Origin of the sequence: Nocardia niigatensis NBRC 100131 (assembly GCF_000308655.1) — a bacterium.
In the GTDB taxonomy this organism is placed as follows: Bacteria; Actinomycetota; Actinomycetes; order Mycobacteriales; family Mycobacteriaceae; genus Nocardia; species Nocardia niigatensis.
In genome coordinates, this window is sequence record NZ_BAGC01000071.1 from 172,205 (window position 1) to 287,547 (window position 115,343).

The 115,343-nt window shown below is 68.4% G+C and carries 107 protein-coding genes and 1 pseudogene (2 of these 108 running past the window's edge); 63 read left to right on the forward strand and 45 right to left on the reverse strand.

The annotated features are described in order from the left end of the window. The 5 genes from ON33_RS30050 to ON33_RS30070 form a co-directional block, all read left to right on the forward strand. A protein-coding gene (locus ON33_RS30050) for a DUF6301 family protein (RefSeq protein WP_040862471.1) crosses the window boundary here: on the forward strand, window positions 1-1,330 show its 3' portion. 602 nt of this gene lie to the left of the window's left edge; 1,330 of the gene's 1,932 nt are visible here — the last part of the coding sequence; its start codon lies beyond the left edge, outside the window; it ends in the stop codon at window positions 1,328-1,330. Window positions 1,331-1,339: 9 nt separating this feature from the next. Further along, window positions 1,340-1,978 carry a class I SAM-dependent DNA methyltransferase gene (locus ON33_RS30055; RefSeq protein WP_040862472.1) on the forward strand — a complete coding sequence of 213 codons (639 nt, stop codon included), beginning with the start codon at window positions 1,340-1,342 and terminating at the stop codon, window positions 1,976-1,978. 153 nt (window positions 1,979-2,131) lie between these two features. Then, on the forward strand, window positions 2,132-2,845 hold the full coding sequence (locus ON33_RS30060; RefSeq protein WP_051153067.1) for an NADP-dependent oxidoreductase: 714 nt from the start codon (window positions 2,132-2,134) through the stop codon (window positions 2,843-2,845). A 14-nt stretch (window positions 2,846-2,859) separates the two neighbouring features. Further along, window positions 2,860-4,395: an FAD-binding protein gene (locus ON33_RS30065; protein WP_040862473.1), complete on the forward strand. Its 1,536-nt coding sequence runs from the start codon at window positions 2,860-2,862 to the stop codon at window positions 4,393-4,395. 36 nt (window positions 4,396-4,431) lie between these two features. After that, window positions 4,432-5,985: a phytoene desaturase family protein gene (locus ON33_RS30070; protein ID WP_040862474.1), complete on the forward strand. Its 1,554-nt coding sequence runs from the start codon at window positions 4,432-4,434 to the stop codon at window positions 5,983-5,985. A 7-nt stretch (window positions 5,986-5,992) separates the two neighbouring features. Here the strand turns inward: ON33_RS30070 and ON33_RS30075 are convergent, their stop codons facing one another. Further along, window positions 5,993-6,469, reverse strand: a complete 477-nt coding sequence (locus ON33_RS30075; RefSeq protein ID WP_245550838.1) for a winged helix-turn-helix transcriptional regulator — start codon at window positions 6,467-6,469, stop codon at window positions 5,993-5,995. Between the two features lie 27 nt (window positions 6,470-6,496). Here ON33_RS30075 and ON33_RS30080 point away from each other — a divergent pair, with 27 nt between their 5' ends. Beyond that, window positions 6,497-7,399 (forward strand): NmrA family NAD(P)-binding protein, encoded by a 903-nt coding sequence (locus ON33_RS30080; RefSeq protein WP_040862475.1) that lies wholly within the window; start codon window positions 6,497-6,499, stop codon window positions 7,397-7,399. Here the strand turns inward: ON33_RS30080 and ON33_RS30085 are convergent. The 3 genes from ON33_RS30085 to ON33_RS30095 all read right to left on the reverse strand — a co-directional run bounded on the left by ON33_RS30085 (window position 7,374) and on the right by ON33_RS30095 (window position 9,700). Next, window positions 7,374-8,018: a class I SAM-dependent methyltransferase gene (locus ON33_RS30085; protein WP_040862476.1), complete on the reverse strand. Its 645-nt coding sequence runs from the start codon at window positions 8,016-8,018 to the stop codon at window positions 7,374-7,376. The genes ON33_RS30080 and ON33_RS30085 overlap by 26 nt on opposite strands. A gap of 71 nt (window positions 8,019-8,089) precedes the next feature. Then, entirely contained in the window at window positions 8,090-9,007 is a 918-nt protein-coding gene (locus ON33_RS30090; RefSeq protein WP_040862477.1) for a LysR family transcriptional regulator, read from the reverse strand. A 66-nt stretch (window positions 9,008-9,073) separates the two neighbouring features. Next, complete coding sequence (locus ON33_RS30095) at window positions 9,074-9,700, reverse strand: GDSL-type esterase/lipase family protein (RefSeq protein ID WP_040862637.1); 627 nt, start codon at window positions 9,698-9,700, stop codon at window positions 9,074-9,076. A 233-nt stretch (window positions 9,701-9,933) separates the two neighbouring features. Here ON33_RS30095 and ON33_RS30100 point away from each other — a divergent pair, with 233 nt between their 5' ends. Then, the gene (locus ON33_RS30100; protein WP_040862478.1) at window positions 9,934-12,390 is read left to right on the forward strand and encodes a lysylphosphatidylglycerol synthase transmembrane domain-containing protein; all 2,457 of its coding nucleotides are present in this window, start codon (window positions 9,934-9,936) and stop codon (window positions 12,388-12,390) included. Between the two features lie 63 nt (window positions 12,391-12,453). Here ON33_RS30100 and fadD5 read toward each other — a convergent pair whose 3' ends face one another. Next, on the reverse strand, window positions 12,454-14,019 hold the full coding sequence (gene fadD5, locus ON33_RS30105; protein ID WP_040862479.1) for a fatty-acid--CoA ligase FadD5: 1,566 nt from the start codon (window positions 14,017-14,019) through the stop codon (window positions 12,454-12,456). Between the two features lie 283 nt (window positions 14,020-14,302). Between fadD5 and ON33_RS30110 the strand changes: the two genes are divergently transcribed. The 4 genes from ON33_RS30110 (at window position 14,303) to ON33_RS30120 (ending at window position 19,652) form a co-directional block, all read left to right on the forward strand. Next, a complete protein-coding gene (locus tag ON33_RS30110; RefSeq protein ID WP_174391586.1) occupies window positions 14,303-15,277 on the forward strand; it encodes an NAD(P)H-dependent flavin oxidoreductase in 975 nt (324 codons plus the stop codon). A gap of 144 nt (window positions 15,278-15,421) precedes the next feature. Further along, window positions 15,422-15,589, forward strand: coding sequence for a type II toxin-antitoxin system VapB family antitoxin (locus ON33_RS41770; RefSeq protein WP_174391587.1), 168 nt, complete (start codon window positions 15,422-15,424; stop codon window positions 15,587-15,589). Between the two features lie 308 nt (window positions 15,590-15,897). Then, window positions 15,898-18,354: an acyltransferase domain-containing protein gene (locus ON33_RS30115; RefSeq protein ID WP_157184786.1), complete on the forward strand. Its 2,457-nt coding sequence runs from the start codon at window positions 15,898-15,900 to the stop codon at window positions 18,352-18,354. 164 nt (window positions 18,355-18,518) lie between these two features. Beyond that, on the forward strand, window positions 18,519-19,652 hold the full coding sequence (locus tag ON33_RS30120) for a cation:proton antiporter (RefSeq protein WP_040862481.1): 1,134 nt from the start codon (window positions 18,519-18,521) through the stop codon (window positions 19,650-19,652). A 72-nt stretch (window positions 19,653-19,724) separates the two neighbouring features. Here the strand turns inward: ON33_RS30120 and ON33_RS30125 are convergent, their stop codons facing one another. The 3 genes from ON33_RS30125 to ON33_RS30135 form a co-directional block, all read right to left on the reverse strand. Then, window positions 19,725-20,132, reverse strand: a complete 408-nt coding sequence (locus ON33_RS30125; protein ID WP_063711093.1) for an RNA-binding S4 domain-containing protein — start codon at window positions 20,130-20,132, stop codon at window positions 19,725-19,727. A 44-nt stretch (window positions 20,133-20,176) separates the two neighbouring features. Then, on the reverse strand, window positions 20,177-20,848 hold the full coding sequence (locus ON33_RS30130; RefSeq protein ID WP_373281072.1) for a C40 family peptidase: 672 nt from the start codon (window positions 20,846-20,848) through the stop codon (window positions 20,177-20,179). Window positions 20,849-21,068: 220 nt separating this feature from the next. Continuing rightward, a complete protein-coding gene (locus ON33_RS30135; protein ID WP_040862482.1) occupies window positions 21,069-21,326 on the reverse strand; it encodes a hypothetical protein in 258 nt (85 codons plus the stop codon). 165 nt (window positions 21,327-21,491) lie between these two features. Between ON33_RS30135 and ON33_RS30140 the strand changes: the two genes are divergently transcribed. The 4 genes from ON33_RS30140 to ON33_RS30155 all read left to right on the forward strand — a co-directional run bounded on the left by ON33_RS30140 (window position 21,492) and on the right by ON33_RS30155 (window position 26,715). Further along, a complete protein-coding gene (locus ON33_RS30140; RefSeq protein WP_040862641.1) occupies window positions 21,492-22,676 on the forward strand; it encodes an ATP-binding protein in 1,185 nt (394 codons plus the stop codon). Window positions 22,677-22,803: 127 nt separating this feature from the next. After that, window positions 22,804-24,759, forward strand: coding sequence for an acyl-CoA dehydrogenase family protein (locus ON33_RS30145; RefSeq protein WP_040862642.1), 1,956 nt, complete (start codon window positions 22,804-22,806; stop codon window positions 24,757-24,759). A 499-nt stretch (window positions 24,760-25,258) separates the two neighbouring features. Further along, complete coding sequence (locus ON33_RS30150; protein WP_040862483.1) at window positions 25,259-26,245, forward strand: alpha/beta fold hydrolase; 987 nt, start codon at window positions 25,259-25,261, stop codon at window positions 26,243-26,245. Between the two features lie 182 nt (window positions 26,246-26,427). Beyond that, window positions 26,428-26,715, forward strand: a complete 288-nt coding sequence (locus ON33_RS30155) for an Rv0250c family protein (protein WP_040862484.1) — start codon at window positions 26,428-26,430, stop codon at window positions 26,713-26,715. On the opposite strand, the gene ON33_RS30160 is transcribed toward ON33_RS30155, so the two are convergent. Together ON33_RS30160 and ON33_RS30165 are read right to left on the reverse strand one after the other, a co-directional pair. Beyond that, window positions 26,716-27,309: a TetR/AcrR family transcriptional regulator gene (locus ON33_RS30160; RefSeq protein ID WP_040862485.1), complete on the reverse strand. Its 594-nt coding sequence runs from the start codon at window positions 27,307-27,309 to the stop codon at window positions 26,716-26,718. Between the two features lie 95 nt (window positions 27,310-27,404). After that, complete coding sequence (locus ON33_RS30165) at window positions 27,405-28,697, reverse strand: thiolase family protein (RefSeq protein WP_051153069.1); 1,293 nt, start codon at window positions 28,695-28,697, stop codon at window positions 27,405-27,407. Between the two features lie 336 nt (window positions 28,698-29,033). Here ON33_RS30165 and sdhC point away from each other — a divergent pair, with 336 nt between their 5' ends. The 4 genes from sdhC (at window position 29,034) to ON33_RS40095 (ending at window position 32,929) form a co-directional block, all read left to right on the forward strand. Next, window positions 29,034-29,864, forward strand: coding sequence for a succinate dehydrogenase subunit SdhC (sdhC, locus tag ON33_RS30170; RefSeq protein WP_040862486.1), 831 nt, complete (start codon window positions 29,034-29,036; stop codon window positions 29,862-29,864). 39 nt (window positions 29,865-29,903) lie between these two features. Then, window positions 29,904-31,835: a fumarate reductase/succinate dehydrogenase flavoprotein subunit gene (locus ON33_RS30175; RefSeq protein ID WP_040862487.1), complete on the forward strand. Its 1,932-nt coding sequence runs from the start codon at window positions 29,904-29,906 to the stop codon at window positions 31,833-31,835. A gap of 2 nt (window positions 31,836-31,837) precedes the next feature. Beyond that, on the forward strand, window positions 31,838-32,584 hold the full coding sequence (locus tag ON33_RS30180; RefSeq protein WP_040862488.1) for a succinate dehydrogenase/fumarate reductase iron-sulfur subunit: 747 nt from the start codon (window positions 31,838-31,840) through the stop codon (window positions 32,582-32,584). A gap of 189 nt (window positions 32,585-32,773) precedes the next feature. Continuing rightward, a complete protein-coding gene (locus tag ON33_RS40095) occupies window positions 32,774-32,929 on the forward strand; it encodes a hypothetical protein (RefSeq protein ID WP_169336853.1) in 156 nt (51 codons plus the stop codon). Window positions 32,930-32,974: 45 nt separating this feature from the next. On the opposite strand, the gene ON33_RS30190 is transcribed toward ON33_RS40095, so the two are convergent. Beyond that, window positions 32,975-33,178 (reverse strand): DUF397 domain-containing protein, encoded by a 204-nt coding sequence (locus ON33_RS30190; protein ID WP_040862489.1) that lies wholly within the window; start codon window positions 33,176-33,178, stop codon window positions 32,975-32,977. Beyond that, window positions 33,175-34,062: a helix-turn-helix domain-containing protein gene (locus tag ON33_RS30195; RefSeq protein WP_040862490.1), complete on the reverse strand. Its 888-nt coding sequence runs from the start codon at window positions 34,060-34,062 to the stop codon at window positions 33,175-33,177. Before ON33_RS30195 ends, ON33_RS30190 begins: the two co-directional genes overlap by 4 nt. A gap of 263 nt (window positions 34,063-34,325) precedes the next feature. Here ON33_RS30195 and ON33_RS30200 point away from each other — a divergent pair, with 263 nt between their 5' ends. The 3 genes from ON33_RS30200 (at window position 34,326) to ON33_RS30210 (ending at window position 36,175) form a co-directional block, all read left to right on the forward strand. Then, window positions 34,326-34,529, forward strand: coding sequence for a hypothetical protein (locus tag ON33_RS30200; protein WP_040862491.1), 204 nt, complete (start codon window positions 34,326-34,328; stop codon window positions 34,527-34,529). A 312-nt stretch (window positions 34,530-34,841) separates the two neighbouring features. After that, complete coding sequence (locus ON33_RS30205) at window positions 34,842-35,312, forward strand: GNAT family N-acetyltransferase (RefSeq protein WP_157184787.1); 471 nt, start codon at window positions 34,842-34,844, stop codon at window positions 35,310-35,312. Between the two features lie 50 nt (window positions 35,313-35,362). Further along, window positions 35,363-36,175, forward strand: coding sequence for a hypothetical protein (locus ON33_RS30210; protein WP_157184788.1), 813 nt, complete (start codon window positions 35,363-35,365; stop codon window positions 36,173-36,175). Window positions 36,176-36,211: 36 nt separating this feature from the next. Here ON33_RS30210 and ON33_RS30215 read toward each other — a convergent pair whose 3' ends face one another. From ON33_RS30215 to ON33_RS30230, 4 genes are all read right to left on the reverse strand, one after another. Next, window positions 36,212-37,195: an SCO2521 family protein gene (locus ON33_RS30215; RefSeq protein WP_040862493.1), complete on the reverse strand. Its 984-nt coding sequence runs from the start codon at window positions 37,193-37,195 to the stop codon at window positions 36,212-36,214. An 89-nt stretch (window positions 37,196-37,284) separates the two neighbouring features. Continuing rightward, window positions 37,285-38,331 carry an SCO2522 family protein gene (locus ON33_RS30220; protein WP_040862494.1) on the reverse strand — a complete coding sequence of 349 codons (1,047 nt, stop codon included), beginning with the start codon at window positions 38,329-38,331 and terminating at the stop codon, window positions 37,285-37,287. Then, window positions 38,328-39,260 carry an SCO2523 family variant P-loop protein gene (locus ON33_RS30225; protein ID WP_245550841.1) on the reverse strand — a complete coding sequence of 311 codons (933 nt, stop codon included), beginning with the start codon at window positions 39,258-39,260 and terminating at the stop codon, window positions 38,328-38,330. Before ON33_RS30225 ends, ON33_RS30220 begins: the two co-directional genes overlap by 4 nt. Continuing rightward, entirely contained in the window at window positions 39,257-41,146 is a 1,890-nt protein-coding gene (locus ON33_RS30230) for an SCO2524 family protein (protein ID WP_040862495.1), read from the reverse strand. Before ON33_RS30230 ends, ON33_RS30225 begins: the two co-directional genes overlap by 4 nt. A gap of 194 nt (window positions 41,147-41,340) precedes the next feature. Between ON33_RS30230 and ON33_RS30235 the strand changes: the two genes are divergently transcribed. From ON33_RS30235 to ON33_RS30245, 3 genes are read left to right on the forward strand one after another with little or no spacing between them, the layout of a single operon-like run. Beyond that, window positions 41,341-42,228 carry a carbohydrate ABC transporter permease gene (locus ON33_RS30235; protein WP_040862496.1) on the forward strand — a complete coding sequence of 296 codons (888 nt, stop codon included), beginning with the start codon at window positions 41,341-41,343 and terminating at the stop codon, window positions 42,226-42,228. After that, window positions 42,218-43,048 (forward strand): carbohydrate ABC transporter permease, encoded by an 831-nt coding sequence (locus tag ON33_RS30240; protein ID WP_040862497.1) that lies wholly within the window; start codon window positions 42,218-42,220, stop codon window positions 43,046-43,048. Before ON33_RS30235 ends, ON33_RS30240 begins: the two co-directional genes overlap by 11 nt. A gap of 8 nt (window positions 43,049-43,056) precedes the next feature. Further along, window positions 43,057-44,331, forward strand: coding sequence for an extracellular solute-binding protein (locus tag ON33_RS30245; protein WP_085996864.1), 1,275 nt, complete (start codon window positions 43,057-43,059; stop codon window positions 44,329-44,331). A gap of 7 nt (window positions 44,332-44,338) precedes the next feature. Here ON33_RS30245 and ON33_RS30250 read toward each other — a convergent pair whose 3' ends face one another. Both ON33_RS30250 and ON33_RS30255 read right to left on the reverse strand, forming a co-directional pair. Then, a complete protein-coding gene (locus ON33_RS30250) occupies window positions 44,339-45,304 on the reverse strand; it encodes a DNA-3-methyladenine glycosylase family protein (RefSeq protein ID WP_444543769.1) in 966 nt (321 codons plus the stop codon). Window positions 45,305-45,606: 302 nt separating this feature from the next. Further along, the gene (locus tag ON33_RS30255; RefSeq protein ID WP_040862500.1) at window positions 45,607-48,378 is read right to left on the reverse strand and encodes an FAD-binding and (Fe-S)-binding domain-containing protein; all 2,772 of its coding nucleotides are present in this window, start codon (window positions 48,376-48,378) and stop codon (window positions 45,607-45,609) included. 150 nt (window positions 48,379-48,528) lie between these two features. On the opposite strand from ON33_RS30255, the gene ON33_RS30260 reads away from it, so the two are divergent. The 5 genes from ON33_RS30260 to ON33_RS30280 all read left to right on the forward strand — a co-directional run bounded on the left by ON33_RS30260 (window position 48,529) and on the right by ON33_RS30280 (window position 54,068). Beyond that, entirely contained in the window at window positions 48,529-50,409 is a 1,881-nt protein-coding gene (locus ON33_RS30260; RefSeq protein ID WP_040862501.1) for an ABC transporter ATP-binding protein, read from the forward strand. 71 nt (window positions 50,410-50,480) lie between these two features. Next, window positions 50,481-51,428 (forward strand): class I SAM-dependent methyltransferase, encoded by a 948-nt coding sequence (locus tag ON33_RS30265; RefSeq protein ID WP_083869397.1) that lies wholly within the window; start codon window positions 50,481-50,483, stop codon window positions 51,426-51,428. Window positions 51,429-51,618: 190 nt separating this feature from the next. After that, entirely contained in the window at window positions 51,619-52,089 is a 471-nt protein-coding gene (locus ON33_RS38705) for a hypothetical protein (RefSeq protein ID WP_051153076.1), read from the forward strand. A gap of 51 nt (window positions 52,090-52,140) precedes the next feature. Then, complete coding sequence (locus tag ON33_RS30275; protein ID WP_040862502.1) at window positions 52,141-53,214, forward strand: DNA polymerase IV; 1,074 nt, start codon at window positions 52,141-52,143, stop codon at window positions 53,212-53,214. Between the two features lie 29 nt (window positions 53,215-53,243). Further along, window positions 53,244-54,068: an enoyl-CoA hydratase/isomerase family protein gene (locus tag ON33_RS30280; protein ID WP_051153078.1), complete on the forward strand. Its 825-nt coding sequence runs from the start codon at window positions 53,244-53,246 to the stop codon at window positions 54,066-54,068. A gap of 63 nt (window positions 54,069-54,131) precedes the next feature. On the opposite strand, the gene ON33_RS30285 is transcribed toward ON33_RS30280, so the two are convergent. Continuing rightward, window positions 54,132-54,953: an alpha/beta fold hydrolase gene (locus ON33_RS30285; RefSeq protein WP_040862503.1), complete on the reverse strand. Its 822-nt coding sequence runs from the start codon at window positions 54,951-54,953 to the stop codon at window positions 54,132-54,134. 161 nt (window positions 54,954-55,114) lie between these two features. Here ON33_RS30285 and ON33_RS30290 point away from each other — a divergent pair, with 161 nt between their 5' ends. From ON33_RS30290 to ON33_RS30300, 3 genes are all read left to right on the forward strand, one after another. Then, entirely contained in the window at window positions 55,115-55,372 is a 258-nt protein-coding gene (locus ON33_RS30290) for a hypothetical protein (RefSeq protein WP_157184789.1), read from the forward strand. A 191-nt stretch (window positions 55,373-55,563) separates the two neighbouring features. After that, window positions 55,564-57,561 carry an ATP-binding protein gene (locus ON33_RS30295; protein ID WP_169336854.1) on the forward strand — a complete coding sequence of 666 codons (1,998 nt, stop codon included), beginning with the start codon at window positions 55,564-55,566 and terminating at the stop codon, window positions 57,559-57,561. A 129-nt stretch (window positions 57,562-57,690) separates the two neighbouring features. Continuing rightward, entirely contained in the window at window positions 57,691-58,683 is a 993-nt protein-coding gene (locus ON33_RS30300) for an oxidoreductase (RefSeq protein ID WP_040862505.1), read from the forward strand. On the opposite strand, the gene ON33_RS30305 is transcribed toward ON33_RS30300, so the two are convergent. The 5 genes and pseudogenes from ON33_RS30305 to ON33_RS30325 form a co-directional block, all read right to left on the reverse strand. Continuing rightward, window positions 58,680-59,387: an endonuclease/exonuclease/phosphatase family protein gene (locus tag ON33_RS30305; protein ID WP_040862506.1), complete on the reverse strand. Its 708-nt coding sequence runs from the start codon at window positions 59,385-59,387 to the stop codon at window positions 58,680-58,682. The genes ON33_RS30300 and ON33_RS30305 overlap by 4 nt on opposite strands. A 101-nt stretch (window positions 59,388-59,488) precedes the next feature. After that, entirely contained in the window at window positions 59,489-59,860 is a 372-nt protein-coding gene (locus ON33_RS30310) for a DUF5073 family protein (RefSeq protein WP_040862507.1), read from the reverse strand. Continuing rightward, window positions 59,857-60,663, reverse strand: a complete 807-nt coding sequence (locus ON33_RS30315) for a heavy metal-binding domain-containing protein (protein ID WP_040862508.1) — start codon at window positions 60,661-60,663, stop codon at window positions 59,857-59,859. The genes ON33_RS30310 and ON33_RS30315 overlap by 4 nt, the downstream gene beginning before the upstream one ends. A 128-nt stretch (window positions 60,664-60,791) precedes the next feature. After that, entirely contained in the window at window positions 60,792-63,245 is a 2,454-nt protein-coding gene (lon, locus tag ON33_RS30320) for an endopeptidase La (RefSeq protein ID WP_040862509.1), read from the reverse strand. 694 nt (window positions 63,246-63,939) lie between these two features. Beyond that, window positions 63,940-64,829, reverse strand: a pseudogene (locus ON33_RS30325) (alpha/beta fold hydrolase). Window positions 64,830-65,078: 249 nt separating this feature from the next. Between ON33_RS30325 and ON33_RS30330 the strand changes: the two are divergent. The 4 genes from ON33_RS30330 (at window position 65,079) to ON33_RS30345 (ending at window position 67,164) form a co-directional block, all read left to right on the forward strand. Continuing rightward, entirely contained in the window at window positions 65,079-65,387 is a 309-nt protein-coding gene (locus ON33_RS30330; RefSeq protein WP_040862510.1) for a hypothetical protein, read from the forward strand. Then, entirely contained in the window at window positions 65,384-65,653 is a 270-nt protein-coding gene (locus ON33_RS30335) for a hypothetical protein (protein ID WP_157184790.1), read from the forward strand. Before ON33_RS30330 ends, ON33_RS30335 begins: the two co-directional genes overlap by 4 nt. Window positions 65,654-65,662: 9 nt before the next feature. Continuing rightward, window positions 65,663-66,244 carry a hypothetical protein gene (locus tag ON33_RS41775; RefSeq protein ID WP_157184791.1) on the forward strand — a complete coding sequence of 194 codons (582 nt, stop codon included), beginning with the start codon at window positions 65,663-65,665 and terminating at the stop codon, window positions 66,242-66,244. 131 nt (window positions 66,245-66,375) lie between these two features. Next, window positions 66,376-67,164: a maleylpyruvate isomerase N-terminal domain-containing protein gene (locus ON33_RS30345; protein ID WP_040862513.1), complete on the forward strand. Its 789-nt coding sequence runs from the start codon at window positions 66,376-66,378 to the stop codon at window positions 67,162-67,164. Between the two features lie 351 nt (window positions 67,165-67,515). On the opposite strand, the gene ON33_RS30350 is transcribed toward ON33_RS30345, so the two are convergent. From ON33_RS30350 to ON33_RS30370, 5 genes are all read right to left on the reverse strand, one after another. Further along, entirely contained in the window at window positions 67,516-68,025 is a 510-nt protein-coding gene (locus ON33_RS30350) for a carboxymuconolactone decarboxylase family protein (RefSeq protein ID WP_218001529.1), read from the reverse strand. A gap of 32 nt (window positions 68,026-68,057) precedes the next feature. Continuing rightward, complete coding sequence (locus tag ON33_RS30355) at window positions 68,058-68,564, reverse strand: VOC family protein (protein WP_245550843.1); 507 nt, start codon at window positions 68,562-68,564, stop codon at window positions 68,058-68,060. A 125-nt stretch (window positions 68,565-68,689) separates the two neighbouring features. Further along, complete coding sequence (locus ON33_RS30360) at window positions 68,690-69,484, reverse strand: MBL fold metallo-hydrolase (protein ID WP_040862515.1); 795 nt, start codon at window positions 69,482-69,484, stop codon at window positions 68,690-68,692. A gap of 39 nt (window positions 69,485-69,523) precedes the next feature. Next, window positions 69,524-69,820 (reverse strand): alcohol dehydrogenase catalytic domain-containing protein, encoded by a 297-nt coding sequence (locus tag ON33_RS30365; protein ID WP_040862516.1) that lies wholly within the window; start codon window positions 69,818-69,820, stop codon window positions 69,524-69,526. 73 nt (window positions 69,821-69,893) lie between these two features. After that, window positions 69,894-70,994: an MBL fold metallo-hydrolase gene (locus ON33_RS30370; RefSeq protein ID WP_040862652.1), complete on the reverse strand. Its 1,101-nt coding sequence runs from the start codon at window positions 70,992-70,994 to the stop codon at window positions 69,894-69,896. 85 nt (window positions 70,995-71,079) lie between these two features. On the opposite strand from ON33_RS30370, the gene ON33_RS30375 reads away from it, so the two are divergent. From ON33_RS30375 to ON33_RS30415, 9 genes are all read left to right on the forward strand, one after another. Then, window positions 71,080-71,808: a TetR/AcrR family transcriptional regulator gene (locus tag ON33_RS30375; RefSeq protein WP_051153082.1), complete on the forward strand. Its 729-nt coding sequence runs from the start codon at window positions 71,080-71,082 to the stop codon at window positions 71,806-71,808. Between the two features lie 188 nt (window positions 71,809-71,996). Further along, window positions 71,997-72,506, forward strand: coding sequence for an SRPBCC family protein (locus tag ON33_RS30380; protein ID WP_040862517.1), 510 nt, complete (start codon window positions 71,997-71,999; stop codon window positions 72,504-72,506). After that, window positions 72,503-73,990, forward strand: a complete 1,488-nt coding sequence (locus tag ON33_RS30385; protein WP_040862518.1) for an aldehyde dehydrogenase family protein — start codon at window positions 72,503-72,505, stop codon at window positions 73,988-73,990. The genes ON33_RS30380 and ON33_RS30385 overlap by 4 nt, the downstream gene beginning before the upstream one ends. After that, a complete protein-coding gene (locus ON33_RS30390; RefSeq protein ID WP_063711100.1) occupies window positions 73,990-74,931 on the forward strand; it encodes an alpha/beta hydrolase in 942 nt (313 codons plus the stop codon). Before ON33_RS30385 ends, ON33_RS30390 begins: the two co-directional genes overlap by 1 nt. Before the next feature lie 18 nt (window positions 74,932-74,949). Beyond that, on the forward strand, window positions 74,950-76,746 hold the full coding sequence (gene fadD11 / locus ON33_RS30395) for a fatty acid--CoA ligase FadD11 (protein ID WP_040862519.1): 1,797 nt from the start codon (window positions 74,950-74,952) through the stop codon (window positions 76,744-76,746). A 96-nt stretch (window positions 76,747-76,842) separates the two neighbouring features. Continuing rightward, a complete protein-coding gene (locus tag ON33_RS30400) occupies window positions 76,843-77,694 on the forward strand; it encodes an alpha/beta fold hydrolase (RefSeq protein ID WP_040862520.1) in 852 nt (283 codons plus the stop codon). Beyond that, window positions 77,687-78,259: a TetR/AcrR family transcriptional regulator gene (locus ON33_RS30405; protein WP_040862521.1), complete on the forward strand. Its 573-nt coding sequence runs from the start codon at window positions 77,687-77,689 to the stop codon at window positions 78,257-78,259. Before ON33_RS30400 ends, ON33_RS30405 begins: the two co-directional genes overlap by 8 nt. A 53-nt stretch (window positions 78,260-78,312) precedes the next feature. After that, window positions 78,313-79,152, forward strand: a complete 840-nt coding sequence (locus tag ON33_RS30410; protein ID WP_040862522.1) for an alpha/beta fold hydrolase — start codon at window positions 78,313-78,315, stop codon at window positions 79,150-79,152. Between the two features lie 59 nt (window positions 79,153-79,211). After that, window positions 79,212-80,219, forward strand: coding sequence for a zinc-binding dehydrogenase (locus ON33_RS30415; protein ID WP_040862523.1), 1,008 nt, complete (start codon window positions 79,212-79,214; stop codon window positions 80,217-80,219). On the opposite strand, the gene ON33_RS30420 is transcribed toward ON33_RS30415, so the two are convergent. Next, on the reverse strand, window positions 80,220-81,311 hold the full coding sequence (locus tag ON33_RS30420) for a metallophosphoesterase (RefSeq protein ID WP_040862524.1): 1,092 nt from the start codon (window positions 81,309-81,311) through the stop codon (window positions 80,220-80,222). Window positions 81,312-81,519: 208 nt separating this feature from the next. Between ON33_RS30420 and ON33_RS30425 the strand changes: the two genes are divergently transcribed. From ON33_RS30425 to ON33_RS30450, 6 genes are all read left to right on the forward strand, one after another. Further along, on the forward strand, window positions 81,520-82,875 hold the full coding sequence (locus ON33_RS30425) for a DUF445 domain-containing protein (RefSeq protein ID WP_040862525.1): 1,356 nt from the start codon (window positions 81,520-81,522) through the stop codon (window positions 82,873-82,875). Between the two features lie 86 nt (window positions 82,876-82,961). Further along, the gene (locus ON33_RS30430) at window positions 82,962-83,753 is read left to right on the forward strand and encodes a TIGR03084 family metal-binding protein (protein WP_040862526.1); all 792 of its coding nucleotides are present in this window, start codon (window positions 82,962-82,964) and stop codon (window positions 83,751-83,753) included. 423 nt (window positions 83,754-84,176) lie between these two features. Further along, the gene (locus ON33_RS30435) at window positions 84,177-84,950 is read left to right on the forward strand and encodes a hypothetical protein (protein ID WP_157184792.1); all 774 of its coding nucleotides are present in this window, start codon (window positions 84,177-84,179) and stop codon (window positions 84,948-84,950) included. Beyond that, window positions 84,947-86,155 (forward strand): L-2-hydroxyglutarate dehydrogenase, encoded by a 1,209-nt coding sequence (lhgD, locus tag ON33_RS30440; protein ID WP_245550845.1) that lies wholly within the window; start codon window positions 84,947-84,949, stop codon window positions 86,153-86,155. Before ON33_RS30435 ends, lhgD begins: the two co-directional genes overlap by 4 nt. A gap of 50 nt (window positions 86,156-86,205) precedes the next feature. Next, entirely contained in the window at window positions 86,206-86,706 is a 501-nt protein-coding gene (locus ON33_RS30445; RefSeq protein ID WP_040862529.1) for an SRPBCC family protein, read from the forward strand. A 10-nt stretch (window positions 86,707-86,716) separates the two neighbouring features. Then, entirely contained in the window at window positions 86,717-87,370 is a 654-nt protein-coding gene (locus tag ON33_RS30450) for a ribonuclease H family protein (protein WP_040862530.1), read from the forward strand. Window positions 87,371-87,470: 100 nt separating this feature from the next. Here ON33_RS30450 and ON33_RS30455 read toward each other — a convergent pair whose 3' ends face one another. The 9 genes from ON33_RS30455 to ON33_RS30495 all read right to left on the reverse strand — a co-directional run bounded on the left by ON33_RS30455 (window position 87,471) and on the right by ON33_RS30495 (window position 97,072). Next, window positions 87,471-88,370 carry a methyl-accepting chemotaxis protein gene (locus tag ON33_RS30455; RefSeq protein ID WP_040862531.1) on the reverse strand — a complete coding sequence of 300 codons (900 nt, stop codon included), beginning with the start codon at window positions 88,368-88,370 and terminating at the stop codon, window positions 87,471-87,473. Between the two features lie 91 nt (window positions 88,371-88,461). After that, on the reverse strand, window positions 88,462-89,634 hold the full coding sequence (locus ON33_RS30460; RefSeq protein ID WP_040862532.1) for an MlaD family protein: 1,173 nt from the start codon (window positions 89,632-89,634) through the stop codon (window positions 88,462-88,464). Further along, the gene (locus ON33_RS30465; protein WP_051153086.1) at window positions 89,631-90,749 is read right to left on the reverse strand and encodes an MCE family protein; all 1,119 of its coding nucleotides are present in this window, start codon (window positions 90,747-90,749) and stop codon (window positions 89,631-89,633) included. Before ON33_RS30465 ends, ON33_RS30460 begins: the two co-directional genes overlap by 4 nt. After that, window positions 90,746-91,867 carry an MCE family protein gene (locus ON33_RS30470; RefSeq protein ID WP_040862533.1) on the reverse strand — a complete coding sequence of 374 codons (1,122 nt, stop codon included), beginning with the start codon at window positions 91,865-91,867 and terminating at the stop codon, window positions 90,746-90,748. Before ON33_RS30470 ends, ON33_RS30465 begins: the two co-directional genes overlap by 4 nt. Continuing rightward, window positions 91,864-92,859, reverse strand: coding sequence for an MCE family protein (locus ON33_RS30475; protein WP_040862656.1), 996 nt, complete (start codon window positions 92,857-92,859; stop codon window positions 91,864-91,866). The genes ON33_RS30470 and ON33_RS30475 overlap by 4 nt, the downstream gene beginning before the upstream one ends. Then, window positions 92,859-93,902 (reverse strand): MCE family protein, encoded by a 1,044-nt coding sequence (locus tag ON33_RS30480; protein WP_040862534.1) that lies wholly within the window; start codon window positions 93,900-93,902, stop codon window positions 92,859-92,861. Before ON33_RS30480 ends, ON33_RS30475 begins: the two co-directional genes overlap by 1 nt. Beyond that, window positions 93,899-95,374, reverse strand: a complete 1,476-nt coding sequence (locus tag ON33_RS30485) for an MlaD family protein (protein ID WP_040862535.1) — start codon at window positions 95,372-95,374, stop codon at window positions 93,899-93,901. Before ON33_RS30485 ends, ON33_RS30480 begins: the two co-directional genes overlap by 4 nt. Before the next feature lie 12 nt (window positions 95,375-95,386). Then, window positions 95,387-96,250: an ABC transporter permease gene (locus tag ON33_RS30490; RefSeq protein ID WP_040862536.1), complete on the reverse strand. Its 864-nt coding sequence runs from the start codon at window positions 96,248-96,250 to the stop codon at window positions 95,387-95,389. A gap of 3 nt (window positions 96,251-96,253) precedes the next feature. Then, complete coding sequence (locus ON33_RS30495) at window positions 96,254-97,072, reverse strand: MlaE family ABC transporter permease (protein ID WP_051153088.1); 819 nt, start codon at window positions 97,070-97,072, stop codon at window positions 96,254-96,256. A 498-nt stretch (window positions 97,073-97,570) separates the two neighbouring features. Here ON33_RS30495 and ON33_RS30500 point away from each other — a divergent pair, with 498 nt between their 5' ends. Beyond that, on the forward strand, window positions 97,571-98,236 hold the full coding sequence (locus ON33_RS30500) for a chymotrypsin family serine protease (RefSeq protein ID WP_040862537.1): 666 nt from the start codon (window positions 97,571-97,573) through the stop codon (window positions 98,234-98,236). 73 nt (window positions 98,237-98,309) lie between these two features. On the opposite strand, the gene lppU is transcribed toward ON33_RS30500, so the two are convergent. Further along, entirely contained in the window at window positions 98,310-98,942 is a 633-nt protein-coding gene (gene lppU, locus ON33_RS44115) for an LppU family putative lipoprotein (protein ID WP_040862538.1), read from the reverse strand. Between the two features lie 110 nt (window positions 98,943-99,052). Between lppU and ON33_RS30510 the strand changes: the two genes are divergently transcribed. The 6 genes from ON33_RS30510 to ON33_RS30535 all read left to right on the forward strand — a co-directional run bounded on the left by ON33_RS30510 (window position 99,053) and on the right by ON33_RS30535 (window position 106,176). Beyond that, entirely contained in the window at window positions 99,053-100,351 is a 1,299-nt protein-coding gene (locus ON33_RS30510) for a cytochrome P450 (protein WP_051153091.1), read from the forward strand. 294 nt (window positions 100,352-100,645) lie between these two features. After that, window positions 100,646-101,551: a L,D-transpeptidase gene (locus tag ON33_RS30515; RefSeq protein ID WP_040862539.1), complete on the forward strand. Its 906-nt coding sequence runs from the start codon at window positions 100,646-100,648 to the stop codon at window positions 101,549-101,551. A gap of 354 nt (window positions 101,552-101,905) precedes the next feature. Further along, window positions 101,906-102,835, forward strand: a complete 930-nt coding sequence (locus ON33_RS30520; protein WP_040862540.1) for a carbohydrate ABC transporter permease — start codon at window positions 101,906-101,908, stop codon at window positions 102,833-102,835. A gap of 68 nt (window positions 102,836-102,903) precedes the next feature. Further along, window positions 102,904-103,695: a carbohydrate ABC transporter permease gene (locus ON33_RS30525; protein WP_083869416.1), complete on the forward strand. Its 792-nt coding sequence runs from the start codon at window positions 102,904-102,906 to the stop codon at window positions 103,693-103,695. 19 nt (window positions 103,696-103,714) lie between these two features. Then, window positions 103,715-105,070 carry an ABC transporter substrate-binding protein gene (locus ON33_RS30530; protein ID WP_373281073.1) on the forward strand — a complete coding sequence of 452 codons (1,356 nt, stop codon included), beginning with the start codon at window positions 103,715-103,717 and terminating at the stop codon, window positions 105,068-105,070. 26 nt (window positions 105,071-105,096) lie between these two features. Then, entirely contained in the window at window positions 105,097-106,176 is a 1,080-nt protein-coding gene (locus ON33_RS30535; RefSeq protein WP_040862541.1) for an ABC transporter ATP-binding protein, read from the forward strand. A 46-nt stretch (window positions 106,177-106,222) separates the two neighbouring features. Here the strand turns inward: ON33_RS30535 and ON33_RS30540 are convergent, their stop codons facing one another. The 3 genes from ON33_RS30540 to ON33_RS30550 form a co-directional block, all read right to left on the reverse strand. Further along, on the reverse strand, window positions 106,223-108,205 hold the full coding sequence (locus ON33_RS30540; protein WP_085996861.1) for a M13 family metallopeptidase: 1,983 nt from the start codon (window positions 108,203-108,205) through the stop codon (window positions 106,223-106,225). A 189-nt stretch (window positions 108,206-108,394) separates the two neighbouring features. Then, window positions 108,395-108,799, reverse strand: coding sequence for a DUF397 domain-containing protein (locus ON33_RS30545; protein WP_306307530.1), 405 nt, complete (start codon window positions 108,797-108,799; stop codon window positions 108,395-108,397). Window positions 108,800-108,806: 7 nt separating this feature from the next. Then, window positions 108,807-109,658, reverse strand: coding sequence for a Scr1 family TA system antitoxin-like transcriptional regulator (locus ON33_RS30550; RefSeq protein ID WP_040862542.1), 852 nt, complete (start codon window positions 109,656-109,658; stop codon window positions 108,807-108,809). A gap of 90 nt (window positions 109,659-109,748) precedes the next feature. On the opposite strand from ON33_RS30550, the gene ON33_RS30555 reads away from it, so the two are divergent. Further along, on the forward strand, window positions 109,749-110,222 hold the full coding sequence (locus ON33_RS30555; RefSeq protein WP_040862543.1) for a hypothetical protein: 474 nt from the start codon (window positions 109,749-109,751) through the stop codon (window positions 110,220-110,222). On the opposite strand, the gene ON33_RS30560 is transcribed toward ON33_RS30555, so the two are convergent. Both ON33_RS30560 and ON33_RS30565 read right to left on the reverse strand, forming a co-directional pair. Further along, a complete protein-coding gene (locus tag ON33_RS30560; protein WP_040862544.1) occupies window positions 110,212-110,706 on the reverse strand; it encodes a DUF4190 domain-containing protein in 495 nt (164 codons plus the stop codon). The genes ON33_RS30555 and ON33_RS30560 overlap by 11 nt on opposite strands. 9 nt (window positions 110,707-110,715) lie before the next feature. Next, window positions 110,716-111,489, reverse strand: a complete 774-nt coding sequence (locus tag ON33_RS30565) for a pirin family protein (RefSeq protein ID WP_040862545.1) — start codon at window positions 111,487-111,489, stop codon at window positions 110,716-110,718. Between the two features lie 281 nt (window positions 111,490-111,770). Here ON33_RS30565 and ON33_RS30570 point away from each other — a divergent pair, with 281 nt between their 5' ends. The 3 genes from ON33_RS30570 to ON33_RS30580 all read left to right on the forward strand — a co-directional run. Continuing rightward, window positions 111,771-112,241: an NUDIX hydrolase gene (locus tag ON33_RS30570; protein ID WP_040862546.1), complete on the forward strand. Its 471-nt coding sequence runs from the start codon at window positions 111,771-111,773 to the stop codon at window positions 112,239-112,241. Continuing rightward, window positions 112,238-113,590 carry an MFS transporter gene (locus tag ON33_RS30575; RefSeq protein ID WP_051153095.1) on the forward strand — a complete coding sequence of 451 codons (1,353 nt, stop codon included), beginning with the start codon at window positions 112,238-112,240 and terminating at the stop codon, window positions 113,588-113,590. Before ON33_RS30570 ends, ON33_RS30575 begins: the two co-directional genes overlap by 4 nt. A gap of 110 nt (window positions 113,591-113,700) precedes the next feature. Further along, window positions 113,701-115,343 carry the 5' portion of a glycoside hydrolase family 183 protein gene (locus ON33_RS30580; protein ID WP_040862547.1) on the forward strand. 22 nt of this gene lie beyond the right edge of the window, so only the first 1,643 of its 1,665 coding nucleotides appear in the window; its start codon is at window positions 113,701-113,703; its stop codon lies beyond the right edge, outside the window.

Consider the following 115,343-nt stretch of genomic DNA (forward strand, 5'->3'; position numbering starts at 1 on the left):
CGGCCGTTTCGTGCAGTTCGAGGCCGGGCCGGAACAGCTGACCGGCGAGCTGGCCCGCAGCGAATTCATCGATCCCACCTGGTATTACGGCCCGGAGACCGAGCAGCGACTGATCGAGCACGGCTGGACGCCGCCGCGCGAGGCCAACTGGACGCGGACCCTGTCCCGGCGCGCGGGCGCCGTGGCCATGAGCGGGCTGGCATTGCGCACCACCGAGTCCTTGCGCACGATCGGCGTCGCCGCGCCCACCGAGCTGGTCGCCGACGCCTGGGTGGAGGGCGGCGACGATCTGGACGTGACGCCGCTGGACATCCCGCCGCATCCGACCTCCCGGACGCAGCGCGCCGAATTCCTGCGCCGGCACGCCGTCTCCGATTTCGATGCCGGGCCGCTGCGGGTGGACGTGCCCGCCGGTGTCGAGATCGCGCGCGCCGCACGCGCCTTCGACTGGACCTGGACCCGCGCCGACCTCGACGGTTTCGCGGCCGCGCTGGGCTGGAAACCGGTGCACGACAGCGGGACCGGCGAGCGCACGGTGTGGGCGGACACCGAGCTACACGTGGACGATCCGCGCGCCCGCTTCTGCTTCGACGGCGACCGGCTCGAGGCGATCTGCGTGACCCTCAGTGACAGCATCGAATCCTTCCTCTACGACGAGGGCCTGCCCGCCGAGGTCCGGGAGCAGCGCACCGCCGCCGCGGCCCGCGCCCTGGACGGCTTCCGCGCCGAGTTCGGCGGGCCCCGCCACCTGGTGCTGGGTCAGGCGCACGGACCGGCCTGGCCCGATGACCGCCTCACCGTGGGGCTGGTCACCGAGCCGGATACGGTGGAGCTGTACCTGATGCGGCCGGGGGAGCGCGGCCGCCGCCTCATCATCGAGCAGCAGCGCGCCGCCTTCCGCGCCCACGATCGCGAATGGGCGCAGTGCTACGAGGAATTGGCCGCCCACATCGCCGATCTCACCGAGTCCGGCCAGCTCACCCTGGACGCCGGGGAGCCGCATCGCGCCCGAGTGGACCGCGATCACGGGCTGCTGCGGCTGGAACTGGCCAGCGCCACCGCCCGCGATCTGTCCCCGCGCGTGCTGAGGTTCATGCTGCGCGACGGCTGGCAGCATCCCGATCACCGATATCCGCTGTGGCACATCGATCTTCCGTTGCCCGCCCTGCCCCGCGATCTGCGGCGGCTGGCGCGGCTGGCGGTGCTGCCGCTGCGCACCCTGATGCCGCCGCAGGCCCGTTTGCGGGTGCTGCTGAACGGCGAGTATCTGCCGGTGCGGGCGCCGTCGACGGGTGCGATCGGCGCACCGGCTGTCGCACCGGACGCCTAGAGTCGGACCATGATCGACAGCGAGGACATGCGCGTCACCCGGGCCGCCTACGACGAGGTGGCGGAACTGTACGCCACGCTGTTCCACCGGCAGTTGCATGCCAATCCGTTCGATCGGGTGCTGCTGGAGGGCTTCGCGGAAGCGGTGCGGGAGAACGGGAACGGTCCCGTCGCCGACATCGGTTGCGGGCCGGGCCGGGTCACCGGGTATCTGGCGGCGGCCGGCCTGGAGATGTCCGGGGTCGATCTGTCGCCGGAGATGATCCGGCTGGCCCGGGCGGAGTGCCCCGGCATTCCGTTCGAGGTCGGTCCCATGGAGCGACTCCGCTACGACGACGCGGCCTTGGCGGGTCTGGTGTCCTGGTACTCGATCATTCACATTCCGCCGCAGCGGGTTCCGGAGGTGCTGACCGAGTTCGCGCGGGTGGTGCGGCCCGGCGGGCACGCCGTGTTCGGCTTCCAGGCCGCCGACCAGCCGACGGGCGTGTACGACTATGCGCACAAGGTCGCCCCCGCCTACCGGTGGGCCCCGGATACTTTCGCGGAGGCGTTGTCCGCCAAAGGCTTCCGGGTTACCGCCACACTGTTCCGGGAGGCCCGCCCGGACGAGTACACCCCGCACGCCGCCATGCTGGCCGTCCGGGTCTGAGCGGCCGTCAGGGCTGGACCGGCTCCGGCTCCCGCGCTGCCCGTTCGTCGAATTCGATTCGGGCGGAGGTGATTTCCTAGGCGTGCTGCAGCAGCGCCCACTGCCCCATGGCATGCGCCCGAATTCCGGCCCGGCGACGAGGTTTTCGGGAATGTGCTCGTCCGGTCCGGCGCGTACGCCGAATACGTGGTGGCCCCCGCACAATTCCTGACCCGCAAGCCTGCCCGGCTCGACCACACCCACGCCGCCGCGCTGCCGACTGCGGCCCTCACCGCGTGGCAGGCGCTCACGGATGTGCAACCGGCACAACGTGTTCTGGTGCACACGGCCGCCGGCGGGGTCGGTCATCTGGCGGTACAGATCGCCAAGGCGCGCGGCGCGTACGTGATCGGCACCGCCCGCGCGGCCAATCACGACTTCCTGCGTGGCCTCGGCGCTGACGAGCTGATCGATTACACGGCAACCGATTTCACCACGGCCGTCCGCGACGTCGATATCGCGTTCGACCTGGTCGGCGGCGGCTACGCGGCCCGGTCGCTGCGGGTGCTCACACCGCACGGCCGGATGATCGACGCGCAGGGCGAGGAACCACTGGATGATCCCCGCTATCACCGGCTCCGGTTCGCCCCGTCCGGCGCGGACCTGCGCGCGGTGGCGGATCTGGTGGTGGCCGGCCGGCCGCGCGGCGAGATCGAGCGGGTGATGTCGCCGGCCGAGGTGGTCGAGGCGCACCGACTCGGCGAGACCGGCCGGGTGCGCGGCAAGATCGTCCTGACCGGCTGGAAACGATCGACCGGCTTTCCAGCCATCGGGATACCTGATGCGCGCGCCGCGCCCGGCGCATACCGTCGCGGAGAGACCGCGTGAATCAGGGAGTAACGGTGACGGACTGGAACGAAGAAGTCGATGTCCTGGTGGCAGGGTCGGGCGGCGGCCTGGCCGGAGCCTATACGGCGGCCCGCGAGGGGCTGACGGTGGCGGTGGTCGAAGCCACCGACAAGTTCGGCGGGACCACCTCGTTCTCGGGTGGCGGCGGGGTGTGGTTCCCGTGCAATCCGGTGCTGCAGCGCGCGGGCGTGGACGACACCCTCGAGGACGCGCTCACCTACTTCCGGTCGGTGGTCGGCGATCGCACCCCGGCCGACATGCAGGAGACCTACATCCGCAATGGCGCAAAGGTCATCGAATACCTGGAGCAGGACGAGGCTTTCGAGTTCCAGATGTTCCCGTGGCCGGACTACTTCGGCAAGGCGCCGAAGGCGCGGCTGGACGGTAAGCGGCACATCATTCCCGCGCCGTTGCGGGCCGCGAAGCTGGGCGATCTGAGCGAGTCGGTGCGCGGGCCGCTGGGCACCGACCGGTACGGCGAGCCGCAACCGGACTATCTGATCGGCGGGCGCGCCCTCGTCGGCCGGTTCCTGCTGGGGCTGTCCAAGTACCCGAATGTCTCGCTGTCTCTGAACACCCCGCTGGTCGAGCTGGTGGCCGAGCACGGCGCGGTGGTCGGCGCGATCGTCGAACGAGACGGGCAGCGGGTGGCGATCCGGGCCCGCAAGGGCGTGCTGCTCGCCGCCGGCGGTTTCGAGGGCAACGACGAGCTGCGGCAGCGCTACGGTGTGCCGGGCGTAGCCCGGGACACCATGGGGCCGTGGGGAAATCAGGGCAAGGCGCATGAGGCGGGCATCGCGGTCGGCGCGGACACCGACCTGATGGATCAGGCGTGGTGGTCGCCGGGCCTGGTGCACCCGGACGGGCGGGCGGCGTTCGCGCTGTGGTTCACCGGCGGCATCTTCGTCAATCAGGCCGGTGAGCGTTTCGTCAACGAGTCCGCCCCCTACGACCGGCTCGGCCGCGACATCATCGAGCACCTGAACGACGGCTCCGCGACATTGCCCTTCTGGATGGTCTACGACGACGCCGAGGGCGTCGTGCCGCCCATCAAGGCCAGCAATGTGCCGATGCTCGACGCGGAACGCTACGTCGAGGCCGGTCTGTGGAAGACCGCCGACACCCTCGAGGGCCTGGCCGCCGAGATCGGCGTTCCCGCCGAGGCGCTGGTGGCGACCGTGGCCCGCTTCAACGAATTCGTGGCCCAGGGCGTGGACCCCGACTTCGGCCGCGGCGACGAGGCCTACGACCGCGCCTTCTCCAATGGCGAACCGCCGCTCGCCCCGATCGTGAAGGGCCCGTTCCACGCGGCCGCCTTCGGCATCTCCGATCTCGGCACCAAGGGCGGACTGCGCACCGACACCGCGGCACGCGTGCTGAATACCGACGGCGAGCCGATTCCGGGCCTGTACGCCGCGGGCAACACCATGGCCGCGGTCAGCGGCACGGTCTACCCGGGCGGCGGCAATCCGATCGGCGCGTCGGTGCTCTTCAGCCACCTGGCGGCACTCGACATGAGCGGCCGCTAGCGGCTCGTCTCGCCCCGAGTGTGATGCGATGGGCGCATGACGCGAGCGGGATACGACGTGATCGTGGTGGGCGGCGGCCACAACGGCCTGGTGGCCGCCGCCTACCTGGCCCGGGCCGGGCGTTCGGTGCTGGTGCTCGAACGCCAGGCCCACACCGGTGGCGCGGCCGTGTCCGAGCGGGTGTTCCCGGGCTTCGACGCGCGGCTGTCGCGCTACTCGTACCTGGTGAGCCTGCTGCCCGAGCGCATCGTGCGGGACCTCGATCTGAGTTTCGAGACCCGCAGGCGGCGCATTTCCTCGTATACGCCGATCGGCAACAGCGGACTGCTGGTGGACAACGGTTCCGAGGCCGTCACCCGTGCCAGCTTCGCGCAGGTCACCGGCTCGGAGCGGGATTACGAAGCGTGGCAGCGCTTCTACGCCATGACCGGCCGGCTGGCCGAGCGGGTCTTCCCGACCCTGACCCAGCCGCTGCCCACCCGCGCCGAATTACAGCGCACGGTGGACGATTCCGCCGCCTGGGAGGCGATTTTCGAACGGCCCCTGGGTGAATCGGTGGAGTCCGCCTTCGCCGACGACACCGTGCGCGGCGTGGTGCTCACCGACGCGCTCATCGGCACCTTCACCCACGCTCACGATCCGACATTGCGGCAGAACCGCTGCTTCCTCTATCACGTGATCGGCGGCGGCACCGGCGACTGGAACGTCCCCGTCGGCGGCATGGGCGCGCTCACCGACGCACTCGCGGCCGCGGCCCGCAACGCCGGGGCCGAGCTGCGCACCGGATGCACCGTCACCAGCATCGAAACCGACGGCGACACCGCCGAAGTGCACTTCCTGCACGGTGATCACGGGCATCTGGTGAGCGCGCGGCACGTGCTGGTGAACGCCGCGCCCCACGTGCTGGCGGGCCTGCTGGGCGAGTCGGCCGAGAAACCTGAGGGCGCACAGCTGAAGATCAACATGCTGTTGCGTCGACTGCCGAAACTCCGTGACCCGCAAGTGGATCCGAGCACCGCCTTCGCCGGGACCTTCCACATCGCCGAATCCGCCGAGCAGCTCGAGCGCGCCTACCGGGAAGCGGCGGCCGGCGAACCACCCTCGGCCCCGCCGTCGGAGATCTACTGCCACACCCTGACCGACCCCACCATCCTCGCGCCCGACCTGAACGCCCGCGGCTTCCACACCCTCACCCTGTTCGGACTGCACACGCCCGCACGGCTTTTCGCCGACGATCCGCGTGGCGCTAAGCACCGCCTGGTGGACGCCACACTGGCGCAATTGGATTCGGTCCTGGCCGAACCCATCCGCGACTGCCTCGCTCTCGACGGCGAGGGCAACCCGTGCCTGGAGGCCCGCACCCCCGTCGAACTCGAACGTGAGATCGGCATGCCCGGCGGCCACATCTTCCACACGGACCTGTCCTTTCCCTACCGCGCCGACGACGCCGGCGACACCCCCGCCGCGCGCTGGGGCGTCGCCACCGGGCACCGCAATGTCCTGATCTGCGGCGCGGGCGCGGTCCGCGGCGGCGGCGTCAGCGGCATCGGCGGCCACAATGCCGCCATGGCCGTCCTCGAACAGGGCTGACCCGGGTTCAGTCCAGTTCGCCGTGTTCCGCGTCCCAGCGGGCGCGGGCCGCGGCCACCGCGTCCATGTGCGCGCGGGACCAGTCGGCCAGATAGAACGCGACCTCGGCGAGGCTCTCACCCATCTCGGTGAGCCGGTACTCCACCTGGGGCGGAATGGTCGGGTAGGCAGTGCGCTCCAGGAACCCGTCGCGCAGCAGCCGCTTCGTGGTGAGCGTGAGCATGCGCTGCGAGATGCCGGGCACGGCGCGCTGGAGCTCGCCGAACCGGCGCACGCCCTTGCGCAGTTCGACCAGCACCTGCACGGTCCATTTGTCGCCGATCCGGTCCAGGGTGTCGCGGATGCCGCAGTTGTCATCGCCACACGGCCCGGTGGGGACGGACGCCGTGACCTGTTCGGTAACAGCGGTGTTCGTGACTGACAGCGAAGTGCCTTCTTCCCAGGTCGGGGCGGTCGTCGGATGCTCGGTCAGGTCGTGGTCCACGACCTTCTCAACGCAAGGAGTAGCGCAATGATTCTCGTGACCGGCGTTTCCGGCGCTCTGGGCGGACTGGTGCTGGCGGGCCTGCGGGCGCAGCCGGATCTGGAGGTGGTGGCGGGCACCAGCTCTCGTGACGCCGCCCGGCTTCCGGACGGCACCACCCGGCGCATCGACTTCGACGATCCCGCCTCCCTCACCGCGGGCTTCGACGGTGTGGACACGCTGGTGTTCATCTCCGCCGGATACGCCGAGGACGATGTGGTGACGGCCCGCCACGGCGCGGTCGTGGCGGCCGCTGCCGCCGCCGGCGTGCGGCACGTGATCTACACCGGCATCTCGGCGTCGGCCCTGCACACCACCATCGCCCTCCCGCACCTGTGGACCGAGAAGCAGCTGGCCGCAGCGCCTTTCGCGGTGACGGTGCTGCGCAACGGGTTCTACAGCGAGCTGCCGGTGGGGCTGGCCGCCGGTGCGGCCGAATCCGCCGCCGCCACCGGCGTTTTCGCCGCGCCGTTCGGCACCGGCCGCTTCTCGGGAGTCGCGCGCGAGGATCTGGCCGAGGTCGCGGTACGGGTGGCCGCCGAGGTCGAGCGCGACCTGCGCGCCGGAACGGCCGGCCCGCACGCCGGCCGCACCTACGAGCTGGAGGGGGTGGCCTCGGTCAGCGGCGCGGAGATCGCCGGGGTGCTGAGCGAATCCCTCGGCCGCCCGGTCGAATACCGGGATGTGCCGCTCACCGAGCTGCGTGACAGTCTGCTCGGCGGCGGCCTCGAGCCGTATCGCATCGGGCACACGGTATCGCTGTTCTCCAACCTGAAGGCCGGCTTCCTGCACGCCACCGGGAGCGATCTGCCCGCCCTGCTGTCCGGCGCCCCGCGCCCGCTCCGCGACGAGATCGTGGCCGCGATCAGCGGACCGGCAGCAGCTGGGTGACCCGCCACAGGCGGCGCGGCAGCTCACCCTCCTCGAAGGACTGGCGTTCGCGCAGCTCCCAGCCGGCGGCGAGGGCCTCGACGAGTTCCGCGGAGAAGAAGTGCACCGCGAACCCGCCGTGCTCGTAGATGTCGTCACCGAGGGCCTTGCCGCTGCCGAAGTGGGCGTCGTCGGTGGTGCGGACGGTGTAGACGAAGGCGCCGCCGGGTTTGAGCACCCGGCGGATCTCGGTGACCAGGTCGCGGATCTCCTGGGTGCTGAGGTTCATGCACAGCAGCATGTGCGCGTACACCGCGTCCACGCTGCGGTAGGGCAGCGGAATCGGCTGGCGGACATCGTGTTCCAGGGTGCGGACCCGGCCGCCGGCGCCCTCGGCGTCCGCCCGCGCCCGCAGCTGCGCCAGCGCGACGGCACTGAAATCGGTGGCCGTCACCCGAAAACCCTGGCGCGTTAGGAAGAGTGCGTCCCGGCCGTGACCCGCGCCCAGCTCCAGCACGTCACGGGCCCCGCGCTCGCGGAACAGCCGGGCCGCGTAGACCGCGGCCTCCGACGGCTCGTCACCGTACATCTCCGGATGCGTGCGGTAGGTGCGCTGCCAGTGCTCGTGCTGGTCGCTCATGCCTCCAATCATGTCCGACCGGCGGCGGAATGGGACCGGGAGGCGCGACGGGGCAGAAATGTCCGACAGGGCTAGGAGGTGCGGCGGCCGTCCGCGCCCTGCTGGCCCATGATGTCCGAGCAGCAGCGGATGAAGTACCGCAGGACCGGATCGGTCTCGGAGGCGTCCGGCCACACCACCGCCACGCGGGAGGGTCCGATGCCGTGCACGGGCCGGAACACCACGCCCGGATATTCGGTGCGTGCGGTGGAGGCGGGGGTGAAGCTCACGCCGAAGCCATTGGCGATGGCGCGCAACCATTCCTCGGTATTGCGGGCGATGGCCCCGATGATGGCGGTGTCGGCGGGCCGGGAGTCCAGGCCCATCCAATAGTCGCGCCACCAACCGGTTTCCGCGGGCGAGGCCACATACGGCTCGTCCCACAGCTCCCGGAAGGCGATGTCCGAACGCTGGGCCAGCGGATGGTCCTCGGCCAGCGCGATCCAGCGCGGCTCGGCGAACAGCTCCCGCAGGTGGTACTCGTCCTGGCCCGGAAAAGGCAGGCGCAGCAGGGCGACATCGACATCGCCCTCGTCCAGCCCGGCGGTCGGGTCGGTCCAGCCGCCCTGGTGCAGATCGACCTGCCAGTCCGGGTGCAGGCGGTGGAAGACCCGGATGATCTCCGGAATGTGGCTGTCGGCAGCACTGTTCACGCAGCCCAGCCGCAGCACCCGGGAGGCGCGGCTGGCATCGCTCTTGGTGTCGCGCAGAATCCGGTCCCAGGACGCCAGCAGCGCCGGCACCTGCTCGGCGAGCACCTTGCCGGCGGCGGTCAGTGTCCAGCCCGCGCGGGAACGAATGAACAGCTCCACACCCAGCTGCTGTTCCAGCTGTTTGATCTGGGTCGCCAGCGCTGGCTGCGCGACATGTAGTCGCTGCGCCGCCCGCGGCAGGTGCTCCGCGTCCGCGACTGCCAGGAAGTAACGCAGCAGTCGCGTATCGATATCCATGCCACCAGGTTAGGAAGAGGGCAACCAGTAGGCATACCCCATGGCTTGGAAGGCGGGATTCGGAGGTCAGCGCACCACCGGCAGTTCCGAGCCCGGATCGGCCAGCCAGAGCAGCCAGTGCGGCGCGAGCAGGGCGGCGAACTCGTCGTAGCCGGGCGCGCCGGGATGGAAGCCGTCGCCGGCGGCGATGTCGCGCATCCAGATCTGGTTCTCGCGCAACGGCTGATGCGCCCGCAGGTAGGGCACCTTGGCTTCCTCGCACAGGCCGGCGTAGCCGCCGTCCAGCACCAGCAGCCGGGCATTGTGCTCGTCGTCCACATTCGGCGGCGGCGCGACCACCATTGCCCGCCAGCCCTTTTCCCGCGCCCGGCGCAGCATGTCGGCCAGATTGCGCAGCGACTCACCGGGATCGACGCGAGGACGGCCGTCCTCGAGCTGGGTGTCGTTGACGCCGGTGGAGATCACCACCCGGCAGTCCGCGCCCGCGGGCAGCCGCGGCGTGCACTCGGCCTCCCAGCGCGCGCATAGCTCCGTGCTGTTCTCCCGGCGGATCCCGAGGTTGTAGTAGGTCAGCGGTTGTCCGGCCGCCGTGGCCCGGGCCGCGAGCCGGCCCGCCCAGCCCAGGCATTTCTGATCACCGACTCCGGCGACGAAGGACTCACCGACGAAACAGACACGGAGATCGAGCGCCACGGCCAGATCCTCGCACGGCCGGTCACGATCGATCAAAGACTCGCATCGAGCCGGAATCACCGGCAGGCCGCAGGGAGGTGGAGGCGGTCGCGGAGCGGAGCGGAGGGGTGAATCAGACACTGTTACGGTTACGGCGTGTTGGGTGGTCGGTGATGCCGTCGCCTGCCGCATACTCACACCGAGCCGACCATGGGACCACAGCCGTTCCCACGATCCGAAAGCGCGAATAGGACATGCGAGTCGACGGGCGGGAGATTCCCGTCTCCGGCAGCCTGCTGCAGCCGCGGATCCGCCGGACCACCGACATTCTGCGCGTTGTGCTGTCCGCGTTGTCGGTGGTTATCGTCATCGCCGGATCGCTGATCACCAGGCCGCAGTGGGAGGCGCTGGAGCGATCGGTCTCCGGCATCGTGGGGTTCCTGACACCGGAACAGTCCAACCTGGTCTACATCGTCTACGGCATCGCCATTCTCGGCCTGCCCTTCGCCATCCTGGTGCGGCTGGTGCTGCGCCGGCAGTGGAAACTGCTGGCGGGCTTCATCTCCGCGGGCCTGATCGCACTGGGCCTGTTCTCCATCACCGGCACCGGCTTCTCCGCGCCGCGCTGGCATCTGTCGGAACCCGGGCAGGTCAATACCTTTCTGTCGCAGTTCCTCGACGATCCGCGCTGGATCGCCATGCTGGCCGCGACGCTCACCGTGGCCAGCCCGTGGCTGCCCGCGCGAGCGCGGCGGTGGTGGTGGACGCTGCTGCTGGCGTTCGTGCCCATCCACCTGTTCGTGTCGCTGGTGGTGCCCGCCCGGGCCGCGCTGGGCCTGGTGGTGGGCTGGCTGGTGGGCGCGGTCATCGTGCTGGTGGTCGGCACGCCGGCGCTGGAAGTGCCGCTGGAGGCGGCGGTGCGGGTGCTGGCCCAGCGCGGCTTCCGGGTGACCGCCTTCAAGGTGCTGCGCCCGGCCGCCCGTGGGCCACTGGTGCTTTCGGCGAGTACGGTGCCGCAGCCGGAGCTGGGCGCGTCGCCCGACGACACGCCCGCGGGCGCCGAGACCGCGCGGGAATCCGGTGAATCCCGCTCGCCGGACAATGAATTGATCATCGAGATGTACGGCGCGAACCAGCGCAGCCGCGGCATGCTGCAGCAGCTCAGGCGCTGGCTGACCATTCGCAGCGGCGAGTACCCGGCGCCCTTCGCGTCCATGCGGCGCGCGGTCGAGCATCGGGCGCTGATGGGTTTCGCCATCGCCGATCTGGGCCTGGCCAGCAACAAGCCGCTCACGGTCGCGGCCCTGGACCGCGGCTGGATGGTGTACGCGCACACCGTGCCCCAGGGCCGGCCACTGGCCGCCGCCAACGGGGAGCCGACGCTGACCCGGGTGTGGCAGGCGCTGCACAGCATGCACCAGGCCCAGATCTCGCACGGCGAGCTGCGCGCCGAGGAGATCCGGGTCCTCGACGACGGCACCGTGCTGTTCGGCGGGTTCGTGCAGTCCGAATTCGGCGCCTACCAGGCGCGTTTCGACTCCGACGTGGCCCAGCTGCTGCTGTCCTCCGCGGGCCTGTTCGGGGTGGGCCCGGCGGTGCGCACCGCGCTCGAGGTGCTGGACAAGCAGGCGGTGCTGGACGCCTCGGCCCGGCTCACCAAGACCGCGGTGCCCAATCACGTCCGCAAGGCCGTGCCGGACGCGGGCGAGGTGATGAAGGACATCCGCGCCGAGGTGGCCGCCCAGACCGGGCAGGACAAGATCGAGGCCGCGCAGATCACCCGCTTCTCGCGCAACCAGATCATCCAGCTGGTGCTGCTCATCGGCCTGGTGTACGTGGCCTATCCGTACATCAGCGCGGTCCCGACCTTCGCCTCGGAACTGCGCAACCTGAACTGGGGCTGGGCGCTGCTGGGGCTGACCGTGTCCGCCCTGACCTATGTGGGCGCGGCAATGGCGCTGTGGGCGTGCGCCTCCGAGGCGGTCGGGTTCCGCAACCTGCTGCTCATGCAGATCGCCAATACCTTCGCCGCGACCACCACTCCCGCCGGCGTGGGCGGTCTGGCGCTGAGCGTGCGGTTCCTGCAGAAGGGTGGGCTGGGTGCGGTGCGGGCCACCGCCACGGTCGCCCTGCAGCAGACGGTGCAGGTGGTGACCCACGTGATCCTGCTGCTGATCTTCGGCGCACTGGCCGGAACCTCCACGAACCTGTCGCATTTCGTGCCCAACGCCACCGTGCTGTACCTGGTGGCGGGCGCCCTGCTGGGCCTGCTCGGCGCGACCATGTTCGTCCCCAAGGTCCGCAAATGGCTGCTCAACGAGGTGCGGCCGCAGCTGGCGGACGTGCTGGCCCAGCTGAAGGATCTGGCCCGGCGGCCGGGCCGGCTGGCCATGATCGTGGGCGGCTCCGCCACCACCACGCTGGGCATGGCGCTGGCGCTGTGGGCGAGCATCGAAGCCTTCGGCGGCAGTACGACTTTCGTGACCGTCACCATCGTCACCATGATCGGCGGCACCCTGGCCTCGGCCGCCCCCACCCCCGGCGGCGTCGGCGCCGTGGAGGCCGCCCTCATCGGTGGTCTGGCCGCGTTCGGCGTCTCGGCGGGGATCGCCGTCCCCGCCGTCCTGCTCTACCGCGTGCTGACCTGCTGGCTGCCGGTGTTCTGCGGCTGGCCGATCATGCGCTGGCTCACCGCCAGGGACATGATCTGAGCATCGGCCACTCCTAGCACTCGCGCCCGTTGCGGTGGCAACGGGCGCGAGAGAGAACCGGGGTTACGCCGAATACGCGTTGCGCAGTTCGACCTTCACGACCTTGCCGCTGGCATTGCGGGGCAGCGCGGGCACCACCACCAGGTGCTTGGGGTGCTTGTAGCGGGCCAGGGATTCGTTCAGGAACGGCTCCAGCTCCTCGAGGGTCAGGTCGTCGACACCCTCCATGAGCGCGACGACCGCGACCGGCACCTCGCCCCACTTCTCGTGGGCGCGGCCGACGACGGCGGCCTCGTGGATCTTGGGGTGCGCGAAGAGCACGTTCTCGATCTCGGCGCAGTAGATGTTCTCGCCGCCCGAGATGATCATGTCCTTCTTGCGGTCGACCACGTAGATGAAGCCCTCCTCGTCCTGGCGGACCAGGTCGCCGGAGTGGAACCAGCCGCCGTGGAAGGCCTCCGCGGTGGCCTCGGGCTTGTTCCAGTAGCCCTGCATGAGAGTCGGTCCCCGATAGACGATCTCGCCGACCTCGCCGGGGGCGACGTCGTTCATCTCGTCGTCGACCACGCGGGCCTGGATGGTGGGGATGGGCAGTCCGACCGAGCCGATCTTGCGCAGCGCGTCCTTGCCCTCGAGCACGCAGGTGATGGGCGACATCTCGGTCTGCCCGAAGACCGCCACATTGATCGCCTCGGGGAAGCAGTCGGCCATGGCGCGCAGCACCGAATCCGAGGCCGGGGCCGCGCCCCAGCTCAGCACCCGCAACGCCAGCTTGCGCTGCTTGACCGTGGGCTCCTCGCAGATGAGCTGCCACTGCGCCGGAACGCAGAAGGCGGAGGTGGCCTGCTCGGCCTCGACGGCGTCCAGGAACTCGGTGGCGTCGAACGCGCCCAGCGGGTGCAGCACGGTCTTGCAGCCGAGCATGAAAAACGGTGTGAGACTACCCAGTCCGGCGATGTGGAACAGCGGCGAGGTGCAGAAGCCGATGGTGTCGTCGGTGACCTCGGTGGCCCGGATGCAGGTGAGGCCCTGGGCGTTCATGTTCGCGAAGGTGAGCACCGCGCCCTTGGGGGTGCCGGTGGTGCCCGACGTGTACATGATCAGGCAGGGGGAGTCCTCCGGAATGTCCAGCGGCGCATGCGGTTCCCCCGCCTCGGCCAGGAAGTCCTCGAATCCGATGACGCCGTCGCCGGTCTGCCCGTTGATGACGACCACGGTCTCGAGCTGCGGCGCCTGCCCGGCCACGCCCACCGCCAGCGGCTGCAGCACCGAATCGGTGACGATGGCCTTGGCGCCGGAGTCGGCCACGATGTAGGCGACCTCGGGCGGGGTGAGCCGGAAGTTCACCGGCACCGCGATGGCGCCCAGGGCATTGATGCCGATGACCGCCTCGATGTACTCGGTGTAGTTCAGCGCCAGGATGAGCACACGATCGCCGAACCCGACCCCTCGGCGGGACAGCGCGTCGGCGAATTGCTCCGACCGCTCATGCAACTGCTTCCAGGTGGTGTCCACGCCCTTGAACCTGAAGGCGACGTGGGCGGGCCGCATGGCCGCGTGGGTCGCGACCTGGTTCACCCAGTGGTTGCGACGCGACCGGATCGGCTCGTCTAGCGGCTGGAAGGTCATGCGGAGTCCTTTCACGCTGATCGACCGTGAGAATACCGCTTAACTTTCTGACGTGACAAGGGTTACAGAGAAGGTTTCACTGAGAAGTTCTCACGGCTTCATTCAGCAGTTCAGAGCACGTATAAGGAGGACGTAGACACCCGTATCAACGAGCGACTGACACCCGGACCACCGGCCACAGCCCTGGTCGGGTGCAAACTCTGACTCACATCAGGGTTGTCGCCCCATATGCAACTATGCGAGTATCGGGGCAGTTGCGAGAGGCAGGGAGAGGACAGCGCCCATGGCACTGAAGACCAGATTCACCGAGACCTTCGGGGTCGAGCACCCCATCGTGCAGGGCGGCATGATGTGGGTCGGCCGAGCCGAGCTGGCCGCCGCCGTCTCCGAGGCGGGCGGGCTCGGCATCATCACCGCGCTCACCCAGCCCACCCCCGACGATCTGCGCCGCGAGATCGACCGCGCGCGCGAGCTCACCGACAAGCCCTTCGGCGTGAACGTCACCATCCTGCCGTCGATCAACCCGCCGCCGTATCAGGAGTACGCGCAGGCGATCATCGACTCCGGCGTGAAGATCGTGGAGACCGCCGGGTCCAACCCGGAGCCCTTCCTGCCGTACTACAAGGAAGCCGGGATCAAGGTGCTGCACAAGTGCACCAGCGTCCGGCACGCGCTCAAGGCCCAGAAGATCGGCGTGGACGGCGTGTCCATCGACGGCTTCGAATGCGCGGGCCACCCGGGCGAGGACGACGTGCCCGGCCTGATCCTGATTCCGGCCGCCACCAAGGCCCTCGACATCCCGGTCATCGCCTCCGGCGGTATCGCCGACGCCCGCGGCCTGGTCGCGGCGCTGGCGCTGGGCGCGGACGGCGTGAACATGGGCACCCGCTTCATGTGCACCCGGGAGTCGGCGATCCACCAGACGGTCAAGGAGCAGATCGTCGCCAACTCCGAGCGCGCGACGCAGCTCATCTTCCGCACCATGCACAACACCGCGCGGGTGGCGGACAACGAGATCAGCCGCAAGGTCGTCGAGATCGAGAAGGCGGGCGGCAAGTTCGAGGACGTCAAGGATCTGGTCGCGGGCGCCCGCGGTCGCCGGGTGTTCGAGGACGGCGACCTGGACGCCGGCATCTGGTCGGCGGGTCAGGTGCAGGGCCTCATCGACGACATCCCGACCTGCGGTGAGCTGGTGGCCCGGATGGTCACCGAGGCCGAGGCGCTGATCCAGCAGCGGCTCGCGGGCATGATCGGGTAGTACCGGCGAAAGCCGGTACTACCCAGACAATTACGACAGGAGCCCTTGGTTTTCATGCCAAGGGCTCTAGTCATTCCGGCTATCACCGACCGTTGGATGCGTCATGCTTTTCAGTACACGACGGATGCGGCGGAGGTGCCTGAAATGGCAATCACTCGAATCTATCTCGACGATGACGCGCTGCGCCGGGCCATGGCCATCTCGGGCGTGCACACCGAGCAGGACGCCGTGAACCTAGCATTGCGGTTCTTCAGTGCGCACGCCGCCGCCGAGGATTTCGATCATCCCTTCCCGACGCGCACCGCCTCGTAACCACGGGACGCGATGAGCACCCGTTCCACAGGCCGGGCGGGTGGGCATGCGCGTTGCGGTCGGCGAACTCCGACCTGCACATCGCCAGGTGACGGATACCCCTGCGCGAAAGCTCTTCTGGCAGCGGCGAATTCTTGGCAGAATCGCCGGTGGTACCTCGACGGCCCGACGGCGCGCGGACACGGGAGGGCATTCCTGTGCGGCACAGTACGAGAGCATCGAACGATCCCACGCCCTTCCCCCGGGTGTCGATCGTGGGTGTCGGCTGCCGGGCCACGGGTCCGGACTTCGATCACGGGTGGTTCGGCATGGATCGCCTCGAGGCGGCCGGGCTCACCCCGCGCCAGCGCGCGAATCTCGAAGTGGCCGTGGAGGCGCTCGACGATTCCGGGCTGGGCTGCCTGGCGCCGGCCTCCCATGCTGCCGTCGTGTTCGGGGCGGCCGGCGGCACCAACAGCGCCCACCATCTGTCGAGGGCCCTGGATCTGCGCGGGCCCAGCCTGACCGTGGACAGCCAGCGCGCCTCACCGCTGGTGGCCGTGGACATGGGCGTGCGCCTGCTGGCGGACGAGTCGGTCCCCTTCGTCGTCGCCGGTGGCGTGGATCTCGCACTGCTACCTGACATTTCGGACCTTCACATTCCCGGACCGCGCACCGGCTCCGGAGTCTGCACCGTCCTGATCCTCCAGCGCACCGCCGACGCCGAACGCACCCGCACCCGTCGCTACGCCGACATCGGCGGCCCCGGACTCGGCTTCCCGGAGGCCGGCGGCCTCGACCCGCACATCGCGCTCGACGACCCGGCCCGCTCCGACGCCGCCCTCGACCGCGGCGACGAACCGCCCATCCTGCTCCCCATCACCGGCCGCGATCCGGCCACCATCCACGACCTGGCCCTGCGCTGGGCCGTGGCTGTCGGCTCGTACCGCTCCCTGCGCGAATTCGCCGCCGCCACCGCACGACTCGTGCCCGAACACACCCGCGCGGCCGTCCTGGCCCGCGACACCACCGAGGCCGCGACCCAGCTGCGCGCCCTGGCCCGCCGCATCGCCACGACCACGCCGGCGGCCCGGCCACCGGGCATGCTCGCCGCCCCCGCCCCCGCGGCGGCGACCACCGAAACCTTCGGCCCCGCCCAGCCCGGCTCCGGCGGCGGCCTGCTCTTCCTGTTTCCCGGGACCGGCGGCCACTCGCGCATGGGACGCGCACTCGCGGCCCGGTACCCGGTCTTCGCCGCGGCCTTGACCGCGGCGGTGGACGCCATCGCCGCCGCCGGCGGGCCACGGGTGTGGACGCCCCGGCACGGATTCGGCAGCGGTGGTGGATCCGAATACCACGGCGGCGGAACCGGTTCGGTCGATCACGGCCGGGGTGATGTCGTATTCAGACACGCGGCGCTGTTCGCGTTCCAGCTGGCACTGGCCGAACTGCTCGAATTCTGGGGTATTCGCGCGGAGGGGGCGGCCGGCCACGGGGCCGGTGAAGTGGCCGCCGCGGTCGTCAGCGGTGCGCTCTCGCTGGAAGACGGTGCGCGCGTGGTGGTTGCGCGAGCGCTGCTGCTGAGGCGGGCGGACGGGGCCGGGGCGGCGGCCGTGCTGGAGGCGACGGCCGCCGAGGTGACCCGGCTGGTCGAACCCATGCGCGCGGAGGTGGCGGTGGCCGCCGTGGCGGGGCCTGCCATCACCGTGTGCGGGGAGCCGCGCTATGTCGACGCGCTGATCCGACGGGCGCATCGGCGCGCGATCTTCGCCCAGCGCCTGCCCGACGATGCTCTGCCCGAGCCCGCGCACCTCCCGATGGTCCGCGCGCGTGCCGCCGAATTGCGCTGCGAACTGGCCGATCTCGCGCCGGGCGCGCCGTGGCGACCGCTCTACTCGACGACCCGGCGCGGTCTGGTCCTGCGGCCATCGGACGGAACCGCCGGGCCGGTGGAACACGACTCCGGAACGACGGACCGCGACTACTGGGCCGCCAATGTCTCGAGTGCGGTCGAGCTCACCGCGGCGCTGGATTCCGCTGCCGCCGATGGTATTTCGACGGTTCTCGAAATCGGCGCCGGTGCCGTGCTGACGCCCGCGGTCCGCGAGTGCGCTGCCCTCCGGGAGGGCGCGCAGGTGGTGCTGACCCGCGACGACGAGGCGGGGAGCTTCCTGCGCACCATCGCGCGGCTCTATTTGGACGGGCGGCGGGTGGACTGGACCGCGGCGGGCCCGCATACGGCCGCACCGCCCCAACGGCAGTGGCGGAGACCGGGTTCCGAGTACCGGCGGCAGTGGACCGCGGAGTCTCCGGCGGAACCTGCGTTTCCGGCGGTGGAGATCCGGCCGGAGGGCACGTATGTGGTCGCGGGCGGGCTGGGGTCGCAGGGGGAGGTCGCGGTCCGGTGGCTGCTGACCGCGGGGGCTCGGGACGTGGTGGTGCTGACCCGCACGCCGCGGGCGCTGCCGCCCGGGCTGGCGGGCATGGAGGATCGGATCGTGGTGGTGCGCTGCGATTGCGCCGATCGCACGGATCTGGCGACCGCGCTGCAGGACATTCGCGAGTGCGGGTCGGCGATCCGGGGCGTGGTGCACGCGTCGGGGGAGAACCGGCTGGAGGCGGCGGCGAATCTGCTGGAGCTGACGGCGGCGGATCCGGCGGATTTCACCGTGCTGCTGACCCCGGCGCCGGGTGCGGCCGAGCCGGGTCCGGTGCGGGAACTGGCTGCCGCGCAGGTGGATCGGCAGGTCATCTGTGTGGAGTGGGAGGTCGGTCCCGCAGCCTGACAGCCGGGCAAAACGGTCAATCAGGGCCAAATCTGCGTGTCCATAGGCGACCGGTCGGTCTCACGGGAATGATGACCCCATGGCGGACCCCGAGATCACGGTGACGTGGAAGAACGAGCCGGACGAGCGCTTCCCTGCCGTGACCGCGTGAATGCCGAGACGCCGTGACCTTCCAGACCCTCACCCTCGTCACCGTGCTCGGCCTGGCCGGCCCCTGGCTGGCCTGGCGGCAGTCCTGGCACCTGCCAACCATCCTGGGTGAGCTGCTGGCCGGAATCGTCTTCGGCACCACCGGCTTCGGCCTGCTGCATCCCGAGGACCCGACCTTCACCTTCCTCGCCGACGCCGGCTTCGCAGTGGTCATGTTCGTGGCCGGCACCCATGTGCCGGTGCGGGACGCGTCCATCCGCTCGGCGCTCGGTCGCGGCGTGCTACGCGCGGCGGTGGTGGGCGTGCTGGCGGTGATCGCCGGGCAGGGCATCGCGGCCTGGTTCGACACCGGGCACGGGTTGCTCTACGCGGTGCTGCTGGCCTCGTCCTCGGCGGCCATCGTGCTGCCCATCATCGATTCCCAGGGGCTGGGCGGAAAACCGGTGCTGGAGTTGACCGCTCAGGTCGCCATCGCCGACGCGGCCGCCGTGGTGGCGCTGCCGCTGGTGATCGATCCGCACAACGCGAGCCGGGCCGCGCTCGGTGCGTTGCTGGTGGCCGGGGCGGCGGTGATCGCGTACTACCTCCTGCGCTGGCTCGAGGATTCGGGCATCCGTCACCGCTTGCACAAGATCTCCGAGGATCGGCAGTTCGCGCTCGAGCTGCGGGTCAGCCTCGCCCTGCTGTTCGCGCTCGGCGCGCTGGCCACCCGCAGCCACGTCTCGATCATGCTGGCGGGCTTCGCGCTCGGCCTGGTGGTGGCCGCCATCGGGGAGCCGCGCCGAGTCGCCAGGCAGCTCTTCGCCATCAGCGACGGCTTCCTCGCGCCGCTGTTCTTCGTCTGGCTGGGCGCGCGGCTCAACCTGCGCGAGTTCGGCGACCACCCGTATCTGATCCTGCTGGGCCTGGCACTCGGCGTGGGCGCGGTGCTCGCGCACACGCTCATGCGGTTCCTGGGTCAGCCGGTTCCGCTGGGCGCCATCGCCGCCGCGCAGATCGGCGTCCCGGTCGCGGCGGTCACGGTCGGCACCCAGCTGCACGTGCTGAAACCGGGCGAACCGGCCGCGCTCATGCTCGGCGCGCTCGTGACCATCGCGGCGGCCGCGATGGGCGCGCGAAGCCCAGCTCGATCGGTACCGGACAACTGATTTCGCGAGTGGCTCCCCGGGTACCCCCAGAATCGGTTCGGCACCCAACCGCCGGCACGCGTGCACGGCTGGTCACGGCTCGTAGCCGCGCGCCGAAGTCTCGGAGAGGCGGTCCAGCTCGCGGCGTTCGCGCTTGGTGGGGCGACCCGCGCCGCGGTCGCGGCGCGGCATGAGGGCGGTCAGCTGCGGATCGGGCGGCGGCGGGCTCTTGTCGATCATGCACTGCACGGCCACGGCCGCGCCGACGCGCTTGGTGATGAGCTGCTCGACGATGACGATGCGTTCGGAACCATTGACGCGGACTCGGATCTCGTCACCCGGCTTCAGATTGTGCGCGGGTTTGACCGGCACGCCGTTGACCCGCACATGCCCGGACCGGCAGGCCGCGGCGGCCGCGGAGCGGGTCTTGAAAATGCGGACGGCCCAGGTCCAAGAATCAACTCGGGCCTGAGCCGCGGTGCTCAGTGGAGCGGAGGTCACGAGTCCGACGATACTGCGTCAGACGATGACCGACAGCAGGTGCGTCAGGCGTTGACGATGCGACGCGCGGTGACGACCTGGCTGGCGTGCAGGTTGGTGTAGGAGACGGGGGTACCGGTCTGCACCGCGTTCAGCAGCTTGCCGTCGCCGGCGTAGATGCCGACGTGGCCGCCGCCGTTGGTGATGACGATGTCACCGGGCTGCAGGTCCTCGAAGGCGACCGGAGCGCCGACGTTGGACTGCTCGAAGCTGGTGCGGGGCAGCTCGACTCCGGCCTGCTTGTAGGCCCACTGGACGAGGCCCGAGCAGTCGAAGCTGTAGGGACCGGTGGCGCCCCAGGAGTACTGGGCGCCGACCTTGGTCTCAGCGGCGTGCAGCGCGATGTCGCCGACCGAGCTGGACTTCTGGAAGATGGTGGGCAGCTGGAACTGCGGAGCGGGCGCAGCCGGGGCGCCGACCTGAGCGCCGCCGCCCAGTCCGCCCGGAGTCTGCAGCGCCGTCTCGGCGTCCTTGACCGTCTGGTTGAACTGCTGCACCTGGGGCGCGAAATCGTCCGGCACGTCGAAGTTTCCGATACCCGGGATTTCGACGGTGGCGGCGGTGGCGGTGATCGCCGGGAACACGCCGGTAGTCGTCGCGGCCATCGCACCCATGACGATGGCGCCCTTCACGGAATTCGGAAGCCGAGATTCCTGCTGCAAGCTGTGCTTACCCACTGAGCCGCATCTCCGATCTTGCTGCTGTAACGTCGCGGGCTGCCTCTCCGATGAAGCAACAGACTCCGCTAAGTCACGAGAAGATTACGACTAGGCCGCCGCGTTGTCCACCCGACGCGATAGGCGTGTCGCAGTTTCGCGAAAACGCCCCGCTGAAGGGGTAATTCGGTGTATAGGGCGCTGGATCACGAGACGATATAGGTGATCAACCGGGCCGTTATCAATCCTTCGCCTCGACCGCCCGCTCCAATTCGGCAATCCGCCGGCGCGCGTCCGCGAGGTCGACTTCCAACTGCCCCAGCGCCATCACCAGCGGACCCACCGCGAGATCCGCCACCAGTTGCGGATCGTCGTAGCCGCGCTCGATGGCCACCAGGATGTTGTTGCGGATGCGCGCGGCCACGATCGCCTCGGCGGGCACGTTCCAGGATTCGACCACCTCCGCGACGGTGGGGGTGGGTACGGCTTCTTCCGACATGAACCCTCCTGCGCTGGATCCCAACGAATCAGGCATAAGGGTAGAGACTCCCGCGGACACCTCGGACCCGAACTCATCCGGGCCGGTATGCCCGTCGATAGCTGTCTCTAGGGTCCTCGATAGATGCCCGGATAATCCGCGATGGCCGCGCTACGGTTGGGCCGCATGGACCCTGTCAGAAATCCCTACGCGCCCGGCGCGGGACAGCGGCCGCCCGAGCTCGCGGGCCGGGACCGCCAGCTCGACGCCTTCGACATCGTGCTGGAGCGGGTCGCGCGGGGACGACCGGAACGCAGCGTCATGCTCACCGGTCTGCGCGGTGTCGGAAAGACGGTGCTGCTCAACCAGCTTCGCTCCGCCGCCCGCTCACGCGGCTGGGGCACCGGGAAGCTGGAGGCCCGCCCCGATCAAGAACTGCGGCGGCCGCTGGCCTCGGCGCTGCACATGGCGGTGCGTTCGCTCGCTGTGGCACACCGCAATCCGGAGCAGGTGGACGATTTCCTGGGGATTCTCAAGGCTTTCGCGCTGCGCTCCACTGCCGACAAGGGCATGCGGGAACGGTGGAACCCGGGCATCGACGTGCCGGCGGTGACCGGACGGGCCGACTCCGGCGATATCGAGATCGATCTGGTGGAGCTGCTCATGGAGGCGGCGGCCCTGGTGCGCGAGCTGGGCATCGGCATCGCGGTGTTCATCGACGAGATGCAGGATCTCGGGGCCGCCGACATCTCGGCCATCTGCGGGGCCTGCCACGAATTGAGCCAGGACGCCGCGCCTTTGATCGTGGTCGGGGCGGGGCTGCCGCATCTGCCGGCGGTGCTGACCGCGTCCAAGAGCTACTCCGAGCGGCTGTTCTCCTATCACCGCATCGATCGGCTGGATCGGGAGTCGGCCGACCAGGCGCTCATCGCGCCGGCCGAGCGGGAGAGCGTGAAGTACTCCGAGGAGGCGCTCGACGCGCTGTACCTGAAGGCCGACGGATACCCGTATTTCGTGCAGGCGTACGGCAAGGCCGTGTGGGACGCGGCGGCGCAGAGTCCGATCTCGGCCGAGGACGTGGCGGTGGCGGCGCCCGCGGCCGAAGAAGAGTTGGCGGTCGGTTTCTTCGGCTCCCGCTACGAGCGAGCGACCCCGGCCGAACGCGAATACATGCGCGCGATGGCCGATCTGTCCGGTGACGACGGACCGGTCGCGACGTCAGCGGTGGCGGCCGAGCTGGGACGCAAACCGGCCTCGTTGTCCCCGGCGCGGGACGGTTTGATCAAGAAGGGCCTGATCTACTCGGCCGAGCGCGGAACCATCGGTTTCACCGTCCCGCACTTCGGCCGATACCTGCGCGGTGTTCAATAGCCGAAGAATAGCGATCTGATCAAGATCATCCCGCAACTAGGCTTTTCGATCGTTGCCAGCCCCTACCGGCGGGTAACAAACGCTCCTACACTCGAATGTGATTCTCATCACGGTCGAGGAGGACATCATGGCGACTGCCGCCAAAGTCGACGCCACCGAAGAACAAGCCCGGGCACTGGTCGAGGAATCCCGCGAAACCACCTGGGCCAAGCCATCCTTCGCCAAGGAGATGTTCCTCGGCCGATTCCGGCTCGACCTCATCCATCCCTTCCCCCGTCCCGACGCCGCGGATACCGCCAAGACCGAGGCGTACCTGACCCGGCTGCGCGCCTTCTGCGAGACCATCGACGGGCAGCGCATCGAGGACGAGGGCCGCATCCCCGACGAATACGTGCGCGGGCTGGCCGAACTCGGCTGCTTCGGCCTCAAGATCCCCGAGGAGTACGGCGGCATCGGACTGTCCCAGGTGGGCTACAACAAGTCGCTCATGCTGGTCAGCTCCGCGCACGCCAGCCTCGGCGTGCTGCTCTCCGCGCACCAGTCCATCGGCGTGCCCGAGCCGCTCAAGCTGGCCGGCACCCCCGAGCAGAAGCGAGAGTTCCTGCCGCGCTGCGCCAAGGGCGCGGTGAGCGCCTTCCTGCTCACCGAACCCGACGTCGGTTCCGACCCGGCGCGCATGGCCTCCACCGCCACCCCGACCGCGGACGGCGAGGCCTACGAGATCAGCGGCGTGAAGCTGTGGACCACCAATGGCGTTGTCGCCGAACTGCTCGTGGTCATGGCGCGGGTGCCCAAGAGCGAGGGCCACCGCGGCGGCATCTCCGCGTTCATCGTGGAGGCCGACAGCCCTGGCATCACCGTGGAGCGGCGCAACAGGTTCATGGGTCTGCGCGGCATCGAGAACGGCGTGACCCGCATGCACAAGGTGCGGGTTCCCAAGCGGAATCTGGTGGGCCGCGAGGGCGACGGCCTCAAGATCGCGCTGACCACCCTCAACGCGGGCCGACTCGCCATCCCGGCCATGTGCACGGCCGCGGGCAAGTGGTCGCTCAAGATCGCGCGGGAATGGTCGGCCACCCGCGTGCAGTGGGGCCGCCCGGTCGGCGAGCACGGCGCGGTCGGCGCGAAGCTGTCCTACATCGCCGCAACGACTTTCGCGCTGGAGTCGGTGCTCGACCTGTCGGCCACCATGTGCGACGAGAACCGCAACGACATCCGGATCGAGGCCGCGCTGGCCAAACTGTGGGCCTCGGAGATGGCGTGCAAGATCGCCGACGAACTGGTGCAGATCCGCGGCGGCCGCGGCTACGAGACCGCGGCCTCGCTGCGGGCGCGCGGCGAAAGAGCGGTCAGCGCCGAGCAAATGTTGCGCGATCTGCGCATCAACCGCATCTTCGAGGGCTCCAGCGAGATCATGCGCCTGCTCATCGCCCGCGAGATGGCCGATGCCCACATGGCCGCGGCCGGGGCGCTGGTCGATCGCAATGCCGAACTCAAGGACAAGGCCAAGGCGGCGGTCGGGGCGAGCGGTTTCTACGCCAAGTGGTTCCCGCAGCTCACCGTCGGCGCCGGGACCGCGCCGGTCGGCTACGGCGAATTCGGGCCACTGGCACGGCATATGCGCTTCGTCGAGCGGATGTCGCGCAAGCAGGCCCGCGCGCTGATGTACGGCATGGCGCGCTGGCAGGCCAAGCTCGAGTACAAGCAGGGCTTCCTGGGACGCATCGTCGACATCGGAGCCGAACTGTTCGCCATGGCCGCGGCCTGCGTGCGGGCGCAGTCGCTGCGGGTCGACGGCAGTCCCGACGGCGTGGCCGCCGAGGAACTCGCCGAGGTCTTCTGCCGCCAGGCCCGCCTGCGCGTCGAGAAGCTCTTCGACGATCTGTGGTCCAACACCGACGACGCCGATACCGACCTCACCCGCGGCGTCCTGGACGGCCGCTACCGCTGGCTCGAGGCCGGCGCCCTGGATCCGAGTGAGGGCACCGGCCCGTGGATCGCCGAATGGCAGTTCGGTCCGTCGGTGGAACAGAACCTGCTGCGGCCGTTCCTCCCGTCCACGAAGACCGGGGCGGCGACCTAGCGCAGGTCCACACAAGAATCTGCCGCTCTCTAGTTCATTCACTAGAGAGCGGCAGATTTTCACGGATACCGGCCGAATCGGGCTACCGGACCGTACCGGCCTACTGGCGGGTGGCGGCGTCGAGCCGGTTACACAGGTTGGTCACCGCGATCATCATGACGATCCCGGCCGGCAGCGACCGGCCGCTCGATCCGTCATCTGCACGACCGGCCCGAGCGCGGGAATGCGACGGCGCGACTCACTCCGGATGCGATACGCATCTACCTTTATCTATCCATTTCGCTAGATATAAGAAGAAAGTCCGGACACTGACCGGACGGACAGGGATTTCTACCCGCGCCCAGCAATGTGGCGAGGCTCCGCGAGATCCGCCGACAGGCCCGCATAGATCGGCGGAGACAGTTGGACAACTTGTCTATAACGCCAGGTGTAGCGGGTTAACGACCGGGCTATCAATTCCGACAACCGGGCAAGAAGGCGAACTCTTCAGGAGGACGTCATGTCCACGATCGACAGCCGTGCCGCCGATTTCGACGGCCACCCCGCCACCGTGTCCGCCGATGACGGCGTGCCACTCGCGGTCCGTGAATTCGGCACCACCGACGCAGCCGTCACCGTCGTGTTCGTCCACGGGCACTGCCTGCGCGCCGAATCCTGGGCGTTCATGCGCGGGCATCTGCTGCAGACCTGGGGCGACGACACCCACATGGTGTTCTACGACCATCGCGGACACGGGGATTCGGGCAATGCCGACCCCTCGACCTACACCATCGAGCAGCTGGCCCGGGATCTGGACGCGGTGCTGCGCGCCGTGGTCCCGGTGGGGCCCGTCGTCCTGGTGGGACATTCCATGGGCGCCATGACCATACTGGCCTACACCCGGCTGTACCCGGAGACGATCGGAACCCGGATCGTCGGAGTCGGCCTGCTCTCCAGCGCCGCCAACGGGGTCACCCGGGTCGGGCTGGGCCGGCTGCTGAGCGCGCCGGCGGTGAGCTCGCTGCGGGTGGCGGTGCGCCGGGCGCCGCGGGCCATGCAGGCCTCGAAACACCTGAGCCGCCGCGTCTTCGAGCCCATCATGCGCGACGCCACGCTGGGCACCCGCAAGGTCAGCCCGCGCATGCTGGCGGTGGCGACGGCCATGCTCAACGACACCTCGCTGCTGACCATGGCCAGCTTCCTGGAGTCGCTGATCCGGTTCGACGAGAGCGCGAATCTGCACCGGCTGGGCTCGATTCCGGTACTGGTACTGGCCGGGTCCGCGGACATCATGATCCCGTTCGCGCACTCGGTGGTGCTGGCCTCCCAGGTCGACGACGCCGAGCTGGTGCGGCTGGACGGCGCCGGGCACTCGGTGATCCTGGAGCGGGCCGAGGAGGTGGCCGCCGCGGTGGTGGCGCTGGTGGCCCGGGCGACCGCGGCGGCGCGCGGCGCGGACCCGGACCGCGGGCCCGACTGCGGGCCGGAGTACGCCATCGCGGGGTAGCCGGAAGATCATCAACGACGGTCGGATTCGACCATCTGAAACGACTGCGGCCCCAATTTTGAACGCTTTGACAGGCCCCTGAGCTGTGAATATCCACAGCGGACGAGACGAATCCCGCGCCATCACGTACTGTGTTGTAGATCACGATGTGTGGTCTGTCACACGGCTCGAGGAGGGTTTCGATGACACGCAGCGAGATTGCGGAACTCCGCTACGCGGTCGGCCAGCTCCGGCAGTGCGTCAGCGCACTGCGTTCGCACTACGGAGACGCGGGTACGGTCCGCCGGCTGGAGAACGATCTGGAAAGGCTCGTCATCGATACCGACGAGTTCGAACAGGCGCCGCCGCCGGAAGCACCGACCGCGAAGCAGGAGACGATCTACGTCCCCGACGCCAAGCACGATGAGGCGGCGTGGATGGGCGCGCAGGACGAGGGCCTCGGCTTCCACTCCCGCCCCCGCACCAAGTAACTAATCCCTCGCTTCGAACAGCGGCAGGACCACCTCGACAATGGCGTCGAGGCTCGGCAATTCGACGAGCGCGTCGGGTGGGCTCAGCTGCCGCTGCAGCGCACGCTGATGCGCCGCTCCGACCAGCAGCAGGGCCGACGGCCGTGGATCCGCGGCCGCGATGCCCCGGAACGAGAAATAGGCGACCACGGCGTCCACCGCGCGATGCGGGCCGAGGTCGAGATCGCGGCTGCGTTCCCGGTAGACCGCGCGCAGCCCGGCATCCGACTGGATGGCCGCGATGACCGGCAGCGCGGAGACGAAGAATTCCTCCAGGGTCGCGAGCAGCGACCGCAGATCCGAGCGCAGATCCGCCGCCGGCGCGTCGGCGAGCAGGTCCTTCAGCGGCCGTAGCTGATGCCGGATCACGGCCTGCAGCAGGCCCATTCGATCGCCGAAGTGGTAGAAGATGCTGGATTCGGCGACCCCGGCGCGGGCCGCGATCTCCTTGGTGGACAGCCGCGCCAGACCGGATTCCGCGAGCGCCTGCTGGGCGCCGGCGATCACGGCCTCGCGTACACCGGTACTGGGCCGCCCTCGGGAACGGGTCGCCATATCGCCTCCTGTCGCGTTTCGATCGTCTGCCGGTTCGGCCTTTGCAGTATGGGAGATCGCCGCCGGACCGGAGAGGCCCAGTGGCGGTGCGGGGATCAGTGGCGGTGCCGGCCCCGGCCGGAGCGGCTGCCGCCCGAGCCCCGGAACCGCGCGCCGCGCGGGGACCGCGGTATCGGTTCCCGATCCGGGGATTCGAAGACCGCGGCCACGGCCCGGCCGGGTCCGGTGGCGGACACCGTCAGACCGAGACCGCCGTCGCGGCGGGCGAGTTCGTGCAGCAGGGTGGTGACCATGCGCAGGCCCGCGGCACCACCCGGGTCACCGAGGGCGATCGCGCCGCCGTTCACGTTCAAGCGCGCACCGTCGTGCCCGTCCGAGCGCGGTCCGGCGTGGTCGTCGAGGCCGAGGGTGCGGGCCAGGGCCAGCACCTCGACGGCGGAGGTTTCCTCCGCCTCGAGCAGCGTCAGATCGGACAGCTCGAAACCGGTGCGCCACAGGGTCTTCGCGACGGCGGGCGTGGCGGCGGGCACCGGCGCGCCGCCGGGGGCGGTGGCGCTCACCCAGTCGAGCAGGTAGCCCATGGGCCGCAGGCCCAGGTCCGTCAGCCGGTCCTCGGCCACCACCAGGCAGGCCGCGGCGGCCAGGGCGCGGCCGCTGCTGTTGCCGGCGGTGGTGACGCCGTCGGGCCGGAAGGCGGGCAGGGCGGCGAAGGCGCGGGGCGAGACATCGTCGCGCAGGCCCTCGTCACGGTCGACCAGGTGCACCACCTCGGAATTCGGGTCGTCCGGACGGGCGCACACCACGACCGGCACGGTTTCGGCGCCGAAGACGCCCTGGCGGTGTGCCCGGGCGGCGCGGCGGTGGCTGACGGCGGCGAAGTCGTCGGCCGCGGCCCGGTCCAGGCCGTGGTCGCGGGCCAGCTGTTCGGTGCGGTCCGAATCCGCCTGCCCGCGTGGGGGTTCCGCGCTCCAGATCGCGATCTGCAGGTCGGTGTTCGGCCCGGCGGCCGGGACGCTGGCGGATTGCGCGTCGAATCCGGCTGTGGCGCACGCGTATTCGGCGCCGACCGCGAGCACCACGTCGGCGGCGCCGGAGCGCACCATCATGCTCGCGGTGATCGCGGCGCGCAGGCCGCTGCCGGGACCCTCGCCGAGGGCGAAATCACCGAGGTCCGCGGGCAGTCCGCAGAGCGGCAGGGCCGGGCGCACGGCCTCGAGGTCGGGCAGGGCGGTGACCAGCTGTTCGACGCGCGCGGGGTCGAGGCCGGAGCGGTCGAGGACCGCCGCGATAACAGTGCCGACCAGACGGTTCGGCGGCACCGCGGCCAGCGCACCGCCGGGCAGACCCACAGGCGTACGCATCGGCATGACGATGGCGGCGCGTCTCATGATCGGCTCCCTTCGAACCCTCGGCAGGGGGACAGGCCATCACACGGTTATTGCTGTCGTATGACGGCCGCCGGCCGCCGCGAACGGGCGGCCCGACCTGCGCGCGGGCCGGATTCCGAAACCCTCTGACAGGCCGTCGAGTTCGCGAGATTGCCGTTTGTTCACCAAGCAAACGGAACACGGAAGGCCACAGGAAATGTGGCGCAAATCACGGGATCGCGAAATCGCTGTTGCGAGCTCGAGTAATAGCACCCCTGTCGTAAGGTGCTCACCATCACATTCGATGCCGGAGGTAACGATGACGTGCCACGGGATAGATGAGCGAGGCAGCCACCAGTGAGCGCCGCACCAGTCAAGGCTCCTGAATCAGGTACAACCGGGGTTTTCAGCAGAGGTCGCGCCGCCATCGCGGCACGCACCCTCCGCACCGATCGATGGTGGCTGCCGCCGCTCGTGACGGTGCTCGGGCTGGGAGCCTTCGTCATCTACGCGACCATCAGATCCTTTGTGCGGTCCGCGTATTGGGTGAACGACTACCACTATCTGACACCGTTCTACTCGCCGTGCCTGAGCGCGTCGTGCGTCGAGGGGTCGAGCCACTTCGGCACGCCGATCGGCCACCTGCCCATGTGGATTCCACTGGGCTTCCTGGTGCTGCCGTTCCTACTGCTGTTCCGGCTCACCTGCTACTACTATCGCAAGGCGTACTACCGGTCGGTGTGGATGTCCCCGCCGGCCTGTGCGGTGGCCGAGCCGCACGCGAAATACACCGGAGAGACCCGGCTTCCCCTGATCATCCAGAACGCGCACCGCTACTTCTTCTACGTCGCGGTGATCATCTCGGTGATCAACACCTACGACGCGGTGATCTCATTCCACGCACCCGGCGGCTTCGGCATCGGCCTGGGCACCGCGATCATCACCGGCAACGCGCTGCTGCTGTGGGCGTACACGCTGTCGTGCCACTCCTGCCGTCACATCGCGGGCGGGCGGCTCAAGCACTTCTCGCAGCACCCGGTGCGCTACCGCTTCTGGACCGTGGTGTCGAAGATGAACACCCGGCACATGCAGCTGGCCTGGACCACGCTGGGCACGCTGGTCCTCACCGATTTCTACGTCATGCTGGTGGCGAGCGGAACCATCTCCGATCCTCGCCTCATCGGCTGACGTCCTCTATTCCTCTGTCTCCCAGGAGTATTCGGTTCCATGCCTGAAGTCGAGCGGCACAAGTACGACGTCGTCGTGATCGGGGCCGGTGGCGCCGGTCTGCGTGCGGTCATCGAGGCTCGTGAGCACGGGCTGTCCGTGGCGGTGGTCTGCAAGTCCCTGTTCGGCAAGGCGCACACCGTCATGGCCGAGGGCGGCTGCGCGGCCGCCATGGGCAACGCCAACGAGAAGGACAGCTGGCAGACCCATTTCAAGGACACCATGCGCGGGGGCAAGTTCCTCAACAACTGGCGCATGGCCGAACTGCACGCCCAGGAGGCCCCCGACCGGGTGTGGGAGCTGGAAAGCTATGGGGCGCTCTTCGATCGGACCAAGGACGGCCGGATCAGCCAGCGCAACTTCGGCGGCCACACCTATCCGCGGCTGGCGCACGTCGGCGACCGCACCGGGCTCGAGATCATCCGCACCATGCAGCAGAAGATCGTCTCACTGCAGCAGGAGGACTTCGCGCAGACCGGCGACTACGAGGCGCGCATCAAGATCTTCGCCGAATGCACCATCACCGAGCTGCTCAAGGACGGTGACCGGATCGCCGGAGCGTTCGGGTACTGGCGGGAATCCGGGCGCTTCGTCCTCTTCGAGACGCCCGCGGTCGTCATCGCCACCGGCGGCGTCGGCAAGTCCTACAAGGTGACCTCGAACTCCTGGGAGTACACCGGCGACGGGCACGCGCTCGCGCTGCGCGCCGGGGCGTCGCTGATCAATATGGAGTTCCTGCAGTTCCATCCGACCGGCATGGTCTGGCCGCCGTCGGTGAAGGGCATCCTGGTCACCGAGGGGGTGCGCGGTGACGGCGGGGTGCTCAAGAACTCCGAGGGCAAGCGGTTCATGTTCGACTACATCCCGCCGGTGTTCAAGGGCCAGTACGCCGAGACCATCGAGGAAGCCGATCAGTGGCTGAAGGACAACGACTCCGCCCGGCGCACACCGGATCTGCTGCCGCGTGACGAGGTCGCGCGGGCCATCAACGAAGAGGTGAAGGCCGGGCGCGGCACGCCGCACGGCGGCGTGTTCCTGGATATCGCCTCCCGGCTGCCCGCGGACCAGATCGTCAAGCGGCTGCCGTCCATGCACCACCAGTTCAAAGAGCTGGCGGACGTGGACATCACGAAGGAGCCGATGGAGGTCGGGCCGACCTGCCACTACGTCATGGGCGGCATCGAGGTCGATCCGGATACCCAGGCGGCCACGGTGCCCGGCCTGTTCGCCGCCGGTGAGTGCGCGGGCGGCCTGCACGGCTCCAACCGGCTGGGCGGCAACTCGCTGTCGGACCTGCTGGTCTTCGGCCGGCGCGCCGGACTGGGCGCGGCCACCTACGTCGAGCAGCTGGCCGCACGGCCCAAGGTCTCCGACACCGATATCGCCGCGGCCGCGAAATCGGCTGTGACGCCGTTCGATCCGCCCGCCGAGGGCGGTCCGGGCGAGAACCCGTACACGCTGCACATGGACCTGCAGCAGACCATGAACGATCTGGTCGGCATCATCCGCAAGGAGCACGAGCTCGAGCAGGCCGTCGAGCATCTCTCGGAGCTGCGCGACCGCTACGACCACGTCACCGTGGAGGGCCACCGCCAGTTCAATCCGGGTTGGCATCTCGCGCTGGACATGCGCAACATGCTGCTCATCAGCGAATGCGTCGCCCAGGCCGCGCTGCTGCGCACCGAGAGCCGCGGCGGCCACACCCGCGACGACCACCCGGGCATGGATCCGGTGTGGCGCAACAAGCTGCTGGTCTGCACGGTCGACCCGGACGAGGTCGGGTTCTCGGTGCCGTCGGTGACCGTCACGCCCGAGGCGCAGGTGCCCATGCGCGAGGACCTGCTCCGGCTGTTCGACATGGCGGAGCTCGAAAAGTACTACACCCCCGCCGATCTCGCAGGGCTGCGGGACGACGCCGGAAAGGCGGAATAGCCATGGGTTACGAGGCGAAGTTCAAGGTGTGGCGCGGCGACACCGAGGGCGGCGGCCTGCAGGACTTCACCGTGCAGGTGAACGAGGGCGAGGTGGTGCTCGACATCATCCACCGTTTGCAGGCCACCCAGGCGCCGGATCTGGCGGTGCGCTGGAACTGCAAGGCAGGCAAGTGCGGTTCGTGCTCGGCGGAGGTGAACGGGCGGCCGCGGCTGCTGTGCATGACCCGCATGTCGACCTTCACCGAGGACGAGATCGTCACGGTGACGCCGATGCGCACCTTCCCGGTAATTCGCGACCTGGTCACGGATGTGTCCTTCAACTACCAGAAGGCGCGCGAAGTACCGTCTTTCACGCCGCCGGTGGATCTCAAACCGGGCGAGTACCGGATGCAGCAGGCCGATGTGGAACGGTCGCAGGAATTCCGCAAGTGCATCGAATGCTTCCTGTGCCAGAACATCTGTCACGTGGTGCGTGATCACGAGGACAACAAGCACGCATTCTCCGGGCCGCGATACCTGATGCGTATTGCCGAACTCGAAATGCATCCTTTGGATGTGGCCGACCGGCGCGAACTCGCGCAGGAGGACGCGGGCCTGGGATTCTGCAACATCACGAAGTGCTGTACGGAGGTCTGCCCCGAGCACATCAAGATCACTGATAACGCGCTGATTCCGCTCAAGGAACGCGTGGTCGATCGGAAATACGATCCGATCGTCTGGCTCGGAAACAAACTTTTCCGTCGCTGACGGCGATTTCCCGGCATACGGCCACGGTGGCCCCGCGTTCCGGCGCGGGGCCACCGTCGTCACCGAGCCCGTAGTTGATCACGAAACGGCGGCCGTTCGACAACGGAAGTATGTTTGCGGTGGCTAAGCATGGGTATCCAACTATTCGTGGACCGAGGACTCAAGAATGCACGTCCCCGGTACCGGAAAATGGCTCCCGATGACTGGGTCGAACGGCTGATCGTAGGGATGCTCTTCGCGGTATCGGCGATGGGCGTATACGTACTCACCGGCGCACTGATGCCTGCCCTCGCCATCGGCGTGCTGGTCGCCGCCGTCGCGATGGGTGTGGTCGCAATCCTCTGAGGCGGGGGTTCACGGGTCGGGGCCCGTGAACCCTCGTTCAGCGAATCACCTGTCGAAGACCCCGTTTTCGAGGCCGGCCGTGAACGACCGCCACTCCGCCGCGCCGAACACCAGTGCCGGACCCTGCGGATTCTTGCTGTCCCGCACGCCCACTCGGCCCGCGGGCAGGAAAGCCACCTCGACGCACTCCTTACCGGCCCCGCTGCGGCTGCTCTTGAACCAGCGGGCCCCGGAAAGATCCACACTCATGCCGAATACTCCTTCGCCACCTGCCGGAGCAGGTTTCTGCTGTCCTGAACGTCCAACGCGCAGCGTTGCAGGCCCTCTTGCGCCCGCCGATAGCGCTGCACGTCGCCCTGTCTCTCGAGATACAGATCGCCGGTGAACCCCTCCACGTAGACCACCGGAGGCTCCACCGGTTGCCCTTTGCTGTCACATCCGAATTCCAGAATCACGAACGGGCCGGTCGAAAGTCCCAGGGGGACACCGGCGGCGAAGGGCAGGATGCGCAGCGCGACATTGGACCGGGTGCTCAGTTCCGCCAAGTGTCGCACCTGCGCCGCCATCACCCTTGCACCTCCCACCAGGCGGCGCAATACCGATTCGTGCAACACCATGGCGATGCTCGCGGGATGCATGCGGCGGGTGATCATGGCCTGCCGTTGCATGCGCAGCTGAACGCGCCGATCCACCTCCGCCACAGTCTCTTCCGGGTACCCGAGCCGGTTCAGGGCCCTTGCGTACTCGGCCGTCTGCAGCAGGCCCGGCACCAATTCGGATTGGTAGCAGGACAACTGCTGCGCGGATGCCTCCAGCCCCACGTAGACGTCGAAGTTCTCGGGAATCAGGTCGCCGTAGGAGTGCCACCAGCTCTTGACCGCCGCCTGCTGCGCCAAACCCTTGAGGCCCTCCGCGATTCCGGCGGGGATCCCGTAGATCCGGCACAGCTCCTGGATGTCGATGGTGCGGATGCGGTCCGCGTTGCCCTTCTCCAGCCGCTGCAAGGTGCTCGCGCCCCACTCCATCAGCTTGGCGGCTTCGGCGATGGTCAATCCCGCCTGGATGCGCCAGTCCCGTAGATAGCGGCCGAGCTGGCGGCGGGGCAGGGTGGATGACGCGGGACCCTCGGACACAACAGGCTCCATTCGCGGTCGCGGGCATGGATCGGGGCTCGACGGCGGGCGATGGCTTCGTCCACTTTGGAGAATCGTCCTCCCCCAAGTGGATTCACTGCTGGGAATTCGCGCAATTTTGCGTTCTCATTCCCGAAATTCGCCCGCTCGACGTCTGCTCGTGGTGTGCTGGAGATGTGCCCGGAGCGGTGTAGCTAGGCCCCTTTCCTTTCCTGAACCTCCGGGCACTTCAGGAACCAGCGGGAACGAGGAGTGGTCTGGACATGCAACTGACGTCTCTCAACATGCACATCGCCGGTCTGTCGCGCTGCCGTCGCGATCCGGGCGTGATGACCGTCGAACAAGCGCACGCCGCAATGCAATTGCACCTCGATTGCACGGTGCAGACCTGCAAGGTGCGCCGACGAGCCCGGGCGACGCTGGTCGAGGAGGGACGGTGTGTGCTCGACGAGCGAGCACTGCCATGACCGGCTACGACCGATTCGTTCACCGGATGCTGTGGCTGCTGCTCGACGCCCGGGCAGCACAGCTCCACGGCACAACTTCGCGGTCGGGATACCGGGGAAGGCCCCCGGCCACGATAAACGCTGCCGCACAGCGCTTTCGAGCGCCCCGCGCCTAACCTCCGGGCAGCGGTGGCGCAGTCCCCATCGCGTGCTGCAGCGCGGTTCGGCCCGTCCGCTCCACAGACGGCAGGCGGGCCGAACCGCACCCAAGATCCGGTGTGACGCTTACCCTGGAATCCATCGCACTTGTGCCCGGGGTGGAGGGGAACACCGTTGCTGGCCTTCGAAAAGCCGGATTATCCGGCGTGCCGGACCGCGTCGCTGTCCGATCTGGACGCGATCCGCGCGCTCGAGGTGGTCGAATTCGAGCATCTCGCCTATCCGTATTTCGTTCTGCGGCAACTCTTCGAGTTGCATGGAACAAACTGGACGGTTGCCGAAGATGACGGCGAGCTCTGTGGCTATGTGCTCACCGCCATCGACGGGGACCGCACGGCCTGGTTTCTCGGTTTCGCGGTGGCGGCCGAGTGCCGGGGTCGCGGCCACGGCCGGACATTGCTGGAAGCCGCTCTGGCCCAATGCCGTCAGGCCCGGGCCGAACAGGTCTTCGTCACGGTGAAGCCCGGCAATCGGGTCGCCTACCACCTCTACAAGGAGGTCGGCTTCGTATGGGCCGACCACGAGGTCGCCTACTTCGGCGCCGATGAGCCACGAGATGTGCTGGTGCACAAGATTTATCATTGATCATGCTCGAGAGAAGCGCTCCGTCGTCGCCATTCGTGGCGGATATGAGCATGCGTATCGAACGGCATGCCGATACCTACGCCGACAACGTCACCGAATTCCTCGCGCAGCCACACGGTCTGCGGCGGCGGGCGACCGAACAGCCGCTGCTGGACCTGTTCACCCGGCACACCGAGGCCGTCGTCGCCACCTACGATCCACCCGGAATCCGCAGGGCCGGCGACAGTCTCGTCTTCGGCCACATCTACGCGCCGGTCCTTGCGCACACCGCGACCGCGACCCCGCAACCGGTGCCGGTCAATCAGCTGATCGCCGCCCTCATCGCCGCCGAGGTGGAATTCCGCGGGCCACTGCGACTCAGCCGCACCCAGAACGGTCTGCTGGCCGAGGCGTACGAGCGACTGGGCCGCCCGCTGGTGCAGGCCGGACTGCCCGCGCACGCCGCCCTCGCCTACCGGCGCGCCGCCAGCCTCTACCGCATCGACGAGGACACCGATGCCGAGGACCGCTGTGGGCTGGCGCTGGCCCGCGCCCGGCGGCTGGCGCAGCCGGTGGCCTGGCGCCGGATCGGCGGCCTGTTCCCGGACCTCATCTGCGGCTACGGCTATCGCCCCTTCCGCATGCTGTGGTTCGTGGCCTTCCAGCTGCTGGTCTTCGTGGTGGCCGTGATGCTGCGCTCGGATCAGCCGCCGGCCATCACCGTGTTCCAGGTGTTCATGAACTATCTGAACCCGCTGGGCATCGGCGATACCGAGAGCCTGCGGGTCGGCGGGCGCGCGGTGTTCGTGATCGAGAGCTATCTGGGCGCGGTCACCATGTCGGTGTTCTTCGCGCTGCTGGTGCGCCGCTGGTTCCGGCTCTGATCCGGCCCGGTGTCACCACTGTGATCCGGTACGGCGTCACCACTGCACGGTGCTGATCTTGGAGCTGCGCAGCGCCGCCAGGGTGGCCACCGCCAGCCGGTCGCGCAGGTGTCCGATCTGCGCGGTCCACTGGCGGGTGAAGCCGGGATCGGATTCCAGTCGCGTCCACAGTTCGCGCAGCCGCGGCGGTGTGTGGGCGCCCGGCATCCACAGGTGCACCAGCTGTTCGAGCAGCGGCGCCAGTTCCTCGGACGGATCGCGTTCGGGCGCGGGCCGATCCGCCCCGGACAGCGCGGCTCCCAGGGTCGACAGCAGCCAGTCGTGGACGGCCAGATCCTCGCAGAAGCGTTGCACCGCACCCAGATCCCGGGCGGTCGGCACCATGATCCGCACCGACCGGGTGTGCTCGTCCTCGAGCCGGAACGCGAACAGGGTGCGCCCGCGCACCGTGCCGCCCACCGGCGGCGCGACCCGCGCGGCCCAGCGCAGCCGGGTGGCGCTGGACCGCACCGGCGGCTCCTGATCCAGGCCGGGATCGGTGCGCACCCGGGTGAGCAGCCGATCGCTGACCGAGCCCAGATCCAGCGTGCCGGCGCTGGAACCCTCGAGGAAGCCCTCGGTGAGATCGACCGCGGCCGCGGCATCGTCGGCGATCCGGTGCCACACCTCCAGCGTCCCGGCCCGGGACAGGTAGTGCGACCAGGGCCGGCGGTTCTTGTCGGCCGTCCGCACCACCGTCGAGCAGGCCGAACTCTGCACCACCCGGCCGCCGACCAGGATCGCGTGCGCGGCCACCGTGCCGATGGCGCGGTTCTCCGACCCCGACACCGTCGCCAGCTTGCAGTCCACGCCGACCGCCGAGCTCGGCGAAATCGCCAGGGCCAGTGGCCGTTCCCGCAGCAGCACCCGCTGCCCGGGCAGCAGCGACAGCAGCGCCGACGCCTCCCGGGCCGCGAGTCCCCCCGCATTGGGCAGCAATGCCGTGCGTACCTCGCCCAGCAGCACCAGCGGATCGCTCATGGCTCCGCCTCACTGCGCTCGGCTCCGCCATGCGCGATCCACACTGCGCCCGTGGTTCGCTCGCTGCGCTCGCTCACGTGGCGGCCACCTCAGACATCACCCAGGAAGATATGGTTCAACCGGTGGGTGGCCTGGCGTGGCACCTCCACCGGAATTCGCTCGCCCGCACCGCGTTCGGCGAGCTTGGCCTGCACGTCGTCGTCGAGTTGCAGGTGGTCGAGGATGACCCGCACGGCGTGCTCGATACCCAGGTAGCTGTGGGGCAGCACCGACAGCGCCCGATAGGCCGCGAAGGGCTTGGCCTTCGGATTCAGCTTCACCACCGCGGGCAGCCGGGACCACTCGCTGGGCCACGGATCCTCCCACGGCACCGGCGCGGCCACCATGGCGCCCTCGTTGCGAATCAGGCCCAGCCGCAACAACTGCCAGATGGCGGCCAGGAACGGGCACGACCAGAGCGTGCGCTCCACCTGCTGACCACCCTCCTCCTCCAGCCGGCGGCTCCACAGCTGCACGTCCAGGAAGATGGAGTGGTTGCGCGCGCCGAATTCCTCCGGCGGCCGATACCGGGCGATCCGCATGGCCTGTCCCGCATCGAATTCCGAGGAGCGGCGGCCGTTGCAGAGCCAGCCGGACTCGACGGTGGGCGGGCGGCGGCCGGTGCTGTCGCGCTCGGGTTCGGCGACGATGCGGGCGGCCATCATCTCGGCCAGCCGCACCGGCTCGCCCACGGGTTCGCCGTCCAGGAACGACGGCACCTCCGCGCAGCCCGCCTCGCGCGCCAGATAGTCGATGGTGACTCCGCATTCGTCCGCCGCCGCCAGCAGCTTCTCCAGCACCTGGCGCGGGTCGGCGTTGCGCCGCGCGTCCCGCGGGCGGTTGGCGCGGGTCCAGAAGTAGTCGTCGACCAGGAAGCACGTGCTGACCCGCGCGCCCGTGCCGAATTCCGCTTCGGCCGCGGCGATCTGGGCCTGGACGATGGGAGCCACCCGGCGCAGCTGCGCGTGAATGCGGTCGACGCCGTTGACCAGCTCGTCCATGTAGAAGTGCCCGACCTCGATGGACAGATGCGACAGCGGTTGCCCGGCGACGCGATTGCGCTCGCCCGCCTCGCTGTAGTCGGTCGCGGAGCTCATCGGCGCACCTCCACCTGTTCCCAGACGGCGTCGTTCATGAGTTTCTCGGTGAGCAGGCGGAATGCGGCCACGGTCTCGGCATTGGCGACGTGGGCGGCCACATCCACATCCAGGATCACCTGTTCCCGGCACTGCAGCATCGGTTCCACCGGGATCTTGCCCAGTATCCCGCTCTCACCCATGCCGTGCCGGTTGGCCGCGCGGGTCAATGTGTTGTGTTGTTCCTGCAGCCAGGCCGCCTGGGCCGGGCGCAGGCCGGCGGTCAGGTTGAGTTCGGGCACGGCGGTGCGGATGAAGCGCAGCGAGTTCAGCAGTTCGGCCCGGTCGTGACCCCAGGCCTCGCCCACGGCCAGCACGCCGTGCTCGTCGTGGACCAAGCCGCGGGCCGCCGCGATGTGCTGGCGGGTCCAGCGGTGGAAGATGAGCCAGCGGCACACCGCGCGGGAAAGCTGCGGGTGGCGGGTGGCGCTGAGCGCGAGGGCCAGTGCGATGGAGCGGCCCGCGCTCAGATCCACGAAGGTGACATTGAATTCCTGCTCGCAGGTGGCGAACAGGGCCGCGCAGCGGTCGATCATGCGCTCGTCGAGAGTGGTGAACTCGGAGCCGCCGAGGTCGCCGGGGAACAGCACCAGCCGGCCGGACGGGTGCCGGGAGCGGCTCAGTTCCATCCGGTCGGTCTCGGAACGCACGCTCAGCCGCGCCGGCGTCCCGTTCTCGTCGAGCAGGTACGCGTGCAGTCCCGTCCCGTCCCGGACGCCGTTGTCGATCCGGCTGATCTCGAAGGTGCCGCCCGCGGTGGGGGATCCGAAATCGAAGTCCAGATACGCGACCTTGTACCCCTTCATGCTCAGCCAGTAGGCCATGTTGCAGCTGGTGACCGAGCGGCCGGTGCCGCCCTTGTCGGACGAGGAGAACACGAGCACGATCACACACTCCTGGTGGCGTCGAACCGGGCGTAGGCGAGCTCGTCCAGTTCCAGCAGGGCCTGCGAGGCGAGACTGACGGCGGTGCCGGGGCGTTCGTCGATGAGGCGGCGGGCCCGCTCGAGCCGCTGCTCGGCCAGCGCCAGCGCGGTGCGGCTCGGCGACACGTCGGTCTCGCTGAGCTCCAGCATCTCCCGGTTGAGCAGGTGCTCGGCCTCTGTGAGCAGCTCCATGGCCCGGGTCACCGAGGTCGGCGCGCGCAGCGGCGGCTCCCGGTACATGCGCGCGGCGGTCACCATGCACTCGACCACGCGCTCGGTGAGATACCAGGAGGGCAGCGGACTTTCGGGTCCGCCGAAGATGCGGCTGGGATCGTCCCACAGACCCGTCGCCGGTCCCTCGCGGAAGGCGCGGAGGTCGAGATGGTCCATGGTGGCCTGCGCCAGTGCCATCAGCTGGTCGCGGGTCTCGATGGTGCCGGAGAGGCGGGCGGCCTGCAGGGTGCGTTTCAAAAGCACGGTGGCGTAGTCGGATACCGTCCACAGCAGCAGCGGACCGTCCAGTTCCTCGCTGCCCAGCAGCCGCAGGCTCACGCCGGGGGTGTGCATGACGCGGGCGGGATCGTCGGCGGTGAACCGGCGCACGATGCGGCCGCGGCGGGCCAGTTCATCGAAAATCGTTGCGGCGCGGTCCAGGTCGTCGTCATTGGCGTCGCGATTGAGCAGATCCTGCATGAGCACCGCGGACACGATGAGACTGAAGTAGTCCGATTCCTCGCCGTCGGAGGTGCGCCACGGAATGTCCTCGAGCGGCCAGCGCCCGGTGCCGAAGCGCGCCACCGCCGCCCAGTAGCGCTGTGCCAGATCCCAGCGCAGCTGCAGGGCCTCGGCCAGCCGACGCTGCTGGGCGTTGAGCAGGTCGAGCTCGCGGGTGCGCGTCGAGGTCAGGTCGTTGATGCCGTCCAGCGCCACTACGGTGAAGTGCAGGTAGGGACGGGCGACGGCGTGGCCGGGCTGATCCGCGATGGGCATGTCCACGAAGTCGATGGTCGCGGCCTTGCGCACAATGGCCCAGCTCCAACCGCATTCGAACAGCATGTCGGCGCTGTCCAGGTCGACGCCCTCCACCTGGCTGAGCGTGGCGTCGTTGCGCAGCCGGATCCGCACCCGGTCCAGGCGCTGCTGCACGGCGTGCACCACCGCGTCGGTGGAACCGCCGGTCTGGTTGAGCATCGACAGCATGGCCTGCCCCGCATCGGACTTGGGCGAGACGGTGTTCACGACGAAGCTGCGGATCAGGCCCACCATGGCAGCGGTGAGCCGGACATTGATCAGGGTGTCGAGCCGCTCGATGCGCGGTCCCAGCTCCACGGCCAGCTTGATGCGCCGGCCCACGGCCAGCTCGGCGACCGGTCCGCTGAAGCCGCGCAGGAACTTCAGCGCGGCCAGGCACAGGGTCAGCGACATCGAATAGGAGTCGACGACCTCCAGCGCCTGCTGCTCCGGCGTCGGATCAGCGCCGTTGGAGGAGGCCAGATAGCTTCCCGCGGCGAAGTTCGGCAGGCCGGCAGTGGAATCCGGCGTACTGCCGGTGTGGTCGGTGTGGCGGTCGATGTACTGCTCGAGCAGCCAGACCACCCGCTCGCCGATGCGCAGGCCGTTGTCGCCCAGTGGGGAGAGCACCTCGCGGATGTCGTCGGCGATCTCGTCGGGGTGTTCCAGCCCGAAGCCGTCGATCTCGGTAGCCGGGTACAGCAGGCACAGCAGCTGTTCGGCGTCGCTGATCGAGTTGGAGCCGTTGCGACCGCCCCAGACCCACTCGCCCTCGTGGTAACACGCGGTCAGCAGCGACCGCCAGACTCCGAGGATCTGTTCCCGTGGCTTGATTCTCATCGACGCCGTCCCCTGCCCTGTCGTGGCCAGCCTCGCCGCCCCGGCTAGGAACGAGCGCGGCACAAACTATCATGCGCCAGCCCTCCGCACCGGGTGGGAGGCAGTCCCGAAATCGCATCGCGCACAGCGCAATATCGGGCAGATCGGGCGTGGGAGGGCGAGGCGCCGGGACCGGCCCGGTAGCGTCGCGGATCATGGATCGGACGGTTCGGCGAGGATCGCCCCGGCGCGGACAGGCGGCGGTGGGCTACGCGCTGCTGCTGCCGAGCCTGATCGGGGTCGGGTGCTTCCTGCTGATGCCGATCGCGGTGGTGTTGTGGCTGAGTGTGCACAGCTGGAATCTGCTGGGGCCCATACGATTCACCGGGCTCGAGAACTGGCGGTCGGTGCTGGGGGATCGGCGGTTCGGGCATTCGCTGCTGGTGACATCGGCCCTCACGGCGCTGGTGGTGCCGGTGCAGACGGCGCTGGGGTTCGCGGTGGCGGCGGTGCTGGCGCGGCGCGGGCGGGGCGGGACGGTCCTGCGGGTGGTGTACGCGCTGCCGTGGATGTGCGCACCGGTCGCGGTGGGGGTGGTGTGGCAGTGGGTCTTCGCACCCACCGGCGGGGCGTTGAACGCGGCGCTGGGGCGGCGGGTGGAGTGGCTGAGCTCGCCGGCCCTGGCGCTGCCCGCGGTGGCCGCGGTCATCGTGTGGATGAATGTCGGGTATGTGGCGTTGTTCTTCGTCGCCGGGATCCGGGCCATACCGGCCGAGATCCTGGACGCGGGCGCGTTGGACGGGGCCACCGGCTGGCGGCGGATTCGCTGGCTGATCCTGCCGCTGCTACGCCCGACCATGTTCTTCGTGCTGGTCACCGGGGTGCTCAGTGTCTTCCAGACCTTCGACGCGGTGTACGCGCTGACCCGCGGCGGGCCCGACCACCACACGGATGTGGTTGCCATGCGGATGTATTCGGAGGCCTTCGAAGCCGCGCATCCGGGACGGGCCGCGGTCATGGCGGTGGTGGTGTTCGCGGTCATGTTCACGATCACTGTGGCGCAGCACCGCTATTTCCGGGATCGGACCAGCTATGAGTACTGACCGGCGGGCCGCGGGCCGGGCCGTGGCGGCCTACGCGGTGCTGATCCTCGGGGGGCTGCTGACGGTGGCCCCGCTGGTGCTCAGCGCCCTCACCGCGGTCAAGACGCCCAGGCAGTTCGCGAGCGAATCCGCCCTGGCCGCACCGCATCCGGCGACGCTGGACAACTTCCGCACCGTGCTGGACCAGGGGCTGGGCCGGGCGGTCGCGGTCACCGCCCTGATGACGGTCTGCATCACCTGCGGACAGCTGGTCACCTCGACCATGGCCGCATATGCTTTCGCGCGCACCAGTTTTCCCGGACGCGAGGTGCTGTTCTGGGTGTATCTCGGAACCATGATGGTGCCCAGCGCGGTCACGCTGGTGCCGCTGTACCTGATGTTCGCGAAACTGGGCTGGCTCAACAGTTTCTGGGCGCTGGTGCTGCCGTTGCTGTTCGGGTCGCCGTACGCGATCTTCCTGCTGCGCCAGTACTTCCGGGCCATCCCCGGGGAGATCATCGACGCGGCGCGAATGGACGGGGCCACCACCCTCGACATCCTGGTCAGCGTCGTGGTGCCGATGAGCCGGCCGGTCCTCGCCACCCTCGCCGTCATCACCGTGGTCTCGCAGTGGAACAGCTTCATGTGGCCGCTGGTCGCCGCGTCCGGCCCGAAATGGCAGGTGCTGACCGTGGCCACGGCGAATATGCAGACCCGGTACAACGCACAGTGGACGCTGATCATGGCCGCCACCACGCTGGCCATCGCGCCGCTGGTGTTGTTGTTCGTGGTGTTCCAGCGGCAGGTGCTGGCCGCCATCGCGGTGACGGGGCTGAAATGAACAGCCGGATCAAGGATTCGACGCGGACGGTGCTCGGGCTCGTCCTCGTCGCCGCGCTCCTGGTGGCGGCCGCCCTGTGGCTGGGCCGCGACGGCGAGAGCGGCGGGCGCACGGTGGTGCGGTTACGCATCTGGGATCAGAGTTTCGTCTCCGCCTATCGGGCCTCGCTGGACGAGTTCCAGCGCGCCAATCCCGATGTTGAGGTGCGAATCACGCTGGTGCCGTGGGCTTCCTACGCGCAGAAGCTGCGGCTGGATGTGGCGGGCGGGATCGCCGACGACCTGTTCTGGACCAACCTCTACGAGGACTACGCCGACAGCGGGCACCTGATGGACATCGGTGCGGCACTGGGACCACAGGCCGCGCAGGCCTGGGATCCGCGGGCCGTCGCGCAGTACACGCGCGCCGGAAAGCTCTGGGCGGTACCGCAATTCGTGGACGGCGGGACCGCGGTGTACATCAATCGGGACCTGCTGGCACAGGCCGGAGTCGATCCGGGCGAACTCGCCTCGGCGCGCTGGAATCCCGACCCGGGGCGGGATACCTTCCGGCCGCTGCTGCGGCGCCTGGCCCCGGTCTCGCAGTGGCCGTACAACGCCGCCAATGACTTTCAGTCCATCACGCTGCCCTACCTCGGCTCGGCGGGCGGGGAGCTGCAGCGCGACGGCCGGTTCGCCTTCGATTCCTCGCAGGGACGCGACGCCTTCGGCTACACGGTCGGGCTGGTCGCCGACCGGCTCTCCCCCTCGGCCGCGGACACCAACACCAGCGGCGATTTCGCCAAGAACGCCTTCTTGCAGGGGCGGATGGCGCTGTTCCAGTCGGGCACGTTCAATCTGGCCACGATTGCCCAGAATGCCGGATTCCATTGGGGATTGGCCATGATCCCCGAGGGCCCGGCCGGACGGATCAGCGCCGACAATGCCATCGGGCTGGCGGGCAATGCCGCCGGCCCGCATCCCGAGGCGGCGCGGCGGGTGCTGGCCTGGCTGGGCAGCGCGGCGGGCAACCGCTACCTCGGCCTCGGCGGCGCGACGATTCCGGCCGTGGTGTCCGAACAGCAGGTGTACCGGGACTATTGGGCCCGGCACGGGGTGGACGTGTCGCCGTTCTTCGATGTCCTGCGCGACAAGGCGATCGCGGCCGGCGGGGGCGCCGGGTTCCCGGCGGCATTGCAGGCGATCACGCCGATCTTCGACGACATGTACCTGGGCCGCATCCCGGTCCCGGACGCGCTGACCCGGGCGCAGCGCGAGGCCGACGCGGCGGCCGCCCAGCAGTGAGCGGCGTTCAGATGCGGCTGTGATCGGTATACGGCGTGCGCGGGCCGAACTTCGGTTTGCGGGCGAAACCGGCCAGGCCGAGCAGCCGCACGGCGCGATACCGGTGCGGGCGCAGCGGTTCCAGGTACTCGACCATCTCGTCGTCGTCGATCGGCCGGCCCAGCAGCGTCCAGCCGACCGTGGCGGCGAGATGGAAATCGCCCACCGACAGGGCATCCGGATCACCGAAAGCGCGCTGAGCGATCTCGGCGGCCGTCCACACCCCGATACCGGGCACGGTGCGCAGCCGGTGCGCGGCGTCGGCGTGACTCAGCCCCGCCGCCTCCTCCAGCTGCGCCGCGATACGCGCGGCCAGCACAATGGTTTTCGAGCGCTGCGGGCCCACATTGGCGCGATGGTAGACCCAGGACGGGATGTGCCGCCAGGTCTCGGCGTCCGGCATGATCCGCAGTCCCTGCGGAGCCGGGCCGGGCGCGGGAGTTCCATAGCGCCACACCAGTTTCCGCCAGGAATCATGGGCGGTCTTGGTATGCACCTTCTGCTCCAGCACCGCCGGGACCAGCGCCTCCCACACCAGGCCGGTGCGCAGCATGCGCAGGCCCGGATTGCGGCGATGCGCCTCGACCACCTTGGGGTGCTCGGGGGCGAAGTCGCTGAGGTCCTCGTCCAGGCAGAGCATGGCGGGCAGCCGCTCCAGGAACTCCGCCGCGCCCGGACCCCACGCGCGCGCGTCGACGGTCTGCCGATCGAGCTGGCGCAGGCGGTAGGTGACCTCGCCCGAAGGCAGGCGAGAGGCATGCCAATGCGAGCCGTCGGGGGTCTCGCGGTGACACGGATCGCCGAAGCCGCGGCGCAGGGGGAAGAGGGTGGCGGCCAGATCCACGGGCCGATCGGAGCGAAGGGTACGGGCGTGCTCGACGCTCGTCGCACCCGCGCTCTCGGAGGGCACGGTTGCGGACGGCGCTGAAGTCACCGCGCCATTCTATTGTTAACGCGAAGATCGACGGTGGCGATGATCAGTCCGATTGTCTTTGCTTGCTCGGCAAATGGATGGCATTCGCCACTGGGAGGTACACAGCATGATCACCAATCTGATCAATTTCCTGCTCGGTGTAATGGGCAACGTATTCGCCGGTAGCAGTGGTTACCAGATTGCGCCGGGCACGCTGCCGTTCGGCAGCTGATGATGAGGGAAGGGGCACCCGCCACGGCGGGTGCCCCTTCGTCTGTGCACATCGGGGTACGTCTGTGCACATCGAGGCCGCTACCCGCTCGTCACGGCCGGTCCAGCAGGAACTGGGCGAGATGGCGGGACGGCCGACCGGCCAGCTGCGCGGCCTGGGTCCGGCAGGAGAAGCCGTCGGCTATCAAGATCGAATTCGCCGGGGCCGCGCGCAGGGCCGGGAGCAGCCCGTTCTCGGCGACCGCGACCGAGACGTCGTAGTGGCCGCGCTGCATTCCGAAATTCCCAGCAAGTCCACAGCATCCAGTGATTTCGATCACTTCCGCGCCGGTGCCGCGCAGTATTCGCCGATCGGCCGCGAAGCCGAGCACGGCATGCTGATGACAGTGCGGCTGCACCAGCACGGTATGACCGCTGCGGTCCGGCGGCCGCCAGCCGGGCTCGCCCGCCAGGAATTCCGACAGGGTGCGCACCGCGCCCGCCACGGCGGCCGCCCGGGGATCCTCCGAGAGCAGCCGCGGGAGATCGTCACGCAGCGCGGCCGTGCACGACGGTTCCAGTCCGACCACCACGCCACCGGCGCCGACGTGTGCCGCGAGGGCATCGACGGTGGCGCGCAGCCGCTTTCGCGCGCCGTCCAGCTGGCCGGTGCTGATCCAGGTGAGACCGCAGCACACGCGGTCGTCCGGGATGCGCACGCGATGACCGAGTGATTCGATCAGTTCCACGGCGGCACCGGCGATCTCGGGATCGAAGGCGTCGGTGAAGGTGTCGATCCACAGCATGACGCCGGGTTCGGCGTCGCCGGTGCGGGCTCCCGACCGCCAGGAACGCCGGAAACTCCTGCGCGCCACCGCGGGCACCTCGCGCCGCGGATCCATGCCGGACAGCCGCAGGCCGGCTCGGCGCAGCGGGCCCGCCCCGCCGAGCGCGTTCACCAGCCGGGGGAACCGGGTCGCCGCGCCGAGCCAGCGCGGCAGGCGGCCCAGGGTGTAGTGGTCGATCGGGCGCGGCCGGTGCCGATAGCGGCGATACAGCGTCTCGGACTTGTAGGTCGCCATGTCGACGCCGGCGGGACAGTCGGAGTGACATGCCTTGCAGGACAGGCAGAGATCGAGGGACTCGGCCACCGCGCCCGACCGCCAGTCCAACGCGCCCCGGACCACCTCCTGCAGCACCCGGGCCCGGCCCCGGGTGTTGTCCTTCTCCTCGGCGGTGGCCAGATACGACGGGCACATGAATCCGCCCGCGGCGTGGGTGTCGGCGCGGCACTTGCCGATTCCGACGCAGCGATGCACGGCCGTGGCCAGGTCGCCGTCGGCGGGGAAGGCGAAGCCACCGGTCGTGGGCAGCGGGCGCAGTCCGGCCAGCCGCAGGTCGGCGTCGATCGGGCGCGGGTGCACGAGCACACCGGGATTCAGGACGGCGTCGGGGTCGAACAGCGCCTTGAAGCCCGCGAAGGCGTCGAGCGCCGCCTGGGAGTACATGAACCGCAACAGATCCGAGCGTGCCCGCCCGTCGCCGTGCTCGCCCGAGAGCGAGCCGCCGAACTTCACCACCTGCCGGGCGGCGTCCTCGAGGAACCGGCGGAAGCGTTGCGGCGCATCGGCGATCGGCAGATCCAGGCGCACATGGATGCAGCCGTCACCGAAATGGCCGTAGAGCAGGCCGTCCAGGCCGTGGTCCCGGAGGAGCGCCTCGAAATCGCGCAGATAGTCACCGAGGCGGCCGGGCGGCACGGCGGCGTCCTCCCAGCCCGGCCAGGCGGGACGGCCGTCTGGCGTGCGGCCCGCCAGGCCCGCGCCGTCGGCGCGAATGCCCCACAGCGCCTGTGCCTCGGCCCGGTCGGTGACCACGCGGGAATCCAGCGCGTGCGCGCTCGCGCGCAGCGACTCGGCCTGGTCCCGCGCCTGTTCGGCAGTGCCGCCGTCGATTTCGATCAGCAGCCAGCCACCGCCGCGCGGGAGTTCGGGCACGCCGCCGCGATGGGCACGCACCACATCGACCAGGCGGGCGTCCATGCCCTCCACGGCAATCGGCCGCACCGCCATGATCGCGGCGATATCGTCCGCGGCGGCCGGCATGTCGGGGTAGCCGAGCACCACCAGCACGGTCGCCGCGGGCACCGGGACCAGCCCGACAGTGGCCTCCAGCAGCAGTCCGCAGGTGCCCTCGGTGCCGACGAAGGCCTTCGCCACCGACGAACCGCGTTCCGGCAGCAGATGTTCCAGCCCGTAACCGGACGCCTGCCGCTCGAACCGACCCAGTTCGGTGCGAATGAGCGCCAGGTGGGCGCGGGTGAAATCGGGCAGGCCCGCGACGACGGACAGGTCCTCGCCCAGGGTCCGCTCGATGCCGAGCCCGTCGAGAATCCGCAACTCACGCACCGTATCCGAGGTGCGGCCCCAGGCCACGGCGCGCGGACCGCAGGCATTGTTGCCGATCATCCCGCCCAGCGTGCAGCGATTCTGGGTGGACGGGTCCGGGCCGAAGCGCAGACCGTGCGCGCCGGCCCGCCGCTGCAGCGCGGCCAGCACCACCCCGGGCTGCACCCGGGCGGTGCGCCGCTCGGGATCGAGGTCGAGGACGGCGTTCATGTGCCGGCTGAAGTCCAGTACCAGGCCCGGGCCGATCGCATTGCCCGCCACCGAGGTGCCCGCCCCGCGCGCGGTCACGGTCAGCCCCTCCGCACGCGCGACGTCCAGGGTCGCCGTCACATCGGCCGCGTCGCGCGGGAAGACGACTCCGCGCGGCGGCACCCGATAGTTGGAGGCATCCGAGGAGTACTCGGCCCGGCACCGGGGTCCGGTGTCGACCTCGCCGGTGATCACCCCGCGCAACGCTCGCTCCCACGCCTCGGTCACCCCCCAACCCTAGGCGCGCGCCGGATTCGGCCCGGGATTTCGCTCGCAGCGAACTGCTGACCTGCCCGGAAGCTCTTGATCTCAACCTTTGTTGAGGTCTTAGTGTCGGTGTACCGGGGTTCGATGGAACCCGGACCGGTGAGGAGCGGGATGAGTATCGAATCCGTGGCGTGGAATCAGCTCTATCGGCAGATGAACGCGCCCACAGAGCAGCGACCGCTGCGATTGGCCACAGCGCGGCGGATCCTCGCCTTCGCGCGGCCGCACCATCGGCGGCTGGTGGCTTTCCTGGTGTTCAGCATCGCGTCCGCGCTGCTGGCGGTGGCCACCCCGGTGCTGGCCGGGCGGGTGGTCGACGCCATCGTAGGCCACGGCGCGCCCCGCACGGTGATCACGCTGGCGGTGATCATCGCGGTGGTGGCGGTGCTGGATGCGGGGCTGGGGTTGGTGATCCGGTGGTTGTCGGCGCGCATCGGAGAAGGTCTCATCTTCGATCTGCGCACGGCGGTGTTCGACCACGTTCAGAAGATGCCGATCGCGTTCTTCACGCGTACCCGGACCGGCGCACTGGTGAGCCGGTTGAACAATGACGTCATCGGGGCGCAGCGCGCATTCAGCACCACTCTGAGCGGGGTCGTCACCAATGTCGTCACCCTCGCCCTCACCCTGGCCGTGATGCTGCGGCTGTCGTGGCAGATCACCCTGCTCGCCCTGGTCCTGCTGCCACTGTTCGTGATTCCCGCCCGGCGCATGGGCGAGCGGCTGGCCGGCATCCAGCGCGAGGCCGCCGGGCTGAACGCATCCATGAGCACCCAGATGACCGAGCGGTTCTCCGCGCCCGGCGCCACCCTGGTGAAGCTGTTCGGCCGGCCGCGGCAGGAGTCCGCGGAGTTCGGGCTGCGGGCCGGGCGGGTCCGCGATATCGGGGTGCGCACGGCCATGCTGCAGACGGTGTTCGTCACCGCGCTCACCCTGGTCTCGGCGCTGGCGCTGGCGCTGGTCTACGGGCTGGGCGGTTATCTGGCGCTGAAGGGTGAGCTGGAACCCGGTGCGGTGGTGGCGCTCTCGCTGCTGCTGACCCGGCTGTACTCGCCGCTCACCGCGCTGGCCAGCGCCCGGGTGGACGTGATGTCGGCGCTGGTGAGCTTCGAGCGGGTCTTCGAGATCCTGGATCTGAAACCGCTCATCGAGGATTCGCCGCTGGCGATGCCGGTGCCCGAGGGCCCCGTAGCGGTGGAGCTGGACGGCGTCACCTTCGGCTACCCGTCGGCCGACAAGGTGTCGCTGGCGTCGCTCGAGGATGTGGCCACGCTGGACACCCGCGGTGGTGAGGAAGTGCTGCACGAGGTCTCGCTGCGGGCCGAGCCCGGGCAGATGGTGGCGCTGGTCGGCTCCTCCGGGGCCGGGAAGTCCACCATCGCGCAATTGGTTTCGCGGCTCTACGACGTGGACTCCGGCGCGGTGCTGCTGGGCGGCAAGGATGTGCGCGAGCTGACCGGGCAGTCGATTCAGGACACGGTCGGCCTGGTCACCCAGGACGGGCACCTGTTCCACGAGTCCATTCGCGCCAATCTGCTGCTCGCCCGCCCCGGTGCCACCGAGGACGAGCTGTGGGATGCGCTGCGGCGCGCCCGGTTACGCGATCTCATCGAGTCGCTGCCCGACGGCCTGGACACCGTGGTCGGCGAGCGCGGCTACCGCCTCTCCGGCGGCGAACGCCAGCGCCTGACCATTGCCCGGCTGCTGCTCAAGCAGCCGCGCGTGGTGATCCTGGACGAGGCCACCGCCTCGCTGGACTCGACCTCCGAGGCCGCGGTGCAGGAGGCGCTGGCCGAGGCGCTCGACGGGCGCACCGCGCTGGTCATCGCACACCGGCTGTCCACCATCCGCAATGCCGATCAGATCCTGGTGCTCGAGCACGGCCGCATCGTGGAACGCGGCACACACGCCGAACTGCTCGCCGCGGACGGGCGCTACACCGAGCTCTACCGCACCCAGTTCGCCGACTCGAGCGCACCGGCAACGGTCTGATCGGACCGGACGCGTTGCCGGATCGGCAAAAGGATTCGAGCGCACCGCGGGGCTGCCGATAGCGTCGCGGTATGAGCGCTCACTCGCACGATCAGGCAGGCACACACGGACATCCGCATTCCCACGGACATGGGCACGGCCACGGCCACACCCATGACGGAATCGACTGGGCGGCCATGATCGACGACCTCCGGCGCGACGACGCCATGTCGGCCGACTCCAATGCCGAGATCGCCCGGCGGCTGATCGCCCTGATTCCCGCCGGCGCGGAGCCCACCGTCCTGGACATCGGTGCCGGAGCGGGCGGCCAGAGCGTGGCGTTCGCGCGAGAGCTGCTGGCCCGCGGCGGCGGCGATCTCGTGATCGTGGACGCGGTGCCGGAACTGCTCGAGGCGGCCCAGCAGGCCGTGCAGGTCGCGCTCGACGGGGACGATCGGGTGCGGGTGCGGACCGTGCACGCCGATGCCGCGGCCGCGGACTTCGGCGCGGGGATCCCCGCGGCGGATCTGGTGTGGGCCTCGCGCATGGTGCACCACCTGCCCGATCAGCAGGCGGGCACCGCGCGCCTGGCCGGGCTGCTGCGCCCCGGCGGCTGGCTGGCGCTGGCCGAGGGCGGGCTATCGATGCGTTGCCTGCCTTGGGAACTCGGCGTCGGCACGCCCGGTCTGCAGGACCGGCTGCTGGCCCTGCGCGACGCGGGCTTCGCCCAGATGCGCGCCGACATCACCGCGGCGGTCCCCATGCCCTACGGCTGGAATGTGGCGCTGACCCGCGCCGGGCTGGCGGAGGCGACCTCCTTCAGCGTGCTGACCGATCATCCGGCGCCGCCGTCGCCGGCCGTGCGCGACAGTGTCGTCGCCTGGCTGGGCGGATTGAGCGAGCGGGTCGGCGACCGCGTCAGCGAGGATGATCGGGCCACGCTGGCGGCGCTGCTGGATCGATCCGCCGACACGTATATCGGTGCGCGCGAGGACATTTACGTTCTCGGCGCCACCACGGTCTTCCTGGGCCGCCGCTAGCCGCCGCCGCGGCCGCGCCCGGGGCAGGTCCGCGTTCGGGCACGATCGTGATCTGGCCGTGCCCGAACCGACACCGTGTTGTGGCCGCGAAAGCCGCTCCGACCTCCCGAAATGCCCTGCTATGCGGCATAATTCGAGCTCCCATGGCATATCCAACAAGATCGTTTCACATGCCGGGGGAGGAGTTTCGGTGACCCGTACCAAGGAGCAGCGGCACACGTCCGCGACCCGTGTCGACGACGTCGAGCGCATGTTCGGCGCACGGCGATATCAGCCCACCGCCGACACGCCCGCCATGGAACTCCGGGTGACGAGCGGCACCAAACGCACCGACGACGACTGGATCGTCCCCAAACAGCTGGTGGCCGACTGTGTTTCGGGCAAGCTGGTGCTGGACTTCACCCGGGCGCGGTGCTCGCGGCGGGAGATCGATATCCGGGTCGAGGCCGGTGCGGGCGCGGTCGTGCTGATCGTGCCGCGTGGCTGGCGGGTCGATCTGGCGGGCGTGCAGCCGGGCGCGGGCTCGGTGGCCAACCGGGTCAAGCTGCCGCGGTTCCCGGGCGCCCCGCTGATCCGGGTCACCGGTCAGGTGGACACCGGTGCGGTGAAGGCGCGCTACGCCTATCGTTCGCCGCTCATGTGGTTGCGCCGCTCGCGCTGACCGTTTCCGCGGATCCCGGCAATCCGGGAGACCATGCGGTATGACGGAGGGGTGACGCGCTGGCTGCTGCACGTCGACCTCGACCAATTCCAGGCCGCGGTCGAGTTCCGGCGGCATCCGGAACTGCGTGGGCAACCGGTCATCGTGGGCGGGAACGGCGATCCGGCCGAACCTCGCAAGGTGGTGTCCTGCGCGTCCTACCCCGCGCGGGCCTTCGGGGTGCGGGCGGGCATGCCGCTGCGCACGGCCGCGCGGGTCTGCCCCGACGGCGTCTTCCTGCCGCAGGACCTGACCACCTACGCCGAGGCGTCCGAGGAGATCATGGCGCTGCTGCGCACGTTTCCCGGCCGGGTCGAGGTGCTCGGTTTCGACGAGGCGTTCCTGGCGGTGGACACCGAGGACCCGGAGGGACTGGCGCGCGAGATCCGCGCCGCCATCGCGGAATTGGCGCTGACCTGCGCGGTCGGCATCGGGGACAACAAGACCCGGGCCAAGCTGGCCACCGGTTTCGCCAAGGCGGTGGGCAAGTCGGCGCGGTCGGCGGACGAGCCGCCGGAGGCGGACTCGGGCACCGGGATCTTCCGGCTGACCCAGGACAACTGGGTCGAGCTGATGGCCCACCGGCCCACGTCGGCGCTGTGGGGGATCGGCGCGCGCATCGCGAAACGCCTGAGCGGCTTGGGGATCGAGACCGTGGCCGACCTGGCCGCCGCCGACCGCAAGGCGCTCGCGGCGGAATTCGGGCCCAATACCGGGCCCTATCTCTGGGTGCTCGGGCACGGCGCCGGTGACACCGACATCGCGGAACCACGAGAACCGGTGGGCCACAGCCGATCCGAGACCTTTCCGCGAGACCTCACCGAGCGCGAGGACATCGACGCCGCGGTGGTGCGACTCGCCATCCAGGTGGCCGAGGAGACCCTCGCGGCCGGGCGGGCCGTCGGGCGGATCAGTGTCACGGTGCGCACCAGGACCTTCTTCACCCGCAGCAAGCAGCGGAAACTGCCCGCGCCCACCGGCGATGTGGACGAGATCGTGCAGACGGCGCTGGACGTGCTGCACAGCTTCGAACTCGATCGGCCCATCCGGTTGCTCGGGGTCCGCGTGGAGTACGCGATGCTGTGATGAGGTTGCACCCAACGGAAGGCACTCCAATGAATTCAGCATCGCGTAGCGATTCCCACCGGGGTGGCGGCGGGCCCGACTACGAGAACATCCGCTTCGAGCACGACGGCCCGATCGCCCGCATCACGCTGAACCGGCCCAATGCCGCCAATGGCATCGATCAGGCGCTCGCGGACGAGCTGGAGCGCGCGGCCACCTACTGCTCGGAGGATCCGGCCGTGAAGGTCGTGGTGCTGACCGGGGCCGGGCGGTTCTTCTCCGCGGGTGGCGACGTGCGGGCCATGGCGGCCAGCGACGACACCGGGGCGTTCATCGAGAAGCTGGCCGGAACCCTGCACCAGGCCGTGTCGGCGCTGGCCCGGATGGACGCGCTGCTCATCGTCGGCGTGAACGGCACCGCGGCCGGTGCGGGCATGAGCCTCGCGGTGGCCGGTGATCTGGTGGTCGCCGCCGAATCCGCCGTCTTCACCATGGCGTACACCAAGGTCGGCCTGAGCCCCGACGGCGGCGCGTCCTACTACCTGCCACGGATCATCGGCCTGCGCAAGACCCAGGAGCTGATGCTCACCAACCGCACCCTGTCCGCCGCCGAGGCGCTGGAGTGGGGGCTGCTGCACCGCGTCGTGCCGGATGCCGAACTGACCGCGGCCGTCGAGGCGCTGGCGCAGGAATTCGCCACCGGTCCCAAGGGGTCCAACGCCAATGTGAAGAAGCTGCTGCTGGTGTCCGGCCAGCACACCCTCGAGGAGCAGCTCAGCACCGAGGCCGCCTTCATCACCCGCGCCGCCGACTCCGCCGACGGCCAGGAGGGCATCACCGCCTTCACCGGTAAGCGCGCCCCGAAGTTCGCCTGAGGACAACGGATTTCGCCCCCGGCCGCGGCCGGGGGCGAATCACCCGGCCGGACCGGGCGCCCGTCAGCCCTTGATGAAGTCGAGGATCTCGGCGTTCACCTCGGCCGCGTGGGTGATGTAGAGGCCGTGGCCGGCGTCCGGGTACTCCTTCAGCACGGCGTGCGGGGCCAGCTTCACCGCCTGGCGGCTGGCGACATCGATCGGGATGGACTGGTCCGGGATGCCGTGCAGCAGCAGCGTCGGCACGGTCAGCGCGGCCACATCCGGGCGGTGATCGGTGGTGAACGCTTCGCGCTGCATGATCTGGATCGCGTAGGGCGAGGCCGACAGGCAGCGCTTGATCTCCTCGTCGATGACCGCCTGCGTGACGCCCCGCCGCAGGTGGGTGGCGAAGTAGCCCTGCGCCCGCTCGGCGAACCACTGCGGCCGGTCGGTGCGCAGCTGCTCCAGCAGACCCTCCAGCAGCTCGATCGGGATGCCGACCGGATTGTCGTCGGTGAGCATCATGAACGGGATCGCCGGAGCCAGCAGCGCGATGCGGGCCACCCGATCGGAACCGTGCCGGCTCAGGTAGCGGACCGTCTCGCCGCCGCCCGCCGAGTGCGCCACGATGGTGAGATCCCGCAGGTCGAGGTGCTCGATCAGCGCCGCGACATCGTCGGCGCGGGTGTCGACGTCGTAGCCGGTGGCCGGGGTGTCCGAACGGCCGTGACCACGCCGGTCCATCATGACGCAGCGGTAGCCCTGCGCCAGGAAGTAGTGCATCTGGTATTCCCACTGGTCGCTGTCGAGCGACCAACCCGACACGAACAGGATCGGGGTACCGGCGCCGAAGTCCTGGTAGTAGAGGGTGGTGCCGTCGGTGGTGGTCTGGAAAGTCGGCATATCTGCTGCGCTCCTTGGGTTTTCGATCGCTGATTCGACAATCGCAGAGCGCGGGAACGAAAGCGATTACCTGCCGGGTAACGGGCGCAGGTGACCAAGGCATGCGGTGAGGAGGCTTTCGGCTCTGCTGCCCGGTGGGGGGCATACCGCAGCCTGTAGCTGTGATCATGATTGGTGAGCAGGTGCCTACGCGGGCGATCGATGCCGTGATGTTCGAGCAAACCATGGCACGGTTGTGCGTCGAGTTCGCCGAAACCACCCCGCGACGGCAGGTGGAGTCGGTGCTGCGAGGCAGCTTGTCCGATCTGGCCGGCAGCCCGGTAGGGGCAATGCCCGAACTCAGCGAACGCCTTGCTCGCCAACGCCTCTCGGACGAACTCGACCACCGCGATGCGTTCGTACCCCTCCTCATCGCCTGAACTCGATTCACGGATCCCCATAGTCATGTCAGCCGAAGTGGGTAGTGCCAGCGCGCGGCTGTGACCGATGGGAGCCGCGGCGCGGACCTGGCCCGGTCATCGCGCTCGGCGCGCGGGCTCGAATTATCCTGGATTCAGCCCGGTTGCCCGAGTGCGGCAACGGCGCGGAGGTAGTCCCGGTGGGTGCTGGCGTGGATTTTCGTGTGGTGTTCGAGTCCGCGCCAGGATTGTTCCTGCTACTGGACCCGGACCTGCGGATCGTCGCGGTGTCCGACGCCTACACGGCCGCGACCCTGACCCAGCGGGAGGAGATCGTCGGGCGCGGCATCTTCGAGGTGTTTCCCGACAACCCACAGGACCCCGACGCGGAGGGCGTCCGGAACCTGCGGGTATCGCTCGAACGTGTCATCCGCGACCGGGTCACCGACGACATGCCGGTGCAACGCTATGACGTGCGCCGGCCCGACGGCGGCTTCGAGCAGCGGTTCTGGAGCCCGTCGAACTCGCCGGTCCTGGCCGCCGACAGTGCGTTGCTCTACATCATCCACCGCGTCGAAGACGTCACCGACTACATGCGACTGCAGGCCTCCGGAGCCGCGCAGCAGCAGGAGACCGCGGCGCTGCGCGAATCCGCCCAGCGGATGGAGCGGGAGGTGTTCGCCCGTGCCCACGAGGTCGCCGAGACCAGTCGCCGGCTCAAGGAAGCCAACACCGAGCTGGCCGAGTTGTATTCGCGCACCAAGGAACTCGATGAGCTCAAGAGCCAGTTCTTCGCCAACGTCAGCCACGAGCTGCGCACCCCGCTGATGCTGATCCTCGCCCCGGCGGAGAAACTGCTGGAAATCTGCACCGACGACATCGCCCACACCGAGCTCGAGGTGATCGTCCGCAACGCACGCATGCTGCTGGGACAGGTCAACAACCTGCTCGATACCTCCAAACTCGAAGCCGGCGCACTGCACCCGGACTACGCACGCGTCGACCTCGCCGCCCAGCTACGGATCGCGACAGGATATTTCGAAGCCCTCGCCGCCGACCAGCACCTCACACTCACCGTGGACGCCTCGGACCCGGTGCCCGCGGAAGCGGACCCGGAACATCTGCAGCGGATCCTGCTCAACCTGCTGTCCAACGCGTTCAAGTTCACCGGCAGGGGCGATGTCGTGCGCTGCACCGCCCGCAGCGGCGACGACAACCGGGTGGTGATCGAGGTCGCCGACAGCGGGCCCGGCATCCCGGCCGCCGCCCGTGACACGGTGTTCGAACGGTTCCGCCAAGTCGACGGCGGCGCCACCCGCGCTGTCGGCGGCACCGGACTCGGGTTGAGCATCGTTCGCGACCTGGTCCAACTGCACAGGGGGCGGGTTTCGATCACCGACGCCCCCGAAGGCGGGACGATGGTGGTCATCGAGCTGCCGGCCACCGCGCCCGCGGGCACGACAGTCCAGTCGGAGAGCTACGACGATTCGGTCCGCACCCGCGCGGCCGCCGCCGGACTGCTCGCAGAACTCGCCACCCCGAACACCGCCGCAGCCACGGTGCGCGATGATGACGACGAGCAGGCCAAACCGGTGGTGGTGCTCATCGAGGACAACGTCGACCTCAACACCACGATCAAACAATCACTGTCCGGGGCGTATCAGGTCATCTGCGCCTACGACGGATCGGCCGGGCTGCGCATGGCCCGCGCCCACCTGCCCGACCTGATCGTGTGCGACATCATGATGCCGCTGCTCAGCGGCGACGAACTCCTCCAGCAGGTCCGCGCCGACCCGCAGTTGAAGAACACCCCGGTCCTGATCACGAGCGCCCGCGCCGACGACACCACCCGCCTGGAGATGCTGCGCGCCGGGGCGAACGACTTCCTGACCAAACCCTTCGCGCTCGCCGAACTGCACGCCCGCGCCGACAACCTGGTCAGCGTGCGCCTGGCCGAGGCACGGTTGCGCGCCCTGCAGATCGTCAACGAACGCGACCGTATCGCACTGGAACTGCACCGCACCGTCATCGACAACCTCTTCGCGATGAGCATGCAACTGGGCGGCATCCGTTCCCAAGCCCGCGTACCGGCCGTGGCCGCCCGCATCGACCAGGTGATCAGCGAACTCGACCAGCTCATGCGCCAGATTCGCGACACCATCACCGACCTCGCGTCCGACACCGGCGGCGACGAGGGCTACCGGCTCTAGGGCCATCGCACCCGTCAACCGGTCGTTTTCCGAACACCGATGCGAAAGGCGCGCTGCGCCATACGAGAAGACGGGCGCGGTGGATGGAAGCCTGGACCCGAGTGCCGGGCGGCGACCTATGCTCGGGACATGGAGTTCCAGGCGATGGTGGCACACGAAACGGACAGCGGGATCGCCCTGATCCGGGAGGAGGTCGCCGATGACTTCCTCATGCCGGGCGAGGTGACGATCAAGGTGCATTTCTCGAGCGCCAACTACAAGGATGGCCTGGCCATCACCCCGCGCGGCGGCGTAGTACGGCAGTATCCGCTGATCCCCGGCATCGACCTCACCGGTGAGGTGGTCTCCTCCACCGATCCCGAATTCGCGCCCGGCGACCTGGTCGTGGCGCACGGCTACGACATCGGCGTCGCCCACCACGGCGGTTTCGCCGAATACGCGCGTGTTCCGGCCGGGTGGGTGGTGAAGCTGGACGGCCTCACCCCGCGCGAGGCCGCGGCCATCGGCACCGCGGGCTACACCGCGGCCATGAGTGTGCAGGCGCTGCTCGACCGCGGTCTCACCCCCGACTCCGGTCCGGTGCTGGTCACCGGCGCGACCGGCGGCGTCGGCAGTGTGGCGGTGGACATCCTGGCCGGGCTCGGCTTCGAGGTGGTGGCCTCCACCGGCAAACTCGGTGCGAGCGAACTGCTCTCGACGCTCGGGGCCGCGTCGGTCATCGGCCGGCTGCCGGGCGAGGGGGAGAAGCTGCGCGCCCTCGGCAAGGCGCAGTGGGCGGGCGCCGTCGACAGCGTGGGCGGAACCTCGCTGGCGCACATTCTCAGCACCGTCAAATACGGTGGCGCGGTGGCGGTCTCGGGTCTGACCGGCGGCTCCGACCTGCCCACCACGGTGATGCCGTTCATCCTGCGCGGCGTGTCCCTGATCGGCATCGACTCCGCGCACTTCCCGATCGACCAGCGCCGCGACCTGTGGGCGCGGCTGGCCAAGGACCTGAAGCCCCGGCATCTGACGCTGCTCGAGAACTACGCACCGATCACCGAGGCGGAATCGGTGCTGCGGTCCATCCTGGACGGAACCCACTCCGGCCGAACGGTTCTCGGTGTGGCGGGCGAGTTCTAGCCGGCGATCGCGCGCACGAGGTTGTGGTCGGAGGTCCCGGCCACATCCTCGACCGTGAGGTCGCGCACCGGGACTCCGCGCCCGACCACATGATCGATGAACTGGGATTTCGATCCCGAGTCGCGCGGCCGGGTCGGGATGGAATCCGGCGGGAACTCGGCGACGACGTACTCCTCGCCCAGCCCGGCGGCCAGGGTGGCCCGGTCGATATTGAAGTCGCCGAGCAGGATCGCCGGGCCGGACGCGGTGAGTTGACGCAGTCGCACCAGCTGAGCGGCGCGACGCTCGTCGCCCGACACGTGCGTGGCCACGATCAGCAGTCCGTCCAGGTCGATCGCCAGCGCGCCCTTGCCCGGGTCGAAGGCGTCGGCGAAGGACTCGGCGGCGATCTGGCGCGCGGATCCGTCGACAATGATCACGAGGTGCTCGGTCCGCGCGTCCAGGACGTTCGGCAGTCGGCGCGGCCGCGGCACCCGCGGATAGTCGAGAACATGGAACTCCCTGGCGGGCAGCGCCTTCCGGAGGCTCGCCAGCTGATCGCCGCTGACCTCCATGAGCGCGATGACGCGCTCTGTGCGGGCCGCGACCGCGGCGGTCACCGCCTCGATGCGCGCCGCCTCGTCGGGCCACTGCCCGACGATATCGCTGGCCCAGTTGTCGGCGTGGACGCGGTGCAGGACATTCCAGGTGGCAACGGTGATCACCTCCGCACCCTACGAGAAATCAACGGACTGTGCGGATTTCGTTTCATGTGAAACAACGCGAGTTCGCCGGGCGGTTGCGGGACCGGCCGGCACCCATCGAATCAGCCCGCGCCGGCCAGCACGTCCAGCGCGGCCGAGAGGTGCGGCAGCGCGCTGGGTCCGTACGAGGCGGCGATCTCGGCAAGCGCCCGGGCCAGGTGCGGGGCAATGGTCGCGGCGGGCAGCAACTCCTCGGCCAGCACGATGCCGCCCACGATATGGGCCGCCCGGATGCGCTCGTCGGAGGTGACCTCGTAGCGCCACGAACCGATCCGGACGCGCTCCGGCTCGGAGCGGAACAGGGATTTGCGGGGCGGTGTCCGGGTCACCCCGGGGACGCCCGCGAAGACCGTGAAGACCAGTCCGAGCCCGCCCGGGCCGCCGAGCGCGGCATCGATGGCGCGGGCGGCGGACGCGGTGTCGAAATCGCTCACGAGTTCATTCCGAGGGTGAACTGCGGGAGGATCGGGTCGCCCTCGCCGATGCGGCGGACGGCCGTGCCGGAGGCGTAGAACTCGACCGTGTGATACCCCCAGGCGTAGTTGGAGATATCGACGCTGACGCCGGTGACGCCGGTCGCGCCGTCCCGTTCGGCCTCGGCCTGCATGCGGGACATGGCCAGCTCGCGGGCCTGATAGTTGCCCTGCGTCCACTGCGGCATCTCCATATTGCGGCCCATCTGGCTGAGCATCTGCCGGAAGCTCTGCACCGCGACATGGAACACGCAGTTGCCCATGACGAAGGCGATCGGGGCGTAGCCGGTGCGCATCAGGGTCACCATGTCCTGCCCCGAGAGGTGACTGGTGAAAGCCTGCCCGTTCGGGCGCCGGTAGCTGCCCGGCGATTTCGCGAACCGCACCGCGGTCCCCACCGCGATGAACTCCAGATGTTCCATCGATTCCCCGTGCTGCCGCCATTCCAGCCGCACCCCCACCACGCCGTCGGCCTCGAGCGCGTCGGCCTCGGCCTGCATGCGCGACATGGCATTCCAGCGCGCCCGATAGGTGGCCTCGGTCAGCACCGGCAGTTCCTGCTGCTGCCGGATCCCGGTGAACTGGAACCCGACGTGATAGACCGACACCCCCATCACCAGATCGATGGGTTCGAAGCCCGCACCGTGCAGCAGCGCGAACTCGTTGACGGACAGATCCGAGGTGAAGATGCGGTTCGCGTGCGAGAGACGCTCCCCGGCAACCTGATCGAGCTGCTGCGGTTGACTCGGTTGGTTCGGTTGCATGCTGTTCACCCTCCGTCGGATCCCCCATGGATCTCTGACGAGCGTACGGCTCGGCACCGCTCGCGGCCCGGCGAAACGAAAGGAGCCGTGCGTGTTCTGTGCACACGCACGGCTCCTGGTCGAGCGGTTTACGCGGTGGCGCTGAGCTGCCGCCCGTCGTAGGCCGGCTCGGCGACCGGCTCGATGGCGTAGGCCAGGATCTCGGCCACGTCGGCGACGGGGCGGACATCCAGGGCGGCCAGCACCTCGGCCGGGACCTCGTCCAGGTCCGGCTCGTTGCGGGCCGGGATGAACACGGTCTTCAGGCCGGCGCGCTGGGCGGCGAGCAGCTTCTGCTTCACGCCGCCGATCGGCAGCACCCGTCCGTTCAGCGTGACCTCGCCGGTCATGCCGACATCCGCGCGGACCTGGCGGCCCAGGGCCAGCGACACCAGGGCGGTGACCATGGTGACGCCCGCGGACGGTCCGTCCTTCGGGACCGCGCCCGCCGGGAAGTGGATGTGGATATTGCGATCCAGCACCTTCGGCTCGATGCCGATCTCCTCCAGGTGGGAGCGGACGTAGGTCAGTGCGATCTGCGCGGACTCCTTCATGACGTCGCCCAGCTGGCCGGTCAGGGTCAGCGAGCGGTCGCCCTCGGCGGCATTGGCCTCGATGTAGAGGACGTCGCCGCCCGCGCCGGTCACCGCCAAACCCGTTGCGACACCGGGGACCGCGGTGCGTTCCGCCCCGTCGGGGGTGAAGCGCGGGCGGCCCAGGTAGTCCTTCAGGTCACCCAGTCCGATCACCAGCCTGCCGGAAGCCGTGGTGGTCGCACCGGATTCGGCGTCGTAGCCCAGGTCCTTGTCGTAGCCCAGGCCCTCCGGCACGAATTCGCGCTTGCTGACCAGGCTTTCGGTGTCGGCGATGTCCGCCGATTCCGACAGCCTGGTCGCCGCCTTGCGCAGCGCCTTGGCGATCAGCCGCTCCATCTGCCGCACCCCGGCTTCCCGGGTGTAGTTGGCGGCGACCTCGCGCAGCGCCTCGTCCGTGATCGAGACCTCCTCGGCGGTCAGGGCATTGCGCTCCAGCTGCCGCGGGATCAGGAAGTCGCGGGCGATGGCCACCTTGTCGGCCTCGGTGTAGCCGTCGACGCTGATCAGCTCCATGCGGTCCAGCAGCGGGCCGGGAATCGTCTCCAGGACGTTCGCGGTCGCGATGAACAGCACGTCGGACAGATCCAGATCCAGGTCCAGGTAGTGGTCGCGGAACGTGTGGTTCTGCGCCGGGTCCAGCACCTCCAGCAGGGCCGCCGCGGGATCGCCGCGGAAGTCCGAGCCGACCTTGTCGATCTCGTCCAGCAGGACAACGGGATTCATCGATCCCGCCTCCTTCATGGCGCGCACGATGCGGCCGGGCAGCGCGCCCACGTAGGTGCGCCGGTGACCGCGGATCTCGGCCTCGTCGCGCACGCCGCCCAGGGCGACGCGAACGAACTTGCGGCCCAGGGCCCGAGCCACGGACTCACCCAGCGAGGTCTTGCCGACACCGGGCGGACCGACCAGCACCAGCACCGCGCCGGAGCCGCGTCCGCCGACGACCTCCAGGCCGCGGGCGGCCCGGCGGGAACGGACGGCCAGGTACTCGACCATGCGGTCCTTGACCTCTTCCAGACCGTGGTGGTCGGCGTCCAGCACCGCGCGCGCGGCCGAAACGTCCGTCGAGTCGGTGGTTTTCACGCTCCACGGCAGTTCCAGGACGGTGTCCAGCCAGGTCCGGATCCAGCCCGTCTCCGGGCTCTGATCGCTGGAACGCTCCAGTCGGCCGACCTCGCGGAGGGCGGCTTCCCGCACGTTTGCGGGCAGGTCGGCGTTCTCGACGCGGGTGCGGTAGTCCTCCGCGCCGTCCGGCTCGTCCTCGCCCAGCTCCTTGCGAATCGCGTTGAGCTGCTGGCGCAGCAGGAACTCGCGCTGCTGCTTCTCCAGCCCCTCGCGCACGTCCTCGCTGATCTTCTCGCTGACCTCGGTCTCGGCGATGTGCTGGGTGGTCCAGTCGATCAGTTTGTGCAGGCGCGCCTGGGTGTCCGGGGTGTCCAGGATCTCGCGCTTCTGCTCATTGCTCAGGTACGACGCCCAGCCGGCCGCGTCGGCCAGGGTGGACGGATCGTTCATCTGATTGACCGCGTCGATGACCTGCCAGGCCTCACGGCGCTGCAGGACCGACACGACCAGCTTCTTGTATTCGGCCGCAAGCTCTTTGGTGCGTCCGTCGGCGGCCGGAATCTCGACCGGCTCGGCCTCGACCCAGAGCGCCGCGCCCGGCCCGGTCACGCCGTGGCCGATCTTGGCCCGGCTCTCCGCCTTCAGCACCGCCGCGGGCGCCCCGCCGCGCATCCGGCCGACCTGTTCGATGGTGGCCACGACGCCATAGGTGGCGTATCCCTCATCGAGGCGCGGCGCGACCAGCACCTGGTTGACCTTGCCCGCGCGGGCGGCATCGATGGCGGCCTGCGACGACTCGTCCAGCTCGATCGGCACGACCATGCCGGGGAGCACGATCGGATCGGTCAGGAACAGGACCGGCAGGTTCTGTGGTGTAGTCACGTCTTCGACCCCTTCCAAGGTTGAGCGTTACCTACTCAACTCGGGGGGTATACCGATTGTTCCGGCCTGATGTTCGCCGGGGGCGAACATGCAGATATCGGTGCCCAACCAACTTGTCGCGTTCTCACGTTCGTGTCGGTAACGCGTCGCCGATTCTCACGCGTCGTGTCGGAGCAGGGCATATCGAGCCGCCGAGCAGCCCTGTCGGCTGGGGGATACCGCCGGCCACGGTCGGATCCCGACAACCTGCACCCCGAGCTCGGCGCGACAAGATAGTGAGAAACCCCGCGCACGGCGGTGGAAAACCTATATATCGGATGGAGGGCCTAGGACCCGTCCAACCGGCGGCACCGGCCCACTGTCGCCACTGTGACGCGACTGCGCCGCCCTGTCCCCCCGCCTACAGGGGTAACCAACAGTCGGCGGGTTCCTCAGCCACCTGCTCGCGGGGCCTGTATTGGACCAGCGGTTGTGTGGGTGTCCTTGCCGCCGGACGCGAGAATGAACTGTCATCATCGCCGTCGGCCGGATGAGTGGTCCGCTGATGGTTCTTCATGGTGGGTGAGGTCGAGGAGGCGTGGGCTGGCCGGGTTCGTGCCGGCGCGGGCGTCAGCCGGATTGGTTGACAGCACCACCCGCAACGACGCCAACTACCCGGTTCTGTCGCTAGTTCCTACCCGGTTCTGTCGCTAGTTCAACCTTCACCGTCACGTTGCGGCGCCCATTCCCGGATCGCGGCGATGATCTGCTCGGGCGCGTCTTCCTGGATGTAGTGGCCCGCGCCCTCCAGGATGACGGTGCGATGCTGGGGAAAGACCCGCTCCCAGCGGCGACGCTCCGGTTCGCGGAACGCCACATCCTTCGTCGGCCACACCAGCAACGCGGGCTTGTTACCCAGGGCGGGCAGCCCTCGCTCGATCTCGGCGAGAAACGGTCGGCTGCCGAGGATTTCGCGAGGGAACACGTGCATCGGACGCCTCGACTCGGACGTCGGGAACGGCCCACGGTAGGCGTCCATCACCGACTCCGACAGCTTCCGGTGCCGGACACCGAGCGGTATGAGCCTCTCGACGAAGAAGTTTCGACGCAGAATCAGGTAGCTGCCGATCGGACCGCCCATCGTCCGGGAGAACACCTGCGTTCCCAGATCCGATTTCGGCCAGGCCCAGGTATTGCCGATCACGAACGCGGCGAACCGATCCGGATGCCGCGTCGCGACCGCGAACCCGATCGGTCCGCCCCAATCCTGCACCATGAGCGTCACGCCCGACAGGTCGAGCTCGGTGACGAATCGCTCGAGACTGTCGCGTGCTCGGCGGGCGTGAAACCGTATTCAGGGCCCGGGCGTGAGAGGCCGAACCCGGGGTAATCCAAGGCGATGCAGCGAAATTGGCCGCCGAGATCGGTGATCAACTCACGGTAGAGAAACGACCAGGTGGGGTTGCCGTGCAGAAGTAGCAGGGGTGGACCGATGCCTTCGTCGACGTAATGGACACGAGCGCCGGCCAGGTCGAGATAGCGGTGCTCGAAGGGGTATGAGTCTCGGGGCACCCAGGACGGAATTGCCGGTGTGTCTTCGGGCATGTCGACCTCCTCGGGCGAAGCGTACGGAGTAGCTGCTGCGGATCGCATTCGCGAAACACCTACCCGGCCGGATTGACCACCATGGAACGGACTGCAAGCTGAAAGCCCGCCGCCGCAAACAGGCTCTCACGACCGAAAGCGGTGGGTTCCCGCCGAAGTAGCTTCAGTCCGGCTGAACCCCGGGGGTAGGCGGCGTACCGAACGCTCTGCTAGGTGCGGGGCGGATCGGTTGCGGCGCAGCATCATCTGATGGGTGAGTACGATGCCATCAACGAGGACAACGCCGCCAAGGCCCGCGCCGCGGGCCGGCCGGAGCCGACCGGGACCGACGCGCAGCTGGGGTGGGCGACCACCGTGCGGCAGGACAAGCTCGACGAGTTCGACGGCAGTCCGATCACCGAGCCGCAGCGCGGCCGGATGCGGGCGGTGCTGCTGCGCGAGACGCGAGCGGAAGTGTGGATCGACAACCGCTGGAACCCGTGGGCCGCGGTGTGGCTGGTCAACCTCACCGACGAGGAACGTGACTCGCTGTTCCCGACACTCGGGAGCCAGCGATGAGCGGGATGGGTGAGCAGTACGCCGAGCTCGACGACGCACTCACGCGCCGGCGTGGCGTCCCCGAGCTGGAGGACCTGCTGTCGGTCTGGGAACGACTCGACCGTCTCGACGCCGGACTGCCCCACGTCCCCGATCCCGGCCGCCGCCAGCAACTGACCCAGGCCAGCGACCGCACACACCAGCATCTACTCGGCGCCTGGCGTGAGCTGGGCATCGCGTATGAGACCGCGCTTGCTACCTACCGAAACTGGGCTGCCGACCGTTAATCCGCGCTGGTGATCAACCAGGTGGTGCGCCCGCGGCGAGCGAGTGTCGTGTCGCAGTGCCGGCACCGTATTCGTGGTTGCCGCGGCGATCACCGGATGCTCGCATCACAGCTCTTACAGCGGCCGACGTGTGGACTGGGCACCCCGATCTTCGCCTGCCCGGGAGCGCCGGTATCCACCTTGCCGACGTCTCCTAACTCTGCCGGACCCGCGAATGGTCTGGTCGCGGCCCGTCACAGAGAGTGCGACTTCGGCCAGCAGCTCCTGCACTACCTGGCAACCGGCGACAACAGCGGACACCCGTGGTACGACCAGAACCTCGCTGATGACGTGGGCGCCCCGCCGCCGCAGGCACACGCGATCGCCGACGAAGCGATCCAGAAGTGCGACAACGCCGTCGACTCCCAGGTGTCCGCCTCCGCGGCGGCCACATCAGCGGCAATCTCTTCGGCGGCCGCCGCGACAAGTCGGGCGCAGGCGGACCAGTTGTTCGAACAGCATCGGCTTGCGGCGTGCACCGCGATCGGAGGCCGCTACGACACCGAGTGGGGCTGGTGCGCCTCGCACGGTGCCGGGCAACCCGAGCGGTAAGGCTGGAGCTGATTGCAAATATTCTTCGGTGAAATTCGACGGTGACCACATCACGCCGGGCGCGATCAAGCAGGAACAGGAGTGGTATCCGGGGTGCTTCCCGAATGCATGACGGCTAGGAGGATTCGACCATGAAAACGCCTGAACTGGCAGCCGCCCTGCGCCGTGAACGCGCTGACATGGTGCGCTTCTGCGGCGAACTCGACGAGGCTGAGTGGCGGGCCCCGAGCCGGGCGGCGGGCTGGCGGGTCCAGGACGTGGTGGCGCATCTGGGTTCCGGCTGCCGGGCAGTCTTCACTCCGGCACTGCTGACCATCATGCGCACTGACGACATCGAGCGGACCAATGACCTGTTCGTCGATCAGCGCCGCGAATGGCCATCAGCGCGTGTGTTCGCCGAGTACAAAACCTGGAGCCGGTGTTTCGCGACCGTTTCGACAGCGCTGGCCCGCACACCCCTGGGCCGGCTGCCATTGCCTCTCGGCGAACTGGGCCGTTTCCCGGCTGGAATGCTGTTGTCCGGCGCGATGCTGTTCGACCACCACACCCATCTGCGATTCGACATCGCTCCGGCATTGGATCGCGGGATCCCGGAGACCGACCCGGCCCGAATGGCCGGTGTGCTCGACTGGATGTTCGCGGTATTGAGCAACCAACTCGAATCCGCCGAAACCCATTGGCTCTCTTACCCGCTCGATATCGTGCTGGGTGGCCCGGGCGGCGGCATCTGGCGGGTTCATCCCGGTGGTTCGATCAGTGCGGGCCGCTCCGACGGTCCAGCGGCCGCGACCATCGAGAGCCGGTCCGGCGAATTCCCGGAATGGGCGACAAGCCGCGTCTGCTGGCGTGATCGAGACGTACGGATCCGCGGCGACGCGGATTATGCCGTCCGATTTCTCGACGACGTGAACATCGTGTGAGGGCAGGGGTTGAGGGACAGATCCGCGAAAAGTCACGCTAAGCGGTTCGGCTATCAATCCAGCGGGATGCCGCAGATAAATTCTGGAGTCGCCCGCGCGAGCGAGCCCTTGGCGCGACGGAACCGCCTGGCATCCCACCTCTGTGAGATCCGGCGCTAAGCGGGTACGACCGCAGATAATGCGCTCTTATCTGCGGTAGATACCTACACTGCGGATTCCGACAAGTTGGTGAGAAACAAGTCCGACAATCTACTGAGAAATCTGTTCACATAGGAAATTCGGGTGAGGGCCTACAGCAGAAGACGTGTTCTCGAATACAGGACTGCGTCGGCGGTGTTCAGCGGTGGCGCCTCAGCTTTCGCCTTCGGTGGTGACGTCGAAGGCGTTGAGGAAGTTGCAGACCAGCTGGTAGAAGCCGACGGTGAGTACAAAGTCGGCCAGTTCGGTGACCGTGAATATCTGGAGGGCCTCGGCGCGGGTGGCCGCGTCGAGTGTGTGCTCCTGCAGGAGCTTGTCGGTCCAGCGCAGTACCGCGGCTTCCTCCGCGCCGAGAGCGTCTCCGTGTCCGGTGACGGCCGCTGCGATCGCGTCTTCACCGAGCCCGACCGCGCGGGCGAACCTCTCGTGGTGGTGCAGTTCGTAGGCGGCTTCGTAGACGTGGCCCACCCGCAGGATCGCCAGCTCACGCAGCGGGAAGGGTACCGAGTTGGTTTGCAGCATGGCATCGGCCATGTTCAGAAAGCTCATTGCCATGCCGTGGGAATGCGCGATCATGCGGTAGACGTTCGCCGAGTGCGTGGTCAGCGCTTCTTGCAGCGCGGCGGGCAGGGTGGTCGAGTCCGGGTAGCTGATGGTGGTCATGGCAGCCTCTTCTTGGTCAGGACAGTCTGTGGTCAGGCGAGCTTGTCGAGGTCGCCGCGGATGGGCTCGCCGCCGTCCCAGGTCGCGGCGACTTCCCGGATGTAGCGGAAGAATTGACCTTTGGGGCCGCTGATATCGGAGATCTCGATGATGTGGCCGAAGGTCTTCTCGGTGTCGAAGTAGGCGAAACGCCCCTGCTCACCGCCGATCGACCCTTCGTGGCCCACCTCGTAGCCCAGTGACAGCGCCTTGTCGTAGAGACCCTGGTAGTCCTCGGTCCAGTAGGCGATGTGCTGCAGGCCCTCACGACCGGATTCGAGGAACTCCCGATACAGCGAGGGCGCGTCGTTGCGGGGCTGGATCAGCTCGATCTGAACGTCGCCGGAATTGGCCAGGGCGACACTCATTTTCATCGGCGATTCGCTGCCGCGATGGGTGAAGTAGTCGGTCTGTACATCGTGGACATAGAACCAGGGGCCCACGCCGTGAGTGAGCCACCGCTGCATCTCGGCGTTGATATCGCGTACGACATAACCCATTTGGGCGATGTTGCCGAAGATCCGGCTCATAGTGTTGTTACTTTCTGTTCGTGGTTGACACGGCTCCGCCGGTGGGCGGCGCCGCACCGCATCCGCTCGCGTGTGCGGTTCGGACAGACCGGGGGTCAGGCCCGTCCGAGGGCGCGGTCGAGCAGGTATGGGTCGTGGGAATTGACCAGCAGCAGGTCCGGGTCGGCGGCGGTCCACAGCTCGGTCAGGCGTTCGTGGTTGGCCCTCACCTGTTTCCAGTCGTGGGCGATGACCCGTTCCATCGCGGTGAGCGCGCGTGGTGCGGAGTGCGATCCGTCGAGCTGACCGTGGTGATAGAAGGAGTCGCCGACGTGCAGTACCCACCGGTCGCCGGCATCGACGGCCACGGCTGCGTGTCCGCGACTGTGGCCGGGCAGGTTGATCAAGACGATGCCGGGGGCGATGTCGGTGAGTTCTTCGGCGCCGGCGAACCCGCGCCAGGATTCTCCTGCCGCCGGGGTGTGTTCGACGAGCTTCGGCTCGTGAGCGCGTTGGGCCGGGAGGTAGCGCTCGCGTTCCATCATGGTGTGGGGGTGCTGGGCGGCGAAGGATTCCACGCTGGTGAGGTGGACCTGGGCCCACGGGAAGTCGGAGAGTCCACCGGCGTGATCGGCGTCGAAGTGGGTGAGCACGACGTGGCGCACATCCTCCGGTTCGAAGCCGAACTTCCGGATTTGGGAGATCGCCGCTTCGGCGGGGTCGAAGACGGGCCGGACGTAGAAGCGTCCCGGGCCGAATCGCTCGGCGGGAGACTGGGCATCATGCAGGCCCAGGCCCGAATCGACGAGGGCGAGCCCGTGAGGTGTCTCCACCAGCAGGACGTGGCAGACCAACCCGGCAGGTGTGGCGCGCGGGTGCATGGTGCCGCAGTTGAGATGGTGAACTTTCATCCGACCAGCGCCGCCTTCATCTCTTCCATGGCGGCCGGATCACCGTTGAGCAGCGCCGGGTCGATGACCTGGATCGGGTTGGTGCCGTCCCAGTTCGCCGCGGCGCAGGTGCGAGGCCGGCGGGCTCGAAGTCTCCACGATACCGGCGACTTCCATGCCCGCGGTGAACTCACCGGCCTCCTGGGAGTTGGCGGTGTAGCTGCCGTCGAGCGCGTACAGGTCCGCGCGGTTGGGACCGGCGGCCATGACCTGGATGCGAACCGCGCCGAGCCGGCTCGGCGCGTCGACATCGCGCAGCTGCCAGTTCGGCCCGGCTCCGCCGATGAGTGCACGCATGTGCGGGTTTCCTTTCACAGCATGGGAATACGGACCAGCGGGGTCGACGATGAGTCGGCGCCTTCGCCCCGGGTCAGTGGTGGTTGATGGCACCGTGGGTGAACGTCGGCGAGGTGCCGGGATTGGTCCAGGCCGCGGTCAGTTCGCTCGACGGGAAGAACTGCAGGAAGCGGGAGTCCTTCTCGCTCCGGTCGGCGAGTGTCTTCTCCAACACGATCGAGTTGTATTGATCGACCGTTGTCTCGATGGTGTTGGCGTTGAGCACGATCTCCTGGCCCCACTCCTTCGCCCAGCGAGCCAGCCCCGGCAATCGCGAATGCTCCGGTGTCAAACATTCGGCGGCGATCACGTTCTCGCTGCTCACCCACACCCCGGTGGAGGTGTTGAGCACCAGGCTCTGGTTACCGAAGACGTGACCGGGCGTCTTGATCACGGCGACGCCGGGTCCGAGCACCACCGATCCGTCGATGGGCAGGAACGCCTCGGGCGGGACGTCGCGATAGGCGCCGGGCTGGTACCACGGCCGCTGCATCGGGTGCAGGTCCGCCATCGCGGCCAGTTCGTCTCGTTGCACGATGACCTTCGCGCGCGGAAACACGGGTTTGGGCTGCGCGCCCAGATCGGTTTGGTGTTCGGTGGTGCCGATCCAGCGCCGCAGGTCCTGGGTGTGCAGGTGGTCGAACATCAGATAGTCGACCTCGCCTGGGTCGATCCCCAGTCGCGACAGGTGACCGAGCACAGTGCCGTGCTCGGTAACCATCAGATTCGAGACGATATCGGGGGTGCGGCCGGCGAGCTCGTCGAAATACGGTGTGTAGCGGCCCAGTTCGACGTCGCTGGGCTCGAACAGCAGCACCCGCGGCGTCCCGTCGCTCTCGTGCCACCGGATCACCAGCATCCGGTTGGTGATCGACAGGAACGGGGCGATCGCGCGGGAAGCGCGGAACAAGCCGAACCGCGTGGGATAGGGCAGCGTCACCAGATCGCAGGTGCTGACGCTGTCGGGCGTGCCGGTCTGGACGAATTCCTTCCGGAATGCCGCAGCCTGTGTCCGGACCGCGGTGAGCCTGGCGCCCGGGCCGCCATCGATCATCGAGAGATCGGTCAGGCTGTCGACCCGCGAGCCGATGCTCGCCAGGTCCAGCACGTCACCTTGTCGCCACGGCATTTGCATCGGGTACACCTCATGTCATTAATTCCACAGCGTGGGATTAATGCAGATTAAACCCACACTGTGGAAATATGCAAGGGTGGGAAGAATGAAGGCCACGACCGGTGCGACAGCAAGCCAGCCATCGCCGAGCGCGCCTCGGCGCGGGCGGCCGCCGAAGACGCAAACGCAGCTCTCGCGGCAAGCGGTCCGGGAGGCGGCACTGTCGGTGATCGACGCCGATGGCATCGACGCCGTGACCATGCGCTCGGTCAGCCGCGTGCTGGGAGTGGACGCCAAAAGCCTCTACCACTACGTCGACGGCAAGGACGACCTACTCGATGCGGTCGCCGAGTCCCTGCTCGAGCAGCTACGCCCGCCCGCGGCGACCGACTCCCTGGAAGGCGACCTTCGCGCGTGGGCCCATGAGTTCCGCCGTATCACCCTCGCCCACCCCCAGGCCGCGACATTGGTTCTGACCCGCCAGCTTTCCTCGACCGCGGGTCTGGCTCCCATCGAAGCCACCCTCGCGGTGCTGCGGCGCACCGGGTGCGGCCCCGAGCACGCGGTCCACTTGATGCGGACGCTGCTGGCCACGCTGATCGGGACCCTGCTTCGTGAGGTATCGGCCGGCCCCACATTCGGAACAACCGACCCTGAGGAAATCGCCGAGCGGCAGCAGACGCTCGAATCAGCCGGACTGCCGCAAGTCGGCCTCGCCGCGCCCTACCTCGCCCGATTCGACCGCGACCGCGAGTTCGACTTCACCATCGACCTGGCCGTCCGGCTCATCACCTCCGGGCTCGACAGCGACCGGGCCCAGCAGGCCGACCATTAGGACAGCGACGCCATCCCGCTCGGGCGCAACCGCGGCACCACACTGCCGACTACGAAGACCTGGCCTGCAACGAGTGCGGTGAATTCGCGAGAAACCGAGACGCCGAACCACCGGGAGTGCCGCAACATCTTCATGGATTTGTAGCCGCAACATTGCAATGAATAATGTTGCCTTGTTACCGTCTCGTCATGGCTGACGACAGTGCGCGCTTCGCGCTCACGCCGACCGACGACACCTTTCTGACCAATGCCGCGCATCGATATCGGCACGTGGTCGAGATTCCCCGGAGCCCACAGCAGGTCTGGGACCTGCTGGTCGCCGACGACGCGCTCGTCTCGTGGTCGGCGGTCGTCACCGCGGCGGAATGGACCTCCCCGCGGCCGTTCGGGCCCGGCACCACTCGCCTGGTGACGCTCGGCGGGTTCGTCCGGTTGCGGGAGAGGTTCTACCGCTGGGAGGAGGGCTCGCGCATGACCTTCACGGTCGACGCCGCGTCGATTCCCGGCCTGAAACACTTCGCCGAGGACCTTCAACTCCGGCCGGCCGAGACCGGTACTCGACTGACCTGGACCTTCGCGTTCGAAGGGCATGCGGCACTGCGGCCTTTGCTCGCGGCGGCCGGTCCGGTCAACCGGTACGTCACCAGGACGATCGCCGAAGGCACCGCGCGCCGGGCGCGGCTGGAGGCCCGACGATGACCATCGAGACCGAGTCGGCACAGCTCACCCTCGACGTCCGCAACCCCGCCACCGGCAGGGTCGTGGGCCGGTACCCCGTACACACCGCCGGCGACGTCGACGCCGCCGTGGCCCGGGCCGAGGCCGCCGCGTCGTGGTGGGCCGCACTGAATTTCGCGGACCGGGCGCGGAGCCTGGATCGCTGGCGCGCCGAGATCTCCCGGGGCCGAGCCGATCTCGCCCGGGTCATGTCCGAGGAGATGGGCAAGCCGATCTCGGACGCGAAGCTCGAGATCGCGATGGCCCTCGAACATCTGAAGTGGGCCGCGCACAACGCGCACTCGGTGCTCGGGCGCCGATCGGTGCGGGCGAGCCTGCTCACCCTCGATCAGGAATGCACCGTGGAATACCGGCCCTTCGGGGTGGTGGGCGTCATCGGGCCGTGGAACTATCCGGTGTTCACACCGTTGAGTTCGATCTCCTTCGCGCTGGCCGCCGGAAACACGGTCGTCTTCAAACCCAGTGAGTACACGCCCGGCGTCGGCGTCTGGCTCGCCGACGCATTCGCCCGCGCGGTGCCGAATATTCCTGTCCTGCAGGTGATCACCGGTGCGGGCGAGACCGGCGCCGCGCTGTGCCGGGCCGGGGTCGGCAAGATCGGCTTCACCGGATCGACCGAAACCGGCAAACGGGTGATGGCCGCGTGCGCGGAAACGCTCACCCCGGTGCTGATGGAATGCGGCGGCAAGGACGCGTTGCTCGTCGACGCGGACGCCGATCTGGCGGCCGCCGCCGACGCGGCCCTCTGGGGCGGCATGTCCAATGCCGGGCAGACCTGCCTGGGCGTGGAGCGCGTCTACGTGCACACCGAGGTCTACGACGAATTCGTCGAGCTGCTGGTGGATTCGGCCCGCGGGCTGCGGGCGGGGCAGGGGGCGGCGCAGATCGGCCCGATCACCATGCCCAAACAGCTGGAGGTGATCCGCCGCCATCTCGCGGACGCGCTCGCGCTGGGCGGGCGGGCGGTGCTGGGCGGTCCGGACCTGATAGCCGGCCAGTTCGTGCAGCCCACCATTCTGGTGGATGTCCCCGAGGACTGTTCGGCGGTGACCGAGGAGACCTTCGGCCCGACGCTGACCGTCACGCGGGTGGCCGACATGGACGATGCGGTCGAGCGGGTCAATGCCAGTGCCTACGGACTCGGCGCGACCGTGTTCGCCCGCCGGCACGGCCGCGAGATCGCCGACCGCATCCGCGCCGGCGGCACCTCGATCAACGCGTTCGTCGCGCACGCCACCGTGCCCACGCTGCCCCTGGGCGGGGTGGGAGCGTCCGGATTCGGGCGGGTGCACGGGCCGGACGGGCTGCGCGAGTTCACCTATGCGAAAGCGACCACGCGGCAGCGGTTCTCCTCGCCGCTGGCGCTGACCAGCTTCGGTCGCGGCCCGCTCACCGACGCCGTCGTCGACCTACTGGTCTCGGTGCTACACGGACGGCTCCCGTGATGGCCACGCGGGTATCGGCCGAACGCGGATCGTGGCAGGCGCGCTCGGTCCGGCGGCTCTCGGCGCTGACGGTGCGCGGCCTGGCCGCGCACCTGCCGGTGAACGCGCGCACGCTGCCGCCGATCCGGGTGCTGATCGATCACGCGCTGCGGACGGCCGCGCCGACCCTGCGCGGCACCGAGATCGAGCAGGTGCGACAGACGCGGGTGCGCGGCGAGTGGGTGCGGGGCCCCAAGGCCGAGCGGACGGATCGCGCCGTGCTCTATGTCCATGGGGGAGGGTTCGTGGCGGGATCGGCGGCCGGATACCGGGGTGTGGCGTCGCGATTCTCCACCGCGACCCGGATGCCGGTGTTCGCAGTGGACTACCGTCGCGCCCCCGAGCATCCGTTTCCCGCTGCGCCCCAGGATGTTTCGGCGGCCTTCCAGTGGCTGCTCGCCCAGGGCTTCGCCGCGGACCGGATCGTGGTCGCCGGTGACTCGGCGGGCGGCTATCTCGCCGCGGACCTGGTCATCGCGAATGCCGGGGCCGGGCGGCCGCAGCCCGGCGCGCTGGTGCTGTTCTCACCGATGGCCGATCTGACGCTCGAGGTCGCCGCCGGCCACGAGGGCGCGGCGGCGGAGGGACTGCTCTCGATCGAGGTATCCCGGCGCGCCGTCGCCCTGTTCACCGGCACACCACTCGAACTGCGCCCGGTGCGCGGAATGCGATTGCCGCCCACGCTCATTCACACCAGCGACACCGAGTTCTTCGGCGGCGACGCCATCGCGCTCGCCCGACGCTGGACCGACGCGGGCGCGGTCTGCGAGTTGCAGGTGTGGCCGGATCAGATGCACGTGTTCCAGGCGCTGCCCGCGCTGATCCCGGAATCGCGGTTCGCCTATCGCGCCGCCGCCCGATTCGTCTCCTCGATGCTCGACCCGGCCGCGGCCGCGGTCTGACTTGGAAAGGCACGCTCCGTGAACGCATTCCGCTTCGATACCCTGCCCGCGGCGTTCCAGCACACCGCGGCGATCGCGCCCGACGCGATCGCGCTGCGCACCCCTGGCGACACCCAGACCATGACCTGGCGCGAATACGGCCGCCGGGTACGGGAAGTCGCCGCGGGGCTGGCCGGACTCGGCGTCACCCGCGGTGACACGGTCGCGCTGATGATGAGCAATCGGGTCGAGTTCTATCCGCTCGAAGTGGGCGCGCAGCACCTGGGCGCGACCTCGTTCTCGGTGTACAACACGCTGCCGGTCGAGCAACTGACCCATGTCCTCGCCAATGCGGATGCGCGCGTGGTGATGTGCGAATCGCAGTACGTGGCGCGTCTGCGGGCCACCGGCATCGAGCTCGATCGGATCGTCTGCGTCGACGACGCACCCGAGGGCACCCTGCCGGTGTCCGAGCTGATCGCCTCGGGCGCAACCGATTTCGACTTCGAGGCCGCTTGGCGGGCCGTCCGCCCGGACGACATCGCCACGCTGATCTACACTTCGGGCACCACCGGCAATCCGAAGGGCGTGGAGACCACCCACGCCAACCTGATGTTCCAGGTGTACGGCATCGCCGGGGTGCTCGGCATCGAATTCGGTGACACCATCACCTCGTTCATGCCGACCGCGCACATCGCCGACCGGCTCACCGCCCTGTACGTGCAGGAGGTCCTCGGCACCCAGGTGACCTGCGTGCCCGACGCCAGGCAGATCGCGCCCGCCCTGGTCGACCTGCGCCCGACCGTCTGGGGCGCGGTGCCGCGGGTCTGGGAGAAGCTCAAGGCCGCCATCGAATTCAAGGTCGCGCACGAGCCCGATCCCGATCGGCGCGCGGCAATGCAGTGGGCGATGGCGGTGGCCGCCGAACGCAGTCGCCACCAGCTCGCCGGAGAACCCGTCCCGGCCGAGCTCGCCGGGGAGTGGAAGCGCGCCGACGAGAGGGTGCTGAGCGGCCTGCGGGCGGCTCTGGGATTCGACCGGCTGCGCTGGGCGCTGTCCGGCGCGGCTCCCATTCCGCCGCAGACGCTGGGTTTCTTCGCCGGACTGGGCATTCCGATCGCCGAGATCTGGGGCATGTCGGAACTGTCCTGCATCTGCAGCGTCTCGCATCCCGCGGACGCGAAGCTGGGCACGGTCGGAAAACTGCTGCCCGGCATGGAGGCCCGCCACACGGCCGACGGCGAGCTCCACGTGCGCGGGCCACTGGTGATGAAGGGCTACCGGGGTTTGCCCGACCAGACCCGGGAGGCCGTCGACGCGGAGGGCTGGCTGGCGACCGGCGATATCGTCACCATCGACGACGACGGCTACCTCACGGTCGTGGACCGCAAGAAGGAACTGATCATCAACGCGGCCGGCAAGAACATGTCGCCGACCCACATCGAGAACGTGATCAAGGCTGCCACCCCGCTCATCGGCGCCATGGCCGTCATCGGCGACGGGCGCCCGTACAACACGGCGCTGATCGTGCTCGACGCCGAAACCGTGGAACGCCATGCGTCGCAGCAGCACTCGGGCGAATCCTCCGCGGCGGCCCTGGCCGCCGACCCCGCGATCATCGAGGCCATCGAGGCGGGAGTGGCCGCGGGCAACGAGCGACTGTCCCGCGTGGAGCAGATCAAGCGCTTCCGGATCCTGCCGGCGTTCTGGGAGGCCGGCGGCGAGGAGGTCACCCTCACCATGAAACTCAAGCGAAAGGCCATCGCCGCCAAGTACGCCCGCGAGATCGACGGACTCTACGAGGTCGCCGACCCGAGGACCGCCGCCGAACGCTAGCGGAACCGGATTTCGGCGTAGGGGTTGACGGCCTCGGCTAACTCGATTAGCTTTATGGCTATCGCAGTTAGCTTCACTCGCTAGGGAGAGAACGACATGACCGAGTACGTGGACATCGAGGGTGGCCGGATCGCGTACGACGAGATCGGCACCGGACCGCTGGTCGTGCTGTCGCACGGCATGGGCGTCGACCGCAACGTCTACAAGCACCTGGCCCCGATGCTCGCGGCCGCCGGGTACCGCGTGGTCAACACCGATATGCGCGGCCACGGCGAGTCGAGCATGGAATGGGCCTCGGTCACCGGCAAGGCGGCCATCAGCCGCACCGATGTGGCCGGCGATCTGCTCGCGGTCATCGAGAAGCTGGGCGGCGGGCCGGCCATCGTGGTGGGACACTCGCTGTCCGGCGGGTCGGCCACCATCGCCGCGGCGCAGCGGCCGGACCTGGTGCGGGCCATCGTGGAGATCAACCCGTTCACGCTGACCCAGAAGGTCGACATCGCAGCGCTTTTCACCAACTCCCGCCACCGCAGCGGCATGATCCCGCTGATGGGCACCATGATGTTCAAGAGCCTCGGCCAGTGGCTGAAGTACCTGAAGGTGGCCATCCCCACCAAGCCCGCCGACCTGGACGAGTACCTGGGCGAGGTCGCGGCCAAGCTGCGGGAGCCCGGCCGGATGGCCGAGTTCATGAAGACCGGTCAGTCGACCCCCGCGGACGCGGAAGCCCAGGTGCCCAACGTGACCCAGCCCGCGCTCATCATCATGGGCACCGCCGACCCGGACTTCCCGAGCCCCGAGGCCGAGGGCCAGCGCATCGTCGCCGCTCTGCCGGCCGGACTGGGCAGCCTTGGCCTGGTCGAGGGCACCGGCCACTACCCGCAGTTCGAGGCCGCCGACCGGGTCGCGGAGCTGATCCTGCCATTCCTGAAGGAACATCATGCCTAGGGTGGGCCTGAGCCGGACCGACGTCGTCGCCGCAGGGGCCACCCTCGCCGACGAGGTCGGTTTCGGCAATCTGGCGCTGGGCGCCCTCGCACAGCGACTCGGGGTGCGAACCCCCTCGCTGTACAAGCACATCGAGAACCTGGCCGACCTGCAGCACGAGATCGCCGCGCTCGCCATGACCGAAGTGGACCAGCGGGTCCGCGACGCCATGCACGGGCTGTCCGGCAGCGCCGCGCTCGCCGCCTTCGCGAATGCCTTCCGCGACTACGTGGTCGAGCATCCGGGGCGGTACACCGCGACCGTCGGCGCGAAGTTCAGCGGGCCGGATGATCCACTGCTGCAATCGGGTTCGCGGGTGCTGGAATCCATGGCGGCGGTACTGCGCGGATACGGGGTCTCCGAGGACGAGATGGTGCACGCCCAGCGCACCCTGCGCTGCCTGTTCCACGGTTTCGCGACGCTGCAGACCTCCGACGGATTCCAGTGGAGCAATGACGCCGAGGACAGTTTCGACTGGATGATCCGGTTCCTGGACCGCGGCCTCAGCGAAATCGGCTCGCGCTGAAGCGGTGTGCGGGACCATGAATCCAACACCGGCAACGACGATGTTGGAGTGTCATGGACGACTTCACCTTCGACGGCACCCGCATGGCGTATGTGCGGCAGGGGGAGGCCGGCCCGCCGGTGCTGATGCTGCACAGCGCGGGATCCTCCCACCTCATCTGGACGCCGCAGATCGCGGCACTGTCGCGGGCATACCGGGTCTACGCCGTCGATCTGCCCGGTTACGGCGCCTCCGCCCAGCCCGCCGACGGATACACCCTCGAGCGCTACACCGCGCTGATCCGCGCCTTCATCGACGATCACGAACTCAGCGGTGCGGGCCTGGTCGGCAACTGTGTCGGGTCGGCCGTCAGCCTCACCCTCGCGCGACGGCACCCGGAGCTGATCCGGGCCGTGGTGGCGATCAACCCGCTCACCGAATCCACTGCCATGCACGGTGATTGGCGGCAGGCGGCCCGGCTGGCCCGCGCACTGCCGGAGGCCCCCGCCCGGACACTGAGCGACTGGCACACACCGCGCTGGGTCGCGCGGCGCACCGCCCGGTCCTGGTTCACCACCCGGCGCGCCTACCGCGAGTGCCCGTATATCGCGCCGCTGTCGTCGGGGTTCCCGGCACGGGCGCTGATCCACCTGGTCCGCGACCTGGATTCGTTCGCGGCCCTGGATGATTGGCCGGATCGTGACGTGCTGCCGCCGACCTGCGTGATCTGGGGCAATCAGAATCGTGTGCTGTCCGCGGCGGCCGGGCGGGCCGTCACCGCGCGACTGCGACCCGCGCGAGCCGAATACCTCGACGGCTGCGGCCATGTCCCGATGCTGGAACGGGCCGCCGACGTGACGGCCATCGTCACCGAATTCCTCGCCGCCCACCTGCCCGCGGACAGCATCCGCTGACGGCCCCCGCGGCCTACCATGGCGCGCGGGGAGGGCCGTCGAACGGGAACGAGGAGCCGATGACCATGCTGGCCGCACGACTACACCTGGGACCGAATCGCCGACTGGAGCTCGACGAAGTGCCGATCCCGGAACCGGGACCGGACCACGTACTGGTCAAAGTCGAGGCAGCCGGCGTGTGCCTGTCGGACGTGCACCTCATCGACGGCACCCTGACCCCGCTGTTCCTGCGCGACGACGTCGTGACGCTCGGGCACGAGGTCGCGGGCACCGTGCACACCCTCGGGCCGGGAGTCACCACCGCGAAGGCCGGCGATCGAGTGCTTTTGCAGGCCGGGGAGCTTCGCGACGGCGCCACCTTCACCCGCGGCGTGGACTACGACGGCGGCTGGGCCGAATACACGCTGGCCCGGGTGGACACCCTGGTACCGATCCCGGACGAGCTGCCGTTCGAACAGGCCTGCTTCATTCCCGACGCGGTGTCCACGCCGTGGGCCGCCATCACCGCCACCGCCGACGTGAAACCCGGTGAGGCCGTCGGCGTCTGGGGCGTCGGCGGACTGGGCGCGCACGGGGTGCAGCTGCTGCGCCTGGTCGGCGCCGCGCCGATCATCGCGATCGACCCGCTGCCCGCGGCGCGGGAGCGGGCGCTGTCCTTCGGCGCGGACCTGGCCTTCGATCCGGCCGATCCGGACCTGCGGGCCAAGGTGTTCCAGGCCACCGGCACCGGCCTGAACGCCGCCTTCGACTTCGCGGGCGTCGCGCCGGTGCGCGAGCAGGCCGTGGTCTGCCTGGCCCCGCAGGGCCGGCTGGTGCTCGTCGGCCTCACCGACAAGCCCATCACCATCACCGGCGGCACCGCGTTCAGCTTCTTCCAGCAGCAGTTGCGCGGTCACTACGGGTCCACCCCCGAGCACGTCACCCAGCTGGTGAAACTGCAAGGGCTGCACCGGGTCGACTTCTCCCGGTCGGTGAGCGCGGTCGTCCCGCTGGCCGACGCCGCCAAGGCCGTGCACTCCCTGGAATCGAAGCAGGGCAACCCGATCCGGATCGTTCTGAAGCCCTGATCAGGCCAGCCGACGCTGGAAGGCGTTGGCGGACTGCCCGTTCGAGAGATCGACGGTGTAGACCCCCAGGTCGGCGGACGTGGGGGTCAGGTCCAGGACCATGAAGCCGAGATCGGAGAAGTTCTGGTAGAGCGCGTCATTCGGCGTGTGCCGCCCCGAGGTGCGCGGTTCGTCGTGCACCGACTTGGCCGCCGCGCCGGAGATGAGCTGCCGGGTGCCCTTGGACGAGGTGTTCGGCTCCAGCACCTGCAGCGAGTGGTCGTGGCCGGACAGCAGGAACTGGCAGCGCCCCAGCACGTGCGCCTCGAAGAAGTCCTTCACATAGCGGCCGTCGATCGGCTCGATGCTCAATCCCTCGTATTCCCCGGCATTCCCGTGCGGCCCATTGTTCAGGTACGGGTGGTGGGTGCAGGCGATCTTCCACTTGGCGGGCGACTCGTCGATGGCCCGATCCAGCCAGGCCGCCTGCTCGGTCATGAACTGGCCGTCGGCGGCCCAGTAGGGCTGGAACAGCGGCGGCAGGTAGGCGGCGATGGGATTCAGGTCCAGTACGAAGAATTCGACCACCGGCCGCTCTTGCGGAATCCGCACCGAGTAATAGCGGGACGGCATGAACCAGCGGGCCGAGCGCGCGTGGTAGGCCACCTCGTGGTCGCCGCGCAGCAGCCAGCCGCCGTCGCCGGGCAGGATCGAGGAGTTGTCGTGATTGCCCTGCACCATGAGCCAGGGGAAGTCCAGGCCGTGGTTGGGGTCCTCGAACTTGGCCGCGAACTGGGCGTCGTCGTCGGACCACGGACCCTGCTCGTAGACGTTGTCGCCGAGCCCGAGGGCGAAGGAGAACGGCTCGCGCGCATGCAGTACCCGCATGGCGTCGGCGACCTGCCACTGCGGGCGCGCGCCGGTGCCGGCGTCACCGGTGACGAGAATGCGCAGACGGTCGGCGTCGGGGAGCGGAAATTTGCCGGCGGCCGGGGCGTTCTCGGCGCGGGCGGGCGCGCCGGTGGCCGCGAGCGCGGCACTGGCGGCCACGGCGGTGACGCCCGCGGCAGCGGCAGCCGTGCCGGTCAGGAACCCACGACGGTCGACGGACATGCTGAATCTCCTGCCTGAATCTGCTGGTCGATTGACCAGTATTCCCGCTGCCGGAACCCGCCGCAGAGTACGACGGCATGACCTTGCCAACAGCCCTCCGACACGACACGTTCTTCCAGGCCAGGACCTTTTGACAGCGCCTCGGACCGATGAGAGTGTTGGGAGTCCGTTTTCTCACCATCGGCTCGGCCACTAGGGGGACGCTGCTATGACGACACTGGCCTCGGGTCTGTTCCTCGACTGGGAACAGCTGACCGGCCAGCCGAAACTCGTCGTCGATCTGATCAGCTTCCCGATCTTCAGCGCCATCGCCGGCTGGCTCACCAACTGGACCGGCGTGCTGATGCTGTTCTGGCCGGTGTTCTTCCAGGGCTTCCGGGTGCCCGGCCTGGAGATCCTCTACCCCTATCTCCCGCGCCGCGTCCAGGTGCTGCCCACGTTCTCCGGCGACGGAAAGCGGCTCGGCTTCCAGGGTTTCATCCCGGCGCGCGCCGAGAAGATGGCCAGCATCTGCGTGGACGTGGCCATCATGCGCATCGGCAGTCCCAAGGACTTCATTCGCGAACTCGACCTCGAGGGCATCGCCGACTACATCGCCGAGGTGGGCCGCAAACAGGTGCCGGACATGGTCGACGAGATCATGAGCAAGGAGAACCCGGACCTGTGGGGCGCGGTGCCCAAATCGGTGCGCAATGTGCTCTACCAGCGCATCGAACGCGAACTGCCGACCCTGGCCCGGCGCGCCTTCGAGCAGCTCGGCGACAATGTCGACCAGCTCATCGACATCAAGGGCTTCGTCATCCGGTATCTGCGGGAGAACCCGGAGATCCTCAAGGACCTGACCACCACCATCGCCGCGCCGGAACTGAAGTTCATGGTCCGCATCGGCCTGCTGGGCGCGCCCTTCGGCCTGCTGCTGGCGCTGTACCTGCATGTGCACCAGAGCATTCCGGTGCTGGGCTGGATCCCGCCGTGGCTGATCATCCTGGCCGCGGCCGCGGCCATCGGCGTGATCGTCAATGTCATCGCCGTGAAGATGGTGTTCGAACCGGGCGATCCCCAGCCGCGCTACAGATACCTGTGGAAGCAGGCACTGCTGGCCAAGCGGCAGCCCGAGGCGGCGGCCGATCTCGCCAATATCCTGGCCTACCAGGTGCTCACGCTGCCCAACCTGGCCCGCGAGCTGCTCGACGGCCCGAACGGCGACAAGACCCGGCAGCTGCTGGAGCGGCTCATCTCCCAGGAGATCCACCGCCAGCTCGGTCCCACCCACTCGGTGGTGCGGACGGTCTTCGGCAAGCGGCAGTTCGACAATCTGACGGTCGGCGCGACCACCGCCGCGGTGGGCCTGGCCCCGAGCCTGGCCGACGACCCGGAATTCGCGGCCGCCCAGGCCAAGAAGATCGACGAGTTCGCGGCCCGCAAACTGCAGCAGCTCACCCCGGGCGAGTTTATGGAGATGTTCTACGCGTCGGTCGAGCAGGACGCCTGGCTGCTGTATCTCCACGGTGCGGCGCTGGGCCTGGTGGTCGGGGCCGTGCATCTGATCCTTTTCGGCTGGTAGACAGCCCTTTACCGCAAAGTTCGAGCGTTGCCGGAAATCAAGCACGCGTGCTTGCATTTTTCCGGTGGGGCTGCGATGCTGGCCCGGTGGCCGATCTCGAGGCGTTGCTCGCCGACTTCACCGCCGAATGCGCCGATCTGGATCGGCTGATCGCCGACCTGGATCCGGCCGCCTGGCAGCGCGACACGCCCGCGGCCGGCTGGACCATCGCCCATCAGATCGCCCACCTGAACTGGACCGATCAGGTCGCCGCAATCTCCGCGACCGACGCGGTCGAATTCGACAAACTGGTGCAGGCGGCCCTGCCCAAGGCGCTCACCTTCGTCGACGAGGCCGCCGAGGAGGGCGCGAAAATCCCTGCGCCGCAACTGCTCGCGAATTGGCGACGGGATCGCGCGGCCCTGGTCGAGGCGCTGCGCACAGTTCCGGCCGGCACCAAACTGCCCTGGTTCGGGCCGCCCATGAGCCCGGCCTCCATGGTCACCGCCCGGCTGATGGAGACCTGGGCGCACGGACAGGACGTGGCGGACACGCTCGGCATCACCCGGGAACCCACGGCACGGCTGCGGCATATCGCGCACATCGGCGTGCGGACCCGCAACTTCGCGTATCTGACACACGGGAAGACCGCGCCCGCCGAGGAATTCCATATCGAGCTCACCGCCCCCGACGGCAGCGCGTGGACCTGGGGTCCGGCCGAGGCCGCGCAGCGAATCAGCGGTCCCGCCCTCGATTTCTGCCTGCTGGTCACCCAGCGGCGGCATCTCGAAGATCTCGACCTGAACGTGGTGGGCGACGACGCCCGCGAATGGCTGGGTCTGGCACAGGCTTTCGCCGGTCCCCCCGGAAGCGGCCGAACGGCGGGCCAGTTCGCCTGACCCGCCGTCCATCCCGGCCTCCGACCAGAATCCCCAATTCCCACAGGGGCTTCGTTCTCGGCGGAACGGGTTTCCAAGGATCGGGCCCTTGGGATCACCACCGCTCCCCGAGAAGGAGCGAGCGAGCGCCAGCCTGGGTGCGCCGTGCCTGGTGCCGACCGGACGCCGTTGGCCGGAGGTCTCTTCGATGGCAGTCGAGTTGGCGCTCGCCGCTACCAGCTTTTTACCCAGTCTTTCGCCGCTGAAAACCTCGTGATGCCCGGCCATTCCAGGATGTGATCCTGGTCTCACCCGCGGCGTGTGTTACCCGCCGCCACCGTAACCTGGACGGGCGTACGACTTTCAATGGTGCGGGTCGTCGCGCGTCCGAGGGGTCGGACGGGGTGCAGGGGACCAGGGGAGAGGGAAAGGAACGCACCAGTCATGTCGCATCAACTCGCGACACAGGCCGCCCGGTCGACCCGGCGTACGGCCCAGATGTTCCGCTACAGCGCCATTGTCACCGCCAGCATGGCCAGCATCGGGCTGACCGTCGCCGCCGGTTCCTACATCGCCAACGAGATCGCCCAGCAGCCGGGCAAGCTCGCCACAGGCGCGCCGGGCAACCATCCGGCGCTCCTCGAGCCCGGGCCGGGCGCGGCCGCTCAGCCGGGCGTCCAGTCCGCCGAACCGATCGCCGAGAAGGTCGCCCTGACTTCGTTTTTCACCAACCGGGTCCTGGATCCCGCGTTCGTGCAGGTGATTCCGGCCCGCACCCCGGGCACCGGCGCCACCACCGCGTCCGAGGTGCCCCACCCGCTGGGCGGCCAGTTCCGGCTGGGCACGGCCTACGTGGGCGCGCAGGTGGCCGCGGCCCAGCACACCGCCACGCTCACCGTCGACACCAATGTCTTCGCCACGTTCGCCGACGTCCTGCTGAACACCCCGCTCGGGCATCAGCTGGGCATCAGCGGCGATCCGAGCGCCAATACCCGGCTGCGGACCGATGTGGACAGCCACGGCGACGTGACGCTGACCCTGTCGGACCCGGCGATCGGCAACTACGGCGTGCAGATCGCGCGCCATCCGGCCCCGGCCGCGGCGGACACTCCGGTGCACGGCGCCGGCGACACTCCCGCGCACGGCGCGACCGACACTCCCGCGCACGGCGTGGACGGCCTCACCGCAGGGGAAGACTCGGCCATCGTCGCTGTGTGAGACTTCCCGGTGTGTACGACTACTGCGTGATCGGCGGCGGCATCGTCGGGGTGGCCACCGCGCACCGCATTCTCGAACGCCATCCGGGGGCGAGCCTGCTGCTGCTGGAGAAGGCCGGGCAGCTGGGCCTGCACCAGACCGGCCACAACAGCGGGGTCATCCACTCGGGCATCTACTACGAGCCCGGCAGCCTGAAGGCGCGGTTGTGCGTGCGCGGCGCACAGCTCACCAAGGAATTCGCCGCAGCGCACGACATTCCGTTCCGGGTGTGCGGAAAACTGCTGGTGGCCACCGATGCCGCCGAGCACGCACGGATGCTGGCGCTCTACGAGCGATCGGTCGCCAATGGCGTCGAGGTGGAGCTGCTCGACGCCGCCGAACTGGTGCGGCGGGAGCCGCGGATCACCGGGGTCGGGGCGCTGTTCGTGGCGGGCACCGGGATCATCGACTACGGCCTGGTGACCCGGACGCTGGCGCAGCAGGTGGGCGCGGCCGGCGGTGAGATCGTGGTCGACGCGGAGGTCACCGCCCTCACTGAAACCGACTCGGCGGTAACCATTTCCGGTCCGGCCGGTACCTGGCAGGCCCGGCGGCTGGTGGTGTGCGCGGGATTGCAGGCCGATCGGATGGCCCGGCTGGCGGGCCTGGACGTCGATCTGCGCATCGTGCCCTTCCGGGGCGAGTACTACCAGCTGCCACCGGAGCGCAGCGATCTGGTGCGCACCCTGATCTATCCGATCCCCGATCCCGAACTGCCGTTCCTGGGCGTGCATCTGAGTCCCACCATCGACGGCGCCCTGACCGTCGGGCCGAATGCGGTGCTGGGCCTGGCCCGCGAGGGCTACCGCAAGGGCAGCGTGAACCTCCGCGACGCCCGGGAGATCCTGGGCTACCGCGGTTTTCACCGGGTGGCCGCCGCCAATGTCCGGACCGGCCTGCGGGAAATGCGCAACTCTCTGTTCAAGCGCGGCTACCTGGCCGAATGCCGGCGCTATTGCCCCGAGCTAACCGTCGCCGATCTGTTGCCGAGGGAGGCGGGCATCCGCGCCCAGGCGGTGCTGCGCGATGGCGCGCTGGCCCACGATTTCCTGCTCGAGCACACCCCGCGCTCGGTTCACGTGCTCAATGCTCCCTCCCCGGCGGCCACCTCCGCCCTGCCCATCGCCGAGTACATAACGGACCGATTGGACAAGTTCGCTCAATAAATAGGATTGCTGTAGTACTTTTGAGGCAGCCGTGGGACAGGGAGCAGCCTATGGGCCATTTCAAGTACGCGAGTGATGTCGGCGCACCGGTGGAAGTCGCGTTCACATACACGGACAACCATCAGTTCGTGCCGGACTGGGCGTTCGGCGTGGTCGCCTTCGAGCCGATCGGGGATTCCGATCATGGTGCCGGAGCCGTCTTCGCCGTGACCCTCCGAGTCGGCCTGTGGCATCCCACGATCGAGTGTGAGATCTCCGACTACCGCCGCAACGCGGTCATCGAGTACACACTGCGCCGACGCCGGAAGGGGAAGCCGGCGTCGGCATGCTCCAACTTCTGTGTCATCACCCTGCGTTTCGACCCGCTCGGGTACGGACGCGCCGTGCTGACCTCGGAAACCGAGTACTGGGCGCCACGCGGTCTCACCGGCAAGTTGCTGTCGAAGATGCTGGCCGCGGTGGTGCAGGCCACCGTCCACCGGACCGAGTCGCAATTGCGTAGGGAGATAGAGGAATTCCACGGCACCGATCTTGTCGGCCGGATCGCGTAGGGTAGGCCGCATGATCATCGTGAGCACCGACGGATCATGCCTGCGCAACCCGGGCGGCGCGATCGGCTGGGCCTGGGTCAATCATGCGGGCGGCTCGGCCAGCGGCGGTGCGCCCTCGGGCACCAATCAGATCGCGGAGCTACGCGCGCTCCTCGAGGCCGTCCGGGCCCACCCGGACGCCGAACCCCTACTCATCGAGAGCGATTCGCTCTACGCCATCAAGTGCGCCTCCGAGTGGATCCACGGCTGGCGTAACAATGGCTGGAAGACCTCCACCGGCGGCGCGGTCAAGAATCTCGAGCTGATCCAGCAGATCGACCGCGCCATCGCCTCCCGCCCCGGCCCGGTCCGGTTCCGCTGGGTGCGCGGGCACGTCGGCAACTACTTCAACGAGCAGGCGGACGGCCTGGCCGGCCAGGCCGCGCGGAAGGTGGCCGCCTCCGGTGTCGCCACCGATTCCGACGGCCCCGATCCGGTGGAACCCTTCGATCCGCCGACCGCCCCGATCCCGGTGACGGACCCCAAGACCGAGCCTCTGCCGGTGGTCACACCGCCCGAGCAGGCCGAGAAGGTCGGCGCCACCGCGCATTCCGCGGCAGCCACCTCACGCCGCCGGGCGGCGGCCGCCAAAGCGCCTGCCTCCGAGGCGCTCACGCTCTTCTGAGCATCGCCCCCGCGCACCCTCTCACCTGCCAAGACATCGAAAAAGGCCCGCCTCCGGAAGTGCCGGAGGCGGGCCCTTTCTCGTGAGCCGGTGCGTCCGATCAGTTGCCCGGCTTGGGCGCCGCGGGGCTGGCGGGCGCGGGCTGACCGGAGGGCGCGGGCTGGCCCGAGGGCTGCGCGCCCTGCTGGTCGCCGCCGCCGGTCGCACCCGGGAAAAGTGGGTTCTCGTCACCGGCGTAGACCGGCTGGAACTTCGACACCAGCCACTTGCCGTCGTGTTTCTCCAGCTCGACGTAGGTCGGGATGGTGAGCACGATCGGCTTGGCGTGGAAGTCGTTGGTGGAGGTCTGGGTCAGGCTCACCAGAACCGACGCCTTGTCGCCGTCGCCCGATTCCCAGCCGCAGCGCAGCACGTTCAGCGAGGACTTGGCGTGCGCGCTGGACAGGATGTCCTTCACGTCGCCGGCCATCGGGTCGAACATCTGCTTGAACTCGCCGGTGACCAGCGCCTGCACGCGCGGACCGAAATCGTTCCAGGTGGACTGGTCGTAGACCGAGACCGCGCGCGCGAAATCGCACGCGGCCTTGGAGGCCGAGTCGCGGTCGGCGAGTTCGTTGCTCTTGGTGTGCGACTGCCACCAGAACGCCCCCAGACCCGCGAGCGCGGCGACCAGCAGCACCCCGAGCGCGATGAGCGCGACCATCGGCACCGCGACCTTGGAGCCCAGCCCGGACTTCTCGGCCGCACTGCTCTTCTCGGCGGCCGGCTCGGCCTTGGCCGCATCCGGTCCGGGCTCGGCGGCCTGCGCCACCGGAACGACCGCCGTGTCGGCCTCGGGCTGCTCCGCCGTCGCGGCGGGCTGCTCGACCTCGGTCGTCGCCTCGTCGGATTCCTTCTTCAGCTCCGGCTGCTCGGCGGGCTGCTCGGCGCTGCTCTGGGCATCGGCCTCGGCGATGGAATCGTCTTCGGTTTTCTTGTCCTGGGCAGCGTCGTCCGACATCTATTCGATCACTTTCCCGGTGCGCTGCGGACGCACCGTCTAGGTTTCGTCAGCGAGTATGCCCGCCGAACATGAGAACGGCGGGCGGCACTCACTTGACCGGCGGCAGGGTCCGCTCGTTCGGATCCGAGCCCGCGGGCGGGAGCGCGCCATTGTTGGGCACGTCCGGTCGCGGTGCATTGCCCGACCCGCGGATCTGCTGATCCTGGGGCGGGTTCTGGCAGTAACTCGCCCACTTCGGGAAGGTGTTCTCGGTGGCCACATCCGGACGCACCTTCTTGGTGACGTAGTCACAGAAGGACCGCGGCCAGATATCGACGATGGTGTAGAACTCGCCGTCGTGCGCGGGGACACCCATGGCGGAGGTGCCGACCACCAGCGACGGGAACAGTGCCCGCAGCGCCGGGGTGCGCAGCTGCGCGGCCCTGGTGATGGCCACGAAGTTGGTGGCCAGGCTGGTCATCGGATCGGCGGTCTTGTCCAGCACCGCGCCGAGGGCCTGCATCTGGCCGGGCGCCTGATCCAGGATCTTCTGGAGCTCGGCATTCGCGTCGTTGAACTGATTGAACAACGCACTCGAATTACGGGTCAGCGTACCCAGATCCGGCTGCGCCTGCGAAGTGGTGCTCGAGATGACCTGGAGGTTCTTGATCAGGTTGGTGGTCTGGGGGAGCAGATTGTCCAGTCCGGTGCTGGCCAGGCTGAGCGCGTCCACCATGGAACGCAGCTGGTCCGGGCCGCCGGAGAGGGCGGTGTCCAGTTCGGAGAGGATGATGCCGAACTTGTCCGGATCCACCTGGGCGATGAGCGCGCTGGCATTGTCGAGCACCGACCACACGGGGGTGGGCGTCTTGACCTTGTTCGCGTCGAACTGCACGACCGAACCGTTGTGCAGGAACGGACCCTGATCGGTGTTCGGCCGGAAGTCGATGTACTGCTCACCGGCCGCCGACAGTGCGCCCACCGACACCAGGGTGTCGGCCGGAATGACGTACTTCTTGTCGATCTGGGCGGTGGCCGCGATGGCCGCGCCGTTGTCGATGAGCTTGATGGCGTCGACCTTGCCCACGCGGTAGCCGCGCAGCGTCACGTCATTGCCGGCCTGGAGACCGCCGGAGCGGTCGAGATTGACCGTCACCGTGTAGGTCTCGCGCAGCGGGTTCGCCCGCATCACGCTGATCAGCAGGTAGGACGCGCCGATCAGCAGGATCAGCACCAGCGCGCCATTGGATATCAGGTTCTTGTGTCGCGATACCCAGTTCATCGGTGTCCCCCGTTGATCCGGCCGTAGATGATCTGCAGCACCTGGATCAGACTGCCTCCGAAGTCGTTGAGGTCCTTCAGATCCGGGAACTTGCTGTTGGCCGGGTCGGTGAGCAGGCCGATGTCGAGCATGGTGGCGGTGGCGGCCACCGCGAGGGTGTCGCCCTTGAACGAGGCGTCGGCCTTGGGCCGGATCTCGTGCAGGGCGTCCAGCGCCGGACCGAAGTCCTGGTTCGTGCGGGCCAGCGCGCTCATCAGCTGGGTCAGATTGTCGAGCAGGCTGTTCAGCGAATCCGTCGTGGTGTTGGCGTAATCGCCCAGGGCCGCACTGGTTGTCGAGATCTTGGTGAGCAGATCGCCGAGGGCCTGGTTGTTCTCGGCGATGGCGCCGATCATGCCGGGCAGAGTGTCGGCGACCTGGCCGAGCTGCTGGTGGTTGGCCTCGATGGTGTTGGCCAGTGCGCTGAATCCGGCCAGTACCCCGTCGATCCGCGCGCTGTTGTTGTTGAGGCTGGTCATCACACTGGTCAGCTGGGTGATGACATGGCCCACCTGCTCGCCGCGGCCGCCGACGATGGAGTCCATCTCGGAGGTCAGCTTGGACAGGCTGGCGATGCCGCCGCCGTTGAACAGCAACGAGACCGAGATCAACAGTTCTTCGACGGTCGCGCCGGCCGAGGTGTTGGTGAGCTGGTCACCGTTCTTCAGCGTCTGGGCGCCGGGCTCGGTCTTGGGCTTGGACACCGCCACGAAGACGTCGCCGAGCGGCGTGGCCTGACGCAGTTCCGCGGTGCTGCCGACCGGCAGCTCGATGTCGGAGCGGATGGCCAGGTCCACATTGGCCTTGAAGTTCTTGGTCGTGATCTTGGTGACCACGCCGACGTCGGAACCACCGATCTTGACCTTGGCCTGGTCGGGCAGGTTCAGCGCGTTGTCGAAGACGGCGTGGATGGTGTACGTCTTCTCACTGCCCGCACCGGGTTTGGGCAGCGGCAGGCTCTCCACCGTGACGCCGCAGCCGGAGGCGACCAGGGCGGTCGCGGAGACCGCGACGGCGACGATCGCCTGTCGTGCCCGGCGGCCGGAACGCAGTTCCCGTAGCAGTCGACTACTCATTTGGTCATCCCCAGCATCGCCGCCATGAGACCGAAGTCCGGTCCGAAGTCCTCCATCTTGCCGGTGCGGCAGCCATCCGATTTCATCTGGACGCGTTCGCAGAACAGGCTGACCATCTCACCGGAGAGCGCGGTGCCGATCAGGCCGTGCAGACGAATGAAGTTGCTCTGCCGGTTGACCGAGCGGTCCAGGTTCTGCATGAGCAGCGGCGTCACGTCGACCACCTCGGTGAGCCCGGCGGCGTTGTCACGCAGCTGCTTGGTCACATTGGTGAGACCGGTGAGGGTCCCGTTGAGCTGATCGGAGTACTGCGAGAACGCGCCACTGGTGTTGGCCAGGAAGGCGTTCAGCTGATCCAGCGTGGCCTGCAGGCCCGGGGCCTGGTCGGCCAGCAGACCGGTCATCTGGGTGATCTTGTTGCTGAAGCCGCGCACCGAGTCGTCGTTGTCGGCCAGCATGGTGGTCAGCTCGTTGAGCTTGATGATGATGGTGGAGATGGCGTCCTTGTTGTCGACGCCGGTCTTCAGCGCGCCGGAGAGCGCGTTGAGCACATCGCGCATCTTCTCGCCGTTGCCGTTCATCATCGGGTACAGCACGCGACCCGACAGCGGGCCGACGCCGTCCTGACCCTCCTGGGGCTTGAGGGCGGCGGCGAAGCTGTCGATGGTCTTGATCATGGTGTCCAGCTCGACCGGGGTCTTGGTCTGCTGGGTGGTCAGGTGCGAGCCGTCGGCGAGCGTGTCACCGCCGGTGTAGCGCGGAGTGAGCTCGATGTGCCGGTCGGTCACGATGGACGGCGAAACCAGCGCGGCCTGAACGTTCTTCGGGATCTTCACGCCCTTGTCCACGGTCATGTGGACCTCGACGTACTGACCCTTCGGCACGATCTTGTCGACCCGGCCCACCTCGAGCCCTAGTACGGTGATCGGGTTGCCCTCGAACATGCCCGCGATGTTCAGGAAGTCCGCGGTGAAGTGCTGGGTCTGCCCGGCGGCATCCTTCACCCCGAGCGGCACGATGGAGCAGGAGCCTACGGCCCACGCCGCGGCACCGATCATGGCCGCCTTGGCGATTCGGCCGAGCAGCCCCTTCTTGTGTTCTGCGACAGTCGATGTCATTGGTGGCACCCCTCGTTCACCTGCGCGAAGCACAACCAATTGTCCGGGAACAGCCACGGCAGCGCGACCTCGCCGTAGTTGCCGTTGCCGAAGGCGTTGTTGAACTGCCGGATGGACGGCGGCAGGATCGACAGCATCCGATCCAGGTTGTCCTTGTTCTTCTGCAGGCCGTCGGCCATCGTGTTGAGCTGCACCAGCGTCGGGCCGAACTTGTTGTCGTTGTCCGCGCCGATCTGCTTCAACTGCGAGGTCAGCGTGGCGATATTGTCCAGCAGCGTCTTGAGCAGGTTCTGCCGTTCCATCACCCGGTTGGCGATGGCCTCGCCCTGGGTGATCACCAGCAGCAGGCTGTTGCGGTTGTCGCCGAGGATCTTGGTGACCTTGTCCAGATCCTTGAGCAGCTGGTCGACCTGATCCTTGCGGTTGTTCATGGTCTTGGCCAGCGCGCCGATGGCGTCGAGCGCCTGCACGGTCAGCTGCGGGGTGTCGCCCATCTGCTGGTTGACCAGGTTCAACGCGTCGGCCAGCTTCTTGGTGTCGAGTTCCTCGAACTTGGGTGTGCCCTGCTGCACCACATCGGCCAGGTTGTAGGGAACCACGGTGTTGGACTTGGGAATCCGGTTCCCCTTCAGTCCGGATCCGTTACCGGGGGTGAGGTCGATGTAGCGCGCGCCCAGCAGCGTGGCCATCTTGATCGAGGCCTTGGCGTCCGGGCCGAGCTTCACGTCGCGGTTGACGCTGAGGGTGAGCAGCACGTGGTCGCCCTCGAGCTCGGCGCCCGAGATGGTGCCCACGGGAACGCCGGAGACGTCGACCTTGTCGCCGACCCGGACGCCGGCCGTCTGCACGAACTCGGCTTTGATGTCCTGCTTCCCGATGCCCATCGTCTTGTAGAGGCTGGAGCCGAGCAGCAGCGCCGCGACGATCGCCACGCCGAGCACACCGAGCCAGAAGTTGCGGTTGGAATTGAAGCGGTTCTTGAGTTTCGCCATCATGGCCGGCACACCGCCGAGTGGGAGTTGCCGCCGATCTGCGAGAACAGACCGCGCGGGAAGAGGATGCCGTACAGCGAGAGGTCCAGGCTGCACAGATAGGCGTTGGCGTAGGCACCGTTCTGGGTGAACTTGCCGACGTTGGCGAGGATGGCGGGCAGATCCACCGCGGCCTTGTCGAGTTTGTCGCCATTGGCCAGCAGCAGGGCCAGCGCGTCGTGGCTGGCGTTCTGCGCCATCACGAGCCTGGGCTGAATGGATCCGAACATGCCCACCAGAGCCGTTGTGGCATCGGCGATCTGGACCGTCGAGGACTGCAGCGACTGGCCCTGCGCGTACAGGCCGCCGATCAGCGCGCGGGTCTGGGTGACCAGCGTCTCCAGCTCGTCACCACGCTTGGCCAGGCCCGACATCACGCCCGACAGGTTGGTGATCACGTCCGACAGGATGCCGTCGCGGCGTTCGAAATCCGAGGCCACCGACGCGGCCTGGGTGATGAACGCGCTCAGCGACACGTTGTCACCCTGCAGCGCCTGGATGAAGGTGTTGGACAGGTTGTTCACCTGCTCGGGCTGCAGCACCTGGAACAGCGGCTGAAAACCGTTGAGCAGCGCCGAGACATCGAACGACGGCTCGGTCCGCTCCAGCGGGATCGAGGCGTTGTTCTTCAACGCCACGTGCTCACCGGTGTGCGGCTTGTCGGCCGCCGGCGGGGCCAGCGCGACATAGCGCTGCCCGATCAGGTTCTGGTAGCGGACCAGCGCCTTGGTGTCGCCGAACAGCGTCTGATCACGCTGCACGATGAAGGTCACCACGGCCTGGTTCTTCTTGTCCAGATCGATCTTCTCGACCTTGCCGACCCGCACGCCGGCCATCCGGACGTCGTCGCCCGCACGCAGGCCGAGGACGTCGCTGAAGGTCGCCGAGTAGGTGTAGGTGTCACCTTTCACCGTGCGCGCGAGCGTATTCCAGATGACCGCGGTCACCAGGATCGACACGAGCGCGAAGATTCCGAAACCGATCAGCGGCTTGCGAACGCTCATCGGCCGGCCTCGCTCTTACTCAGTTGCAAGGTCGCACCCTTCAGGATCGGGCTCAACAGCAGGTATTCGGCCGCGGTGGGACGCCTGCCCAGCAGCGCGGTGATGGCATCGTCACCGCCCAGGGCGATGTCCCCGCCGGTGGGCACCGAACCCGGCTGGCTCGCCGGGGCGGCCGGGGCGGGGGCCGCCGGCGCCAGGTTCGGGAACAGGCCCTGCAGCGGCGTGCCCGCCAGCGGGTCGTTGCCCGGCTTGGGCGCGGCATCGCTAGGTGCGTCGGTGGGGGTACCGGTGGTGGTGAGGCCCGGGATCAGCGGGAAGCCCGGCGGCGGCGCGGTGACCGGCAGGTCCTTGGCCGCGTCGATGGCCCTGGGGCGCATGGCTTCCGGCAGCGTGCCCGGATCCGAGGTGAGCGGCGCGGTGCCGCAGCTGGGCGCCGCCAGCTCGCCGTAGCGCGGGCAGTCGTCGCGGGTATAGGGCTTGTAGGGCGTGAAGGTGATGCCCATGTTCCACACCATCTGGTTCTGACTGCCCCAGTGGAAGGTCGAACCCAGCTTGCGAATCGAGCTGTTCAGGTTCGCGATCGCCTGCGGGATGGCGTCGGGATTGTCGGACAACGCGCCGAACATGGCGCTGGTGCCGGTGGTGAGGTCCTTGCCGACATCGGGATTCCGGGCGAAGAGCCCGTTCACCTTGTCGATGGTGCTCTCACTGCCGGAGATGAGCGCGGTCAGCTCGGCCCGGCGGTCGGAGATGGTCTGCGCGGTCTTGACCGAATCCTGCAGCACGCCCATCAGTTCCGGCGCGGACTGGTTGAGCGCGTGGAACGAGGAGGAGAAGTCGTCCAGGAACACACCGACATTCGGCACCGCCCCCCGCACGCCCTCGAGCCAGCGGTCGACGCGCTCGATGGTGGAGCCGGGCATCCGGCTGCTGCCGTCGAGGGCATAGGACAGGGTGCCCAGCACCCGGCCCAGCTGCATCGGATCGATCTTGCTGAGGATATTGCGGACCGTGGTGAGGGTGTCCTGCAGCGCGATGGTGCCCTGTGACTTGTCCTCGGAGATCTGCGAACCCTCCTTCAGGTGCGCGGAATCCGCTCCGTTGTAGACGAGTTCGACCGAAGTGACGGCGAACAGGTTGGAGGGCACCACGCGCGCGGTGACATTGGCCGGGATGCCGCCGACGTACTCGGGCTTCATCTCGATGTGCACCTGCTGCAGCTCACCCTTGGCGGCCACGGACACATCCTTGACCACGCCGACCAGCACGCCGCGGAACTTCACGTCCGCCTGGGCCGGCAGGCCGTCACCGGTGGTGGTGAGATTCGCGGTGACATGCACCTTTTCGACAAAATAGCCGCGGTACCGGGCGAAGAGGAAGCCCAGCACGATCGCGATGACGGTGAGGCCGCAGACCCCGGCGATGAGCAACTGCCGCATCGTCGGTCCGCGCCCGCTCGGATCGATGATCATCGTGTGCGCCCCCTATCCCGAGATCCGGATGCCGGGGTTGACGCCCCAGATCGCCAAAGTCATGAACAGGTCGGCGAAAACGACCGCGATGATGCACAGCTTGATCGCGCGACCGGCCGCCACACCCACGCCCTCCGGACCGCCGGAGGCGAAAAACCCGTAGTAGCACTGGATGAACGTGGTGATCGCGACGAAGAGGATCGCCTTCAGCAGTGAGTACAGCACATCGTGAGGTACCAGGAACTGATAGAAGTAGTGCTGGAAGGTGCCTGTCGCGGTGCCGCCCACCAGGGACACGGTCAGCGAGCACGAGATGTAGGCCAGCGGCAGCGCCACGCAGTACAGCGGCACGATGGCGATCATGGCCGCGATCATGCGGGTGCTGACCAGGTACGGAAGCGGCCGGATGGCAACCGATTCCAGCGCGTCGATCTCCTCGGAGATGCGCATGGCGCCCAGCTGCGCGGTGAAGCGGCAGCCCGCCTGCGCCGCGAAGGCGACCGTGGCCAGCATGGGCCCGAGCTCGCGCGTGGTGGCGAAGGCCGAGATGGCGCCGGTGAGCGGGCTCAGGCCGAGCAGATTCAGCGAGGTGTAACCCTGGATGGCGACGGTCATACCGCCGAACGCCGACAGGATCAGCACCACGCCGATGGTGCCGCCACCGACGATGAGATTGCCGTTGCCCCAGGTGACGTCGGACAGCAGCCGCCACACCTCTTTGGGGTACTGCTTGAACGCCAGCGGCATGGAGCCGATCGAGCGCAGGAAGAAGAAGACCTGGTGTCCGATGCGCGCGAGCCAGTCGCGCGGCGCGCCGGCCGCGCCCTTGATGCGTTTGAACGGCCGCAGCAGCGGCGGTACGTAAGTAGCTGACACTGCTCAGACCACCTGCGGGGGGAAGAGGGTGTTGTAGAGCTGCGTCATCATCAGATTGACGCCGAAGAGCATGACGGCCGACATGACCACCGCGGTGTTCACCGCGTTCGCCACGCCACCGGGACCGCCCTTGGCGTTCAGCCCGGAGTCACAGGCGATGACGGCCGCGAGCAGGCCGTAGATGAGCGACTTCAGCAGCGCCACAGCCAGATCCGCCGTGATGGCGAACGACGAGAAGGTGCTGATGTAGGAGCCCGGGGTGCCGTTCTGGGCGAAGATGTTGAACATGTAGCCGGTCAGGAAGCCGACGAAAACCACGAAACCGCAGAGCAGTACCGAGACCAGCATGGCGGCGCCGAGACGCGGAGCGACCAGGCGCCGCATCGGATCGACGCCCATGACCTTCATGGCGTCGATCTCCTCGCGGATGGTGCGGGAGCCGAGGTCGGCGCAGATGGCGGAACCGACGGCGCCGGAGATCATGAGCGCGGTGACCAGCGGGGCGCCCTGCTGAATGATGCCGAGGCCGTTGGCCGCGCCGATGAAGGACGTGGCGCCGACCTGCCCGGCGACCGATCCGACCTGAATCGAGACGATGACGGCGATCGGAATGGCGACCAGCAGGGTGGGCGCGGCGGCGACATTCGCCATGAACGCGCACTGCCGGATGAACTCACGATAGGGGAAGCGACGGCGGAAGATCGCGATGAAAAGCTCGGCGACCGCGGCGACGCCCATAGCCATCATCCGGCCGCCGGTTTCCAGCGACCGTTTCGGATGATCTTGCCAGTACGCCTTGGCCCAATCCACGGCCCCATTCATCCGTGATACCGACGGTGGGCTCCCCTGGTCCCCCGGGCTCTTGGTCAACTGCACTGACTACCCCTCTCGACGCCGGAGTTACCCGTCTCCGGCGACTGTTGCTGGACGCACCCTACTACGGAGTTAGGAAAAACACACCACCGATTGTGGTTCCGGTCATAGAGACGGATCACTTTCGAAGTATCGCTGTGAACAGCCACATCAGAGTCGGTTTACAGGCCATAAAACCTGGCAGAGATCTAGAACTTGTTCTAGTTTTCGACTTTCTGCCGATGTTTGTGACATCCCTCGGGTAATAATTTGCCGGAACAAATTTATGGGAATTCGATAGCGTTTACGTATTGTTCCGACCGCTCCATCCAACTAGGTATCGGCCTCGAACCTCGGCAGGACACGGCTCGGCAACATGCCGCAAGACAAGAGGCAACCGGGCCCGAATACTGACAGGATGTGTAACCGCAGGTAGAGATTCGTGCGGCTTCCGACGTCTGGAGGGACATGATCAACAAACTCGCCGGGTTGACCGGCGCTTTCGCTGTCGCCCTGAGCACCGCCCTCTTCGGCATCGGAGCCGCGCACGCAGATGCCGCACCCGCTGTCATCGGCGGCGGCTCCGGCATCATCATCGATGACCAGTTCGAATGCACCGTGACCACCATCGGTCACGACGGCGCCGGACGGCTGGTCGGCCTGACCGCCGGGCACTGCGGCGACGCGGGAGCCCGGGTCTGGGCCGAGAAGGATCGCGGCGCGGGGCAGATCGGGCAGTTCGTCTACTCCAACCACGACCTGGACTACGCCGTCATCCAGTTCGATCCGAGCCGCGTCATCCCGGTCAACCGGATCGGCAATGTCACCATCACCGGGCTCGGCGGCCCGCCGGGATTCCCCATGATCGTCTGCAAGGAGGGCCGGACCACCGGCAACACCTGCGGTCTCTCCTGGGGTGACGTCTTCGCCACCAATGTCGAGACCTGGAGCCAGATGTGTGTCGTGGAGGGCGATTCCGGCGCGCCGGTCGTCGTCGGCACCACCCTGGTCGGCATGGTGAACGCCTACCTCGCCGTGGCCTGCTTCGGCCCCGAGGTCGGCACCAACATGAGTTCGATCATGGACGACCTCAACGCACGGGGCGGCGTCGGTTCGGGCTACGCGCCGATCTGATCCGGGAATGACGGCGGCCGGGGCGCTGATTCGCGAGTCACCGCCCCGGCCGCCGTTTCCGGGCGCGGGCCCGCTACTTCAGGGTGTTGACGCAGACGACGAAGTTGCGCTCGTCGTAGACATAGCCCTGATCGCCGTCGGGACAGTCGTCGACACTGCTGCTGTGCTGCACGATCGACACCACCTTCACGCCCTCGGTGGCGGTGGTGGCGGTGCACGGGATACGGTGCGCGGCATCGTTGCCGACGTCCATGCAGTCGCCGACCACCCAGTCGATGGTGAGGCAGAGGGCGCCGGTCTCCGTGCCGTTGAGGGTCTCGTAGTAGACCTGGTCGGAGTCCTTGCCGCACTGGGCATTCTTCGGCGCCTTGCCGGTCACCTTGTAATTGGAGTCCTGGCTGCCGCAGGTCGCCTTCTCGATGCTGGCGTTGTCGGTGGTGCCGCCGAGCTTCACGCACTCGCCGATCGAGGCCTGGAAGTCGGTCCTGCCGCCGCGGTCGGCGCGCGGGGTGGTGGTCGGCGCGCCCGCACCGGGCTTGCCCGAGGGTTTGCCCGGGGTGGTGCCGGGCGCCTTGGTGGGAAGCACGATGTCGCCGGGGGCGGCCTGGGGATGGCCGGTGACGGTGGTCCCGCAGCCGGCGAGCAGCAGGGTGGCGGCGGAGATCGCGGGCAGGGCGATCCGGGCGGAAAGCTGCTGACGCAACACGGGCGAGTCCTATATTTCGAAACAAACAGATTTGACTTCTGTGCCCATGCATACACCACGGACATCTGGATGATCGAACCGAGGCCGCCCGGCATTTCGTATAGGAAGCCATGAGCACCGACATCCTGGAGCGGTATCTCTCCTGGCGGCGCGGACGCGAGGGCGACCCCTTCCGGGTGCCGATGCCGACCCTGGGATCGGTGCTCTTCACCGGCACTCCGGAGGGGGCGCGCGAACTGTTCCGAGCCCCGGTGGACCTGCTGGAACCGCCGCTGCCGAATCCCATCGAGCCCATGGTGGGCGCGGCCTCGCTCATCCTGGCCCGCGACGGCCGGCACCGGCGCGAGCGGGCGCTACTCGCCCCCGCGTTCCACCGGAATCGAATCAGCCTCTACGGCAACATCATTCGCGCGGCCGCGCGGGCGGAACTGAGCGGGGAACGCACCGGAGACCCGTGGCGGCCCGGCACCCGCGTCGATGCCCGGGCGGCGGCGCGGGCGCTGACCCTGCGGGTCATTCTGGCCGCGGTGTTCGGCATCGACGACGCCGCGCGGCGGGCCGAATACACGGCAGCCACCACGGAATTCCTGGAATCCTTCGGCAGCGCCCTGTTCCTGGTTCCGGCGTTGCGGCGCAAGCTGTTCGGCGTGTCGGGGTGGGAGCGGTTCAGCGCGGCGCGGGACCGGCTCGACGAGCTCATCGATGCCGAGGTGGTCCGGCGGCGCGCGGACGGGGGCGGCGGGACGGATCTGCTGGCGCTTCTGCTGGACACCCGCTATGACGACGGCACCGCCATCACCGACGCCGACCTGCGCGAGCAATTGCGCACCCTGCTGGTGGCCGGGCACGAGACCACCGCGACCGCGCTGGTGTGGGCGCTGTACCGGCTGCACCGGGAACCGGCCGCGCTGGCCCGGCTGCGCGCCGAATTGTCCGCCGCCGGAAGCGATCCCGACCCGGCGGGGTTGATGGCACTGCCCTATCTGGAGGCGGTCTGCCAGGAGACGTTGCGGCTGCATCCGCCGGTGCCGATCGTATTGCGCAGGCTCACCGGCGATTTCGCGTTGCGCGGGGTGCCACTGGCGGCGGGGGACACCATGGGGGTCTCGGTGCAGCTGCTGCACACCGATCCCGCGGTGTGGCCGCGGCCGCGGGAGTTCCGGCCCGAGCGGTTCCTGGAGCGCCGCTACAGCCCGTTCGAGTTCGCCCCGTTCGGCGGCGGGCACCGGCGCTGTGTCGGTGCGGCGCTGGCGGATTACGAACTTCGCATTGTGCTGGCTACTGTATTGACCGACGTGCGGTTGCGGCTGTCGCCGCGGTTCGCGCGCGGGCCCGCGCCGATGACGGTGCCGCACACCATCACGGTCGGGCCGCGCAGCGCCATCACCTTCGATGTCGCCGAGCCCTGAAGTGGTATGAGTGATTTCGATCACAAGCATGTTTCGGGAAGTGAGCACTCCGAAAGCGGCCGCGCCGGTGTCACTTTCGGGGAATCGCCGGTGCCATCGGCGCATTCGCGCCAACCGAGCAACCGACCCACAGTCCTGTGACTCGTTGCACACCAGTTAGTCGGTATACATAACTGGCAGAAGCCAATTGGCGCGTGGGGCGGATCGCTGTAGTAATGGACGCGGGGTTGGGACCTGCGCGGGTGAAGCGCGCCCGCAATCTGCGTGTGAACGAGGATCTGAGAGGACCAAGCTGTGCGCCATACCCGGAATCGGAAAACGGGACTGATCGCCCTCGCCGCCATCGCGGCGACCGGAGCAGTGGTGGCAGCTCCCGCCTCAGCGACTCCGCTATGGCCGGGCGGGCCGGATGTACCGGGGGTGCCCTCCGCGGTCGTGCCGCAGCCCGAGCCGGGCTCGCTGCCCACCGACCCGAACGCCAAGTCACCGATTCCGCCGGCCAACTTCGCGGCCCCGAACATCAGCCCCGGTGACGGCGACGTGGTCGGTGTGGCGATGCCGGTCATCATCAACTTCAAGGACCCGGTCAGCGATCACGCGGCCGCCGAGAAGTCGATCCGCATCACCTCCACCAACAAGGTGAGCGGCCACTTCTACTGGATGGGCGACAAGCAGGTGCGCTGGCGGCCCGAGGACTTCTGGCCGGCCGGCTCCAAGGTCACCGTGCAGGCGGGCGGCACCGATGTCGCCTACGAGATCGGCGACGAGTTCATCACCACCGCCGACGACGCCACCCACGAGATCACCGTGACCCGCAACGGCGAGGTCGTGAAGACCATGCCGACCTCCATGGGCAAGCCGGGTCACGAGACCCCGAACGGCACCTACATCATCAGCGAGAAGAACCGCAAGATGATCATGGATTCCTCCACCTACGGTGTGCCGGTGACCGATCCGCAGGGCTACAAGCTCGAGGTCGAGTACGCCACCCGTATGTCCAACAGCGGCATCTTCGTGCACGCCGCCCCGTGGAGCGTTGCGCAGCAGGGCGTTTCGGACACCTCGCACGGCTGCCTGAACGTCTCCACCGAGGACGCCAAGTGGTTCCAGGAGAACGTGAAGAAGGGTGATCCGGTGGTCGTCAAGAACACCAACGGCGGCACCTTCAACACCAATGACGGCTGGGGCGACTGGAACTAGAGTCCCCTCGAACTCGAATGCTCCGCCCGTTCGGGCGGGGCATTCGTTGCTTCCACCGGGAAGACATCGAAAAATCGGGACGCGACAACTGATTTCGTCATCATCGGGGTAACTCGCCGGGTACGACCACAATGGGTTTGCTCCCGAACCGCCGGCGCGCATGCACGTCGGTGAACGGCACCCAGTCGTGCGCAAAGGGCGCGGAGAGGCTGGTCAAGCCGTACGATTCGGCCCATGTCCGCGCCACTCGGGGGTGAGACCGGTGAACAGTCGGTGGCGGGTGTCGGCCGACAGTTCAGCGAGTTACCGTCCGGAATTAACCAGACATTTGCCCCTGCCCGCAAGGCTGCGCGAGTGCGATCTTGGCCCGAACGAGTACTCCCGACACCCCCCGGGCGCGGGTGGCGAAGCAGACCCTGGCAGGACTACGCGCTCTTCGCGGTACTGGTCGCGCCGAACCTGATTCTGCTGGGGCTGTTCGTTTATCGGCCGCTGATCGACAACATCCGCCTGTCCTTCACGGACTGGAACATCTCCGCGACCGGACTGAACTGGGTCGGCTTCGACAACTACACCGAGTGGTTCCGGCGCGACGACTCCTGGCAGATCGTCGGCAATACGGTGATCTTCACCGTCGCCGCCGTCCTCGGCAGCATGGTGCTGGGCCTGGCGCTCGCCCTGCTGCTGGACCGCAAACTGTTCGGGCGCAATGTGGTCCGGTCCGCGATCTTCGCACCCTACGTCATCTCCGGGGCCGCCATCGGCGTGGGCTTCCAGTTCATCTTCGACCCGGGCTTCGGACTCGTTCCGGATCTGTTGCACCGGATCGGGATTCAGTCGCCCGACTTCGCGCAGAACCCGCACTGGGCGCTGTTCATGATCACGGTGACCTACATCTGGAAGAACCTGGGCTACAGCTTCGTCATCTATCTGGCGGCGCTGCAAGGGGTTCGCGCCGATCTCATGGAGGCCGCCGAGATCGACGGCGCGAGCCGCTGGACCACCTTCACCCGGGTGTTGCTGCCGCAGCTGCGGCCCACCACCTACTTCCTGTCGATCACGGTGCTGCTCAACTCGCTTCAGGTCTTCGACCTGATCAACGTGATGACCCGGGGCGGGCCGATCGGCACCGGCACCACCACCATGATCTATCAGGTCTATCGCGAGTCCTGGGTCAACCAGCGCGCCGGATACGGGGCGGCCGTCGCCACCATCATGTTCCTGGTGCTGCTGATCGTGACCGTGGTGCAGGTGCGCATGATGGACCGAGGGGACGAGAAGTGAACCGGATCGGCGCGCTGAGCGCTTTCAGGAATCAGGAATTCTGGGCCAAGGTCTTCGGCTACGCCGCCATGCTGTGCGTGCTGGTCATCGTCGGCGTCCCGCTGTACTACATCCTCACGCGGTCGTTCATGGCGCACACCGAGGTCTACACCCAGCCGGTCACCTACTGGCCGCAGCAGTGGCTGGTGTCGAACTACCACGACGCCACCACCACGCTGCCGTTCTGGCAGTTCCTGCGGAACTCGATCATCGTCACCGCCATCGTGTCGGCGGTGAAGTTCGTCCTGGGCGTGCTCAGCGCCTACGGTCTGGTGTTCCTGCGCTTCCCCGGCAAGAACATCGTGTTCCTGGTGATCATCGCGGCGCTCATGGTGCCCAACCAGATCACCATCATCTCCAACTACGCGCTCATCGCCCAGCTGGGCTGGCGAAACACCTTCCAGGGCATCATCGTTCCGCTCTGCGGCGTCGCCTTCGGCACCTTCCTCATGCGCAATCACTTCCTGTCGCTGCCGAGCGAGGTCATCGAGGCCGCGCGGATGGACGGCGCGGGCTGGTGGCGGCTGCTGACCCGCGTCGTTCTGCCCATGTCGGGACCGACCATGGTGGCGTTCGCGGTGGTCACGCTGGTCAACGAATGGAACGAATACCTCTGGCCGTTCCTCATGGCCGACGACGCACGCGTGGCCACGCTGCCGGTCGGTCTCACGCTCCTGCAGAACACCGAGAACCCCAGTGTCACCAACTGGGGACCGGTCATGGCCGGGGTCATCCTGACCATGCTCCCCATCCTCATCGTCTTTCTGGTGCTCCAGCGTCAGATGATCAAGGGCCTCACCTCCGGTGCGGTCAAGGGCTAAGTCCCAGAAGGAGATTCCAGTGTCGGATTCACGTAACCCCGTTGGTTTCACGGCACGCCGTGGTGCGCTGTCGCGACGCGGATTCCTCGGCCTCGCGGGTGCGGCCGCCGGCGCCGCGGCGCTGACCGCCTGCGCCGGTTCCGGTGGCGGCGGCACCCAGGGTGGTGACTCGAAGACCATCACCTTCTGGTCCAACCACCCCGGCACCTCCAAGGACCAGGAGACCGAGCTGATCAACCGGTTCCAGGCCAAGCGCCCGGACCTGAAGGTCAACCTGGTCGACGCGGGCAAGAACTACGAGGAGGTCGCGACCAAGTTCAACGCCGCGCTCTCCGGCGGTGAACTGCCCGACGTGGTCATCCTGTCCGACGTGTGGTGGTTCAACTACGCGCTCAACGGCACCATCGAGCCGCTGGACAGCCACTTCTCCGCGGCCGGGGTGAACGTGTCCGACTATGTCGACACCTTCGTCGGCGACTACAAGTTCAACGGCAAGACCTGGGCGCTGCCGTACTCGCGATCCACGCAGATCTTCTACTACAACAAGGACGTCTGGGCCAAGGCCGGACTGCCCGACCGCACCCCGAACAGCTGGGACGAGTTCGACGAGTGGGGCCCGAAGATCCAGAGCGTGCTGGGCGACGGCAAGTGGGCGCACGGCTGGGGTGACGCCAAGAACTACCTGGCCTGGACCTTCCAGGGTCCGTGCTGGACCTTCGGCGGCGCGTACTCCGACGAGTGGAAGCTGAAGTTCAACGACCCGGCCACCATCAAGGCCGGAAACTACCTGCGCGACTCCATCAATACCAAGAAGTACGCCAGCATCCGGCCCACCTATGCCGTGGACTTCGGCAACGGCATCATCGCCTCGGCGATCGGATCCACCGGTGATCTGAAGAGCATCAACACCAATGCCGCGGGCAAGACCCAGTTCGGCACCGGCTTCCTGCCGCACCCGAACGGGCTGGCGGGCTGCACCACCGGCGGTGCGGGCCTGGCGATTCCGTCGCGGATCAGCGACGCCCGCAAGGAGAACGCGCTCGAGTTCATCGATTTCATCACCAACGCGGCCAACACCTCGTACTTCTCGCAGGCCACCGGCTACATCCCGGTGCGCAAGTCGGCGCAGCAGGACCCGAGCATGGCGGACTTCCTGGCCAAGAACCCGAACTTCAAGACCGCCATCGACCAGCTGCCGCTGACCAAGCCGCAGAACAACGCGCGCGTGTTCGTGCCCGGCGGCGACCAGATCATCGGCACGGGCCTCGAACAGATCGGCCTGCAGAACCGCGACACCGCAGCGGCTTTCGGTGACATCACCAACCAGCTGCAGACGATCATCGACCGGCAGATCACGCCGAAGCTGCCCAAGTAGGAACCGAAGCGAGGAGACGCGCCGGCATGGCGACTGTGCAGTTCGAGGGAGTGTCCCTCACCTATCCGGGTGCGCCCGGCCCCGCGGTCGAAGACCTGAACCTGGACATCGCCGACGGCGAATTCCTGGTGCTGGTCGGGCCTTCGGGCTGCGGCAAGTCCACCAGTCTGCGCATGCTGGCGGGTCTCGAAGCGGTGACCGCCGGGCACATTCGCATCGGCGGACTCGATGTGACCGGCCTGCCGCCGCGCTCGCGCGACGTGGCCATGGTGTTCCAGAGCTACGCGCTCTACCCGAATATGACCGTGGCCGAGAACATGGGTTTCGCGCTGCGCAACGCGGGCATGAGCAAGGCCGACACCCTGGTTCGCGTCAAGGAGGCGGCCGCCATGCTGGAGCTGGAGGACCTGCTCGACCGCAAGCCCGCGCGGCTGTCCGGCGGCCAGCGCCAGCGCGTGGCCATGGGCCGGGCCATCGTGCGGCGGCCGCAGGTATTCTGCATGGACGAGCCGCTCTCGAATCTCGATGCCAAGCTGCGGGTTTCGACCCGATCGCAGATCGCGGCCCTGCAGCAGCGGCTGGGCACCACCACCGTGTACGTCACCCACGATCAGGTCGAGGCCATGACCATGGGACACCGGGTCGCGGTGATGAAGGACGGGAAGCTGCAGCAGATCGCCGCTCCCCGTAAGCTTTACGACGATCCGGTCAATACCTTCGTGGCCGGGTTCATCGGCTCGCCCGGCATGAACCTGCTGACCGCGCCGGTGCGAGAGGGCGCGGCCGTCCTCAATGACCTGCGAATTCCGCTGCCGCACACCGTCGACGGCGCGTCCGTCGTCGTCGGCATCCGCCCCGAATCCTGGGAGGTCACCACCGACCCGGGCAATGCGCTCGCGGTCGAGGTGGAACTGCTCGAAGAGCTGGGCTCGGAATCCTTCGTCTACTCGCACGGCGTGGCCGACGACTGGTCCAGCCGCTCCGGCCGGGTGGTGGCGCGAGTGGATCGCCGCTTCCAGGTCGCGCTCGGCGACCGGCTACACCTGACACCCAAGCAGGATGAGCTCTTCTTCTTCGACGCGAATACCGAAGAGCGCCTGCGTTAGTCGGCCGATCCGGGCCCCGCCGCCACGGCGAGGGCCCGGTTTGGAGTCACCAGATCTTCACGCGCTCAGCGGGATCCAGGTACAGCGCATCCCCCGGGTTGACATCGAACGCCTCGTGGAAGCTGTCCAGGTTGCGGACCACGCCATTGCACCGGAACTCCGGCGGCGAGTGCGGGTCCACGGCGAGCCGGCGAATGGCCTCCTCGGTGCGCGCCTTGGTGCGCCACACCTGCGCCCAGCCGAAGAACACCCGCTGCAGGCCGGTGAGCTCGTCGAGAACGGGGGAGTCCTGGCCCTCGGTGGCGATCCGGTACGCCTCCAGGGCGATCGAGAGCCCGCCCAGATCGCCGATGTTCTCACCGATGGTGAACTCACCGTTGACCTTGTGGTCCTCCGACAGGTCCTTCGGGGAGAACTGGTTGTACTGCGCGATCAGAGCCTTTGTCCGCTTACCGAATTCGGTGCGGTCCGACTCGGTCCACCAGTCGACCATATTGCCGTCGCCGTCGTACTTCGAGCCCTGATCGTCGAAGCCGTGGCCGATCTCGTGCCCGATGACCGCACCGATCCCACCGTAGTTGGCGGCATCGTCGGCGTTCATGTCGAAGAACGGGGGCCGCAGAATGGCCGCCGGGAAGACGATCTCGTTCATGCCCGGGTTGTAGTAGGCGTTCACCGTCTGCGGGGTCATGAACCATTCGCCGCGGTCCACCGGGCCGCCCAGCTTGTTCAGGTCACGATCGTGCTCGGCCGCGTAGCCGCTGCGGTAGTTGCCCACCACGTCGGCGGGATCCACGGTGACGGCGGTGTAATCGCGCCACTCGTCGGGGTAGCCGATCTTGGGGGTGAACTTCTCCAGCTTGGCCAGCGCGGCCTGCCGGGTGTCGGGGCCCATCCACTCCAGCTGGGAGATATTGCGGCGGTAGGCCTCCTGCAGGTTCGCCACCAGCTCGACCATGCGGGCCTTGGCCTCCGGCGGGAAGTGCTGGGCCACATACAGCTTGCCGACCGCCTCACCGAGCAGGTCCTGCACCAGGGAGACGCCGCGCTTCCAGCGCTCCCGGTTCTCCTGCGCGCCGGTCAGGGTGCGGCCGTAGAAGTCGAAATTGGCCTCGACCAGATCCGAGGTCAGATAGGGCGCGCGCGCCTTCACCACCCGCCAGGCCGCCCAGGCCTGCCAGTCCCCGAGCGACTCCGAGGCCCACAGCTGAGCGAAAGTGCGCACGTAATCGGGTTGGCGCACCACCAGTTCCGCGAACAGCTCCGCACCCGGGCGGTCCAGGCCGGCGGCCAGCGCGGAAGTCCAGGCAGTCCAGTCGAATTCCGGGTTCTCGGCGGCCAGCGCCTCGAAAGTGGTGAGGTTGTAGCTCAATTCGGCGTCCCGACGCCGGACCACGTCCCAGTGGCCGGCGGCCAGCTTCGCCTCCAGCTCGAAGACCCGCTGCGCGTCGTAGTCCAGACCAGACAGCTCGAACATGCGGCGGATGTGGGCGACGTACTTCTCGCGGATCTCCGCGTACTCGTCCTTGTGGTAGTACGACTCGTCGGGCAGGCCGATGCCGGACTGGGTGGCATGCACCAGGTAGCGGGCGGAGTTCTTGTCGTCGGTGTCGACGTAGAAGGCCAGCGCGCCGCCCACGCCGGTGCGCTGCAGGCTGCCGATCAGCGCGGCGAAGTCCGAACGGTCGGAGACCGCCGCCACGGCCGCCAGTTCCTCGGCGATCGGGGTCAGACCGGCGGCCTCGATGGCGTCGGCGGCCATGAAGCTGTTGTAGAGATCGCCGATCTTGCGCTCTTCGGAGCCGGGCGCGGCGTCGGCCGCCGAGGCGTCCTGGATGATCTTCTGGACATCCAGTTCGGCCTGGTCGTAGAGCGTGCGGAAGGCACCGTCCACCGCTCGGTCGGCCGGTATCTGATAACTCTCCAGCCATTTGCCGTTGACGTGCGCGAACAGGTCGTCCTGCACCCGAACGTCCGCGTCACGGAAGGACAGGTCGATACCGGAGGGAGGCGTCAGCTGCGAAGTCACGGTGTCTATTTTGCCCTCCGCTTCGCTCCGGGCGGGTTCGCGGCGCTGAAAGTCTCGTTCTTCCCTCCTCCGCTTCGCTTCCCCGTTCCAGGGCAGAGGTCGATCAAGCCGCGGTCCAGAACGAGACGCGCCGCGAACCACCGGGGCTCGACCTCGACGGCCGAGCCTCAGCACTGCACTGTTCGGTGGCTAGACGCTTTGTGGCCGACGGTCGAACTCTCCGTCCCGGGCCCCGTCGACGAAGGCGCGCCATTCACCGGGGGTGTAGACGAGGGTGGTCTCCCCGTGCCGGAGTGTGGTGTGGCCGTCCGTACCGGTCTCGGCGCTGAGCGCGGTGCGGAGGGCGGGGCGGCCCAGCACCGCGGCCAGGAATGTCATCCATTCGGTCGCGGCGACGGTGATGATGGGCTCGTCTTCGAGGCGATGTTCCGGATTACGCCGGTACTTGCTGTCGCGGATGAGCACCGCATCACCGTCGAATCGAACCTCCACGCACTGATTTCCGTTATTCGTACGAGACGACGTGAACCAGCCGCGGGATTCGGGCCGATACTTCGCGGTGTTTGGCATGGGCAGCATTTTACCGTTACGCATGCGTCTCCTACCCTTGCGAATAGCGGTTGATGAGCTCCAAAGATTCTGCGCGACTGAGAGATTGGTCGAGCGCACGCACAAATGCGAACCGCAGATCGCGAATCTGCTCCGAATCCTCCACCGCCCCACCGAAAACCGCGCTCTCCACCCAGGTGAAGGTCGGAAGATTTTCGGAGGCGAAATCCAGCAGATGAAAACTCGATCCGCCCAGCAGTGCGCCCCGGGTCGCGGTGAACGGAATCACCCGCACCGAAAGGGAATCCAGCTCGTCCAGCAGTGTTGCCAGATGTTCCAGTTGCCCGCGTAATACCTTCGGGCCGCCGATCTGTTGCAGCAGCGTAGCCTCGCCGATCACCGCGGTGAGTTCCACCCGGTCATCGCCACGTAATCGCTCCTGCCGCTTGAGCCGCACCGCCACCAGCTGTTCCACCTGGACGGGACGGATCATGACGTCGGCGCTGATGAGCGCGCGCGCGTATTCCTCGGTCTGCAACAGGCCGGGCACCACCAGGCTGTCGTAACTGCGAATGCTCTCCGCGCCCAGCTCCATGCCGTAATACCGTTGCAGCTCAGGCCCGATCAGCGCCGAGGACCTGGCCCACCAGCCCCGCTCCTTGCTGAGCGCCAGCAGGTCCAGCAGTTCCGCGCGCTCCTCGCCCTCCACCTCGAGCAGCTCCAGCACCGGGCCGATGGTGGTTGCCGTGAGGACGCGGCGGCCCTTCTCCACATGCGACCAGTTGGCCGGCGTGAAGCCCACGCGCTTGGCGAAGGTCGCCGAATCGAAGCCGCACTGCTCGCGCAGTTCGCGCAGGCGCAGGACCAGCTCCCACCGGGCGACAGTGGGTGACACGGGTGCCATGAGCAGTGATGCTACGCCGCAGAACTCGCTGGCGTGTGACTATTGTCATAGTGATTGCCCGGCCCTAAGGTCGGTAGCAGGAGGTTCGCCATGAGCGCGCTGGACCCGTCCTCGTATACCGCCACCCAGGAAGCGCTGGCCCGGTGCCGGCGCTACCGCAAGGAGCACGGTCTCTACGGCGTGGTGGACTCGGCACTGGGCCGAATCATGTTGGAGGTCGGGGCCGTCGGGGCCGTGACCATGCCCGCCGACCTGGGCCACCGGGTCCGCGACCACCTGATCGCGCGGCGGCGCTGCGGGCCCGTCATCGCTCACCCGCGCTCGGGCCGCTGGACCTTTCTGACCGGCCCCACCGACGACTCGTATGACGACACCACTTTGTTCTCAGACCTTTTCCGCGATTGCGCGTCCGTGGCGCAGCCGGGCAGCACCATCGTGCTGCCGTCACCCTCGGATGAGCACACCGCCTACCGCACGTGGATTCACCCGCCGGAAGCGGACTTTCGCCCCGACCTGGCGGAGGTGCTGGCCGCCACCCGCGAGTGCCACCCGGTCAGCGGGTAGGCGCGGGCGTCAGCGTGACGCTGAACTTGTCCTCGACGCGCTTGCTGAATTCGTCCCGGCACTGCTGCACCTTGGCCGGGTCGTTGCCCGCCTTGTTCAAGCAGTCGATCAGGTCGGTGCCGCCGGTGTCCTTGAAGACGACCCACACCAGCACGCCGACGAGGATGCCGCCGATCAGGCTGATGACGCCCATGATGCCGCCCGCCAGCGCCATACCGAAACCACCGCCGGTGCCGCGCCGCGCGCGCAGCGCGGCGATCACGCCGAGGATGATCGCGAGCGCGCCGCACAGCACGCCGATGATGGTGAGCAGCACCGTCCAGAACGTGAGCAGGCCCAGCACGCCGAAGACCAGCGCGGTGATCGCCATGCCCTTGGGCTGCGGCGACTCCTGCCAGTACTGCGGTCCGCCGGGCGGCGGATAGTTACCGGACGGAGGCGGCGGGTACTGACCGTACTGGCCCGGCGGCGGGTACTGGCTCATGAGTCGATGCTATTGCCCGCCGAGCCGGGCATGCATTTCCCATACCAGAATCTCGGACGGCATGTTCGCGAGGACACGCTGGCCGCCGCTGCGCGCCATCCGCACCGCGTCCCCCTCGTACAGGGTGCCGGCCCCCTCCAGCTCCACCTCGCCGCGCGCGAGGAAGACATGCAGGTAGGGGGCTTCGGGCAGGCGGATCTCGGCGCCCTCGCCCGGCAGCTGTGCCACATGCAGGGCGGAGTGGCTGCTGGCGATGGCGATGGCGGCGCGATCCCGGTAGCGAGGCAGGCCCGAGGCCACCGTGATCAGGCCGCCGCCGGCCAGCTCGTCGTCGATCTCCAGCTGCTGATAGCCGGGGGTCAGCCCGGAATCGTCGGGCACCACCCACATCTGGACGAAATGCACCGGCTCCTGATGCTCGGGCGTATTGCTGATCCGCCAGGAATCGTTCTTCTCCGAATGCAGGATGCCGGTGCCCGCGCTCATGCGCTGGGCCAGGCCGGGATAGATGACGCCGTTGTGCCCCAGCGAATCCTGGTGCACCAGGCTGCCGCTCAGCACCCAGGTGACGATTTCCATGTCCCGGTGCGGATGGGTCTCGAAACCCTCGCCGGGCAGGACGATGTCCTCATTGTTGACCAGCAGCAGGCCGTGATGGGTGTTGTCGGGATCGTAGTGTTCCCCGAACGAGAACGAATGCTTCGAATCCAGCCACGACACACGGGTTTTCATGCGGTCGCCGCCACGATGGATATCGATGTGTGGTGTCGTGAGGGTGGACACCGCCGTACTCCTCTCACCGGCGAGCACCGATCGGGTTCCAGGGTAGGGGCCGATACGATGGCCCAACCTGAATTCCGGGTTAAATTCTAGCGCGAGCGCAGCGCTGCCCCGCACGCCGCCGACCAGGTACTACGCTCTCGGCAATCGGCGCGGGCAAATGCCCGGCGATTGTCCGTGGGCGGCGCCGCCACCCGCCCGCCCGCCGCCACGCCCGCCAGCGGGTTTCGGTCGGCGACCGTATCATGATGTGCCGCAAGCGAAACGGGAGGGAGAGCAGGGGGATGCGACCCGAGGTACTCGCGGGCATCGAACGCGAGCTCCGACAACAGGCTGAGAGCGAGGGGATCGCGCATTTCGTGGTGGGCGTGGCTGTCTTCCAGGGCGGAAAACTGCTGGTCGTACGGCGTGTCGCCGAGGGCTCGCACGGGGGGATGTGGGAACTGCCCGGCGGCGGAGTGGAATCCGGGGAATCCTTCGCCGACTGCGTGGCCCGCGAACTGTTCGAGGAGACCGGATTGCAGGTCGTGCAGATCACCGATGTGCTGGGCGGATTCGATTACGCCACCCGCACCAAGTCCCGGGTGCGCAAATACAGCTTCGTGGTCGAGGCCGAGGCCGGTGAGATCCGGCTGGACCCGCTCGAACACGATCGTTTCCAGTGGATCGACTCCGACACCGTCGACAACCTGCCCATGGCCGACGATATGCGCGCGGCCGTCTTCGCGCTGGTGACCACGCACCCGGCCCGGTGACCGCGCCATCGCGGGGCAGCCTGCGCGACCGGCTGGCCGCCGCCGCGGCCGGACTGCGCGAGAACCCCGGCACGCTGCGGCTCACCCTGGTCCGGCTGTCCGGGCAGTTCGGCGACGGCATGTTCCAGGCCGCCCTGTCGGGAGCGATCCTGTTCAATCCCGAACGCCAGACCGATCCGCTGGCCATCGCCGGCGGCTTCGCGGCGCTGCTGCTGCCGTATTCCATCATCGGCCCGTACGCGGGCGCGCTGCTGGACCGGTGGGATCGGCGCCGGGTACTGCTCTACGCGAACGTGCTGCGGGCGCTGCTCATCGTGGTAACCGCGGCCGGACTGCTGGCCGGGGTGCGCGCCACCCCGCTGCTGCTGGGCGCGCTGTCGGTGGTCGGGGTGAGCCGGTTCGTCGGCGCGGGCGTGTCCGCGTCCCTGCCCAAGGTGCTGGCGCAGCGCTGGCTGGTGCCGATGAACTCGGTGCTGGCGACGGTGGCCTCGGGCTGCGCGATCGTGGGCGCGGGCCTGGGCTTCTCGCTGATCGGGCTGATCGGGGCGGGCGACTTCGCCTCGGCGGTGGCCACGGTGGTGAGCGCCTCGGGGTCCATCGCCGGCGGGCTGGTGGTGGCCGGATTCCGGCCTCGCGCGCTGGGGCCCGACCGCGGCGACGACGCCGCGGCGCCGGGCGGGTGGAGCACGGTGCGGGCCATCGCCTCGGGACTCCGCGAGGGCGCGACCGCGGCGTGGCGGTCCCGGGAGGTGACCACGACCTTCCTGGGCATCGGCGCGCACCGCATCGTCTTCGGCGCGGACACCCTGCTGATGGTGCTGGTGCTGCGCCGCGGCGACGAGACCGCGGTGGGCACACACCTCGCGAAGTTCAGCGCGGCCATCACCGCGACCGGGGCGGGCATGCTGACGGCGGCCGTGGTCGCGCCGGTGCTGATTCCCCGGCTGGGCCGCCCGCGGACGGTGGTGACCGGTCTGGTGACGGCGATCGTGGTGCAGCTGGGCCTGGTCACGCCGATCACCGTCGCCACCGGGGCGGCCGAGCGACGGGCGGAGCTGCTGTTGCTGGCGGCGGCCTTCCTGCTCGGGCTGGCGGGTCAGGTCATCAAGCTGACCGGTGACGCGGCCATGCAGATCGATATCGACGACGCGCACCGCGGGCAGGTCTTCGCCCTGCAGGACACCATCTTCAACATCACCTTCGTGCTGGCGCTGACGGGCACCGCGATGCTGATTCCGGCGGACGGCCGCTCCCCGGCCGTGGTGACGGCCGCGGCGGCGGTGTACGCGGGCGGCGTCGTGGCCATTGCGGCCAATTCACGCCGACGGGTCGGTACGCAGCCGGGGTAGGTATCGGCTCGGTCACGCCCCTCCGGCGACACGACGGGAGAACTCGGCGGATGCCGCCCGGACGGCTACGGTGAGGTGGATCCGATCACGGACGAGGAGACGCATCACGGATGACTGCGCGGCGCTCCGAAGCACCTGCGGCCCTTGTGCTCTCGAGCCTGGCAATGGCCGGTGTCCTGCTGCTTCCCTCCGCGCCCGCCGCCGCCGGTCCGCTCGCCCCCTGGGCGCCGCCGCCGTTGAACGCCTGCGGTGAAACGGGATTCGACCCGCTGGCCCGGGAGCCGGACCCGGATGTGCCGCTGCCACAACCGCCGCCGCCCGACAACACCATTCACATCCAGATCCCGGTCCCGCAGTTCACGCCGGTCCCCATTCCGGGCCCCGGACAGGACAACACGCGCATCGATCCCGCCCCGCTGCCCGCGGACCCGTGCGTCAATCCATGCCCGGACCTGCGCAACGACCAGAGTCCCAAGCCGGAAAACCTTGCGCCCGACAGTGACCCGGCCGACCCGCCGGGCGACTCGGCCGACACCTCGGGCGATCCGGGCACCGAGGACGCCACGCCCACCCCGGAACCGGCGCCGCCGCCCGCGCCCGCGCCGCAGGCCGGCGGCGGGTCCGGCGGGATACCGCTGCCGCACCTCCAGATCGACCGGATTCCCGAGACCGTCCCGATCCCGATGCCCGGCGGCGAGCCCCCGGAACCGCAGCCCCAGCCCGCGCCCGCCGTGCAGCCCCTGGCCCCCGCGCCGGTCGCCGCCCCGGTGGCCCCGCCGGAACTCGGCTCACTATCGCTGGCGAACCAGGTGACCGGGCACGGCTCCACCAATCGCACCGATATGCGCTGGTCGGTGGACGGCACCGACCTGGGCATCATGTGGGAGTCCAAGCCCGGGCAGATCGCCGTCGCCTTCGGTGACACCTTCGGCAAGGGCTGGGGTCCGATCGGCGCGGGCACCGGGGACCAGGACTGGCGCAGCAATTCGCTGGCGTTCAGCAGCAATCGCGATCTCACCCACGGCCTGCGGCTCGACACCTTCGCCCAGGACAGCCGCTGCCACGCCGCCGAGATCCTGAACAGCCGCAAGGTCGACAACTTCGAGATCACCACCATTCCGACCTCCGGCTTCGCGCTGAACAAGCGGCAGTACCTGACCTACATGTCGATCGCGCGCTGGAGTCGCCACAAGCCGGGCATGTGGTGGACCAATCTGGGCGGGCTGGCCTGGTCCGACGACAACGGCTCGACCTGGACCAAATCGGAATGGGCGCGCTGGGACAACGTCTTCGGGCTGGGCCGGTTCCAGGTCGTGGGCATGGTGCCGCACGACGGGTACGTCTACATGTTCGGCACGCCCAACGGCCGGTTCGGCACCATCGGACTGGCCCGGGTGCCCGCCGGACAGGTGCTCAACAAGTCGGCCTACCAGTACTGGATCAGCAATACCTGGGTGCCCGCGCTCGGACCGGACGAATTGCTGGCCACGCCGATCGTCTCCGGGACCGCCGGCGAGTTGTCGGTGCGCTACGACCGGTCGACCGGGCAGTGGCAGATGGTCTACCTGGATCTGGACCGCCACGCCATCGTGCTGCGCACCGCCGCCGAACCACAGGGCGCCTGGACCGATCCGGTCACGCTGGTCGACACCGACGAGTATCCGACCGCCTACGGCGGATACATCCATCCGTGGTCGAGCGGGAAGGACCTGTACTTCACCATGTCGGCGTGGAACAGCTACAACGTGTACCT

Coding starts and splice junctions, on each gene's coding strand:
- ON33_RS30055 (WP_040862472.1), top strand. CDS start 1,340: ATGATCGACAGCGAGGACATGCGCGTCACCCGGGCCGCCTACGACGAG.
- ON33_RS30070 (WP_040862474.1), top strand. CDS start 4,432: ATGACGCGAGCGGGATACGACGTGATCGTGGTGGGCGGCGGCCACAAC.
- ON33_RS30080 (WP_040862475.1), top strand. CDS start 6,497: ATGATTCTCGTGACCGGCGTTTCCGGCGCTCTGGGCGGACTGGTGCTG.
- ON33_RS30085 (WP_040862476.1), bottom strand. CDS start 8,018: ATGAGCGACCAGCACGAGCACTGGCAGCGCACCTACCGCACGCATCCG.
- ON33_RS30090 (WP_040862477.1), bottom strand. CDS start 9,007: ATGGATATCGATACGCGACTGCTGCGTTACTTCCTGGCAGTCGCGGAC.
- ON33_RS30100 (WP_040862478.1), top strand. CDS start 9,934: ATGCGAGTCGACGGGCGGGAGATTCCCGTCTCCGGCAGCCTGCTGCAG.
- fadD5 (WP_040862479.1), bottom strand. CDS start 14,019: ATGACCTTCCAGCCGCTAGACGAGCCGATCCGGTCGCGTCGCAACCAC.
- ON33_RS30110 (WP_174391586.1), top strand. CDS start 14,303: ATGGCACTGAAGACCAGATTCACCGAGACCTTCGGGGTCGAGCACCCC.
- ON33_RS41770 (WP_174391587.1), top strand. CDS start 15,422: ATGGCAATCACTCGAATCTATCTCGACGATGACGCGCTGCGCCGGGCC.
- ON33_RS30115 (WP_157184786.1), top strand. CDS start 15,898: ATGGATCGCCTCGAGGCGGCCGGGCTCACCCCGCGCCAGCGCGCGAAT.
- ON33_RS30135 (WP_040862482.1), bottom strand. CDS start 21,326: ATGTCGGAAGAAGCCGTACCCACCCCCACCGTCGCGGAGGTGGTCGAA.
- ON33_RS30140 (WP_040862641.1), top strand. CDS start 21,492: ATGGACCCTGTCAGAAATCCCTACGCGCCCGGCGCGGGACAGCGGCCG.
- ON33_RS30145 (WP_040862642.1), top strand. CDS start 22,804: ATGGCGACTGCCGCCAAAGTCGACGCCACCGAAGAACAAGCCCGGGCA.
- ON33_RS30150 (WP_040862483.1), top strand. CDS start 25,259: ATGTCCACGATCGACAGCCGTGCCGCCGATTTCGACGGCCACCCCGCC.
- ON33_RS30155 (WP_040862484.1), top strand. CDS start 26,428: ATGACACGCAGCGAGATTGCGGAACTCCGCTACGCGGTCGGCCAGCTC.
- ON33_RS30160 (WP_040862485.1), bottom strand. CDS start 27,309: ATGGCGACCCGTTCCCGAGGGCGGCCCAGTACCGGTGTACGCGAGGCC.
- ON33_RS30165 (WP_051153069.1), bottom strand. CDS start 28,697: ATGAGACGCGCCGCCATCGTCATGCCGATGCGTACGCCTGTGGGTCTG.
- ON33_RS30175 (WP_040862487.1), top strand. CDS start 29,904: ATGCCTGAAGTCGAGCGGCACAAGTACGACGTCGTCGTGATCGGGGCC.
- ON33_RS30180 (WP_040862488.1), top strand. CDS start 31,838: ATGGGTTACGAGGCGAAGTTCAAGGTGTGGCGCGGCGACACCGAGGGC.
- ON33_RS40095 (WP_169336853.1), top strand. CDS start 32,774: ATGGCTCCCGATGACTGGGTCGAACGGCTGATCGTAGGGATGCTCTTC.
- ON33_RS30190 (WP_040862489.1), bottom strand. CDS start 33,178: ATGAGTGTGGATCTTTCCGGGGCCCGCTGGTTCAAGAGCAGCCGCAGC.
- ON33_RS30200 (WP_040862491.1), top strand. CDS start 34,326: ATGCAACTGACGTCTCTCAACATGCACATCGCCGGTCTGTCGCGCTGC.
- ON33_RS30210 (WP_157184788.1), top strand. CDS start 35,363: ATGCGTATCGAACGGCATGCCGATACCTACGCCGACAACGTCACCGAA.
- ON33_RS30215 (WP_040862493.1), bottom strand. CDS start 37,195: ATGAGCGATCCGCTGGTGCTGCTGGGCGAGGTACGCACGGCATTGCTG.
- ON33_RS30220 (WP_040862494.1), bottom strand. CDS start 38,331: ATGAGCTCCGCGACCGACTACAGCGAGGCGGGCGAGCGCAATCGCGTC.
- ON33_RS30230 (WP_040862495.1), bottom strand. CDS start 41,146: ATGAGAATCAAGCCACGGGAACAGATCCTCGGAGTCTGGCGGTCGCTG.
- ON33_RS30235 (WP_040862496.1), top strand. CDS start 41,341: ATGGATCGGACGGTTCGGCGAGGATCGCCCCGGCGCGGACAGGCGGCG.
- ON33_RS30240 (WP_040862497.1), top strand. CDS start 42,218: ATGAGTACTGACCGGCGGGCCGCGGGCCGGGCCGTGGCGGCCTACGCG.
- ON33_RS30260 (WP_040862501.1), top strand. CDS start 48,529: ATGAGTATCGAATCCGTGGCGTGGAATCAGCTCTATCGGCAGATGAAC.
- ON33_RS30265 (WP_083869397.1), top strand. CDS start 50,481: ATGAGCGCTCACTCGCACGATCAGGCAGGCACACACGGACATCCGCAT.
- ON33_RS30280 (WP_051153078.1), top strand. CDS start 53,244: ATGAATTCAGCATCGCGTAGCGATTCCCACCGGGGTGGCGGCGGGCCC.
- ON33_RS30285 (WP_040862503.1), bottom strand. CDS start 54,953: ATGCCGACTTTCCAGACCACCACCGACGGCACCACCCTCTACTACCAG.
- ON33_RS30300 (WP_040862505.1), top strand. CDS start 57,691: ATGGAGTTCCAGGCGATGGTGGCACACGAAACGGACAGCGGGATCGCC.
- ON33_RS30315 (WP_040862508.1), bottom strand. CDS start 60,663: ATGCAACCGAACCAACCGAGTCAACCGCAGCAGCTCGATCAGGTTGCC.
- ON33_RS30330 (WP_040862510.1), top strand. CDS start 65,079: ATGGGTGAGTACGATGCCATCAACGAGGACAACGCCGCCAAGGCCCGC.
- ON33_RS30335 (WP_157184790.1), top strand. CDS start 65,384: ATGAGCGGGATGGGTGAGCAGTACGCCGAGCTCGACGACGCACTCACG.
- ON33_RS30345 (WP_040862513.1), top strand. CDS start 66,376: ATGAAAACGCCTGAACTGGCAGCCGCCCTGCGCCGTGAACGCGCTGAC.
- ON33_RS30350 (WP_218001529.1), bottom strand. CDS start 68,025: ATGACCACCATCAGCTACCCGGACTCGACCACCCTGCCCGCCGCGCTG.
- ON33_RS30355 (WP_245550843.1), bottom strand. CDS start 68,564: ATGGGTTATGTCGTACGCGATATCAACGCCGAGATGCAGCGGTGGCTC.
- ON33_RS30360 (WP_040862515.1), bottom strand. CDS start 69,484: ATGAAAGTTCACCATCTCAACTGCGGCACCATGCACCCGCGCGCCACA.
- ON33_RS30365 (WP_040862516.1), bottom strand. CDS start 69,820: ATGCGTGCACTCATCGGCGGAGCCGGGCCGAACTGGCAGCTGCGCGAT.
- ON33_RS30370 (WP_040862652.1), bottom strand. CDS start 70,994: ATGCAAATGCCGTGGCGACAAGGTGACGTGCTGGACCTGGCGAGCATC.
- ON33_RS30375 (WP_051153082.1), top strand. CDS start 71,080: ATGAAGGCCACGACCGGTGCGACAGCAAGCCAGCCATCGCCGAGCGCG.
- ON33_RS30380 (WP_040862517.1), top strand. CDS start 71,997: ATGGCTGACGACAGTGCGCGCTTCGCGCTCACGCCGACCGACGACACC.
- ON33_RS30385 (WP_040862518.1), top strand. CDS start 72,503: ATGACCATCGAGACCGAGTCGGCACAGCTCACCCTCGACGTCCGCAAC.
- ON33_RS30390 (WP_063711100.1), top strand. CDS start 73,990: ATGGCCACGCGGGTATCGGCCGAACGCGGATCGTGGCAGGCGCGCTCG.
- ON33_RS30400 (WP_040862520.1), top strand. CDS start 76,843: ATGACCGAGTACGTGGACATCGAGGGTGGCCGGATCGCGTACGACGAG.
- ON33_RS30405 (WP_040862521.1), top strand. CDS start 77,687: ATGCCTAGGGTGGGCCTGAGCCGGACCGACGTCGTCGCCGCAGGGGCC.
- ON33_RS30410 (WP_040862522.1), top strand. CDS start 78,313: ATGGACGACTTCACCTTCGACGGCACCCGCATGGCGTATGTGCGGCAG.
- ON33_RS30415 (WP_040862523.1), top strand. CDS start 79,212: ATGACCATGCTGGCCGCACGACTACACCTGGGACCGAATCGCCGACTG.
- ON33_RS30420 (WP_040862524.1), bottom strand. CDS start 81,311: ATGTCCGTCGACCGTCGTGGGTTCCTGACCGGCACGGCTGCCGCTGCC.
- ON33_RS30425 (WP_040862525.1), top strand. CDS start 81,520: ATGACGACACTGGCCTCGGGTCTGTTCCTCGACTGGGAACAGCTGACC.
- ON33_RS30435 (WP_157184792.1), top strand. CDS start 84,177: ATGTCGCATCAACTCGCGACACAGGCCGCCCGGTCGACCCGGCGTACG.
- ON33_RS30445 (WP_040862529.1), top strand. CDS start 86,206: ATGGGCCATTTCAAGTACGCGAGTGATGTCGGCGCACCGGTGGAAGTC.
- ON33_RS30450 (WP_040862530.1), top strand. CDS start 86,717: ATGATCATCGTGAGCACCGACGGATCATGCCTGCGCAACCCGGGCGGC.
- ON33_RS30455 (WP_040862531.1), bottom strand. CDS start 88,370: ATGTCGGACGACGCTGCCCAGGACAAGAAAACCGAAGACGATTCCATC.
- ON33_RS30460 (WP_040862532.1), bottom strand. CDS start 89,634: ATGAACTGGGTATCGCGACACAAGAACCTGATATCCAATGGCGCGCTG.
- ON33_RS30465 (WP_051153086.1), bottom strand. CDS start 90,749: ATGAGTAGTCGACTGCTACGGGAACTGCGTTCCGGCCGCCGGGCACGA.
- ON33_RS30470 (WP_040862533.1), bottom strand. CDS start 91,867: ATGACATCGACTGTCGCAGAACACAAGAAGGGGCTGCTCGGCCGAATC.
- ON33_RS30475 (WP_040862656.1), bottom strand. CDS start 92,859: ATGGCGAAACTCAAGAACCGCTTCAATTCCAACCGCAACTTCTGGCTC.
- ON33_RS30480 (WP_040862534.1), bottom strand. CDS start 93,902: ATGAGCGTTCGCAAGCCGCTGATCGGTTTCGGAATCTTCGCGCTCGTG.
- ON33_RS30485 (WP_040862535.1), bottom strand. CDS start 95,374: ATGATCATCGATCCGAGCGGGCGCGGACCGACGATGCGGCAGTTGCTC.
- ON33_RS30495 (WP_051153088.1), bottom strand. CDS start 97,072: ATGAATGGGGCCGTGGATTGGGCCAAGGCGTACTGGCAAGATCATCCG.
- ON33_RS30500 (WP_040862537.1), top strand. CDS start 97,571: ATGATCAACAAACTCGCCGGGTTGACCGGCGCTTTCGCTGTCGCCCTG.
- ON33_RS30510 (WP_051153091.1), top strand. CDS start 99,053: ATGAGCACCGACATCCTGGAGCGGTATCTCTCCTGGCGGCGCGGACGC.
- ON33_RS30525 (WP_083869416.1), top strand. CDS start 102,904: ATGCTGTGCGTGCTGGTCATCGTCGGCGTCCCGCTGTACTACATCCTC.
- ON33_RS30535 (WP_040862541.1), top strand. CDS start 105,097: ATGGCGACTGTGCAGTTCGAGGGAGTGTCCCTCACCTATCCGGGTGCG.
- ON33_RS30545 (WP_306307530.1), bottom strand. CDS start 108,799: ATGCGTAACGGTAAAATGCTGCCCATGCCAAACACCGCGAAGTATCGG.
- ON33_RS30550 (WP_040862542.1), bottom strand. CDS start 109,658: ATGGCACCCGTGTCACCCACTGTCGCCCGGTGGGAGCTGGTCCTGCGC.
- ON33_RS30555 (WP_040862543.1), top strand. CDS start 109,749: ATGAGCGCGCTGGACCCGTCCTCGTATACCGCCACCCAGGAAGCGCTG.
- ON33_RS30560 (WP_040862544.1), bottom strand. CDS start 110,706: ATGAGCCAGTACCCGCCGCCGGGCCAGTACGGTCAGTACCCGCCGCCT.
- ON33_RS30570 (WP_040862546.1), top strand. CDS start 111,771: ATGCGACCCGAGGTACTCGCGGGCATCGAACGCGAGCTCCGACAACAG.